Genomic DNA, 105,634 nt, shown 5'->3' with positions numbered 1-105,634 from the left:
TCCCACACGTGCTTCAAGCACCGCGGACTCACAGCTTGCCATCCACCCCTCTCACCCCAAAGTTTATCCCCTGCCCAAGACACAAGCGGGCTTGCTCGCGAAGGCGGTGTCTCAGCCAAATTGATGTTGACTGAGGCGCCCCCTTCGCGAGCAAGCCCGCTGCCACACTGACCGTGCATGGCTATAATCCGCACGCTTGCCCTTTATCGAGACCCGGTATGACCGCTATCCACATCAAGTTCCCCTCCCTGACCCTCAAGGCCGGCCCGCGTGCCTTCGCGCGCATCCGTGAAAACGGCTTGAGCGCCGCCGACGTCGGCACCCTGCCCGGTGCCGCCGGTGGGCCGAAGGCGTTGGGGATTCAAGGTCTGGACCTGGCGTTGTTCGGCGAATGGCTGCCAACGGCACCGCGCGAGCGTTCGCTGATTGGTGCGTCGGTCGGTTCCTGGCGCTTCGCCAGCGCCTGCTTGCCGGACGCCGCCGAAGGCATCCGCCGGCTCGGTCACCTCTACACCGAGCAGAATTTCGCCAAGGGCGTGACCATGGCGCAGATCAGCCAGAGTTCGCAGCGCATGCTCGATGAACTGCTCGACGGCCGCGACGCGGCGATCCTGAGCAACACGCATTACCGACTGAACATCATGGTGGTCAAAAGCCACGGTTTGCTGGCGGACGACCATCGCGGCCGGCTCGGTTTGGGCCTGTCGTCGGTGATTGCCGACAACCTGCGCGGTCGCGCGCGGCTGTCGCGGCATTTCGAGCGGCTGATCATCCACGACCCGCGCCTGGCGCCGCCGGTCAACGCGCTGACCGATTTCCCGTCGCGCTTCGTCGCGCTGAACGCCGGCAACCTGCGCCAGGCCCTGCTCGCCTCGGGCTCGATTCCGATGGTCATGCAAGGCGTTCGGGATTTGCCCGGGGCCGGTGCGGGGACGTTCCGCGATGGCGGGTTGCTCGACTATCACCTGGACCTGCCTTACAGCGGCGATGACATCGTGCTCTATCCGCATTTCACCGACCGGGTGATTCCCGGCTGGTTCGACAAGACACTACCGTGGCGCCGCGCGTGCTCCGCACGTTTGCAGAATGTCCTGCTGTTGGCGCCGTCGAAGCAATACCTGGCGCGTCTGCCCTACGGCAAACTGCCGGACCGTAACGATTTCAAGCGTTTCATGGGCGATGCGCCGAGCCGCCAGAAATACTGGCGCGCGGCGATGGATGAAAGCCGTCGCCTGGGGGACGAGTTCCTCGAACTGGCCGCCAATGGTCGCCTCGGCGAGCGCTTGCTGACCCTTTAGTCAGTGTTTTGCCCGCCGCTCTGGTAAACTCGCCGCCTGCCCACATCGCCGCGGCGATCGCCACCTGACAGAGCTGAAAAATCACTGTGGAAATCTTCAAGGAATTTACGTTCGAATCCGCCCACCGCCTGCCCCACGTGCCCGATGGTCACAAGTGCGGTCGCTTGCACGGTCACTCGTTCAAAGTGGCGATTCACCTGAGCGGCGACCTCGATCCGCACACTGGCTGGATCCGCGACTTCTCGGAAATCAAGGCGATCTTCAAGCCGCTCTACGAGCGCCTGGACCACAACTACCTGAATGACATTCCCGGTCTGGAAAACCCGACCAGCGAAGTGCTGGCCAAGTGGATCTGGACCGAGTTGAAGCCCCTGCTGCCGGAACTGAGCGCGATCCGCATCCACGAGACCTGCACCAGCGGCTGCATCTACCACGGCGAGTAAGCCAACCCCACAGACAACGCAAAACCAGGGTGGGAGCGGGCTTGCTCGCGAAGAGGGCGTGTCAGGCAACAAAGATGTCAATTGACCCTCCCTCTTCGCGAGCAAGCCCGCTCCCACAAGAGAAATGCGTTTCGTCAGTGATATGGAAAACCACCCTCAGCGGTGGTTTTTTTATGCCTATGCTCTTCTGGCTCGCCCCCGCCAAAAGGACACGCACATGGCTGACTGGCTGCTGGACCGCCAATACCGCTTCAACGGGCACCGCATTCACTACGCCGTCCACGGTGACGGCCCGCCGCTGGTGTTTGTGCATGGCACACCCTTCTCGTCCTTTGTGTGGCACCGGATCGCGCCGCATTTCATCGCCACACACCGCGTGCATTACTACGACCTGCTGGGCTATGGCCAGTCCGAGAAAATCGACGGCGATGTGTCACTGGGCGTGCAGAACGATCTTCTGGCGCATCTGCTCGATCACTGGGGGCTGGAGCGACCAGACGTGGTCGCCCACGATTTTGGCGGCGCCACCGCGTTGCGCGCGCACCTGCTGAACGGCAAGGATTACCGCAGCCTGACACTGATCGATCCGGTGGCGCTGACGCCGTGGGGTTCACCGTTCGTTCAGCATGTGCGCCAGCATCAAGCAGCGTTCAGCGGCGTCCCGGACTACATTCAAAAGGCCATTGTGCCGGCCTATATTCGCGGGGCGATCAAGCGCGACATCTCCGCTGAAGAACTCGCCGCTTATGTACAGCCGTGGCTGGGGGAGCCGGGGCAAGCGGCGTTTTATCGGCAGATCGCGCAGATGGATGAGCGTTATACCCGCGAGGTTGAAGCCCTGTACCAACAGCTCCGTTGCCCGGTACAAATCTTGTGGGGCGAGGATGATCAGTGGATTCCCATCGAACGCGGGCGGGCGCTGCATGAGCTGATGCCGGGGTCGCAGTTTCACCCGATTGCCAATGCCGGGCATCTGGTTCAGGAAGATGCGCCCGAGGCGATTGTCGCGGCGTTGCTGAGGTTTTTGCTTTGAAGCAAAACCCGTAAACCCGATCCACTGCGGACGTGTCGGCGCTCGTCATCTGCCACTGGCAAGGATTGCCACTGCCGCGCTAACGTAGAGTCATCGCTCCAAAACGCCCCCGCTCCGTTACAAAACCAAAGGATCGCCTGATGCACATCATCAACGCCCGCCTGCGCAACCAAGAAGGCCTGCATGAGTTGCACCTGGAAAACGGCCTGATCAGCAACATCGCCCGTCAGACCGAAGCCCCGACCCTGGGCCCCAAAGACCTCGACGCCGGCGGCAATCTGGTGGTGCCGCCCTTCGTCGAGCCGCATATCCACCTCGACGCCACGCTGACCGCTGGCGAGCCGCGCTGGAACATGAGCGGCACGCTGTTCGAAGGCATCGAATGCTGGGGCGAGCGCAAGGCGACGATCACCGAAGAAGACACCAAGACCCGCGCCAAAAAAACCATCCGGACCCTCGCCGCCCACGGCATCCAGCACGTACGCACCCACGTCGACGTCACCGACCCGCAACTCACCGCGCTGAAGGCCATGCTGGAGGTACGCGAGGAAAGCCGTCACCTGATCGATATGCAGATCGTCGCGTTCCCGCAGGAAGGCATCGAGTCGTATCGCAACGGTCGTGAGCTGATGGAGGAAGCGCTGCGCATGGGCGCCGATGTGGTGGGCGGCATTCCGCACTTCGAATACACCCGCGACCAGGGCGTCAGTTCGGTGAAGTACCTGATGGACCTCGCCGAACGTACCGGTTGCCTGGTGGACGTGCATTGCGACGAAACCGACGACCCGCACTCGCGCTTTCTGGAAGTGCTGGCGGAGGAAGCGCGCAGCCGCGACATGGGGTCGCGCGTCACCGCCAGCCACACCACGGCGATGGGTTCTTACGACAACGCTTACTGCGCCAAACTGTTTCGCCTGCTCGGGCACTCGGGCATCAGTTTTGTCTCCTGCCCGACCGAAAGCATTCACCTGCAAGGGCGCTTCGACAATTTCCCGAAACGCCGGGGCGTGACGCGAGTGAACGAGTTGCTGGAAGCGGGGATGAACGTGTGTTTTGGCCAGGATTCGATCGTCGACCCGTGGTATCCGCTGGGCAACGGCAACATCTTGCGGGTGCTCGAAGCCGGTCTGCACATTTGCCACATGCTCGGCTATCGCAACCTGCAAAGTGCGCTGGACCTGGTCACCGATAACAGCGCCAAAGCGATGAACCTCGGCGACCGCTACGGGCTGGAGCGCGGACGGCCGGCGAATTTGCTGATTCTGTCGGCGGACAGTGACTACGAGGTCATTCGCAGTCAGGGCTTGCCGCTGTATTCGGTGCGCAATGGCAAGGTGCTGATGAAGCGGACGATGCCGGTGGTGGAGTTCAGTGAGCTGGGCTGAGATCCAGGTTTAACGGGATGTCCCCTTCGCGAGCAAGCCCGCTCCCACAGGTTGACCGCGTTTTCTGATGGCGCGTGGTTAACCTGTGGGAGCGGGCTTGCTCGCGAAAGCAATCTCGAAATCCCCCATCAACCGCGCCGTACCAAACAGCCTGTCCCGCCACGCCGCACACGCCACCGCACTGGCGCTGAATGGGGCGCGTACTTCAGGCGTCAACGTCCGGCGAGGAAATACCGTCCCGGCGTCACGCCAAACGCGCGACGGAACATGGCAATGAACGCGCTGACATTTTCGTAGCCAAGGTCCAGCGCGATCGTCGTCACCGGCACGTCGGCGGCGAGTAATTCCAGGGCCCGCAGCAGGCGTGCGCGCTGACGCCATTGACTGAAGGAGAATCCCGTTTCACTGACGAAACGCCGGGCCAGGGTTCGCGCGGACACACCGCCCCAGTGCGCCCACTGCGCGAGCGAGCGGGTGTCGGCGAGGTGGTCGGCCAGCGCCGCAGTAATGCGGCGCAAGCGCGGATCGAGCGGCAGTGGCAGACCGAAGGGCTCGGTGGGCAACGCAGCGATTTCATCGAGAATCAGTTGGGCGATCCGCGCTTGTCGCTCGTCAAGGGTCTGCCCGCTCCAGGTCGCGGCGCGGTCGACAGCCTCGCGCAGCAAGCCCGAGGTCGCGATGACGCAAGGCTGCTCGGGCAAACCGACACAGGCCGGCGCCGCCACGTAGACACTCCAGCCGTGGAACGGACCGTGGGAGCGCAAGCCGTGCAGGCAGTCGGGCGGAATCCACACCGCGTGGGTGGCGGGCACGACCCAGTGGTGAGCCGCCGCCTCTACCGACAACAGCCCTTGCCGAGCCCCCAGTAATTGCCCGCGACCATGGCGGTGCGCTGCACGGGTCCGCGCAACGCTGCTGTTCTGGATGGCGACAATCACTACTGGCCCCGTGGCCGCTTGCGCTTGTTCAGTCGATATCAACGGTTTTGTCATTGGCAGTTTCACAGTATCGAATGACCTGGATAGCGCAGTTTAGCCATCAACTGCGCTTTAGTCTGGGCACTCATTTCACTGGAGTCTCAACCATGCGCGCCGAAGACCTGCTTCCCGACCATCTCGACCACGGCCCATTCAATGGCACTACCGTGCGTAAAGGTACGGTCGGGGCCTTTCTGATCAATGCCCGAATGTTGATCGATCCCTGCACGCCCGAGAGTCAACGCGCTGTCGCGACCCTGGACATCCTGCAGGCGTTGCCGGCCCTGCGGGCGCTGGGACTGTTCGACCTGATGGAGGTGCGTGACCCCGTTATTCGGGCGTTATGCGAACGGGGGCAAAACCCGCAAGATATTCAGTTATAAAACTCACGACTGTTATTTCAAAAAAAATTGCAAAACTGTCATTTTTGACAGCAGACAAGTCTTCGAGCACCGCCCAGAGTGAAACTCCTGAATCGCGTTCGGAGGCAGGTCATGAAACGGACCTCCCTGCTGACTTTGCTGGTTGCCCTGGCACTGTGCTGCGCAGCCATCACCGAACAAAACATCACGCCGCGCAAGGCTGACGCGGACGAAAGTCGGTCAAGAACCGCAGATGCAACGACGGTCGACGCGCTGGTGACAAACCATGAGCCACTGTTCCTCAGAGACCGCAACAAAGGGCCTCAGTCGTGCCGCTCCTGCGATGGAAGCAACGCCATGGGGGATGGCAACGCCAGGCTGAATACCGGCAGTGCGCGTGTATTCGAAACCTTCAATGCTGAATGGATCAATCTGCGCGAGCAGTGAGGCGCCCGGCGAGACGTATCTGGGGCACTCGGTTCCAGCGCGGTGAAAAATCGTCAAGGTCGCGGGACGCTGCCTGATATGCAAGGATGTTGCCCAGCCTTCTGTCAGCAACCCGCAACGCCAAGGATTTTTCATGACTGCCCTCAACACTTCAGTGCCTGTCGTCCCCGGCCGGCTGGAGCAGATGTCCACCCGCATCGCCTTCTTCATCGCCGGTTTAGGCATCGCCGCCTGGGCGCCGCTGGTGCCTTACGCCAAGGCCCGCGCCGGGCTGGCTGAAGGGACACTCGGTTTGTTGCTGTTGAGCCTCGGCATCGGCTCAATCCTGGCGATGCCGGTGGCCGGGATACTGGCCTCGCGGTTCGGTTGCAGGCGGGTGACGGTCGGCGGCACCTTGCTGATTTGTGCGGCGTTGCCGTTGCTGGCGACGGTGTCGTCGGTGCCGGCGTTGATCGCCACGTTGTTCATCTTCGGTGCCGGGCTTGGCACGGTCGATTCGACGGTGAACCTGCAAGCGGTGATCGTCGAGCGCGCCAGCGGCAAGAACATGATGTCGGGGTTTCATGGCTTGTTCAGCCTGGGCGGGATCGTCGGCGCGGCGGGCGTCAGTGCCTTGCTCGGGCTGGGGCTTTCGCCGTTGGGCGCGATGCTGGTGGTGGTTGTGGTGCTGATGCTGGCCTTGCTCAAAGCCACTCCGCACCTGTTGCCCTATGGTCGTGAAAGCAGCGGCCCGGCATTCGCCGTGCCGCATGGCATCGTGCTGTTTATTGGCGGCATGTGCTGCATCGTGTTCCTGGCCGAAGGCGCGGCGCTCGACTGGAGCGCAGTGTTTCTGGCGCAGGAACGCGGGATGGATACCGCGTACGCAGGCCTGGGTTACGCCGCGTTTGCACTGACCATGACCATCGGACGCTTGACCGGCGACCGGATTGTCCGGCGCCTGGGTTCTACGAGGGTGATTGTGTATGGCGGCTTGACGGCCGCTGGGGGCCTGATGCTGGCGACACTGGCCCCGGCGTGGGAAGCGGCGCTGCTCGGCTATGCATTGCTCGGGGTCGGCTGCTCGAACATTGTCCCGGTGCTGTACACCGCCGTCGGCAATCAGACAGTCATGCCCGAACACATCGCCGTGCCGGCCGTCACCACGATGGGCTATGCGGGGATTCTCGCGGGGCCGGCGGTAATCGGCTTTATCGCCCATGGCAGCAGTTTGAGTTTTGCGTTCGGGTTGATGGCGCTATTGCTGGTGGCCGTGGCCATCGGCGGCAAAGTGTTGAAGGTTTAAATTGTGGCGAGGGGGCTCGCCCCCGTTGGGCTGCGTAGCGGCCCCAAAAGAATCTGGCAACAACGCAGAGTATGCGACTGCTGCGCAGCCGAACGGGGCAAGCCCCCTCGCCACAGGTCTGTCTCACCCAGCTTCAGATTCGACAGCTGCGGCCCGAAGTCATACCCGCTGCGCACGTTCCAGGTCACGTAACCCGGAACGTCGCCGTACTGCGCGTCCGCCGAACCCTCAGTGATGTAGTTGCCGTTGAAGCTGCCATCGGCATTCACGCCCGTGCCCGGTGAACGTTGCCTGGACTGGGCGAACGCATCGAGGTTGTAAGTCCAGCGGTTGATGCCGTAACGCAGCCCGGCGCTGGTCCGTCCAGTCGCCAGTGGTGGGGTGTATGCCTGCGTCTACTGGGTTGCGCCCTTGCGACTCAAGGCACCCAGCCGGGTCGAAACAGACTGCATGTCCTGACCCAATTGGCGCAGCACACTGGCATCGCGCGCGCCGTCCTCGCTGGCGGTATGGATACGCACCGCCAGCTCGTTGATCTCGTGGGTCACATGGCTTTGCTGCTGCGCCGCGACAGCAATCTGACTGGCGCGCTGGACGATGTCATCAAAACTGTTGACGGTCGTGCCGAGCGTGGCGGAAACGATCAATGCCTCCTGTACCGATTCGAGCGTGCGTTGCGCGCCATTTTGCATGGTCGTCACCGCATTCTTCGACTCGTGCCGCAAATGGCTGATCATGTCCTGGATTTCATTGGCAGAGTTCTCGGTGCGACCGGCCAGGATGCGCACTTCATCGGCGACGACCGCAAAGCCTCGACCTTGCTCACCGGCGCGGGCGGCTTCAATCGCGGCGTTCAGCGCCAGCAAGTTGGTCTGCTGAGAAATCGACTTGATCACCTCCAAGACCCCGCCGACCTTTTCGATATCGCCACCCAACCGGGTAATCGCTTCCGCCGCGCCGGCGATGTCACCTGCCAGCCCCTCGATGGACTGACTGTTGCGGTTGACCTGCTCTCGCCCTTTTTGCGCCTCGTCCAGCGACAGGCGCGCGGTACCCGAGCAGTCGGTGGTATTGCGCGCCACCTCGCCCGCACTGGCGGCCATCTCGGTCACGGCCGTGGCGAGCAAGGCATTGTCTTCACGTTGCGTTTCCGCACGTTCAGCCAGGCGACTAGACAGCGTCGCCAGCTCGTTGGCCTGGCGCTCCAGAGACTCCGACTCATCCGATATGCGCCGCAGCATCTGGCGAAGCGACCGGGTGTAGCTGTTGACCGCGCCACGCAGATCGCCAATTTCATCGCCACGACGGATCTCAAGCTCCGCGCTGATCTGCCCCTCGCTCCCCAGGCGTTCGATTTGCGTGGTGGTCTCCTGCAACTGGTCAATCAGGCGCTTACCGGCCAACCAGGCCAGGCCGAGCAGAATGGCCAATAGCGGCAACAGCCAAAACAGAATCTGCGCCGTCAGTTGATTGGCCAGGCCAACCACACGATCCTCCGGCGTGACCAGTGCCACACGCCACCCCGTTCCTTCCATGGTTTCCAGCGTGACATAGGCCGGCCCATTGAGGCGGGCGTCGTGCGGCAGAAAGAGCGTGACCGGTGCGGTCGATTTGTTCGCCAGCGCGGCAGAAATCGGCTGCAGCCAAGGATTGTCCTGCAGCAAACCGGCCACCGTCGGCAAGCCTTTGGTGCTGTTCGCATCGGGGAAATAAAGCAGGTTGCCCGCCTGGTCGACCGCGAAGGCATAGCCACCGGTCACGTTGCCCTTGGCTTTGAGAAACGCGGCCAGGCCATCGAGCTTCAGGTCGATGGTCGCGACACCGGCAAAAGCGCCCTGGGCGCGATAAGGAACGCTGCAGGTGGTCATGGCCACGCCGCTGACGGGGTCCTGATAGACATCCGACCAGACGCAATGCCCCAGGGGCGCAGTCTTGCCGCTCACGTACCAGGATTCCGCGTGATAAGGCGCGGTCTGAGCGGCGTTGTATTCGTCGGAATAATCGAGTGTGTTGCTCGCATTGCGCGACCAGAAGAAGCTGCGGCGCTCAATGCCGGGGCCAAACGCATTGGGTTCAGGCCACAAGCCCCCGCCAGCGATGGCCGCGTCGCCCTGGCTGTCGATGATATGAGGGAAATTGGCCTTCACCAGGCTTTCATCGTGCGGCAGCGTTTCAGCCAGATGGGCCATCGCCACCGTGGTGCCTTCAATGCGGTTCAGCTGCGACACCAACTGGCGAGAAATCGCACTGGCCGACTGTTCTGCCGCCTCGGTGCCAGTCGCTATCAGCTCGGGTTTCCCGCCTAGCGTCATCACGGAAAAAATGGCCAGCGCTGTCAATGTCAACAGGCACAGAATGCCCAGTGTCATTCTTCCGGCGATGCGGCTAGGCAAGATAGACATGAGCAGACCCATTATTGAATTCGGTGATCTGAATATCGGCCAGCCAGCGCTTTTCTTGAGTCGTACCAAGGTGACGAGCGACGGACAACCTGCGTACCGCGCGCTCGATTACGAGTCAATTCACGCAAATGCCTGCGCAAGACATCGCGCTTGAACACGGCATGAGTGATTGAGCCGGGTGCAAGCCCTTGATTCATGCAGAATTTGTCAACAGTGTTTGTCCAGCCGGACGCTATTTGAGCCCCCGTCAAACCCCTAGCATCGTCTCTACCGAATGAGCAAAGCGTCACGGGCTCACACGGCAAACCCCACACAACGAGACGGTGAACACCATGAAAACCTTAACCATTGCGCTGCTTCTGACCCTGGGCGGCATTGCCGCACCCGCCTTCGCCGACGACGGTGACTCAGCGACCGAAGCCAGTCAGGCACCGGTTGAAAGCTACGCCTACGGGAAAACTCTCGACATCCGCACAGTCATTGCCGTGTCGGACATCGCCAACGAATGCGGCCCGGTTCCCGCCCGGATGACTTACGAGGATTCCAACGGTCAACGCCACATCCTCCAATACCAGGTCATGGGCACCGGTTGTTCAAATGGTTGAAACCTGGCAAGCCGATGGAGGGTCGACACTCCATCACGTTTGAACCGCTGTTTTTTTACGCTGAGCCGACGACTGTTTCATCGGACGCCAACACCCCCGGAATGGACTGTTTGAGAAATTCCACCCAGGTTTTTATTTTTGCGTCGACGAATTTTCGCGACGGGTAGATCGCGTACAAATTCAGTTCCTCAAGATGATGCTCGGGCAACACCCGCAGCAAGGTGCCGTTTCTGAGCCCCTCGACCGCTGACGCTATCGGTTGAATGCCGATGCCCATGCCATTTTTTATCGCCACGGTCATGCCGTCGGCGGTGTTGATATGGAACGGCGACGACGCAATAGTGACCGTCTCCACGCCTTGCGGCCCCTCCAGCACCCAGTTTTCCACCGGCATCACCGTGTTGACGATTTTCAGACAGTCATGTCCAGCCAGTGCCCCCGGAGAGTCGGGGTGTCCGCGTTTGTGCAAATACGCCGGCGACGCACAAAGAATGCTGTAGGTGATGCCCAACCGTTGCGCGACAAACCCCGAATCGGGCAAGTCGCGGGCCAGCACAATCGACATGTCATAGCCCTCCTCGAGCAAATCCGGCAGCCGGTTGGTCAGCGTCAAATCAAACATCACCGACGGATGCACTTCGCGGTATTGAGCAATCGCGTCAATCACGTAATGGTTGCCGACGGCAGACATCGCGTGGATTTTCAGCCGGCCCACCGGTTGGGTCTGCGCGGTGCCCGCCTCTTCGTCAGCCTCACGGATATCCTCAAGAATCCGCTCGCTTCGCTCCAGGTAACGCAGGCCCGCCTCGGTCAACGCCAGGCGCCGGGTGGTGCGGTTGATCAGGCGCGTGTGCAACCGCGCTTCCAGGCTGGAGACCGCTTTCGACACATTGGTTGTCGTGGTGTCCAACAGCTCGGCCGCTGCGGTAAAACTGCCGCTTTGCGCCACGGCGACAAAGCAGCGCAGGGTCTGCAAAACATCCATCGTGCTCACCTCTGGGCGATAAAAAAGGGCGATCAACCATAGACCGCCCCCGGGTCGAAGTTTACGGCTTGCGCGCAATGAACCCCGGCACGCCGGTTTCAACCACCGAGTTGAAGCGAATCCGGGTGGCAATCTCGTGCTGAATCTCCACCATGGCCCGTTGCGGCAAGGTCGAAATATCAATGTTTTCGCGGATATGACTCGGTGTAGCAGACGTCGTCAGAAAAGCGACCCCGCGCTGTACCGACCAGGCCAGCGCGACTTGCGCGGGGGTTTTCCGCAAGCGCCGGGCGATCTGGGTGATCACCGGTTCTTCGAGCACATTCGGCTGCATGCCGTGGCCCAGCGGGGCGAACGCAAGGACCACAATCCCCTGCTGCTTGCAGAACTCCAGCAGCTCCCATTCCGGCAAATAAGGGTGGGACTCGACTTGCACGACCGCAGGTTTTATCCGTGCCACTTCGACAATTTTCTGCAGCTTTTCAAGGGTAATATCCGACAAGCCGATGGCCTTGCAGCGGCCCTCGTCCACCAGCCGCTCCAGTGCCTGCCACGTCTCGATCAACGTGACACCGTCGTCGTAGATGACGCGGCCCTCGGCGTCTCGCGGGTCCTGGTTGTCGCCGGGTTGAAAAGCGAACGGCGTGTGGATCAGGTAGCAGTCGATGTAATCCACCTGAAGCCGACGGCAACTGGCCTCGAAGGCAGGCAACACGCGCTCGGGACGGTGGTTGGTGTTCCACAGTTTGGTGGTGATGAACAGGTCTTCGCGGCGCAGCGTTCCCGCGTCCAGCACGTCCTTGAAGGCAACGCCCACCTGCTCTTCATTGCGATAGCGCTCGGCGCAATCGAAGTGGCGGAAGCCGGCGTCCAGCGCGTCCTTGACCGCTTGGGTGGTGACGCTGAGGTCGCGAAACAGCGTGCCGAAACCCACGGCCGGCAGCGCGCCCGAGCCGTGGATCAGCGGGAATTTGGTTTCGCGAAGGTCATCGTGAAATTGTTCGTACGTCATCGCTCTACTCCAGTGCTCGAGGGTTATTGATACGCAGGTTTCTGAACGTCGCGGCTGGCAACACGCTGCTCGGACGCGCCGACGGCGTTGCCACCCAGCGCCACGTACAGCCGCACCGTGTCGAGGTACTGATCGGTCTTCACGCGGATATGCCCCAGCAACGCCTGCTCGTAGGCACGCTCCGCTTCCAGCACCTGAAGCAGGCTGTTTTCACCTTGGGCGTAGGCTTGCTGGTTCAAACGCAAACTGGTGTCGGCCGCGCGCAACGCATCTTCCTGCGCGAGGGCTTGCTCGGCGTCATGGTTGATCGCTTGCAACGAATCGGCGACCTGGCCGAACGATTGAATGAGCGTCTGCTGATAACCGGCGAGTGTCGCGTTGTAACCTTCGACGGCAGCCTGACGTTCAGCCTTCAGCGTGCCGCCATCGAAGATCGGCCCCGCCAGCCCTGCCGCCAACCCCCACAGCGCCGCACCGCCATTGCCGGACGCCGCCTGCGCCAGCGACGCCGACAGCGTGACGTGCGGGTAAAGATTGGCGGTGGCGACGCCAACGGCAGCGCTGGCCATGTGCAGCTGCGCTTCGGCTTGCAACACGTCGGGCCGGCCATGGGCCAGTTCCGACGGCACGCTGACCGGCACGTTGGACGGCAACACGAACTCGGCAAAATCGAAGTCCGGCGCGCTCCAGTCACCGGGGCCTTTGCCCGTGAGAATCGACAGCGCATGCCGTGCCGAATCACGCTGTTGCGCAAGCGGCGGCAGCAATGTGCGGTCCTGCGCGAGCCGCGTCTCGGCCAGCGATACGTCGATCTGCGTGGTGCTGCCATTGCTGTGCGCCATGCGCACGAGGTCGAGGTTCTGCGTGTCGTTGGCCAGCAGCTTTTCCACCGCCGCGATCTGCGCGTTGGCCGACGCCACCAGCAACGCCTGACGGGCGACATTGCCGGTCAACGTCAGGTACGCAGCGTCATAGCGATGTTTTTGCAAGGTGCTAAAGGCTTGCTGCTGTTCGACCAGGCGCTGGTTGCCGCCGAATGCATCCAGGTCAAAACCGACAGTCGGCCCGATGGCATAGAAGTTGGAGACGGCAGGTTCTTTGCCGCTGTGCGTGCGTTGACGACCGGCCTGGGCGCCAAAATCGACCTGCGGATACAGCGCACCTTCCGCCGCCGCGACCGAGGAAGCGGCTTGGCGAATGGTCGCGTCGGCAGCCACCAATTCAAGGTTGCCCTCGATGGCACGGCGCACCACGCTGTCGAGTTTGTGCGACTGGAACGCCGTCCACCAATCACCGCGAACCTTTTTGCCGAGGTCGATATTGCCGTTCTGGCCGAGACGCTGTTCGGCCTGTTGATCGTAGTGCTGCGACCGGCTCGGCGGCGGCATTTTATAGTCGGGGCCGACGGTGCAAGCGCTCAGCAGTACCAGGGCCGACGCCGCACCGAATGCAGTCTTGAGCCGTTGTCTGTTGATGAAGCGCGCAGGGGATTTCATGGGCAAACTCCTCGAAAACTAGCGGACCGCAACGGGCTTGCGAAGAAAGACAACCAGTGGACTCACCACCAGCATGGCGAACAGCAGAATCTTGAATTGGTCGACCACCGCGATAAAAGCCGCTTGGCCCGTGATCATTTCGTTGAGCCCCGCCAGGGCTTGCAGCGACATCGGCGCCGCGCTGTAAGGCGTGATGTGGCTGGCCAGCGCCTGGTGCATCGCTTGCGTGTTGTTGAAGAAAAACAACTGCACAATCGCCACGCCCAGGGTGCTGCCGTAGACCCGGGACAGATTGAACAGGCCGGTGCCTTCCGCGCGTAATAGCGGGTCGAGCGTGCTGAACGCGACCTTGGTCAGCGACGGCATCAGGATGCCGATGCCAATGCCCTGAATCGCACCGGCCACCGCCACCGGCGACCCGTCCATCAACGGCGAATAGCCGAGCATCAGCCAGTTGGCGTAAATCACCACCACCACGCTGGCCGCGACGAACCAGCGACGGTCGAAGCGCTCAGGCACACGGCCCATCAACAGGAACGCGCCGACCAGCCCGACGCCACGCGGGATCGTCAGGGAGCCGGTGATATCCGGCGGATAACCGAGAATTTCGTCGAGCATTGGCGAGGTCAGGGCCATGGTCGACAACAGCACGAACCCCACGGCGAAGAAAATGACCGTCGACAGCACGAAGTTGCGGTCCTTGAACAAGCGCTTATTGAGGAAATGCGATTTGGAGGTCAGCACGTGCACGGCGAACCAATAAAAACCCAGTGCGCAGCCGATGGCTTCCAGCCAGATTTCGGTCGAGGCGAACCAGTCCAGGCGCTGACCACGGTCGAGCAGCATTTGCAGGCTGATCAACCCCAGCGTGAAGCTGCCGAAGCCGAAGAAGTCGAACGACGGCCGCTTTTCGGCTTTCTTCTCGGCCAGCAACAGCGCCATCACCAGCAAGATGAACGCCGACAGCGGCAGGCTGAGGTAGAAGATCGGGCGCCAGCCGAAATGCTCGCCGACCCAACCGCCGATGCTCGGGCCACTGACGATGCCGAACAGCACGACGGCGGTCCAGGTCGCGCCAAACTTCGCGCGTTGTTCCAATGCCAAGGTCTCCAGCGCAATCGCCATCGACAGCGGCGCCAACACCCCGCTCGCCAGCCCTTGAACGATGCGCGCGCCGACGAATTGCAGCGGCGTCGTGGCCTCGGTCGCCAGCAGCAAACCGAGGACGAACACGGCCAGCGCAGCCAGATAAACCCGCTTCAAGCCGAAGCTGCCGGCCAGCCATTGCGCAATCGGCATCGTGATAGCGCTCGCCGCGAGGTAAGCGGTGAAAATCCAGCCGGCCTGATCGTCAGTCATCGACAGGCTGCCCTGGATGAGCCGGAGCACCGCATTGGGCAACGGCAAATTCGTTGACTGCATGTAGGTCGCGAGCAACGCGGCGAACCTTAACGTCCCCGGACCTTGAGGCCCGGCAAGGGTCGCGTTCATCAGGAGTTACCTGCGGTCAACAGCGCTTTGAGCGGGTGCCACCACGGCGTGCGGTAACCGGTATCGACCTTGACCGTGGCGCTGGTGCCCGAGAACAGCGGCAGCGCCGGATCGCTCTCGTCCAGCTCGAGCCGCACCGGCACGCGCTGCACCACTTTGACCCAATTACCGGTGGCGTTTTCCGGCGGCAGCAAGGCGAAGTCCGAGCCGGCGCCGGGGCTCATGCTGGTGACGTGGGCCTTGAACAGGTGATCGGGGTAGGTGTCGATGCTGACCGTGGCTTGCTGGCCGGGGCGCATGTGGGTGACGTCGGTTTCGCGGAAATTGGCCTCGACCCAGATCTCCCGGGCAGACAACAGCGCAAAGGCTGGCGCGCCGCTGTTGACGTAGTTGCCGACCTGCAAATCGTCGACCTTGGCGACGATGCCGTCGTCCGGCGCATACACGGTCGTATACGACAGGTAGAGCTGCGCTTCATCGAGTTGCGCCCTGGCTTCGCGGACTGTCGGGTGGGTGTCGGCTTCAATATCGGGATTGCCGTTCAAGGCAACGACGGTGCTGGCGATCTGTTGTTCGATCGATGCGATGTGCTGCCGTGCCACTTTGAGATCGGTGTCGGCACGCTCGTAAATCGCTCGCGACACAAACTCGGTCGCTACCAGTGCCTTCTTGCGGGCAAACTCGCGCTGGGCGAAATCGGCGGACTCCTTGGCCGATTGCAGTTCGGCCTGCTGCTGGCGGTAGCTGGCCTTGAGGCCATCGATCCGCAGGCGCGCCACGCTCAGTTGTGCTTCGGCGCGGTTGACGGCGATCTGCAACGGTTTTGGGTCGATGCGAAACAGCATCTGCCCCTTGTGGACTGGCTGATTGTCCTCGACCGCGATCTCGACCACTTGCCCGGAAATCCGCGCGTTGATCGATGCCTTGGCCACTCGGGCGTAGGCGTTATCGGTGGAGATGATCGCCGCGCCCGCCTGATAACGGGCGTAGCCGAGCACGGCGAAAATCAGCGGCAAACCGACAATCAGCAGAGGCCGCAGTGTCTGTTTGAAGGTTTTTTTGACAGGGGCAGTTACCGGGTTTGGCCCAGGGTGCTCGAAGGTCTGCGAAGCCGGGATGTCGAACTGTTGAGTCATGATCGAATACACCTTTAGCCGGGACATCGGGCCGGCATTCAATGCAACGGCCCCGACGTCAAAAGTTGCTGTGGGAAATCAAGCCCGGGCACGGCCTGGAGGATCGCTCCGCCGCACCTGTTTCGTCGCCGCAACTCTCTGTTCGAGCTTCGCTTCAACAAACCGTAAACCAAGGAATTTCTGGTTCCTTAATTTTGTGCGATGGTGTAAGAATATATCCGCACTCACCTTCACTCAAGGTTTTTATACGACATGGCACAAAAAAACATCGGCGAGGGCAAAGGTCGCGGCCGCCCTCGCGCTTACGACCCGCAGACAGCGTTGCAGCAAGCGCTGGGGGTGTTCTGGAGCACCGGTTATTCCGGTGCGTCGCTGGACAGCATCGCCACCGCCGCCGGGATGAACCGGCCGAGTCTGTATGCCGCGTTCGGTGACAAACACGCGCTCTACATCAAGGCTCTGGAGCAATATTGGGAATTTGCCGCCGCTGCGATGCACGAGGCGCTGACGGACCCCACGCTGGCGCTACCCGATGCGCTGATGCGGTTTTATGAGGGGCAGTTGTCGATCTACTTCTCGGGCGACGGCCAGCCGCGCGGCTGCTTTGCCATCGGCACGGCGACCACCGAAGCGGCCGAAGACCCGGAAATTCGCGAGGTGCTGTCCGACCGGCTCAGCCGGCTCGATGTCGATCTGGAAACGCGCCTGCGAACCGCCATCGATGCCGGCGAGCTGAAAAGCGACGCCGACGCCGCCGCGCTCGCCGTCCTCGCGTCATCGCTGCTGCACAGCATTTCGATTCGTGCGCGGGCCGGAAAATCCCGTGAGCAACTGACGGAACTGGCACGCAATGCAGTCCGCGTGATCTGCGGTGGGTAACAGGCTGGAAGATATTCTGGGCGAACACCTGGCGGTGATTTTTTGCGGGATCAATCCGGGCATGATGGCCGCCGCCCAAGGGCACCATTTCGCAGGCAGGAGCAATCGCTTCTGGCGCACGCTGCATCTGTCGGGCTTTACCCCTGAGCAGGTGCCCCCGGAACACGACCGGACGATTTTGCAGCATCAATGCGGCTTGACCGCCGTGGTGGAGCGGCCGACAGCACGTGCAGATCAGTTGTCGAAGGATGAATTCAGCGCTGCCGCCGCCGATTTCGAACAGAAAATCCGCCGCTATGCGCCGCGTTACGTGGCGTTTCTCGGCAAAGCGGCGTATTGCGCGTTATCCGGGCAAAAGCAGGTCGAGTGGGGGCTTCAGCCCAACCCCTTCGGCGATGCAACGGTCTGGATCCTGCCCAATCCCAGCGGGCGAAATCGTGCGTTTACCCAGCAGCAACTGGTCGATGCCTACCGCGAACTGCATGACCACGCTTTGCGCACCGACAACAACGACTCCGGCAGGATTCAACCTGTCGAATGCCCTTGTGGGCGCGGGCTGGCTCGCGAAAGCGGTGTGTCAGCTAACAATGATGCCAACGGATAGACCGCCTTCGCGAGCAAGCCCGCTCCCACAGGAGGGTTGGTGTTTCTTCAGTTGAATCTCCCATGCTGCTGCCGCGCATTCACTGGCTCACCACAATCTTCCCGATCATCTGCGGGTGCAGCGCACAAAAATACTCAAATTCCCCCGGCGTGTTGAACACCCAGGAAAAACTGTCGTTGGTGTCCAGCGCCCCCGAGCGAAACGCCTTGTGGGTTTCCGCCACCGTGTGCGGGATCTGGTCGTCATTGACCCACGTCACTTTGGTGCCCACGGCCACGGTCAAATCCTTGGGGCCGAACATGAACTCCTTGATATCGATTTTCACGTCCTGTGCCCACGCCGGCATCGACAGCATCAGGCAGACCACGGCCAACAATGCGCTTTTCATCGGTACGCCCTCCGCTAAACCAGCGTCGAATCGATCAGTGCCAACGGATGGTCGCCCTGCGTCGCGCGCACGTCGGTGATCCCCAGATAATTGCGCAACTGATCCGCCGCCACCGTCATCGGCCCGGGAGCCGGCGCCGCGCCCGGTGCGGGTTGTGGGTATGCCGTGCCACGGGCGGTGTGGAAGGTGACATTGCCTTCGACCTTCTGGATGACCTGGTGGATATGCCCGTTCAACACCGTCACCGAACCGTATTTGCGCAGCATGGCAATCGCCTGATCGCCGTCCTCGGTGCCCCACCCCCACGGCTGATAAATCGTCCACAACGGAATATGGGTAAACACCACAATCGGCGTGCTGCTGGTCACAGCGCGCAAGTCATCGGCGAGCCAGGCCAATTGCTCGGCGCCGAGCGTCGCTTCGTGGCCGGCCTGGAAGTTGAAGACATTCACCAGTGCGATGAAATGCACGCCGTGGTCATCGAAGCTGTACCAGCCATTGCCTTTGGTGCCTTTGCCGTAGCGCTCCAGATACAGCTTGCCGCCGCCCTCATCGAGGGTGTCGTGCTCGCCCGGTATGTAGTGCACGGTGGACGGCAACCCTTTGAGCAATTGCGCGGCGGTATCGAACTCATCGGGTTTGGACAGGTGGGTGATGTCGCCGGTGTGGAGGATCAGCGACGGCCGTTTCGGCAACGCGATGACTTTGTCGATGGCCACCTGCAAGGTCTTCACCGGTTCGGGATTGGCCTCTTTGTTGAAGCCGATGTGCGAGTCGCTGATCTGCACGAAATGGAACGTGCTGGCGAGCGCCTTGGGGTCGGCGACGTTGCCCGCCTCGTCCAGCGCGAAGGCCCGGGGGATGCCGCCGCTCAGGGCCCAGATCACCCCGGCCCCGGCCCACGCCGAGCACTTGAGCAACGTTCGGCGGTCCGGGTTGAGCGGGCCGTCGGTGCGCAGTGGGTGTTTTGTTTGAATGTCCATCGGTATGCCCTCGCTGGCGGACTACAGTGATGTAGCTGACACGAGATACAACCGGGCGGCAGGCGTGTTTATTCCATGTCGAAAAATAAGTTTTTTTCCGGGAATAAAACCCTGCGCCGGACAGTTATAGGGGTGGGACAGTGCGGAAACCACTATGAAGCGATTTGAGGAACTGTTTGCGCCCCATATGGACGCCGCCTACAACCTCGCGCGCTGGCTCACCGGTAACGACAGCGCCGCACGCGATGTCGTGCAGGAAAGCGCCTTGCGCGCTTTCAGATTCTTGCACCGCTTCGCCGACGGCAACGCCAAGGCCTGGTTCCTGACCATCGTGCGCAACGAAAGCTTCACCTGGCTCAAGGCCTCGGCCGGTCAGCATTGGGTCGCTATCGGCGACGAACTGGCCGACGACGACACCGCGCTGAGCCACAGCCAGACCCCGGAACTGCTGGCCATTCACACGGAAAATGCGGCGCTGATCCAGCAAGCTCTGGGCGCTCTGCCGCCGGTGTTTCGTGAGGTGATTGTGCTGAAGGAACTCGAAGACATGCCCTACAAGGACATCGCCCTGGTGGTCGACATTCCCATCGGCACGGTCATGTCGCGACTGGCCCGGGCCCGCACCCAGCTCAAGCGCGAACTACTGAAGTTGCACGACCATGAATGAACTCGACTGCACGGTTTGCCAGACGCAGATGCACGGCTATCTGGACCAGGAACTGGATCCGGCGACGGCGGCGACAGTGGCCGCGCATTTGGCCAAGTGCACCGAGTGCGCGCGGTTGCTGGATCAGGCGAAGCGGTTGACTGCCAGTGTGCAGCGCCATGCGCCGTATTACGCCGCGCCGGCATCGCTGACGGCTCAAGTGTTCGCCCCCGAGCCGCCCCCCCTCCGCGTCGTCGCGCCTTGGCGAAAATGGTTTGCGCCGGTGTTTTCAGCGACGGCGCTGGCGTTGGCGGTGGTGCTCTATGTGGCAACCCCGAGCGGCGAACAACCGTTGATGGACGAGGCGGTCTCCAGTCATGTCCGCTCGTTGATGGGCGAGCATTTGAACGATGTGGTGTCATCCGACCGGCACACTGTCAAACCGTGGTTTACCGGCAAACTGGACTTCTCACCGCCGGTATCCGACTACTCGGCGCAAGGTTTTCCACTGTTGGGCGGACGGCTGGATTACCTGCAACACCAGACCACGGCGGCCCTGAGTTATGGGCGGGCCAAGCACATCATCAACGTGTTTATCCTGCCCACGCCGCAAGCGGACACGCCACGGCAGAGTCAGGCGATTCGTGGCTTCAATGTGGTGTCCTGGCAGGAGAACCACATGCGTTTTGTGCTGGTGTCCGACCTGGAAAAAAGCGAGCTGGAAGCGTTCAGCCAGTTGCTCAAGCAGTAGCGTTGCTTCGATGAACGCCGACGTTGAGCACCTGTGTCCTGGGTTGGGCTCAGTGCTGGCGCAACCACTCGATAAACAGTGCAAACAGCTCCGACTGTGAACCGACGTTCAGTTTCAGGTAGAGGTTCTTGCGGTGCATGCGCACGGTCTCGGGCGAGATGTTCATCTGGCTGGCGGTGGACTTGACGGAGTGGCCCCGCAGCACCATGTGCGCCACTTCCCGTTCGCGTTCGGTCAACAAATCACAACCGAAATTTTCGAACGCCGACTGCACGCGATGCTTGAGATCGTCGCCACCGCTCGCCTCGTGATCGGCCACGCTGTATCGCAGGCCGCGACGGCCAAACTCGGCAATGAACTCGCGCACCAGCGGCTCGACCGCCCGCAGCAGGTTGAGCTGTTCCACCCGCAGGCTTTCACCGCCAAACCCTTGAAAGAGACTGATGCAGACCTTGGTGTCATCGCCGGTGTGCACGATGTAGAAACTGTCTTCCGAGCTGCCGGCCTTCAGGTAATAGGTCTTGTAGTACTCGCTGTCGAAAAAGTTGTCCGGGGCGATTTCCTCCAGGTGATAAAAGCCTTCGGCCAAGCCCTGCTCCACCGCCAGGCAGAACGGGTCGAGCAAATAACCACCGGAAAAATAGCGGTCGATGATCGACTCCCGATACTTTTCCGGTATACCGCGCTGATACAGCAACTGCGGCGCCCGGTCCTTGTGCTCCAGGCTGATCATCACCGACTCGACGGCCACCAGATGCCCGAACGCCGACGCCAGGTATTGCAGGGCGTCAGGCGCGTCGAGATGGGCGAAGGCCTCGCGCATGTCGCCGTGCCATTTATGCAGTGCCCCGAAGGGCAATGCGATCAGGGTGTCGTCGTTGGGTTTGCTCATGCCCCGCAGTCTAGCGGGAGAACCGACGCCTGGTAACCGTGGATTGGCGGCACTCATTGGCCAAAATACAGGCCGTTCTGTTCCAGCTCGGCAGCCACTTCCAGGATGCACACCCGCAGGATCTCGACGATCTCGTCCACCTGCGCGCAGGTCAGGATCAGCGGCGGCGACATCACGTTGAGGTGCATGATCGGCCGCACCAGCAAACCTCGCGATTGCGCGCGCGAATGAATCATCTCGCCAATGTTGATCGCGTCGGCAAACAGCGCCTTGGTGCGTTTATCCGCGACAAACTCCACGCACGCCATGAACTTCTGGCAGCGCACATCACCCACCAGCGGCAAATCGCTGAGCGTCGCCAGGCGTTCTTCAAGATAGGCGCCGACCACCTCGACGTGTTCCAAGAGGTTTTCGCGCTCGATGATCTCGATGTTTTTCAGCGCTGCCGTGCAGCACACCGGGTGACCGCTGTAGGTAAAACCGTGGGTAAAGCAGCGGCCCGTGCCGGGTTCGGCAATGACTTTCCAGATCCGGTCGGAAAAAATACACGCCCCCAGCGGCAGATAAGCCGAGGTCAGGCCCTTGGCGGTGGTGATGATGTCCGGCTGCACGTCGAACAGGTCATACGAGGCGAAGAACTTGCCCAGGCGCCCGAACGAGGTCACGACCTCGTCGGCGACAAACAGAATGTCGTAGCGCTGGCAGACCTCCCACATGCGTTTGAGGTAGCCCTTGGGCGGGATGATCACGCCGCCGGAACCCATGATCGGCTCGGCAAAAAAACCCGCGACCTTGTCCGCGCCGATGGCCAGGATCTTGTCTTCGAATTCCTGGATCAGAAACTCGAGAAACTGCGCCTCGTCCATGCCGTCCGGCGCGCGGTACGGGTTGGGGTTGGAGACGTGGTGAATCTTGTCGTTGGCGTAATCGAACTCCGGCACCCGGTCCGCCGCCTTGTTGCCGATCGACATGGTCAGGGTGGTGGAGCCGTGATAGGCGTTGAACCGGGCGATGACGTGTTTTTTCTCCGGTTTGCCCCGGCAGTTCTGGTAGTACTGAATCAGCCGGTAAGCCGTGTCCACCGCCGTCGAACCTCCGGTGGTCAGGAACACGTGATCGAGATCGCCGGGAGCCAGGCTGGCGAGTTTTTCGCACAACTGAATGGCGACGTTATTGGACATGTCGGAAAACGGATTCGAATACGCCAGTTGCCGCACCTGATCGGCAATCGCCAAGGCCATTTCTTCGCGGCCCAAACCGATATTGGTGCACCACATCCCGCCCACCGCATCGAGAAACCGGTTGCCGTGGGCGTCGACAATGTAAGCACCGTCACCGCCCACAATGTTCAGCGAACCCTGTTCGGCGTGTTCGTCGAACATGTGATAGCCGTGCATGTAATGCGCTTTATCGGCTTTGACCAACTGGGCGTTATCAATGCCCGCCAGCGCTTTGTGAGTTGCAGTCACCATAAAAAAACCTCAAACAGAACAATTGAACGATCAGATCCCGCTTTTCACCGTGCTCCACACCCGGGTCATGGCGCGCATGTCTTTGGCGTCCTGGGTCTTTTGTGGGAACAGGCGTTGGCGGGTTTCGTCATCGGGGTAGATCGCCGGGTTGGATCGCACGTCGGCATTCAGTAACGGCGTGGCCGCCGCGTTGCTGTTGGCGTAGTGGATGTAGTCCGTCACGTCGGCCATGACTTGCGGCTGCAGCAAGTAGTCGAGGAACTTGTGCGCGTTGGCCACGTGGGGCGCATCGGCGGGGATGTACATGTTGTCGAACCAGATCAGCGAACCTTCCTTGGGAATGAAATAGGCCAGATTGATCTTCAACTTGGCTTCTTCGGCGCGGGCCATGGCGGTCGCGTAGTCGCCGGACCAGGTCATGGCCATGCACACATCACCATTGGGCAGGCTGGTCAGGTAGTTGACCGAGTCGAACTTGCGGATGTACGGCCGCACCGACAACAGCAAATCCTGGGCGGCTTTCAGGTCCGCCGGCGCTGCGCTTCTCGGGTCGCGTCCCAGGTACTTCAGGGCCAGCGGAATGACTTCGGTGGGCGCATCGACCAGGGTCACGCCGCAATCGGCGAAGCGCGAGACGATTTTCGGGTCGAAGATCATTGCCAGCGAACCAATCGGTGCGTCCGGCATGCGTTCCTTGATCTTGTCGACGTTGTAGGTGATGCCGTTACTGCCCCAGGTATACGGCGCGGAATACACCGTGCCGGCGTCGAAGCCCTGCAAGTCCTGCAAGACTTTCGGGTCCAGGTTGGTCCAGCCCGGCAGTAACTTCTTGTCCAGTGGCTGGAACACCTTGGCTTTGATCAATGGCGGCGCCAGCGAAGCATTCAGCACGATCAGGTCATAGCCGGAGTGGCCGGTCAGCAACTTGGCCTGAACCGTTTCGTAGGCATCGAAGGTGTCGTAGATCACCTTGATCCCCGAGGCCTTCTCGAAGTCGGCAATGGTCTTTTCGCCGATGTAATCGGCCCAGTTATAAAGCCGCAGCGTGTGACTGTCGTCCACGTCGGCGGCGTGGGCGCTAAGGATCAGCGGAGCAAGTAACAGACTGGAAATCACCATGAGGGCCTTGCGCATAGCAAATTCACCTTATCAAGCGAAGTCGGTTCTGGATGACCGGTTGCGCCCACTATTGAGCGATCGGGCCAGCGGCGCCATACCCCGAATGGGTGTGTGCGCCGGGCAACATGGCAAAAAGAAGCAGGTGCGTTGACCCGTTTTGTCATAGCTCCAGCGCCGGCCGCGCGCTTAGAGTGCCTGACGTAAAGAATCCCCAGGGCTCTCAATGAACGACCTGATCAAACAACAACGCGTCGACGGCGTACTGACGCTGACGATTGACCGTCCCGACAAGCTCAACGCGCTGAACAACGGCATGTACACACAGTTGGCCGACCTGTTGCTGGCCGCCGACGAGGACGGGCAAACCGGCGTGATCATCATCACCGGCGGCGCCTCGTGTTTCACCAGCGGCAACGATCTGGCGGACTTTCTCCAGCACCCGCCGACGCACCTGGACAGCCCGGCGTTTCGCCTGATGCGCGTCGTTACTCATCTGCAAAAACCGTTGATTGCGGCCGTTTGTGGAGCAGCCATCGGCATCGGCACCACGCTGTTGCTGCATTGCGATGCGGTGCTGGTCACCCATAACGCCAAGCTGCGCGTGCCATTCGTCAACCTTGGCCTGTGCCCGGAATTCGGCGCCAGCCTGTTGCTGCCGCGCCTGCTCGGCCATGCCCGCGCCGCGCGTCTGCTGCTGTGGGGCGACGGTCTCGACGGTGCGCAAGCCGTGGCCTGGGGTTTGGCCAATGAAGCGTTCGACGATGGCCAACAATGCCTGGCCGCCGCCGAAAAAGCGGCGCGGCGCCTGCTGGCGTTGCCTCAGGAGTCCTTGCGTCAGACCCGACAGTTGCTCAAACAGCCGCTGCAGGCAGAACTGCAAGCCACCATTCGCCAGGAAAACCTGTTGTTCATCGAGCGCTTGAACAGCCCCGAAGCGCAGACCGCGTTGAACGCCATCCTCAATCGCAGCACCGAAAAGAACCCATCCAAAGGAAAGCCGTCATGAACACCCCAGAAGTTTTCGTCGTCAGCGCCGCCCGTACCGCCATCGGCACTTTCGGCGGTTCACTCAAAGACGTGCCGCTGGCCGATCTGGCGACCACGGCCGTCAAGGCCGCGCTGCAACGCTCCGGTGTCGACCCGGCGCAAATCGGTCACCTGGTCATGGGCAACGTGATCCCGACCGAAACCCGTGACGCGTACATTTCTCGCGTGGCCGCAATGAATGCCGGCCTGCCGAAAGAGACCCCGGCCTACAACGTCAATCGCCTGTGCGGTTCCGGCCTGCAAGCGATCATCAGCGCCGCCCAGACCTTGCAACTGGGCGACGCCGAAATCGTCATTGGCGCCGGTGCCGAATCCATGAGCCGCGGGCCGTACCTGATGCCCTCCGCCCGTTGGGGCGCGCGCATGGGCAACGTCCAGGCCATCGACTACATGCTCGGCATCCTGCATGACCCGTTCCATGGCATCCACATGGGCATCACCGCCGAGAACGTGGCCGAGCGCAACGGCATCACCCGGGAAATGCAGGACGCCCTCGCCCTCGAAGACCAGAAGCGCGCCGCGTTTGCGATTGCCAACGGCTACTTCAGCGAGCAAATCGTTGGCGTCGAAGTACGTGATCGCAAGGAAACCCGACTGTTCAGCGTCGACGAACACCCGCGCGCCACCTCGCTGGAACAACTGGCGAACATGAAGGCTGCATTCAAGAAGGACGGTTCGGTGACTGCCGGCAACGCTTCGGGCCTGAACGACGGCGCAGCGGCGCTGGTCATGGCCACCGGCAACGCGGTGCAAGCCAACAACCTGCGTCCGCTGGCGCGTCTGGTCAGCTACGCCCACGCCGGCGTCGAGCCGGAACTGATGGGCCTCGGCCCGATCCCCGCGACACGCCTGGCGCTCAAACGCGCCGGCCTGACCGTGGCGGACCTGGATGTGATCGAAGCCAACATCGCCTTCGCCGCGCAAGCCTGCGCAGTCAGCCAGGAACTGGACCTCGACCCGGCCAAGGTCAACCCGAACGGCTCGGGCATTTCCCTCGGTCACCCGGTCGGTGCAACGGGCGCCATCATCGCCACCAAGGCCATTCACGAGCTGCACCGCATCAACGGTCGTTACGCGCTGGTGACCATGTGCATCGGTGGTGGTCAAGGGATTGCGGCGATTTTCGAGCGCGTTTAAGGGGTGTGCGATGTCCGGTGCAACGCCGGACATCGCCCAGGCTCGTTCACGCGGCTGGCCGCGCCAGGGTCAACGCCAACAGCAACGCGGCCGCGCCACACAACAGTAACGTCACGCCCAACGCCTGCCCCCAGACGACGAGCATCAACCCGCCGCCAATCAACAAGTAATAGAACAACCCGAACAGCGCGCCGGCCGTGCCCAATCGATCGCCATAATTGGCCAATGCCGAACCGAGGATATTCGGGATCGCCATTCCGAACGCCAGCACCACCAGCAGCATCGGCAGCACGAACACTGCACGAGCGTCCAGTAACCACACGCCACTGGCGCCCAACAGCATCACCACCCCTGCCAGGCGGATAACCTGCGGACCACTCGCCCCTCGACGCAGCAATCGTTTGTTGAGCCAGGCGCCAAGGCCTGAACCCAAAGCCAGGACCACCCCGCTGTAGCCGAACCATTGCTCGCTCAAATGCAGGCGCTGAACCATGAAGGGACCGAGGCTGTAGTAGCTGAACAACGCGATGTTGAACAGCGCCACCAGTAACGTGGAGCGCCAGATATCACGGTCGCGCAGCATGCGCCACAGGGTCTCTGACAGAGCGGGAGTGTTCACGGTGTGCGGTCGGGTTTCCGGCAGGGATCGCAGGCACCACAGCCCTAGCGCCACCGACAACAGCAGCAGGCCTGCCAAAACCCCACGATAACCGAACGCCTGCACCAGACTGGCGCCGGTGAACAGACCCAGCGCCGGGCTGGCCGCCAGCGCAATGCCCATCAGCGAAAACACTTGGGCCAGTTCCGCGCCTTTGAAACGGTCGCGCAACAGGGTTTGCGTCACGACCGAACCCACCGCGGCACCGAAGGCAGCCAGCGCCTGGGCCGCCAGCAGTTCATCGAACGTGCGGGCATTGAGTGCCAATATCGATGCCCCGGCATATAACGCCAGCCCGGCGAGCATCGAGGGGCGGCGGCCGATCCGGTCGCACATGCGCCCCCACGCCATCACGCCGAATGCGAACGCCAGGAAATACACCGACAGGGTTTGCCCGGCTTGCTGCGGGCCAACGCCAAACGCTTGGCCGATGTCCCCCAGTGCGGGGCTGTAGAGGGTCTGGGCGATCTGTGGAAACATCAGCAACGCCATCGCCAATGCGATCAGGCTTTTGGAATTCATCAGCGCTTCACTCGTTCAAGAAAACTGGCGAGCAGCTTAAACAGCCGTGACTGACGTATTATCCAGACCCTGCCAATTAATCATTGAAATCGGACATAGCATGGCTTGGCTCGACGCGAATACCCCCTTCGATCCCGACCGTTATCCGGCGCCGGTCATCGGCATCGCCGCCACCCTCGGCGACCACGATTCCGGATTGCATCGCCATCAACGCGGGCAGTTGTTGTTCACCCGTCAAGGCTGCACGCGCATTACCCTCGCGCAACAGTTGTGCCTGCTGCCACCCTCCCGCGCCGCATGGATTCCGCCCGGTATCGAACACCGCGCCGTCATGCAACACAGTGTCGACTACCGCTCCATCTACCTGATCCCGGCGTTGTGCGCCGACTTACCGCAGCAGGTCTGTGTGCTCGAAGTCAGCCCGTTGTTGCGCGCCGTGCTGGAGCCCATCGCCCTCGCCGACTTCGATACCGATTGGCAACACGGCAAATTCGTTCATCTGTTGGGGCTTTGCCTGAGTGAAGTCGGCGCTGCGGTGCAGCAACCGATGCTGTTGCCCTTGCCGTGGGATAAACGCCTGGCGCCGCTGTTGGCAACACCTGAACAACTGCCACCGGAGCTTCAGGTACTGGAAAAACAGATCGGCGCCAGCGGCCGGACGATTGGCCGGATCTTCCAGCGCGAGACCGGCATGAGCTATCAGCAATGGCGCCAGCAGTGGCGTTTGATGCGGGCCATGGAACTGCTCGCCACCGGACGCAGCATCAGCTACAGCGCTTTCGAATCAGGTTTTGCCAACGACAGCGCATTCATCGCGTTCTTCAAGGACATGACCGGCGTTACTCCCCGCCACTGGCTCAAATAACCATCTGACGACCGGCAGCAAAAATAAATTGCCTGCAAATATTACATGCGTCATATTACAGCCGTAATAAAGAACCCGTTTCCCACAGGTATTCCTCCATGACCAGCATGCCCAGCCTTGAAACCGACCTTGCTGTCCCGGTGAGCACAGCCAAGCCTCCCCTGCTCAAGCGCGTGATTGTGTTGACCCTGGTTATCGGCGCTTTGCTGTTCGTCGGCTTCTACGCCGCGCATTGGTGGACTGCCGGCCGGTTCATCGAGGAAACCGACGACGCCTACATCGGCGGCGACGTGACGGTGATCGGGCCGAAAGTCGCCGGCTACATCGACGAAGTACTGGTCACCGACAACCAGCAAGTGAAGGCTGGCGACGTGCTGATCCGCCTCGACGCCCGCGACTACCGCGCCAACCTGGCCAAGGCCGAAGGCGCGGTCGCCGCCGAGGAGGCGCTGCTGGCCAACCTCGATGCCACTGAACAACTGCAACACGCGGTGATCGGTCAGGCCCGCGCCGGCATTGATGCTGCCGGTGCCGAAACCTCCCGTTCGCGAGACGACAACGTGCGCTACAAAAAACTGGTCGGCACCAATGCCGTCTCGGTGGAAAGCGCCCAGCGCGTCGATGCCACATTCAAGACCGCTCAAGCCCTCAGTTCACGGGCCCAGGCGGAACTGCTCGCGGCGCAGCGTCAGTTGAACGTGATCGACACCCAGAAACAGCAAGCCCGCGCCGCGCTGATGCAGGCCCGGGCCGAACGGGATCTGGCGCAATTGAACGTCGGTTACACCGAGCTCAAGGCGCCGATGGATGGCGTGATCGGCAATCGTCGGGCGCGGGTCGGCGCGTATGCGCAGGCCGGTTCACAGTTGCTGTCGGTGGTGCCCTCCAGTGGTTTGTGGGTCGATGCCAACTTCAAGGAAGATCAACTGGCGCGGATGAATCCCGGCCAACGGGTGGTGATCCACGCGGACGTGCTGTCGGGGCGTGAGTTCCACGGTCATCTGGGCAGCCTCGCCCCGGCCAGCGGCGCGCAATTCAGTGTGCTGCCACCGGAAAACGCGACGGGCAACTTCACCAAAATCGTCCAGCGGGTGCCGGTGCGCATCATCCTCGACCCGGCTGACGGCGTGCTCGGTCACTTGCGTCCAGGCCTGTCGGTGACCGCAGCAGTGGACACCCGCGAAGCACCGCAGACCCCGGCCGTGGCCAGCGCACCATGAGCCGCGCCGTCGCCGTCCCCGCGCAACCGTTCAATGCCGCCGACATGGCGACGGCGACCAAAGTCTTCGCGTTCGCCAGCATGTGCATCGGCATGTTCATCGCGTTGCTGGACATCCAGATCGTCTCCGCCTCGTTGCGCGACATCGGTGGCGGGCTGTCGGCCGGCACCGACGAAACCGCGTGGGTGCAGACCAGTTACCTGATCGCCGAAATCATCGTCATCCCCCTGTCGGGCTGGCTGTCCCGGGTATTTTCGACGCGCTGGCTGTTCTGTGCGTCAGCGGTCGGTTTTACCCTCGCCAGCCTGCTCTGCGGTGCGGCCTGGAACATCCAGAGCATGATCGCGTTCCGGGCGCTGCAAGGTTTTCTCGGCGGTTCGATGATCCCGCTGGTGTTCACCACCGCGTTCTTTTTCTTCACTGGCAAACAACGGGTGATTGCGGCGGCGACCATCGGCGCGGTGGCGTCCTTGGCGCCGACGCTGGGGCCGGTGATTGGCGGCTGGATCACCGACATTTCATCCTGGCACTGGTTGTTTTACATCAACCTGATACCGGGCATTTTCGTCGCCGTGGCGGTGCCGATGCTGGTGAAAATCGACCAGCCGGAATTGTCGCTGCTCAAGGGCGCCGACTACCTGAGCATGGTGTTCATGGCGCTGTTTCTCGGCTGCCTGGAATACACCCTCGAAGAAGGCCCGCGCTGGAACTGGTTCAGCGACAGCACGATCCTGACCACCGCGTGGATCAGCGGCCTCGCCGGTCTCGCCTTCATCGGCCGGACGCTGCACGTGGCCAACCCGATTGTCGATCTGCGCGCCCTCAAAGACCGTAACTTTGCCCTCGGCTGTTTCTTTTCGTTTGTCACCGGGATCGGCCTGTTCGCGACGATTTACCTGACGCCGCTGTTTCTCGGCCGGGTGCGTGGCTACGGCGCGCTGGACATTGGTCTGGCGGTTTTCTCCACCGGGGTGTTCCAGATCATGGCGATTCCGCTGTACGCCTTTCTGGCCAACCGCGTCGATCTGCGCTGGATCATGATGACCGGCCTGGGGCTGTTCGCCTTGTCGATGTGGGATTTCAGCCCGATCACCCATGACTGGGGGGCCAAAGAATTGATGTTGCCGCAAGCCTTGCGCGGGATTGCCCAGCAACTGGCGGTGCCGCCCGCCGTGACCTTGACCCTCGGCGGACTGGCGCCGGCGCGGCTCAAGCATGCCTCGGGGTTGTTTAACTTGATGAGAAACCTGGGTGGCGCCATCGGCATTGCGGCCTGTGCGACCATCCTCAACGACCGCACCAACCTGCACTTCACACGGTTGGCGGAGCACTTGAACAGCACCAACGAAGCGCTGAATCAGTGGCTGTCCCAGGTCGGCAACAACTTCGCCGCCCTGGGCCAGAGCGGCGACATTGGCGTCACCGCGAGCCTGCATCAGCTGTGGCTGCTGACGTACCGCGAAGCCCAGACACAAACCTATGGCGACGCGTTTCTGATGATCATGGTCTGCTTCATCATCGCGACGCTGATGGTGCCCTTGATGCGCAAGGTGCAACCACCGGCCGCGCCGTCAGCAGACGCTCATTGATCAGGCTTGAGGCATTTTGCGAAAACCAATCGCCAGGCGGTTCCAGGCGTTGATCGTGGTGATCGCCACGCTCAGGTCGACCATTTCCTTGGGGCTGAACTCGGAGGTTGCCAGTTCGTAGTCTTCGTCCGAAGCATGGGTCTGGCTCACCAGCGTCAAGGATTCGGTCCAGGCCAGCGCCGCACGTTCACGCGGGCTGAAGAACGGCGTTTCGCGCCAGGCCGACAGCGTGTACAGACGACGCTCTTCTTCACCGCCCTTGCGGGCATCGGCGCTGTGCATGTCGAGGCAGAACGCGCAGCCGTTGATTTGCGAGGTGCGCAGCTTGACCAGTTCAATCAGGTTCTTTTCCAGCGGCAACTTCGAAACGGCGGTTTCCAGCGCAATCATCGCTTTCAGCGCGTCAGGGGAAGCGGTGTAGAAATCGATACGAGGTTTCATGGCGGGCTCCAATACAAGTGGGGGTGGAGCTAAGTTAATCCCGCCAGCGCTGCGGACAAATAGCCAATATTTCAGAAGACGAGTAGGCCAATGGGAGGCCGCTGCAAAAAAGACAATTGCCAGCGCTCGAGCGGCGCCACTAGAATGCGATCAATTCTTAATTGCACTCAGGTCAGGAAGCCGGTGGAGCCGAAGGCCTGACCGGGAAGTGGCGACGATCCGCCAACACTAAGCCCGGTCACGCAGCCACTGCAAAAACCCTTTCTTCGCCACCACTTTGGGCACTTCCTGGGTCAAGGTCTGCGCCTTGTGCAAGCGGAAATCCAGTAACGCCTTCATCGCTTCGCCGATATCGTGCCGCGCGTCCAGGCACGGTTTGAGGTAGTCCTTCTCGATCCGGTACAGGCTGCACGCGGTCTTGGCGCTGAAGTCGGCCGGCACCGAGGTGTCGGACAGGATGCCGCCCTCGCCGATCACCTCGCCCGGGCCCATGCGCCCTGACTCGAACTTGACCCCGCCCCGGCTCAACGCCACTGAAACCACCCCGGACTCGATGATGAACAAGTGATCGCTGACCTCCCCCGCCGGCAGGATCATTTCCCCGGCGCGGAAGGTCTGCAAGGTCATGTGCTGGCTGAAGGTTTCTTTCTCTTCCTGGCGCAACGTCGAGAAAATCGCCGAGCTTTCCAGCAACGCCCGTGGCCGCGAGAGGCCGGCTGGCGCGTTCGATTCAACGCTCGACAACAGGCTGACCCCGGCCGCTTGCAAGTGCCGGTACGCCAGGTCAAACAGCAGGTTTCGCACCATGCGTTTCTGATCCATCGACACCACGAAACCGCTGATCTCGTATTCCACGCCGGCCGGGCTCGAGCCTTTGAGCGCGACGCACGGGGCCGGTTTGTTCAGCAGGAAGCGACAACCGTCCATCGCCCGCTCCAGCGCATCAATCACCGTTTGCGGGCGCGCGTGCGGACTCAGTTGCAGGCTGATCGAAACGCCAAAGATGTCGCTGGGCCGACTGAAGTTGATGATCTTGGCCTTGGCCGCCAGCGAGTTGGGAATCACCGCCATGCTGCCCTGCGCGGTCTGCATGCGCGTGGCACGCCAGTCGATGTCGGTGACCCGGCCTTCGGTGCCGTCGATGGAGATCCAGTCATCCAGTTGATAGGGTTTGGTGGTGTTGAGGACGATCCCCGAGAACACGTCGCTGAGGGTACTTTGCAGCGCCAGCCCGACAATGATTGCCAAGGCGCCGGAGGTCGCGAGCACGCCTTTGACGGGCAGGTCGAGCACGTAGGCCAGGGCGGCGATGATCGCGATGAGAAAAATCACCGCGCCGAGCAGGTCCTGGAGCAAGCGCCCGGTGTGCCCGACCCGCTGCATCATCACTGCGCCGATCAACACCGTCAGGGTCCGCGCGCCGAACAGCCACCAGCCGATCTGCAACCCCGTGGCGGCCAGGTGCAGCGGCACGTTGTCGGCCCAGGGGGCGGGTTCCAGGGGATTCAGGCCTTCGTTGAACAGCAGGACGCTGAACAGCGAAAAAATCAGCAGGCGGACGACCAGTTTCCAGTGGCTGCCGTTGGCGCTGATCAGACGCCACAGGCCGAGATCGACCAGGACCAGAACCAATGCGCAGACCAGTGGATGATCGGTGAGCAGTGACAGCATCAAGCAACTCCAGCGATGTACGGATGCGCACAGTGTAGGAGCAATTGATGCATTCAGAACAACGCAAAAAACGCTGGGAGCAAGCTCGCTCCCAGCAGCGCTGTGAGTTACCTCAATTGCTCATGCGCCCGAACCGCCCGGAGTGGAAGTCGGCAAACGCCTGGTGGATTTCCTGCTCGCTGTTCATCACAAACGGGCCGTGGCCGACAATCGGTTCGTCGATCGGCTCGCCGCTGAGCAGTAACACCACGGCGTCATCATTGGCCTGCAGGCTGAGCTGTCGGCCATCGCGCTCGAACAATGCCAATTGCCCTTCGCGCATCAGCTCCAGGCCATTGACCTGAACCGTGCCGCGCAGCACCACCAGGGCGGTGTTGCGGCCTTCATGCAGGTCCAGGGTCAACAATTTGCCGCCGTTCAGGCGCAGGTCCCAGACGTCAATCGGCGTGAAAGTGCGCGACGGGCCGGTGTGGCCGTCGAACTCCCCGGCGATCAAGCGCAAGCGGCCGGCGTCGTCCTTGAGCGCGAGGCTCGGGATATCGCGGTCGAGAATCGTCTGGTAACCGGCGTCGGCCATTTTGTGCTTGGCCGGCAGGTTGACCCACAGCTGCACCATTTCCAGGGTGCCACCGCTCTTGGCGAAATCTTCGGAGTGAAACTCCTCGTGAATGATGCCCGACGCTGCGGTCATCCACTGCACGTCGCCCGCACCGATTTTGCCGCCACCGCCGGAAGAGTCACGGTGCTCCAGCTCGCCCTGATAGACGATGGTCACGGTTTCAAAACCACGGTGCGGGTGTTGGCCGACACCACGACGCTCGGTGGTCGGGGTGAAATCGGCAGGACCGGCGTGATCGAGCAGCAAAAACGGGCTGATGTGCCGGGCGAGGTTGTCGTAGGAAAACAGTGTACGAACCGGAAACCCGTCGCCGACCCAATGAGCCCGTGGGCTGGTGTAGATACCGATGATGTTTTTCATGGTGCCTCCAAAAAAGTGGGTATAGCCATGAACTCAGCTTAAATCTGATACCAATCACGCACTAGCCGGCAAAAATCGACCTCAGCGTTCTATCAGAAGGACAATGCCGGGATTGTCCTGTTATCGGGGGGTAGCCAGCATTTTATTTCGGACATAATATCGACCAGCATTACACCCGTAATATCCATTCCTGTCCGAGGTCATGATCATGCAAAGCCCCACCCGTGATGCCACGCTCGCCCAATGGCTGGCCCAGGAACAGGCGATGCGTGCCCGCTTGGCCGGGCCGGGCAGTCTGTCCATGGCTGAGGTCAGCGCGCTGTCGCCCGCCGAATTTTTCGAGGGCGTCGGCAATGGCGAGCTGCCGTCGCCGCCGATTGGCACCTTGATGGATTTCATCCCCATCGAGTGGTCGGCGGGCGTGTTCATCTTCCAGGGCACGCCGGACTCACGGCATTACAACCCGCTGGGCAGCGTACACGGTGGCTATGCGGCGACGTTGCTGGATTCGTGCATGGGTTGCGCGATTCATACGCAGCTGAAAAAGGGCCAGGGTTATACGACGCTGGACTTGCGCATCAGCTACGTGCGCGCGCTGACCGGCGCCAGCGGGCCGGTGCGGGCCGAAGGCAAAGTGGTGCACATCGGACGCTCGACGGCGTTGGCCGAGGGGCGAATTTATGACGTGGAGGGTCGGCTGTATGCGACCGGCTCGACGACGTGCATGATTCTTGAGGCGCGCGGGTAGATCAAAAGCTCTCGGCCTCGTGTTGATTCATGACTTGCGGTAAAGATTGCTTTGCCCCACCGGCGGTTTTTCTCAAGGGTGCGGGCGCGGATACTCGTGCCCATTCCCACCGCAACCCTGGAGTCATTGATGTCTATTCCCGCCTTCGGTCTCGGTACGTTTCGCCTGCAAGGTCAGGTGGTCATCGACTCGGTGAGCACTGGCCTGGAACTGGGCTACCGCGCCATCGACACCGCACAAATCTACGAAAACGAAGCTGAAGTCGGCGAGGCCATCGCGGCCAGCGGCATCGCCCGTGAAGAGCTGTTCATCACCAGCAAGATCTGGGTCGCCAACTTCGCCGGGGATCGCTTGATCGACAGCCTCAAAGAGAGCCTGCGCAAGCTGCAAACCGACTACCTGGACCTGACGTTGATTCATTGGCCGTCCCCGGAAGATCAGGTGCCGGTCGAAGAATTCATGGGCGCCCTGCTCGAAGCCAAAAAGCTCGGCCTGACTCGGCAGATCGGTGTCTCCAACTTCACCGTCGACCTGATGCAACAAGCGATTGCCGCCGTCGGCGCCGAGAATATCGCCACTAACCAGATCGAACTGCACCCGTACCTGCAAAACCGCACCGTGGTCGAGTTTGCTCTGAGCCAAGGCATCCAGATCACCTCGTACATGACCCTGGCCTACGGCGAAGTCCTCAAAGACCCCGTCATCCAGCAGATTGCCCAGCGCCTGAACGTCACGCCCGCCCAAGTCACCCTGGCCTGGGCCATGCAACTGGGCTACGCGGTCATCCCCTCTTCCACCAAACGCGCCAACTTGCAAAGCAATGCGCAGGCCTGTGGCCTGACGCTGAGCGAAGCCGATATGGCGTTGATCGCCGGTCTTGATCGCGGCCATCGCTTGACCAGCCCCAAAGGCATCGCACCGCACTGGGATTAATCTTCACGCCTGTGCCAGTTGCTGATCGAGACGTCGCATCGCCTGCTGCAACTGATCGACGGCCTCGTCGATCAAGGCCGCGCGACCCTCGCCGCAGGCCTGTTCCAGCGCCTCGCAACAGTCGATCAAGCGCTGGGCTCGAACCATGCGCGCACCGCCCTTGATGCGATGCGCCAATTCCTGCAAGTGCGGTCGATTGTCTTCGGCATGGGCCCGCAGCAGATGTTCGCGGTCGGCGCGATTGGTCACCGCCAACTCGCGCAGCAACTGATTGATCAGCGTCCGGTCTGTCCCGACATAGGGCTCCAGGCCGCTCAAGTCAAAGTCGGACCGGGCGGGAGGTTCAATCGCTGTCTCTACCCAGCGGCCCGCCAGCCAGTTATTCAAATCCGCCAGGCGGATCGGTTTGAACAGGCAATCGTCCATGCCGGCTTCAAGGCAGCGGACCTTTTCCTCGGGCTGTGCATTGGCGGTAAAGCCCAAAATCAGTGTCGGCGGCAAGCCCTGCGCCCGCTCTTCATCGCGGATCGCGCCGGTTAATTCAACGCCGCTAAGCCGTGGCATGTTGCAGTCCGTGATCACCACGTCGAACTCGTGCAGACGCCACAGCGCCAGACCCTGCTCGCCGTCCTCCGCCTCCATCACGCGATGCCCCAGATAACTCAACTGACTGGACAGCAGCAAGCGATTGGCCGGGTAATCGTCGACCACCAGAATCGTCAGCGCTCGCGTGGGCCGCAGCGCTGTGTCGTCCAGCGGACCGGCCGCAGGCAAGGGTTGCAAGGCAATCAACGACAGGCTGATGTCGACCTGCGAACCCTGTCCCAGGACGCTGCCGAGCACCAGTCGGCCACCCATCATTTCGCACAGCGTACGGCTGATCACCAGACCCAATCCCGAGCCCGCTCGCCCGGATTGCAGGCTGTTGCTCGCTTGCGCGAACGGTTTGAACAGCCGTTGCTGATCCAGTGCGCTGATCCCGATGCCGCTGTCGGCAATGCACACGCTGACCGCCAGATGCCCCGACGCACCCGGCGCAACCCGCAGCGTCAGGCTGACCTCACCCTTGTGCGTGAACTTGATCGCGTTGCTCAACAGGTTGCTCAGCACCTGCTTGAAGCGCGTGGGGTCGATCAACACTTCGCGGTCACTGCGCTCGTCCAGATCGACACGCCACGCCAGGTGTTTCTGCCGGGCCAGCCCTTCGAACACCCGGCCCACCGACGCCACCAATTCGCGCAGATTGACGCGCTCGGGGGTCAGCGATAAATGCCCGGATTCAATACGGGCGATGTCCAGGATGTCGCCAATCAACGCCAGCAATTGCTGCGCGGCAGTGGACGCAACCTCAATGGAAAATCGATCGGCGACGCCCTGCTCGGCACGCTTTTCGGCCATCTCCAGCATGCCCATCAGGGCATTCATCGGCGTACGGATTTCATGGCTCATGGTCGCCAGGAACGTCGTTTTGGCGCGGTTGGCATCGTCGGCGGCGTTCTTGGCCGCCTGCAATTGCTGTAACCATTGCTGGCGCTGCTGGATCTGTCGCCGCTGCCAGCCTATCCAACCCAGGGCCAGCAGCAACAACGCACCGGCCACCGCAAACGCTTGCAGAATGCCTTGGCGATGGCGCAGCCAATAACTGTCATCGACCACCACGTCATTACTCCAGCGAGCCACCAATGCGTCCATTTCTTCGGGCGAAATACTCAGCAGTGCCTTGTTCAGAATCGACTGCAATGGCGCCGCATCAGGTCTGGTCGCCATGCCGATACGCGCCGGCTCGTTGCCCACCGTGCCGGTGATTCGTAGACGTCCCTGGTAAAACCGCGCAATCAGGTAACGGGTCATGAACAACGAACTGAGCGCTGCATCGGCTTGCCCATTGTTCACCAGCGCCAGGCCTTCGGCCGGGTTTTGCACATCCACCAGCCGTGCGTCCGGCACGCGCGCCTGAATGAATGCGCGCATCGGGTGACTGTGATAAATCGCCAGCCGCTTGCCCGCCAGATCGTCCAGTGTCCTGGGACCGCCGGGGGTGACTGGAAAGACCAGGGTGTAGGGATTGGTCACGTAAGGGCTGGTAAAACGCAGCCCTTCGACGCCTTCGGTGGTGGGGATGATCGCGGGCAGCACGTCGATGGTGCCGGCCTTGAGTCGCTCGATCTGCTGGTCCAGCGAACTGCCTCGCAGCACGTTGAAGGTCAAGCCACTGCGTTGGCTGATCAGCGACAGCAATTGCGCGGTCAAACCGCTGAAGCGGCCCTCGGCATCGTAGAAGGTCAACGGCGCGAAATGTTCGACCGCGCCCACCGTGACCGTCGGATGGTCATCCAGCCAGCGCTGTTCACTGGCGCTCAAACTCACGCGCTGCTGGCCCAGCAGATTGACCTTGCCGGCACTCCAGCGCTGCTCGATGGCCGCGCGCTCGCCCATCGGAATCGCCGCCAATGCCTGGTCGACGAGGCTTTTCAAACGGGTGTTGTCCCGTGCCAGGGAAAAGCCGAACGGATTGGCATCAAGGCCCGCCGGCCCCATCAGTTGCACGTTGCTGAGGTAGTTGTTGTTGATCAGGTATTGGGCACTGATGAGGTCGCCGAGGTAGACGTCGTCCTGTCCATAAGCCACCGCCCCCAGCGCATCGAGCGCCGAGGCGTAACGTTGCACGCTGGCCTCGGGATAGAAGGCTTCGACGGTCTGCACCGGCAGGTAGTCTTCGACCATGGCAATGCGTTGGCCCGCCAGGTCTTGCGGCAGGCGCTCGTCCAGACGAGTGACCAGCATCGGCTGGTCCTGCGCGTAAGCGCTGGAGAGGATCACTTGCGGATCCGCAGCTTCAAAGTTGTTCGAGGTGCCGAGCATGTCCAGCTCACCCTGCTTGAGCGCGTTCATCGCCGTCGCACGCGTGTCGTAACGCAGCACGTCGATCCGCACGTTCAGCAGTTGCGCCAGCAGAGCCGCGTAGTCGGCGGTGATGCCTTCCAGCTCATCGTGATTGCGCGTCATCTCGAAAGGCGGGTAGTCCGGCCCCGATACGCCGAGGCGTAAACGTCGTTTGTCGCGCAGCCATTGCTGATCGCTTGGCCCTGGCGCGAACCCAGGGTCTACCAACGTGGAGCGCCCCAACAAACTCAAGGGCCTGGGTTCGTCGGCGAGTGCCGTCGGTGCGTGCGGCCCAAGGCACAGCAGCACGAGCAACAGCACGAAACGCACGCTGCGGGCACTCAAATCAGATGATTGCGTATGGCGAAATCCCTCAGGTGCACCGCCGCATTGACCCCGAGTTTTTCGATCAGACGGGTCTTGTAGGTGCTGACCGTCTTGTGGCTCAGGTGCATGACTTCGGCAATCGCCTTGTTGGCAAGGCCTCGGGCCAGGTACTGCAGGATCGTCAGTTCGCGGTTGGAGAGGTTGTCGATCATCTGTTTTTCCGTGTGCTGCAGCGTATCCATTGAGCCGCACGCCAGATGCGCAAAATAGGTGTAGCCGGCCGTCAACGCGTTTACCGCCTTGTGCAGCTGGCTCAGGCTGTTGGTTTTCGAGACATAGCCCAATGCCCCGGCACGCATGCAGCGCTCTTGAAAAAACAGCGGGTCGAGGGAGGTGAACACCAGCACCGCACATGACCCGCCATCGGCTCTGACCCGCTCCAGCAAATCCAGTCCGTTACCACCGGGCATGACCAGATCCAGAATCATCAGGTCCACCGCATGGTCACGTTGTATGGACAACGCCTCGCCTACGCTGGACGCCTCATGGATGGGTTTGAAGCCTTCCTGTTCCAGTACAAGTTTGACTGCGGCGCGGATCACCGGATGATCGTCCACAATCAGCACTGACTTCATGGCTACTTCCTGTGCAAAGACTCGACGATGACCCGCGGATACCCGCGGGACAGATGCAACGGCTGCGTTAAGACTCTTTCATGAGGAAAAGGAACAATCTACCTGTCAGAAATGACAGTTCAGACGAACGGTAGGCCTGTATCAGCCGGCTTTGCGCTGATAGTGCCCCCGCGGCCATGGTTGAACATGCTCGGCCAGGGTCGGATCAACCTTCATCATCAGTTGCTCGATACAGGCCATTTCCGGCAGCAAGGTGTGGCTGACCCTGACCTTGCGATTGTCGATCATCGGCGTCGAAGGCAACTGCGCCGCTTGACCGTCGTAGATCAGCGCGTGATGCACCTGCGGGTTGTGCAGAAAAAACCCGCGCAGGTCCAGCGCTCCGACAGCCATTGACGCGTTGACAATGACCAGATCAAACGGCGCGCATCCGTATTCAACCAGGGTCAACAACTCGCCAAGATTTTGTACCGGCGCCACGCGGTAATAACCGAGTTGATTGAACAGGCGCTCGATTTTCATGCGCTGAAAATGCTGCTCGTCGGCGATCAGGATTCGTAAGGATTTGTTCGGCACCGTAACCTCCCAGGCATAGCGGTTTTTTTTGATGCGCGGAGGCTACGGGAGACGCGCAGATGTTTCTGTAGGACTTTTCCTAAAAATCAGCCATCGCCCTGCGATCGGCGTAAGCCCTGCGGTCAAGCCTGGGTTTCACTGCGTTGGCGCAACCAGCGCAACAAATCCTCGCCGCTCATTGGTCGCGCGAACCAGTAGCCCTGCCCTTGTGTACAGCCGAGTGCCAGCAATTGCTGACGTTGCGCTTCGGTTTCGATGCCTTCGATCACCACCGACATGCCCAACGTTTCTCCCAGTGCCAGCGTGCTGCCGATCACCGCCCGGCAACGCGGGTCGTCTTCAAGGCTGCGGACAAATTCGCCATCGAGCTTGATCTCGTTGAACGGCAACTGGCAAAGGCGCTGCAATGATGAAAACCCGGCGCCGAAGTCGTCGATGGACAACCGGCAACCCATCATTCGCAGGCGAACCAGATTTTCGAGGCTGGTGACGGGCGCTTCCAGAAGTCCGCTTTCAGTGAGTTCGAACGTGACACCGGGGCCTGACGCCGAGTAGGCATTCAGCAGTCCCCGAACGCTGGCCGGCAGCCCACTGTTGGCGAGTTGCGCCGCTTGCAGGTTGAACGCCATGTTCAATCGAAACCCCTCGCGTCCGGCGAGTTGCTGCATGTGCAACGCCTGATCCATTTGTGAGAACAGCAACTCATCCATCAGCTCCAGGCGCTCCAGCACCGGCATAAACCCGGCGGGTGGCAGCACGCCTTTAAACGGGTGCAACCAGCGACTGAGCACTTCCACGCCACAGACTTCGCCGGTTTGCAGATTGAACTTGGGCTGATACCACGCCTGAATCTGCTCTTCGATCAATCCACGGCGTACCTCGTCTACGCGAGCCAATGGTGATCCGGCAAGCTGACTGCGCTCGACAGGCGGTGCCGCCAGGTGCTTGTTCAACAGCGCCCGCACCGCTTCGCCGGACACAGGCTTGCCGACATCCCCCAATAACGTCAGGCCGAGCAGGCCCACCAATTGATGCACGGCACGCCGCAGATCGGCCGACAACGCGCTGCAGATGATGATTGACTTCACCTGCTTCGAAACAGCGACCTTCTGCAAAAACGTCAGGCCGTCCATGCCTTCCATCTGCAAATCACAGAGTGCGATATCCACCGGGCCGACGGCGTCGAGCACCGCGAGCGCTGCTGCGCCATCGCTGGCGGCGAACACTTCATCGCAGCCCAGGTTGCGCAGGAGCGTGACCGCCACCGAGCGTTGGAAGGCGTGATCTTCGAGGACCAGGACACGAAGCGGCAAACCGGGCGTCATGAGTAAATCCTCTGCCTGGCGGACCAGCCGTCGAGACCTTGCAAAAAATCGCTGATCGACTGCTGATCCGCCGTGCGTACCAGGCTCAAGTTCCGTTGCCCGTGCGAATACAGGACTTCCGGTTGTTGCTGGCCCCGACGGGCGTCATGGATCAGGCCGTGACGCACTTGGGAATTGCTGACGAAAAACCGATACGGGTCGGCCCCCGCGCTCGCCAGCATTTCGCCGTTGATGATCAACAGATCGAAATGCTCGAAGGGCTCGCAGGAATAGTGAGTCAGGCTCAGCAATTCACGGAAAGACAGCACCGATGCAATCGCGTGATAACCCAACGCTCGCAGGGACCTTTCAATGGTTACGCACTGAAACTTGTTTTTGTCGGCTATCAGCATTCGCTGGCATTTGTAAGACATGGCTTCGACAGTGGCATTGAGAATTCGGAGCGCGAGGCGCCTGTTTCAATCACGCTATCCGAAACATTCATGCAGCTATCTAGGACATGTCTTAAAGATCACTGCTGCAGTCAAGGCATCATTGCCACCCGAACCGGCGGATGTAAAAGCCCTTCACTGCCTGGGTCAGGCCCATGTACGCCAACAAAATCACCGGCAAAAACACAAAGTACAGCGACGGCAACGCCTGCAATTTGAAGTAATGCGCCAGCGGTCCCATCGGCAGGAAAATCCCCACGGCCATGATGATCCCGGTCATTACCATCAGCGGCATCGCCGCGCGGCTTTGCAGGAACGGGATTTTCGGGGTGCGAATCATGTGCACGATCAGCGTCTGGGTCAGCAGCCCGACCACGAACCAGCCGGACTGGAACAGGGTCTGGTGGTCCGGGGTATTGGCGTCGAACACGTACCACATCAGCGCAAACGTAGCGATGTCGAAGATCGAGCTGATCGGGCCGAAGAACAGCATGAAGCGCCCGACATCCGCTGGTTGCCAGCGTTGCGGCTTGGCGAGCATTTCTTCATCGACGTTATCGAACGGAATGGCGATCTGCGAGATGTCGTACAGCAGGTTTTGCACCAGCAGGTGCATTGGCAGCATCGGCAGGAACGGAATGAACGCGCTAGCCACCAGCACCGAGAACACGTTGCCGAAGTTCGAGCTGGCGGTCATTTTGATGTACTTGAGCATGTTGGCGAAGGTCCGGCGCCCTTCCAGCACGCCCTCCTCCAGCACCATCAGGCTTTTTTCCAGAAGGATGATGTCGGCCGCTTCCTTGGCGATGTCGACGGCGCTGTCCACCGAAATACCGATGTCGGCGGTGCGCAGCGCCGGGGCGTCGTTGATGCCGTCGCCCATGAACCCGACCACATGGCCGTTGGCTTTGAGCAGCCGCACGATGCGCTCCTTGTGCGACGGTGTCAGTTTGGCGAAGACGTTGGTGGTCTCCACCGCCACCGCCAATTGCGCATCGCTCATGCGTTCGATGTCGTTGCCCATCAGCAGGCCTTGCTGCTCCAGACCGACCTCGCGGCAGATCTTGGCGGTCACCAGTTCGTTGTCGCCCGTCAGCACTTTCACCGCCACGCCATGAGCGGCCAGGGCCTTGAGGGCCGGCGCGGTGCTTTCCTTGGGCGGATCGAGAAACGCCACGTAGCCGATCAGCGTCAGTTCCTGTTCATCCGCCAGGCTGTAGGCATCGCGGCCTTCGATCATCGGCCGTGCAGCCACCGCCACCACCCGCAGACCTTCGGCGTTGAATGCGGCCGTGACCTGGCGAATGCGCGCCAGCAGGTCATCGGTCAGCGCTTCGTCGACGACGCCGTGACGCACCCGGGTGCAGACCGCCAGCACTTCTTCCACCGCCCCTTTGCAGATCAGCAGATGTGCGTGTTCGCGCTCGGCGACCACCACCGACATGCGCCGGCGGGTGAAGTCGAACGGGATCTCGTCGACCTTGCGAAACGCCGTGCCGACCTTCAGTTCACGGTGGATTTCGACGTGTTCGAGCACCGCCACGTCCAGCAGGTTTTTCAGGCCGGTCTGGTAGTAGCTGTTGAGGTAAGCCATTTCCAGCACGTCGTCGGAGTCGTTGCCCCAGACATCGACGTTGCGCGCCAGAAAGATTTTGTCCTGGGTCAGGGTTCCGGTCTTGTCAGTGCACAGCACATCCATGGCGCCGAAGTTCTGGATCGCGTCGAGGCGTTTGACGATGACTTTCTTGCGCGACAGAAACACCGCGCCCTTGGCCAGGGTCGAGGTGACAATCATCGGCAGCATTTCCGGGGTCAGGCCCACGGCGATCGACAGCGCGAACAGCAGCGCCTCAGTCCAGTCGCCCTTGGTGAAACCGTTGATGAACAGCACCAGCGGCGCCATGACGAACATGAAACGGATCAACAGCCAGCTGACTTTGTTGACGCCGGTCTGGAACGAGGTGGGCGCACGATCGGTGGCGCCGACTCGCTGGGCCAGCGCACCGAAATAGGTGTTATTGCCGGTGGTGAGGATCACCGCCATCGCCGTGCCGGACACCACGTTGGTGCCCATGAACAGAATGTTGTCGAGGTCCAGCGGGTTGCTGGTGTCGCGGTCTTGCTGGCGGGGGAATTTTTCCACCGGCATCGATTCGCCGGTCATCGCCGCCTGGCTGACGAACAGGTCTTTGGCGCTGAGCACCCGGCAATCGGCGGGGATCATGTCACCGGCCGACAGCACGATCAGGTCGCCTGGAACCAGTTGTTTGATCGGCAATTCGATGCGATTTTCAGCCCGGCGCAACACCGTGGCGGTGTTGCTCACCATCGCCTTGAGCGCGTCGGCCGCCTGGTTGGATTTGGTTTCCTGCCAGAACCGCAGCAACGTCGAGAGCACCACCATGGAGAAAATCACCGTGGCGGCTTTCAGGTCCTCGGTCAGCCAGGAGATGACCGCGAGCAAGGTCAGCAGCAGGTTGAACGGGTTTTTGTAGCAGTGCCACAGGTGAATCCACCACGGCAGCGGCTGCTCGTGCTCGACTTCGTTGAGGCCGAATTGCTCGCGCAAAACGTCGGCTTCCGGTTCGCTCAAGCCGTCAGTGTGCGTGCCGAGTTTTTCCAGCAATTGACCGGTGTCGCTGTTGGCCGCGGCCACCAGCGTTTGCGCCAGCGTCGGCGGCACTTCACGGCTGACGGTGGTGTCGGTGAAATTTTCCAGCAACGCCAGTCGGCGAAAGTGCCGGCCGATATGGCGGGTGCGCAGGAATCCGGCGAAGAATTCCTTTAGCAAAGTCAGGTTCATGGCATTTCCCCCAGGGTCAGCCGGGAAACCGTCGAGCAGGCGTGTCGGTGCGCCGCGATGACGACAACAAGTCGAACATCACGCACGGTTCAGCGTCGATGAGAGGGACATCGGGACACGGGCCAGGACTGGCCGCGATCGGGATGCCGCTGCTCGCTATCAGGCGAGACAACGGCACAAAAAAATGCGCGTTATCTTGCCGGGAAGGTGCCGGTTACTGGAACCGGCCGACTACTGTCACTCGAACAAGTACCCACTGTGGGTCTCCGCTATTGATGAAAACGCGCGAAGCTTACGCCGCGATTTGTGGAGAGTAAACGAAGGAACGGTGGGTGGAGGGGGAATCGCGGGGATCTTCAGGAAGGGTTCAGCTTTCAGGTTTTGCAGTGTTCTTTCAGGCCCCTTCGCGGGCAAGCCCGCTCCCACATGGGCCGGTGAACACAGGTCCATTGTGGGAGCGGGCTTGCTCGCGAAGGGGGCCTCACAGTTGCTAAAAATCTCAGCTGGCCGTCGCCAGCAACAAATCCACCATCGAGCGGCTGTGCCCGCGGTTCTTGCCGTGCTCATACAGCGACCCGGCAATTTCATCGGCGCGGATCGGCAGGATCGACAGCAGCGTGTCGCTCAAGCCATGGCTCGCCTGGCAGAAGCCCTGCATATAAATGCCGGCGTTGCAGCGCTCGTCAGTGATCAGTTTGTAGTTGCGGTCGACCTCGAAGTCTCCGAGGTACTGCTCCAGCGGCGCCAGCAGTTTGCGGTGCATCTGACGCTCGTAACCGGTGGCCAGTACCACCGCGTCGTAATGGCGAACCGTGACTTCGCCGGTCGCGTTGTTACGCACCGCCAGTTCAATGCCACGCTCGGTGGCGGTGGCTTTCTCGATGGTGGTCAGGGTGCGGAACGCGTGGCGCGCGATGCCTGAGACTTTCTGACGATAGAAGATGCCGTAGATGCGTTCGATCAGGTCGATGTCCACCACCGAATAGTTGGTGTTGTGGTACTCGTTGACCAGACGCTCGCGCTCGCTGTGCGCCTGCTGGAACACCAGGTCGGTGAACTCCGGCGAGAACACTTCGTTGACGAACGGGCTGTCATCCGCCGGTTTCAGCGCGGAGCCGCGCAGGATCATGTCGACCTGTACCGACGGGAAGCTGTCGTTCAAATCGATGAAGGCTTCCGCCGCGCTCTGCCCGCCGCCGATGATCGCGATGCTCATCGGCTGATTGTCCACGCACGGTTGCTTGGCCATTTGCGCCAGGTACTGCGAGTGATGGAACACCCGACCGTCACCCTTGAGCGCCTTGAATGCCTCGGGAATGCGCGGCGTGCCGCCGGCACTCACCACCACCGAACGGGTGGTGCGCACGTGCTGCTGCCCCTGGGTATCGCGCGAAATCACGCGCAGCGCTTCGACCTGCTGGTTGTGCAACACCGGCTCGATGGTCAGCACTTCTTCGCCATAACGGCTTTGTGCGTCGAACTGGCCGGCGACCCAGCGCAGGTAGTCGTTGTATTCCATGCGGCACGGATAGAAGGTGCCCAGGTTGATGAAGTCCACCAGGCGACCGTGGTGTTTCAGGTAGTTGACGAACGAATACGGGCTGGTCGGGTTGCGCAGGGTCACCAGGTCCTTGAGGAAGGAAATTTGCAATTCGCTCTGGGTCACCAGGGTGTTGCCGTGCCAGCGGTAGTCCGCCTGCTTGTCGAGAAACAGAACATCCAGCTCGCCCTGGTTCGGCCCGCGCTCTTGCAGGGCGATGGCCAGTGCCAGGTTCGAAGGGCCGAAACCGACGCCGATCAGGTCGTGAACGATGGGCGATGCAATTGCCTGTGTCATTTCCAGTGTCCTCTGGATGAACCCCCGAGCAACGGGGAATAAACCTAAGTGACCTGACCGCCTCGGAGCAGGACAGCAGGTCGTCTGTTGATTAGGAACGAGGACAGTGAAAAAAAATTTAATCGCAAGGGATCAATGGGCGTCCCACTGCCGCATCCGCACGCGGCAATGTTTCATGGCATTGACGATGTGCTTCTCCACCAGCGCGCGGGAAATACCGAGGGTTTCGGCGATTTCCGGATGAGACAGGCCATCGATCTTGCGCAGCAGAAAACTTTCGCGGCACAGGCGTGGCAGTTCCGCCAGGGCACGCTGGAGCATGTCCAGGCGCTGGCCGTGGTCGAGGCAATGATGGGGGGATGGCGTGAAGTAGCGTTCTTCGTTGTCGAGCACGTCCAGCGACTCGACCTGACGCAAGGCATTGCGCCGATGATCGTCGATCACCAGGTTGAGCGCGGTGCGATAGAGGAATGCCCGGGGCTGCTCGATCGGCGTGTCACTGGAACGCTCCAGTACCCGCAGATAAGCGTCATGCACCACATCTTCGGCCACCTGACGGTTGCCTAGCTTGGCGTTCAGGAAACACACCAGCTCGCGGTAGTAGTTTTCCAACATGACTCCCGGCCGCACACGGTGCGGTTTCTATCCTTGAGCCACTTCGGCGACCGCACGGATGGGCAGTGGCAAGATGGTGGCAGTTCGAGCCGCGTAATTTATAGTAATTCTCATATAGATTTAAAGGGCTGGTTTGACTTACCCGATAAATAGTCATGATCACGCCACTGCAAAACCGTTGTTACAGGTGTTACGCCATATTTCTGCACCTAAATTCCCCGCTGTATTCATCGTTAACATGACAGCTCCCCGTGTCTGTCGGCTTACCGGCAGCGTTCGGCTGTCGCCGGTTTTTGTGCGCAGGCTGAACGACGGGCCGATTTCCATTGGCCGGAACCCTGCATGAAACGTCCCCGACAGACCCGACGCGCCCTGCTTGTAGCACTGTGTCTGATCCCCGTTATCGCCGTCGCCGCCTGGCAAATCATCCCGCCCGGCCGGGACAAATTCGCCACCGTGCAAGTCAGTCGTGGCGACATCGAAAGCAGCGTCACCGCGCTGGGCACCCTGCAACCTCGGCGCTATGTCGACGTCGGCGCGCAAGCGTCGGGGCAGATCCACAAGATCCATGTCGAGGTTGGCGACGTGGTCAAGGAAGGCCAGTTGCTGGTGGAGATCGACCCGTCCACCCAGCAGGCCAAACTCGACGCCGGGCGTTTCTCCATCGAAAACCTCAAGGCGCAGCTGCAGGAACAACGCGCGTTGCACGAGCTGGCCCGGCAGAAATTCCAGCGCCAGCAGAATCTCAAGGCCGGCGGCGCCACCCGTGAGGAAGACGTGCAAACCGCCCAAGCCGAATTGCGCGCCACCCAGGCCCGCATCGACATGTTCCAGGCGCAGATCCGCCAGGCCGAAGCCAGCCTGCGCAGCGATCAGGCCGAACTCGGTTACACGCGGATTTACGCGCCGATGTCCGGCACCGTGGTCGCCCTCGACGCTCGGGAAGGCCAGACCCTGAATGCCCAGCAGCAGACGCCGCTGATTTTGCGCATCGCCAAGCTGTCGCCGATGACGGTGTGGGCCGAAGTCTCGGAAGCCGACATCGGCCACGTCAAACCCGGCATGACCGCGTGGTTCACCACCCTCAGCGGGGGCAATCGGCGCTGGAGCAGCACCGTGCGCCAGATTCTGCCCGTACCGCCCAAACCACTGGACCAGACCAGCCAGGGCGGTGGCAGCCCGGCCAGTTCAAGCAAAAGCGGCAGCGCGCGCGTGGTGCTCTACACCGTGTTGCTCGACGTGGATAACGCCGACAACGCACTCATGGCGGAAATGACCACCCAGGTGTTCTTCGTTTCAGACCAGGCAAAAGACGTTTTGACGGCGCCCATCGCGGCCTTGCAGGGCGGCACCCAACCCAACCTGCAGACCGCGCAGGTCGTCGCCGCAAACGGCAGCATCCAGCAACGCGACGTCCGCACCGGCATCAGCGACCGGCTGCGGGTGCAGATCCTCGACGGTTTGCAGGAAGGCGATCACCTCTTGATCGGCCCGGCCGACGGGAGTGGCGGCTGAATGCGCACGCCCCTGATCGAGCTGCAGGAGATCCGCAAAGCCTACGGCGGCGGCGATTCCCCGGAAGTTCACGTGTTGCGCGGCATCGACCTGTCGATCCACGCCGGGGAGTTCGTGGCGATTGTCGGCGCGTCCGGCTCCGGCAAGTCGACGCTGATGAACATCCTCGGGTGCCTCGACCGGCCGACTTCGGGCGAATACCGCTTCGCCGGCGAAAACGTCGCCGGACTCGACAGCGATGAATTGGCCTGGCTGCGCCGCGAAGCGTTTGGCTTCGTGTTCCAGGGCTATCACCTGATTCCGTCCGGCTCGGCCCAGGAAAACGTCGAGATGCCGGCGATCTACGCCGGCACCCCGGCCGCCGAACGCCACGCCCGCGCCGCCGCCCTGCTCGACCGTCTCGGCCTGGCCTCGCGCACCGGCAACCGCCCGCATCAACTGTCCGGCGGCCAGCAACAACGGGTGTCCATTGCCCGCGCATTGATGAACGGCGGCCACATCATCCTCGCCGACGAACCCACCGGCGCCCTCGACAGCCACAGTGGCGCCGAGGTGATGAACCTGCTCGACGAACTGGCGGGCCAGGGTCATGTGGTGATCCTCATTACCCACGACCGTGAAGTCGCGGCCCGGGCCAAGCGAATCATCGAAATTCGTGACGGGCTGATCATCAGCGACAGCGCCCACGACAACCCCGACGCGCAGACTTCGACCAACCCCGGCGCACTGCAAGCGGTGGATTTGCGCAAGCGCCTGAGCGAAGGCGCCGAAGCCACTGGCGCCTGGAAAGGCGAACTGGTCGACGCCGTGCAAGCGGCCTGGCGGGTGATGTGGATCAACCGCTTTCGCACCGCGCTGACACTGCTCGGCATCATCATCGGCGTGGCGTCGGTGGTGGTGATGCTCGCGGTCGGCGAAGGCAGCAAGCGCCAGGTCATGGCGCAAATGGGGGCCTTCGGCTCGAACATCATTTACCTCAGTGGCTCGGCGCCCAACCCGCGAACGCCGCTGGGCATCATTACCCTGGACGATGTCGCGGCCGTCGGTGGCCTGCCGCAAGTGATGCGCATCATGCCGGTCAACGGCCAGGAAGCGGGGGTGCGCTTCGGCAACCTCGACCACTTGAGCTACGTCGGCGGCAATGACACGAACTTCCCGGCGATCTTCAATTGGCCGGTGGTGCAAGGCAGTTATTTCACCCAGGAAGATGAACGCAACGCGGCAGCGGTCGCGGTGATCGGCCACAAGGTGCGGACCAAACTGCTCAAGGACGTCGCCAACCCGATCGGCCAGTACATCCTGATCGAGAACGTGCCCTTCCAGGTGGTCGGGGTGCTCGCCGAAAAAGGCGCCAGCTCCGGCGACTCCGACAGCGACGATCGCATCGCCATTCCCTACTCCGCCGCCAGCGTCCGGCTGTTCGGCACCTACAACCCCGAATACGTGGCCATTGCGGCGGCTGATGCACGCAAGGTCAAGGAAACGGAAATCGCCATCGAACAACTGATGCTGCGCCTGCACAACGGCAAGAAGGATTTCGAACTGACCAACAACGCCGCGATGATTCAGGCTGAAGCGCGCACGCAAAACACCCTGTCGCTGATGCTAGGTTCGATTGCCGCGATTTCGCTGCTGGTGGGCGGGATCGGTGTGATGAACATCATGCTGATGACCGTGCGCGAACGTACCCGCGAGATCGGCATCCGCATGGCCACCGGCGCCCGGCAACGCGACATCCTGCGGCAATTCCTGACCGAGGCGGTGATGCTCTCGGTGGTCGGCGGCCTCGCCGGGATCGCCCTGGCGCTGATCGTCGGCGGCGTGCTGATCCTCAGCGAAGTGGCGGTCGCGTTCTCCCTGATAGCGGTGCTCGGCGCCTTCGGCTGCGCCCTGGTTACCGGTGTTGTCTTCGGCTTCATGCCGGCCCGCAAAGCTGCCCGGCTCGACCCGGTCACGGCCCTTACCAGTGAATGAGTTCTTGATGAAGCCGTCCCTCAGTCTGTTGACCCTGTGCCTGTTGCTCGGCGCCTGCGGCACTCCCGCCGAGCGCCCGGACAGCGGCATCGTGCCGCCCTCCTCCTGGCAATCGCCCCACACCGATAACGCCACGCGCAACAACCGGCAATGGTGGACGCAATTCGGCAGCCCGCAGCTGGATCAACTGATCCAACAGGCGCGCTCCGGCAGTTTCGATCTGGCCGCCGCCATGGCGCGCGTGCGTCAGGCGCAAGCCGAAACGGTGGTGGCCGGCGGTTCGCTGCTGCCCGAGGTGCAGGCCGGTTTGAATGCCAATCGGCAAAAACTGCTGCGCGGTAGCGGTTACAGCCAGCTCGATGCCGACAGCAGCAATAAAGCCGTGGATTACTTCGACGCCAACCTCAGCGCCAGTTACGAAATCGATTTCTGGGGCGGTCAACGCGCGACTCGCGACAGCGCGCAGTTCGGGTTGAAGGCCAGCGAGTTCGACCAGGCGACAGTAGAGCTGACGCTGCTCAGCGGCGTCGCCAGCGGCTACGCGCAAACCTTGTCGTTGCGTGAACAAAGCCGCATCGCCGCGCTGAACCTGACCAACGCGCAGAACGTGTTGCAACTGGTGCAGACACGGTTTGACGCCGGCTCCGCCACCGCGCTGGAACTGGCGCAGCAGAAGAGCCTGGTGGCGGCACAACAACGGCAATTGCCGCTGGTGCAGCAACAGGCCCAGGACGCGCTGATCAGCCTGGCCACCCTGCTTGGCCAGCCTGTTCAGCAATTGACGTTGGCTCAGGAGCGCTTCGATCAACTGTCATGGCCGACCATAGGCGCCGGCCTGCCCAGCGACTTGCTCAGCCGCCGCCCGGACATCGCCCGCGCCGAAGCGCAATTGTCTGCCGCGCAGGCCGATGTCACCGTCGCCCGCGCCGCCATGCTGCCCACCGTCACCTTGAGTGCGGAGCTGGGCTCGGGCGCGGATCGGGCGGCGGACCTGCTGCGCAGTCCGTTCTATAACCTCACCGCCGGGTTGCTCGCCCCGGTGTTCAACAATGGCCGCCTGGGGGCCGAGCGCGACAAGGCCACGGCGCGGCAGGAAGAATTGCTGGAAATCTATCGCGGGGCAATCATCAACGGCTTCGCCGACGTGGAAAAAGCGCTGAACAGCATTCGTGGGCTGGATGAGCAGCGCCAATGGCAAGGCGAGGAATTGAACCAGGCGCAGACCGCGTTCTCCATCGCGCAAAGCCGTTATCAGGCCGGCGCGGAAGATTTGCTGACGGTACTGGAAACCCAACGCACGCTGTACGCGGCGCAGGATCTGAATGTGCAACTGAGGTTGGCGCGGTTGCAGGCGAGCATTGCGCTGTACAAGGCGCTCGGCGGTGGGTGGCAGGTTCTGTAGATTTTTGCTGACTGAAAAGACGCCTTCGCCGGATCGCCGCCCGCTCCCACAGTTGACCGAGTTGTTTGGATAAACTCGGTCAACTGTGGGAGCGGGCTTGCTCGCGAAGAACGATAACGCGGTGCGCCTGCTTAACTCTCAATCGGCTTGGCCTTCAGATGCCGCGCATACCACGGCCGCTGCGGCACTTTGCGGAACAGGTCCGCCAGCTTCTTCTCGTCATCGCCAAAGGTAATGCGCAACGCCAGCTTCATGGTTTCCGGGTCCATCTCCACCGACTTGCCCGCCTGCAACCCCGGCGTCGTGCTGCAACCATGGGTGCTCGGCCCGAGCCACGGGTCCGCCACTTCCACCCATCGCCCCGGCGCAAACCACGCCACGCCATTGACCTCCAGCCGGCTGACCTCACCTGGATGAAAGCGCTCGTGCGCGCGAAACCAGTCTTCCAGGCGATCATCGATCCAGCCATGAAAATGCCAGAACACCGGGTGCACATGAGAAGAAAACGGGTCGCCAAGGAAGTCGTTTTCCGGCGCATACCAGCGCGCGGAAAAATCCGCCGGATCCCGGGCGAACGGCACCGGCTGACCATTGGAGGGATCGCGCGGCACCGAGGCCCAGCGCATGTGCAACCAGTCGTGCAGGCCCAGTTCGACTTCGGAGCCGAACTGGCCCAAGGTCAACTTCGACAGATAACGCGGGTCGCGATAGCGCGACTCCCAGACCTGAAAGTTGCTGTGGTAGGTCTCGGCGGTCTTGATGTCACTGACCCATTGCGAATACTCGGCATCGTCGTCGGCCAGCCAGGTCGGCGGCAGCGCGGTGCCGTCATGGTTGTCGCAATACTGGGCGAAGCCGATGCGATCGCGGGCCAGTTCCGGCTGGGGCAACGGAAAGTGCTGCCACGACGGCAAGTCCTGCATCGACCGCGCCGTGCCGAGCATGTGCCGATGCATGAAGAAAAAGTCCACGCCCGAGCCGTTGCGATCCTTGCGCGCACCACGGGCATCACGCTCCTGATCGCGCGGGCCGGGCTGCCAGCCAATGCCGCGCAACGCATTGCGCTTGTCTTCGGACAAGGTGTGCCACTTGTCCCGCGAGGCATGCCAGAGCTGGTGAAACAGCCGATGTTCAGCGGAAACCAGCCACGCCAGCAGCGGCGCATTAAGCCCGACGCGCTCGCGGGCTTCGGGGAACACCCGTTTGACGGCGATAAAACGATTGTCTTGCGCGGTCAGCATCAACGGCCGATCGAGGTTCAGCACCCGACCGCTGAGCGTGCCGCTGCCGGCATTGCCGAACCCGGCCCAGACTTCGTCCAGCGCCATGTTGAATTCATAGTCGGGGGTGCCGTTGGCCGCGTTGGCGCTGATCAGCCGCCAACTCAGCGCCGCCGGTTTGGCCCCGGCCAGATCGCCCAGCACCTGATAACGCGGCGCCTCGCTCGAGCGCAAACGCTCGGCGGTGTCGAGGAATCCGATCACGCCGCGCCCTTTATGGCCGATGTCGAGAAACACTTCCAGCCCGTCCCGTGGCAGCCCTTCAATGCCGGCATCAGGCCCCTCGAAACGAATCTGCCAGACGCCACGCAAGGTGTTCGCCAACTGCTGGCCGGCGGTATCCGCCACATCGAATGAGGCTTCGCCGGGGGTGATCGTCGGATCCGGTTTCGTCCATTCGCGATGCCCATAAAAAGCCGCAGGCACGGCGGCGCCGGTCAGCGCCAGGCCTGCCATGAACCATCGTCGAGAAATCGTCATTGCCCTACCTGTGTCAGCCATGAAGCAGGCTTTATCCAAGCTAGAACGTTTGTCTCTTCGGAAAATTTAAAAGCATTCGCGAGCAAGCCAGCTCCCACATTGGATCTTCAGTGCTTGCAATATCCCTGTGGGCTTGCTTGAGAACAGGCCGGCAGCCTTGCCTAAATTATCGGTTCAGCCACTCGTTCATCCCAGATAGCAAAGCCCCCACCCCGGGGCAACGAACCTGACTGAGATGAACATGAAAAAAACACGTTCAAAAAAGGCGCTGTACCTCGGCTTGCCGCTGGCGCTCGCGATCAGCGCCGGTGCGGGCTTCATGGCCTGGGATTACTGGTTCAAGGACAATCCCGGCTATCCCGTCAGCGTCATGAAACAGGCCGGGGAACTGCAAGAGCGCATCCTCTCCTTCGACAGCCACGTCACCGTGCCGCTGGACTTCGGCACCGCCGGCAATGAAGCCGACAAGGACGGTGGCGGGCAATTCGACCTGGTCAAGACCGGGCGCGGGCGTTTGTCCGGCGCCGCCCTGACCATCTTCGCCTGGCCGGAAATCTGGAACGGACCGAATGCCCCGCACCGCCCTACCGAAGGGTTTATCGATGAGGCCCGGTTCGAGCAGGAAACCCGCTACAAAATCATCAGTGCCATGGTTCGCGACTTTCCCAATCAGGTAGCCATCGCCTACACCCCGGACGATTTCCGCCGCCTGCACGGCGAAGGCAAGTTCGCGGTGTTCCTGAGCATGCTCAATGCCTACCCGCTGGGTAACGACATCAACGCCCTGGACAAGTGGGCCGCGCGCGGCATGCGCATGTTCGGCTTCAGCTACGTGGGCAACAACGCCTGGGCCGACTCGTCGCGGCCGCTGCCATTTTTCAATGATTCGCGCGATGCCCTTGGTGGTCTGTCGCCGATCGGCAAACAAGCGGTGCATCGCCTCAACGACCTCGGCGTGATCATCGATGTGTCGCAAATGTCGACCAAGGCCCTGGAGCAAGTCGCGCAACTGAGCCGCACGCCGATGGTCGCCTCGCACTCGGCACCGCGCGCGCTGGTGGACATCCCGCGCAACCTCAGCGACCACGAAATGCAACTGATCAAAAACAGCGGCGGCGTGGTGCAGATCGTGGGCTTCCCGACCTACATCCGCCCCCTGAGCAAAACCACTCAGGACAAACTCAATGCCCTGCGCGCGCGCTTCGACCTGCAACCGCTGCAAGGCCTGGAGATGGCGCTGATGCCCGGCGACCCGGTGATCACCGTCTGGTCCGAACAACGTTTCGGCGAGTACGCCAGCCAGCTCTACGCGATTGTCGACGAAGAACCGAAAGCCACGCTCAAGGACTACGGCGACGCGATTGATTACGCGGTGAAGAAAATCGGCATCGACCACGTCGGCATCAGTTCCGACTTCAACGACGGTGGCGGCCTCGATGGCTGGAAGGATGTCAGTGAAGCCCGCAATGTCACCGCCGAACTGATCAGTCGCGGCTACAGCGAAGCCGACATCGCCAAGCTCTGGGGCGGCAATTTCCTGCGGGTCTGGGACCAGGTGCAGCAATCATCCAAACCTGTCGCCAAGAACTGAACGCCACCCTTTGCAGAAGCGAATTGAGCTCATGACCAACCGCCGTTCATTCCTCAAGCAGGCCGGGATTCTTGCCGCCGGACTGCCCCTGAGCAGCGCCGTGACCCTGCCGGCGCTGGCCGGCAATCCCCCGCCGTTGCCCAAGGACAAATGGGCGCAACTGCGCCAGTTGTTCGATCAGGATCCGGACTATTTGCATTTCGCCAACTTTCTGGTGACCTCCCACCCGCGACCGGTGCGCGAGGCCATCGAACGGCATCGCGCCAACCTCGACCGCAATCCGGGCCGGGCAATGGATTGGGACTTGGGCGAAACGGAAAAACGCGAACAGGCCGTGCGGGTCTGGGCCGGCCGTTACCTCAAGGCGAGCCCGGAGCAAATCGCCCTCACCGGCAGCACCACCGAAGGCCTGTCGCTGATCTACGGCGGCATTCATGTGCGCCCGGATCAGGAAATCCTCACCAGCGAGCACGAACACTACGCCACCAACTATGCCCTCGGTTATCGCCAGCAAAAGGACGGGGTCAAGGTGCGCAAGCTCAAGCTGTTCGAGAACAGCCGCGAGATTTCCGTCGACGAAGTGCTCACCTCGATCCGCAACGGCATCCGTCCCGAAACCCGGGTGCTGGGCATGACGTGGGTGCAATCGGGCAGTGGCGTGAAGCTGCCGATTGGCGAGATCGGCAAACTGGTGGAAGAACAGAACCGCAACCGCGACGAAAAGGATCGCATCCTGTACGTGGTCGATGGCGTGCACGGCTTCGGCGTCGAGAACCTCGACTTCCCCGACATGCACTGCGACTTCTTTATCGCCGGCACCCACAAATGGATGTTCGGCCCGCGCGGCACCGGGATCATTTGCGCCCGCTCCGCCGAGCTGAAAGACGTCACGCCGACGATTCCGACCTTCTCCGAAGCCACGACCTTCTCGACCATCATGACCCCCGGCGGCTATCACAGCTTCGAGCATCGCTGGGCGCTGGATGAGGCGTTCAAACTGCATCTGGAGTTGGGCAAGGCCGAGGTTCAGTCGCGCATTCATGCGCTGAACACCTATGCGAAAAACCGTTTGCTGGAGCATCCGCAAATCGAGCTGGTCACCCCGCAAAGCCCGCAATTGTCCGCCGGTTTCAGCTTCTTCCGGATCAAGGACCGTGACTGCGAAAAAGTGGCCACGCAATTGATGGAAAATCGTGTGGTTTGCGACTCGGTGGAGCGCGACGTCGGCCCGGTGATCCGCATTGCCCCCGGCCTGCTCAACACGGAAAACCAGATCGACCGTTTCATGGCGCTGCTGAACAAAACCGCCTGACACCATGAAACAAACCCCTGTGGGAGGGAGCTTTTGTGGCGAGGGGGCTTGCCCCCGTTGGGTGGCACAGCCGCCCCAGCAGTTATTCAGAAACACCGTGCCAGCAGGTTTTGCGACTGCTGCGCAGCCGAACGGGGGCAAGCCCCCTCGCCACAGAAGCCCATCACCACAGTGCCCCCGTTTTCTTTTAAATCGAGACGACAGATGAACCGAGATCTATTAACCGTCCCCCTCAAGGCTCTCGCCCTGACCGCCCTCCTCGCCGGCCTGACGCCAACCGCCGCCCAGGCAGCCACCGCGCCGCCACCGGGCAAGGTATTCAAGGACTGCCGCGACTGCCCGGAAATGGTGGTGCTGCCAGCAGGCACCTTCACCATGGGCACGCCCGACGATGAAGTCGGCCGCGAGCCCGATGAAGGTCCGATGCACGACGTGACCTTCGCCAAGCCGTTCGCCATGAGTCGTTTCCAGATCACCGCCGGTGAATGGGACAGTTACGTGCGCGAGAGCGGCGTGGTCATCGCCAATGGCGATACCCGGCCAGGACGCGAATGTGTCGCCAGCAAACCGCGTTACCCGCAAACCCCGCGTCAGCCAGCGGTGTGCATGAACTTCGACGACGTCAAAAACTACGTGGTCTGGCTGTCAAAAAAAACCGGCCAGAAATACCACATGGTCAGCGAGGCTCAACGTGAATACGCCGCGCGCGGCGGCAGCAAAGGCCCGTTCCCCTTCCCGTTCGATGAAGGCAAGGAATACAGCATCGCCAAGCACGCCAACACCTATGGCCCGGCGGACGGTTACAGCTACAGCTCGCCGGTGGGCAGCTACCCGCCGAATGCTTTCGGCATGTACGACATGCATGGCAACGTTTACGAATGGGTCGAAGACTGCGAACACCCCGACTACGTCGGCGCCCCCACCGATGGCAGCGCGTGGGTCGAACCCAACTGCGAAGCGGTGCGCATTCGCGGCAACGACTGGGGCGAAGCGCCGGTGTTCTCCCGCTCGGGCAACCGCAACAGCCAGTACCCGCAAGAACGCGGCGACTGGATGGGGTTCCGCGTCGTGCGTGATCTCTAAACCCTAACAACTCCCCTGTGGGAGCGAGCTTGCTCGCGATAGCGGACTGACAGTCAACATTTACATCGACTGGAAGACCGCCATCGCGAGCAAGCTCGCTCCCACAGGGTTTGTGTTGTGTCAGTAATATTTGCCATCGCCCTGCCGCCCCGCCGCCAGTCGGGGGTCGCTAAATTAAGCCCTCGACCAGACGTTCTACTGGGTATCTGCTTTTATACCCAAGGAACTGTCTTCCATGACCCAGCCTCCCCGTGGCGCCATCGGCGAGTTGTTCGCCCTGTTGAAACCCTTTCGGCTCATCGTCGCCGCGTCCATTTTCCTGGGCATGGTCGGTGGCCTGAGCGTCACGGTATTGCTGGCGACCATCAACAACGCCCTGCATTCGGACGCCGGCCTGACCCAAGGCGTCGTCGCGCTGTTCGCCGGCCTGTGCCTGTTGGCGCTGCTGAGTTCGATCTGCTCGGACATCGGCACCAACTACGTCGGCCAGCACATCATCGCCAAATTGCGTAAACAACTGGGCGAGAAAGTCCTGTCGGCCCCCATCGAACAGATCGAACGCTACCGCAGCCACCGGCTGATCCCGGTGCTGACCCACGACGTCGACACCATCAGCGACTTCGCCTTCGCCTTCGCCCCGCTGGCGATCTCCGTGACCGTCACCCTCGGCTGCATGGGCTACCTGGCGATTCTGTCGTGGCCGATGTTCCTGATCATGGTCGCCGCGATCCTGATCGGCACTGCAATCCAGGCTTACGCCCAGAGCAAAGGTGTGCAGGGTTTCATGGCCGCCCGTGACGCTGAAGACGAATTGCAAAAGCACTACAACGCGATTGCCGAAGGCGCCAAGGAGCTGCGTATTCACCGCCCGCGCCGCCAGCGCATGTTCGTGTCGGGCATCAAGGCCACCGCTGAATTCATCTGCAATACCCAAGTGCGGTCGATCAATACGTTCGTGATCGCCAAGACGTTCGGCTCGATGCTGTTCTTCGTGGTGATCGGCCTGGCGCTGGCGCTGCAGACGTTCTGGCCGAGCGCCGACAAAACCGTGATGAGCGGCTTCGTGCTGGTGCTGCTGTACATGAAAGGCCCGCTGGAACATCTGATCAGCACCTTGCCGATTGTCAGCCGCGCCCAGATTGCTTTCCGGCGGATCGCCGAACTCTCCGAGCAGTTTTCCACCCCCGAACCCCACTTGCTGCTGAGCGATCAGGGCCACGTCAAACAGGCCGTACACGAACTGAAACTGGCCGATGTGCGTTTCGCCTTCCCGGCGGCCGAAGGTGCTGCGCCGTTCCAGCTCGGGCCGGTCAACCTGACGATCAAGCACGGCGACATTACGTTTATCGTCGGCGAAAACGGTTGCGGCAAGACCACGCTGATCAAACTGCTGCTGGGCCTGTACACGCCGCAACAGGGTGAGATCCGTGTCAACGGCGAAGCTATCGACGCACAGAATCGCGACGACTACCGTCAATTGTTCACCACGATTTTTGCTGACTATTACCTGTTCGATGACGTGGTCCAGGGCGACACGCACATTCCCGAAGATGCCAACAAATACCTGCAACGGCTGGAGATCGCGCACAAAGTCAGCGTCAAGGACGGCAACTTCACCACCACCGACCTCTCCACCGGCCAGCGCAAGCGCCTGGCGCTGGTCAATGCCTGGCTCGAAGAACGCCCGGTGCTGGTGTTCGATGAATGGGCGGCCGACCAGGACCCGACCTTCCGCCGAATCTTCTACACCGAGCTGCTGCCGGACCTGAAGCGCCTGGGCAAGACCATCATCGTGATTTCGCACGACGACCGTTATTTCGACGTCGCCGACCAACTGGTGCGCATGGAGAGCGGCCGGGTTGTCACCGAACTGGCGCCGGCCTGATTACCAGTGGCGGGGTTGATATCTGTGGCAAGGGAAGCTTTTGTGGTGATTGGACTGAGTGGCAAGGGAAGCCTTTGTGGTGATTGGACTGAGTGGCAAGGGAAGCTTTTGTGGCGAGGGGGCTTGCCCCCGTTGGGTCGCGCAGCGGCCCCCTCTTCATCCAACAACAGGGGGACTGCTGCGCAGTCCAACGGGGGCAAGCCCCCTCGCCACAAAAGCCCCTTCATCACAAAAGCCCCATCACCACAAGCCTCATCACAAAGCCCCATCACCACAAGCCCCATCACAAAGCCCCATCACCACAAGCCCACTCATCACAAAGCCCCATTACCACAAGCCCACTCACCACAATGCGCCATCACCACAAGCCCAATTACCACAAGCGCCCGCGCCACAGGTTCGCAACAAACCGGCTCATTTCATCGTGGTGAAATTTATTTCTCAGGTTTCTTTCCGGTTTTTGCTTCGCGCCGCGTCTAATAATCATTCTTATTAACAAAAACACTACACGACACTTTTCAGGAGCTCAGGTAAGTAATGCGACCTCAACCACGCCGCACACCTCTCGCGCTGGCCGTACAGCGCCCGACTTTGCATCGCACCCTGTTCACCAGCGTACTGCTGACCGCCACCTTGCTGGGGAGCTCGATGGCCAATGCTGCACCTGTAAAAGTGAATATCGCCGTTCAGCCGCTTTCCAACGCGCTGACCGAGCTGGGCATGCAGACCAACCTGCAGATCCTGTACAGCCCGGACCAGGTCGCGGGCATCAAGTCCCGTGCGGTGTCCGGTTCCCTGGAACCGTCCGACGCCCTGAAGGCGCTGCTGCAAGGCACCGGCATTTCGTTCCAGATCAACGGCAACAGCGTGACCCTGGTCTCCGGCGGCGGTTCGGGCCTGCAACTGGGCGCGACCACCATTTCCGGCCAGGCCCTGGGCCTGGTCACTGAAGACACCGATTCCTACACCACAGGCGCTACCACTACCGCGACCAAGCTGCCGCTGACCATCCGCGAAACGCCGCAATCGGTGACCGTGGTGACCCGCCAGCAAATGGACGATCGCGGCGTGCAAAGCGTCGGCGATGCCTTGCGCAACACGCCCGGCGTCACCGTGCAGAAGTACGACAGTGACCGCACCGAGTTTTCCGCCCGTGGCTTTGCCATCACCAACTTCCAGTACGACGGCGTCAACATTCCTTACGACGGTGTTTACGGCGAAAACCCGAACAACAGCGACGACGCTGCCAGCCTGGACCACATTGAAGTGATCAAGGGCGCTACCGGCCTGATGACCGGCGCCGGCGACCCGTCTGCCACGGTCAACCTGATCCGCAAGAAACCGACCAAGGACTTCAAGGCTTCGGTCAGCGCCAGCGCAGGTTCCTGGGACAACTACCGCACCGAAGGCGATATCTCCGGTTCGCTGACCGACTCCGGCAACGTGCGCGGTCGCTTCGTCGGTGCCTACCAGGACAAAGATTCGTACATCGACCATTACAGCCAGAAGAAAGACCTGTTCTACGGCGTCCTCGAAGCCGACCTGACCGACGACACGCTGCTGACCCTGGGCGTCGACAAGTCCAGCGCCACCCCGCGCGGCAGCTCCTGGACCGGTAACGCGCCGTACTTCACCAATGGCAACCGCACCGACTTCCCGCGTAGTTTCAACCCGGGCGCAGACTGGAGCCGTCGCGATTTCGACAGCGTCACCTACTTCTCGTCCCTGGAGCAGGCCCTGGCCAATGACTGGAAATTCAAGGCCAGCTTCGATCAGAAAACCACCGATCACGATACCCGCCTGGCTTCCGCCAGCGGTGGTTCGGCCGATCAAGCGACCGGCGAAGGCAACTTCCTGTACTGGGGTCGCTGGGAAGGTCACCGCGTACAGAACACCGCCGACGTCAACGTCTCCGGCCCGTTCTCCCTGGGCGGTCGCGAACATGAACTGGTCGCCGGCTTCATGGCGTCCCACTCGCGCCAGACCGGTGCGACGTACGACACCAGCGCCTTCGAACTGGTCCCGGGCAGCATCTATGACTGGAACGGCAACCTGCCGAAACAGGACTTCCCGAAAAACGGCAAATACGAGCGCACCCAGAGCCAGAACGGCCTGTACCTGGCCACTCGCCTGCGTCCGACCGACGAACTGTCGTTCATCCTCGGCAGCCGTCTGAGCACCTTCAAGTACAACGAAGATTATTCCTACTACCCGGGCGCCGCCCTCAGCGACACGCACGCCAGTTACAAGGAACATGGCGTCGTCACGCCTTACGCCGGTGTGGTCTATGACCTCAACGATACGTACTCGCTGTACGCCAGCTACACCAAGATCTACCAGCCGCAAATCTACAAGGACCTGACCGGGTCGACCCTTAAACCGGTTGAAGGCGACAGCTACGAAACCGGCATCAAGGCGGCTTATTTCGAAGGCAAACTGAACGCCAGCTTCGCCTTGTTCGAGATCAAGCAGGACAACGTCGCGCAATATGTCACCACCGACGTCGGCACCGGGCAGGACATTTACGAAGCCATCTCCGGCGCCACCACCAAAGGTGTGGAAATGGAACTGGCCGGCGAGCTGGCTGAAGGCTGGAACGTATCGGCCGGCTACACCTACGCCCGTACCCGCGACAAGGACGAGCAACGGATCTACGGTTTCCCGCTGGCCTCCAGCAAACCTGAGCACGTGATCCGCACGTTCACCACCTACCGCCTGCCGGGCGCGCTGGACCAGTTCACCGTCGGTGGCGGCATCAGCTGGCAGAGCGCGTTCTACGGCCAGAGCTTCAGCCCGGACCTGGGTAACGGTGAAGGCGGCAGCACCCTGCTCAAACAAGGTGGCTATACCCTCGTGGACCTGATGACCCGCTTCCAATACGACGAGCACCTGAGCTTCACCGCCAATGCCAACAACGTCTTCGACAAGAAGTACATGTCGGGCCTGGGCAACTTCGGCACCACGTTCTACGGCGAGCCACGCAACCTGCAACTCACCGCGAAGTATGATTTCTGATTCATTGAGCTGAACTGAAAATGCCCGCCTCTCTCGAAGCGGGCATTTTTTTTGGAATGGATTTTTGTGGTGAATGTAAGGCCGTCTTCGCGAGCAAGCCCGCTCCCACAGTGGATCTCGGTCACGCACAAAATATTGTGTTCACCAAAGATCCACTGTGGGAGCGGGCTTGCTCGCGAAGGCTATAGTCGCCTCACCTGAAACTCCCGATTCAGGCACAAAAAAAACCGCCAACCTGATTCAGGATTGGCAGTTTTCTCACCTCATCTCAAAGCCTTGAACGCACCCACCCCGCCACTTGCGCGTGAATCCCTGCCACTTCCCCCAACAACCCCGCCATGCGCATGAAGTCGTGGGTCATGCCCGGCTGCTCCAGCAACGTCACCTCGTTGCCCTCGGCGCTCAGTCGCTCGGCATAGGCCAGCCCTTCGTCATGCAACGGATCGTGCCCGGCGAGGTACACCAGCGCAGGCGCCACAGTCGAGAGATCCGCCGCCAGCAACGGCGAGCAGCGCCAATCCGCCAGATCCTGCGACGTCCGCCCGTAGTGCGCGTAGAACCAGTCGAGCGTCGGCGTTTCCAGCAGATAACCCTCGGCGAAATCCCGGTGCGAGGCGCGTTTCGTCGTCGCGTCCGTCACCGGGTACAGCAGCACTTGCGCCTTGGGTTGCAACGCCAATGCCTCGGGTTCACGCACGGCCATGATCGACAACACCGTGGCCAACGTCGCGCCCACGCTGTCGCCGACCAATGCCACCCGATTCGCGTCCAAACCCCGCGCCGCGCCTTCGCGCACCAGCCAGTTCGCCGCATCGCAGGCATCCAGAACCGGCGTCGGGAAACGCCACTCGGGCGCCAGTCGATAATCGACGGTCAACAGCGCAAACCCGCCCTGGGAGACCAGTCGCCGACACAGCGCATCATGGGAATCAAGACTGCCGACCACGTACCCGCCGCCATGGAAATACAACACCACCGGCTGCAACCCCTCGCCCGCTTGCCCGTGGCGATACAAACGCGCCGACAGGCTATGACCGTCCCGCGCGGCAATGGTGAAATCCTCGCAGGCGACGCTGTCCAGCGGCACATCGAGAAACCCCGACGATGCTTCGAAATCAACCCGCGCCTGTTGCGGCGTCTGTTCATGCATCGCACGACTCTTGCCGGTCATCCGGCCGAACTCGGCGAGTTCTAAAAATGCTTCAAGTTCTGGCAACACAGCCATGGGGTGAATCCTTCTACGCAAAGAGGTCAGTGATCGAGCGACATAAAATCTTCAATCTGGTGCGAAACCTGGGGCCAAGGGCTTGCTGTGGCTTAGGTTTTTTTTTGTGGCTCAGAGATTCCTGTAACTCTGGGTTTTCTGTGGCTCAGAGATTCCTGTAACTCTGGGCTTTTTGTGGCTCAGAGATTTCTGTGGCTTAGAGATTCCTGTGGCTTGGAGATTCCTGTAACTCTGGGCTTTCTGTGGCTTGGAGATTCCTGTGGCGAGGGGGCTTGCCCCCGTTGGGCTGCGCAGCAGTCCTGCTTTTTGGGGCCGCTGCGCGACCCAACGGGGGCAAGCCCCCTCGCCACAGAAAGCCCTGAACCACAGGAACTGCCTTGTCACAGAAAGTCCTGAACCACAGGAGCTGACTTGCCACAGAAAGCCCTGAGCCACAGGAACTGCCTCGCCACAGAAAGTCCTGAGCCACAGAAACTTCCTTGCCACTGGAGCTCCCTAACCACAGTTGTTTTCAGGCGATTACCAATTGTCTTTCCAACAAGTCCTCCAGCTGGTCGAGCAATTCGTCACCGCGCAGCAGCTCGTAGTGCCCGCCGGGCAGCAGGCGATCCACGCCGTGGCTGCCGACCTGGGCTTCGAACACCCGGCGTTCGGCGTCACGCTCGGCCACCCACCAGCGATGCGCCGAGACCTTGATCGCCGGCAATTGCCGATGCGCCAGCGCCAGTTGCTTGAGGCGTGAGCCGGTGGCGAAGATTTGCGTGAGTTCGCCCGCGCCCAGCGCGGCTTGTTCGTTTGAGCCGTGCAGCGCCGCTTCGATCACCGTCGTGGCCGCGTCGCGTTCGCTCAGGCCAGGCGCCTTCAGCGCGATCAGCGCCTGCGCTTCGTCAGCGGGCAACCCCAGCACAAATGTCAGGAAATCAGCCAGATCTTCGCGCCAGTCGCCCTGCTCCGCGGTGCCCGCGACGTAGCTGTCGACCAGCCCGGCAAACGCCACTGTTTCCCCTTGGGTTTCCAGTTCGTGGGCGACCAGTTGCGTCAACGCGCCGCCCAACGACCAACCCAGCAAGTAATACGGGCCGTTCGCCTGCTGACGGCGAATTCGTTGCGCATAGGCCTGAGCCATGGCCAACAGCGATTCGTCCTGCCAATGCGGGTCGAGCAGCATCCGACACTGCACGCCGTACACCGTGCGTCGACCTTCCAGTCGGCGGGCCAGCGGTTCGTAGTCGAACACCGTGCCGAAACCCGCGTGCAGGCAGAACAGTGCCGGCACATTGGACATTCGCGCATTCAGCGCCAATAAAGGATCCGGCGCCTGCGCCGGTTCAGCCGCCTGATAACCGCTGAGTTCAGCGATGCACGGTTTCTGCATCAAGTCGCGCAGTTTCAATTCGAAGCCCAACTGCGGCTGACTGCGCACCCGCGAAATGACTTTGAGTACCTGCAACGAATCGCCGCCCAATTCAAAGAAGTTGTCGTCGATGCCCACTTGCGGCAGGCCGAGCACCTCTTGCCAGATCGCGGTCAGCGCCGTTTCCAGCGCGTTGCGCGGCCCGCGATACCCACCGAGCGCCCATTCAGGTGTCGGCAATGCGCGACGATCAAGCTTGCCGTTGGCCGACAGCGGGAAGCGCTCGAGCACGAGGATGCGCGCCGGCACCATGTAATCCGGCAGTTGCGCTTGCAGCTCCGATTTCAAGCGACGATCCAGTCCGACCGCTCCGGGCGCCACCACGTAACCGACCAGTTGCTTGCCGGTCGGCGTGTCGTGCACCACCACGGCGGCATCCTGCACGCCCGCGCACTCACGCAGACGCGCTTCAATTTCGCCCAACTCAATGCGGAAACCGCGGATCTTCACTTGCTGGTCAAGCCGTCCCAGGTAATCAATCAGGCCGCACTCACGCTGGCGCACCAGATCGCCAGTGCGGTACATGCGACCACCGGCCTCGAACGGGTCCGGAATGAATCGCTCGGCGCTCATGCCGGGGCGCTGGTGATAACCGCGCGCCAGGCATTCGCCGCCCAGGTACAGCTCGCCGCTGACACCGACCGGCAACGGGTTGAGGTCGGCATCGAGTACGTACAAACCGCGCCCCGCCACACCACGACCAATCGGCGCATAGGCCGCATCGCAGGTTTCACTAACTTCGGCCCGCCACAGCAGCGGCGTCACCACGGTTTCAGTCGGGCCGTAGCCGTTGACCAGACGCTGCGGACGCAAGGCGCGCTTGACCTGCTCGAAGCTGGCCTCAGGCACCGCATCACCGCCAAAGCAATACACCTCGACCGCCGGCGGATTGCCCAGACGCTCGGCCACTTCCGCCATCTGTTGCAAGTAGGCCGGCGGGAAACAAGCCACGGTGACAGCGTGACGATGCAGCACGTCGAGGGTTTGCTCAGGCGTCCACAAACTGTCATCGCGAATCACCAGACTGCCACCGGCCAACAGCACACTCAGCCAACGCTCCTGAGCACCGTCGAACGCGAACGACATGAAGTGCAGTTCGCGGCTGCGCGGTGCCAGTTCGTACAGCTCGATAATGCCGCGGCAATGCCGGGCAATCGGTCCGCGCGCCACGGCCACGCCTTTGGGCTGGCCAGTGGAGCCGGAGGTGTAGATCAAGTACGCCAGATGCCCCGGCAGCGGCTCGCCAACCGGGCATTCGCCGCTGTCGGCCACGTTCAGTTGGTCAAGCAACAAGCGTGGAGGACTGTCGGCCAGGGTCAGTCGCGTACCCAGATCGCTGTCGCACAACAGCAGGCTGGCGGCCGAATCGCTCAACATGTAGGCCAGTCGTTCGGCCGGGTACGCGAGGTCCAGCGGCAGATACGCCGCGCCGGCCTTGAGCACCGCGAGGAACGCCACAATCGTTCGTTCAGAGCGAGGTAGCGCCACGGCGACGAGGCTTTCCGGGCCGATGCCACGAGCGATCAATTGCTGCGCCAGCCCATTGGCCTGCGCCTCCAGCTCGGCGTAACTGAGTTCGCGGTCCTCGCAGATCAGCGCGATTTTTTGCGGCTGCGCCTGCACGTGTTGATTGAAGGCATGCAGCAGGTCGGCGTTGTCGTCGGACACCTGCGCCAAAGTGACGCGCGCCTCAGGCAACCCGAGGTTGCCGAGCAGGCAGGTTGCGTCTTGCGGCAACGCCCGCAGCAGGCCTTCGAGCTGCGCACGAATTCGTTCGACTTCGGCGTCGCTGAAGCGATCGCGCAGGAACAGGTATTCGACTTCCAGCCCTTCTTCGTTGGCGCTGACCATCAAGTCCATCGGGAAGTTGGTGACGCCGCCACTGCCGACTTCGGCAAAGCGCAACTCGCCCTCTTCACCGCCCTTCAATGCACGGTCCACCGGGTGGTTCTCGAACACGATAATGCTGTCGAACAAGCCCTGGCCACCCTGCCCGGCCCAGCGCTGGATGTCCGACAACGGCGTGTGTTCGTAGTCGCGCACCATCAGGTTGTAATCCTGCAAATCGCGCAACCACTCGCCCAGCGCTTGCTGCGGGTCGAGGGTCTGGATCACCGGCAAAGTGTTGATGAACAGGCCGAGCATGTCCTGCGCCCCGGCCAGACCGGTCGGACGCCCCGCCACCGTGGCGCCGAACGCGACGCTGCGCTGGCCGCTGTGGCGTTGCAACAGCAGCAGCCAGGCGCCTTGCACCAGCGTGTTCAACGTCACGCGCTGGCGCTTGGCGAAACGGTGCAGTTGGCGCGTCGCCTCGGCGTCGAGGTTGCTGTACATCACGCCGTGACCGGAACCGGTCGCACCCGAGGCCTTGGCCAGAATGGTCGGCTCTTCGAGCAATGCCAGACGTTCGCGCCAGAAGCCTTCGGCCTGCGCGCCGTCCTGGCGTTGCAGCCAGGCGATGTAGTCGGCGTAACGACCGGTCAGGGCCGGCAGGCTGTCATTGTGGTAAAGGCGCAACATGTCGCCCAACAGACGCGAAGCGCTCCAGCCATCCAGCAGCAAGTGATGGTAAATCCAGATCATCTGGTAACGGTCATCGCCCAGACGCACGAGGATGAACCGCATCAACGGCGGGCAGCTCAGGTCGAAGCCCTTGGCCTGTTCGGCTGCCGCCAGTTCGCTCAAGGCGTGCTCGGTATCGCCACGCTCGCGCCAGTCGAGTTCTTCTATCGGCAACTCGACGTCAGCGAACACCGCTTGCAGCGGATCGGCCAAGCCATCGCGCCAGCGGAACGCGGCACGCAGCACTTCATGACGCTCGACCAGCGTTTGCCAGGCAGCGCGGAAACGCGGCACCTGCAAGCCGTCCACCGCCACGCTCAACTGGTTGACGTAAGGGTTCAGCTCCGGTGAATCGAGGCAATGGAACAACATGCCTTGCTGCATCGGCGACAGCGGATACAAGTCTTGCAGCCCTTCGCGGGCGGCCGGGTCGATGTGCGGCACCAGCGAGAACGCCTCGACTTTGTGTGCCTCGACCAACGCGGCTTCGCGGCGGCTGGCCACGGCGGCCAATGCACGAATGGTTTGTTGCTCGAACAGTTGCTTGGGACTGAACACCAGTCCGCGCTGCCCGGCGCGACTCACCGCTTGCAGCGAGATGATCGAATCACCGCCCAGTTCAAAGAAGTTTTCCGTGACGCCCACCGAGTCCAGCCCCAGCAGCTCCTGCCAGATCTCCACCAGCAAGGCTTCGGCCGGTGACGCGGCGGCCACTTGATCGTGGTTCTGACGTGACGCTTCAGGCGCTGGCAGGCCCTGACGATCAAGCTTGCCGTTCGGCGTCAGCGGCAACGCGGCCAGGCACAGCAAGTGCGCCGGCAGCATGTGCGCCGGCAAGCGGCTGCGCAGGTGTGCGGTCAGCGCTTCACGCAAATCCTGCTCATCGGCGAGCGGATCGCGTGGCACCACGTAGCCGACCAGTTGGCGGCTGACCGGACCTTCGCGGTCGATCACGAACGCTTCACGCACGCCTTGGTGTTCGAGCAGGCAGGCTTCGATTTCGCCGAGTTCGATACGGAACCCGCGAATTTTCACTTGCTGATCGATACGACCGAGGTATTCAACCACGCCGTCGGCGCGGAACCGCGCGAGGTCGCCACTGCGGTACAACCGCGAGCCCGGCACGAACGGGTCCGGCACGAAGCGTTCCGCCGTCAGGTCCGGACGCTGATGGTAACCCCGCGCCACACCCTCGCCGCCCAGGTACAACTCACCCGCGACGCCCACCGGCAACGGCTGCAAACCGCCATCCAGAATGTAGGCGCTGCGGTTGCCGACCGGCCGGCCAATCGGCATGAAGGCCGAATCGAACTCGGTGTCCGGATAGGCCAGCCAGATCAGCGGCGTGATCACGGTTTCGGTCGGGCCATAGCCATTGATCAGGCGCTTGGGTTGCAGCACCTGCTGGACTTCATCGAAAGCATGTTTGGCCATGCCTTCGCCGCACGGGGTGTAGGAACGGATCGGCAGATCGCGCCCCGCCTCGCCCATGAAATCGGCGATCTGCGCCAGATAGGTCGGGGTGAAACAGGCGATGGTGATGCCGTGCTTTTCGATCTCGAAGCAAGTGCGCTCCACGCTCCACAACTCGTCGTCACGGGGCATCACCGCCGAACCGAACACCAGCGGCGTCAGCCAGCGCTCGTGGGCACCGTCGAAGCTGATCGAGGCAAATTGCAGTTCGCGGTCGTCCGGGGTCATGCCGTACAACTCGCCAATCGACAGGCAATGCATGGCCAGCGGACCGTGGGCCACGCTGACGCCTTTGGGCCGTCCGGTGGAGCCCGAGGTGTAAATCAGGTAGGCGAGGTTTTCGCCGCAGGTCAGGTTGACCGGGTTGGTCTCGGCCATGAACTCCAGCGGTTCGCGGTCGATTTCCAGCACCGACAAGCCGTCGGGCAGCGGCAGCTTTTCCCGCAGCCACGACTGGCTGATCAGCAGCGAAATGCCGCTGTCTTCCATCAGGTAGCGCAGGCGCTCCGCCGGATAGGCCGGGTCCAGTGGCACATAAGCGCCACCGGCCTTGAGGATCGCCAACAGGCCAATGATCATTTCCGGCGAACGCTGCATCGCCAGGCCGACCCGCACTTCCGGGCCGATGCCCAGTGCGCGCAGGTGATGGGCCAAGCGGTTGGCGCGACGGTTGAGTTGATCGAAGCTCAACGCCAGGTCGTTGAAGATCAGCGCCGTGGCGTCCGGGCGAATGACCGCCTGAGCCTCGATCAGTTGGTGCACGCACAGCGGGTCTGGCGTCGCGGTAAACGCCGGGTTCCACTCGACCAGTTGCTGTGCGCGTTCCGGCGCGGTCAGCAGGTCGAGTTCGCTCAATGCAGCGTTTGGCGCGGCCACCATCGCCGCCAGCAACGCAGCCAGATGCTCGCTCATGCGCGCAATCGCCGCGCCGCTGAAGTGCGCGCACTGGTAGCTCCAGTTCAGGCTGAGCTGGCTTTCGGCGGTGGCCGCCAGGGTCAGCGGGAAGTTGGTGCGTTCATGGTTCTGTGGGATCGAGAAGCTCAAACCCGCCGGCGCGCCTTGTTGCAACGCTTCGGCGACCGGGAAGTTTTCGAACACCAGCAGGCTGTCGAACAGCGGCTCACCGGCACGCCCGGCCCAGCGCTGAATGTCGCCCAACGCGGTGAACTCATGCTCACGCAATGCCAGGTTCTGCGCCTGCAAACGGGCCAGCCACTGGCTGACGCTTTCCACCGCGTCAGGCGTGCTGATCACCGGCAAGGTGTTGATGAACAGGCCCAACTGACTTTCGGCACCCGGCAGATCCACCGGCCGCCCGGCCACGGTCGCGCCGAACGCGACGCTGCGTTGTCCGCTGTAGCGTTGCAGCAACAGTGCCCAAGCCCCTTGGACCAAGGTGTTGAGCGTCACTTTTTGTGCACGGGCAAACTCGCTGAAGCGTTGGCTGGTCGCCTCATCGAAGGTCTGGCGATGGTCGGCGAAATCCGTGGCCGAAGGTGCTTTGCGTTCACCATGGGCCAGGCTCTGCGCCAACAGGGTCGGGTTGTCGAGGCTCGCCAATTGCTCGCGCCAGAACAGTTCGTCCGCCTGCGCATCCTGACGTTGCAGCCAGCCGATGTAATCGGCGAAACGCCCGGTCGGCGCCTGCACGTCTTGCCCGGCATACCGCTGCAAGACTTCGCTCAGCAGCAGCGAATTACTCCAGCCATCCAACAGCAAATGATGGTGGGTGTAGATCAGTTGCTGACGCTCGTCGTCCAGTCGCACCAGGGTCAGGCGCATCAACGGTGCGCGGGTCGAATCGAGTTGCAGGCGTTCGCTGTCAATCAGTTGCACCAGTGCTGCGCCCTGATCGTCACGGTGGCGCCAGTCGAGGCAGGTCATCGGCAAGTGCAGATGCCGGTGGACCACTTGCACCGGCGCCTCGAACCCGTCCGGGAAGTGGAAACTGCTGCGCAGGATCGGATGGGTGTCGAGCACCGCTTGCCACGCGCGCCCCAGCCGTTCGGCGTCGAGGCCTCGGGCTTCGACGCTGAGCTGGTTCACATACGCGCCGGACGCCGACTCGTACAAGCTGTGGAACAACAGACCGGCCTGCATCGGCGACAGCGGATAGACGTCCTCGATCTGCGCCGGCGGCACCGGCAAGCCATCGAGTTGCACTTGAGTCAGGCGCGCCAACGGGAAGTCCGCCGGGGTCACGCCGCCCGCGCCATCGCTCAGGCAATGGCCGATCAGCGCCAGCAATTCACCACGGAAATCCGCCGCCAGCGCTTCGATTTCGCGCCGGTCAAAGCACTCACGGCTGAAGGTCCAGTCGAGCTTCAATTCACCGCCATAGACCTGACCATCCACCGACAGCCAGTTCGGCAACGGTGCGTCCGCCGCTTGCGCGGCGCCGCTGGACTCCGTGGCCGGGGTGAACAGCGCGTCTTCGGCGAAGCTCTGATCGAACTGGCCGAGGTAGTTGAAGGTGACCCGCGCTTGCGGCAATGCCGCCAGTGCGGCCTGGGTCGCGGCATCGCCCAGGTAGCGCAACAGGCCGTAGCCCATGCCTTTGCCGGGGATTTCGCGCAGTTGCTGCTTGATCGCCTTGATCGAACCCGCCAGGTCGGCAGTCGGCGTCAGCCGCACCGGGAACAGGCTGGAAAACCAGCCGACGGTGCGGGTCAGGTCGATGTCGTCGAACAGTTCTTCGCGGCCGTGGCCTTCGAGCTGAATCAGCGCCGATGGGTGACCGGTCCAGCGACTGAGGGTGCGGGCCAGCGCGGTCAGCAGCAAATCGTTGACCTGGGTGCGGTAGATCGCCGGCGCTTGTTGCAGCAATTGCCGGGTCTGCTCGCGGTCCAGCCCGATGCTGACGCCTTGGCGCAAATGCCCGGCCTGACAGGCCTGGGCATTGGCCGCTGGCAGCGAATCATGCGCCACGCTCAACTGCGCCTGCCACCAGTCCAGTTCGCTGGCGGCGGCGTCGGAGCGGGCATACGCGTCGAGTTTGTCAGCCCAGGCCTGAAACGCGCTGGTCTTCGGCGGCAGGTCTTGTCCTTGGTAGGCGGCTTGCAAATCTTCCAGCAACACCCGCCACGACACGCCGTCCACCACCAAATGGTGGACCACCAACAGCAAACGCTGCGAGCCATCGGCCTGGGCGATCAAGGCCACGCGCAGCAGCGGACCGTCTTGCAGACTGAGGCTGCGCTGGGCTTCGTCGCACACTGACTCCAGCGAGGCAGCGCTGGCAACGCGGGCGGTCCAGAGCATGTCGATAACGTCGGCACTATCAGCGCCGACATAACGCGCCGACCATTGCCCGTCGACCTGACTGAAGCGCAAACGCAAGGCATCGTGCTGCTTGAGCAGGCGTTGCAGCGCCGCTTGCAGACGCGGCAATTCGAGGGTTTCGCGCGGCGTCAGCAATACGGCCTGGTTCCAGTGCGCGCGTTGCGCGATCGGCTCGTCGAAAAACCAGCGTTGAATCGGCGTCAGGGTCTGCACGCCGTCCACCGGCCCTTGTTGCGCCAGCGCTGCCGCCTGTTCCTTCACCACGGCCGCCAGCGCTTGCAAGGTTTGCTGCTGGAACACATCACGCGGTTGCAGGCTCAAGCCCGCGCGACGGGCACGGCTGACCACCTGAATCGAAATGATCGAATCGCCGCCCAGTTCGAAGAAATTGTCCTGGCGCCCGACCCGCTCCACGCCCAACACGTCCTGCCAGATCTGCGCCAGCACCTGTTCGCGCTCGCTGCGCGGCGCTTCGAAGGCGCGCTGACTGACCTGCGCGGTGGGCGCGGGCAAGCGTTTGCGCTCGAGTTTGCCGTTGGGGCTCAGCGGCATTTGCTCGATCAGCACGGTCTGCGCCGGCACCATGTAATCCGGCAGCGTCGCCAGCAAATGGCGTTTCAGGGTGTCGCGCCACGCGCCTTGTTGCGCGGCATCGGCGACAACCAAGGTGCGCTCCACCGGCACGATGTAGGCCACCAGTTGCTTGCCGCTCGGGCTGTCGAGGGCCAGCACCACGGCTTCCTGCACCTCGGCATGTTCTTGCAGGCGCGCTTCGATTTCGCCCAGCTCGATACGCAAGCCGCGAATTTTCACTTGGTGGTCGATACGCCCGCAGTAGTCGATGGCGCCGTCGGCGCGGTATCGCGCCAGGTCACCGGTGCGGTACAGACGCTCGCCGCTGCCAAACGGGTCGACCACAAAACGCTCGGCGGTCAACGCGCCACGACGGTGGTAACCACGGGCCAGACCGACGCCGCCCAGGTACAACTCGCCCACGGCGCCCAGCGGCAACGGTTGCAGTTCGCTGTCGAGAATGCAGGTGCGCAGGTTGGCAATCGGCCGGCCAATCGGCACGCTGTCGCGGCCTTCTTCCACGCAGGTCCAGTGGGTCACATCGATGGCCGCTTCGGTCGGGCCATACAGGTTGTACAGACTGGCTTGCGGCAGGCTGCGCAGCGTTTGGCGTTGCAGCTCCATCGGCAGCGCTTCACCGCTGCAAATGATCCGTTGCAGCGAGGTGCAGGCCAGTGCCTCGTCGGCACCGATAAAGGCCGACAGCATCGACGGCACGAAGTGCAGCGTGGTGATCGCCTGCTCGACGATCAATGCGGCGAGGCGTTGCGGATCACGGTGTTCACCCGGTGCGGCGATCACCAGCGTGGCGCCCTTCATCAGCGGCCAGAAAAACTCCCACACCGACACGTCGAAACTGAATGGGGTTTTTTGCAGCACGCGGTCGCTCGGCCGCAGCGCGTAAGCCTCCTGCATCCACTCCAGACGGTTGTGCAGCGCGATATGACGGTTGCCCGCGCCTTTGGGTTTGCCGGTGGAGCCGGAGGTGTAGATCACATAGGCAAGGTTTTCCGCGATGGCGCGGTTGGGTAAATCAGTGCCCGGCAGATCGCTCAACCAATCGGCCGCGGCGTGCAGGCACAGGGTGCGCACGTTGTCCGGGGTCGGCAGTTGCGCCAGCAGATGTTCCTGAGTCAGCAACAACGAAACTCCGCTGTCTTCGATCATGTAGCTCAGGCGATCAATCGGGTATTCCGGGTCCAGCGGCACATAGGCGCCGCCGGCCTTGAGAATCGCCAGCAGCCCGACCACCATTTCAAACGAACGGTCGCAGGCAATCCCCACCAGCACTTCCGGGCCGACACCCTGGGCACGCAAGTGATGGGCCAAGCGGTTGGCGCGCAGGTTCAGTTCGGCGTAACTCAAGGCCTGGCCCTGGAACACCAGCGCGGTCGCCTCGCCGTTTTCAACCACGCGCTCTTCGAAATGGCGCTGCACGCAGACTTCGCCCGGATAGGCCTGAGCGGTGTCGTTGAGGTCATCGAGAATGCGCAGACGCTCGTCGGCATCCAGCAACGGCAACTCGGCGAGCGGGCACTGCGGGTTCGCCAACACGCCGGCCAACAGATTGCGCCAGTACTGCGCCAGGTGCTCGATGCGCTCGGCGTCGAACAGGTCGGTGGCATACGTCAGGCTGGCGAACAGTTGGTCGCCCTGCTCCTGCGTGTCCAGTTGCAAGTCGAATTGCGTGGTGTGCGCCGTAGCGTTCAGCGCGTCGACGCGCAGGCCCGCGAGCAAGCCGCTGACCGCCGCCGGTTTGGCTTGCTGGTGGTTGAACATCACCTGGAACAACGGGCTGTGGCTGAGGCTGCGTTCACCTTGCAGCGCCTGCACCAGGCGCTCGAACGGCAAGTCCTGATAATCCTGGGCATCCAGCGACGCGGCGCGGGTCTGCTCCAGCAACTGGCTGAACGGCAGGCGCCCGTCGAGTTCGGCGCGCATCACCTGGGTGTTGACGAAGAAGCCGATCAGGCCACGGGTTTCTGCACGGTTACGGTTGGCAATCGGCACGCCGACACGCACATCGGGCTGGCCGCTGTAGCGGTAGAGCAAGGCCTGGAAACTCGCCAGCAACAGCATGAACGGCGTGACGCCACGCTGTTTGGCCAGGGTCATCAGACCGCTGGCCAAGGTCGCATCGAGGGCAAAATCCAGGCGCGCGCCGCGTTGGCTCGGTTGCGCCGGGCGCGGCCGGTCAGTCGGCAATTCGAGCAGCGGTTGTTCGCTGCCCAGAGTGTCGCGCCACCAGTTGAGTTGGCGCTCAAGCTCACCGGCGTCCATCCAGCGACGTTGCCACAGCGCGTAGTCCGAATACTGGATCGGCAACGCGTCCAGCGCTGCATTGCGGCCTTGGCAATGTGCGGCATACAGCCGGGAAAACTCCTCCACCAATACGCCCATCGACCAGCCATCGGTGACGATGTGGTGCAGGGTCAGCAACAGCACATGGTCGTCGCTATCCAGCTGCAACAGACTGACCCGCAACAGCGGGCCGTGTTGCAGATCAAACGGGCGGGCGATGTCCTGTTCGACGCGGAGCAGCGCTTGCTCGAAGCGCTGATCCTGAGGTTCGCCGCGCAGGTCAATCGGCTCGATGGGCAGCGCGGTGAACTCGGCCAGCGTCTGCACCACATGCCCGTCGTCCTCCACGAATCGGCTGCGCAGGCTCTGGTGCCGCTCCAGCAACACGTCGAAGCTCTGCTGCAACGCCGCGACATTCAGCGGCCCGTGCAAGCGCAAGGCGGCGGGAATGTTGTACGCCGAACTGTGCGGATCGAGCTGCCAGAGAAACCATTGGCGCTGCTGCGCGTACGACAGTTCAAAAGCGCTTTGCGGCTCGGCGGCGGGCGGAATCGGCAGTTGTCCGAAGCTCACGCCCTGCTCTTGCATCTTGCTTAAAAACTCGCGGCGCTTGTCGGCTGGCAGGCCGGCGAAGCGGCTGGCGATACGCTGGGCAGTGGTGTGTTCCATCAGTTGATCTCCATCTCGTCGAGAAGCGACTCGAGCGCATCAAGACGTGCATCGTTGTCAGCCGGGGCGTGTTGCCCGGCCATGGCGGCATAAGCCTGCAGGTCGGTGGATTCGAACAGCGCGCGCAGCGGCAGCTCGATGCCCAATTCCAGTTCCACGCGGGCGCTGGTCTGGGCGGCGAGCAGCGAATGCCCGCCCAATTCAAAGAAGTTGTCGCGCCGGCCGATTTGCGCCACGCCCAGCACGTCGGCCCAGATCGCGGCCAATTGCTGTTCGAGGTCGCCTTCGGGGGCTTCGAACGGTCGATGCCATTGCTCGGCATCGGGCACCGGCAAGGCCTTGCGGTCGAGCTTGCCGTTGCCGGTCAGTGGCAAGGCGTCCAGCAGCAGCCAGTGGCTCGGCACCATGTAGTCCGGCAGATCCACCTTGAGCGCGGCACGCAGGGTGTCGCGCCAGGCCATCGGGTCTTGCGCGGGCTGTTCGGCCACGACGTAGGCGCACAACTGCGGACCAGCCTCGCTCGGATGCACGCTCAACACCGCTTGGCGCACGCCCGGTTGGGCCAGCAACGCCGCTTCGATTTCGCCGAGTTCGATGCGGAAGCCGCGAATCTTCACTTGTTGATCGATGCGCCCGAGGTAATCGATGCTGCCGTCGGCACGCTGGCGCGCCAGGTCGCCGCTGCGATAAAGACGCTGCGAGGCGTCGAACGGGCTCGGCACAAAACGCTCGGCGGTCAGGCCGAAACGCCCGTGATAACCGCGCGCCAGGCCGGCGCCGGCAATGTACAACTCGCCCGCCACACCCACCGGCACCGGTTGCAACTGGCTGTCGAGCAAGTACCAGCGCAGGTCGCGAATCGGCAGGCCGATCGGGCTTTGCGCCTTGCCGTCGAGGTCGGCCAGGCGAATGGCGCGGTAGGTCACGTGCACCGTGGTTTCGGTAATGCCGTACATGTTGACCAACGTCGGCTGCCGATCGCCGAAGCGCTCGAACCATGGCCTCAGGCTCGCGACCTCCAGCGCTTCACCGCCAAAAATCACCTGGCGCAGCGCCAGGTTTCGCGGGCTGGCGCAGGCAATCGGCAACAACTGACGGAACGCCGTCGGCGTCTGGTTCAACACCGTCACGCCTTCGTCGCACAGCAAGCGGTGAAACGCCTGCGGCTCGCGGCTGATGTAATACGGCACGATCACCAGGCGCCCGCCGGTGCACAGCGAGCCAAACAGTTCCCACACCGAGAAGTCGAACGCGTAGGAGTGGAACAGCGTCCAGACATCGTCGGGGCCGAAGTTGAACTCGCCAGCGGTGGCCGTCAGCAGACGCCCGACGTTGCCATGGCTGAGCAAGGCACCTTTGGGCCGACCCGTGGAGCCGGAGGTGTAGATCACGTAGGCAAGGTTGTCCGGGGTCGCCAGCGGCGGCAGGTTGTCGTCGCTGAATGCCGCCAGTGGCAACGATTCCAGGCTCAGCACCTGCACGCCGTCGCGGGCCGGCAAGCCGTCGATCAAGTGTTGTTGCGTCAACAGCAACGTGATGCCGCTGTCTTCAATCATGTAGCTCAGGCGTTCGGCCGGGTATTGCGGATCAAGCGGCACGTAGGCGCCACCGGCCTTGAGAATCGCCAGCAGGCCGATCACCAGCGGCATTGCCCGCTCGGTCGCGATGCCGACCCGCACCTCGGGGCCGACGCCCTGCTCGCGCAGTGTGCGCGCCAGCTGATTGGCCTGCGCGTTGAGCGCGGCGTAGGTCAGTTGCTCGCCTTCGCAGACCAGCGCGATGGCGTTCGGCCGTTGCGCGACCTGCGTTTCGAACAAGTGGTGCAAGGTCGGAGACAGCGCTTGTGCCTGGAACGAAGGGTTCCAGTGCGCAAGCAAGGCATCCTGCTGCGCATCGTCGATCAGCGGCAGCTCGGCCACACGCTGGGCCGGATTGGCAACCACTGCCCGCAGCAGGTTCAGCCACTGCCCGGCGAGGCGCGTCATCGACGCCTCGTCGTACAAATCGGTGGCGTAGGTCAGGCTGGCATCCAGCGTTTCGCCCTGTTCCTGGGTGTCGAGCACCAGATCGAATTGGCTGGTGTGTTGCTGCCAGTGCAGACGCTCGACCTGCAAGTCGCCAACGCGGCGTTCGACGCTCTCGCCCAACTGCTGCTGATGGTTGTAGAGCACCTGGAACAAAGGGCTGTGATTGAGGCTGCGGTCAGGCGCCAAGGCGTCGACCAGTTGCTCGAACGGCACGTCCTGATTCGCTTGCGCAGCCAATGCCCGCTGTTTGACCTGTTGCAGCAAGGTGCTGAACGGTTGCTGCCCGTCGATCTCGGCGCGCAGCACCTGGGTGTTGATGAAGAAGCCGATCAGGCCTTCGGTCTCAAGGCGCGAACGCCCGGCACTTGGCACGCCGACGCTGATGCGCGGCTGCCCGCTCTGGCGATGCAGCAAGGTCTGGAAACTCGCCAGCAACAGCATGAACAACGTCACCTGTTGTTCCTGGGCGCGTTGACGCAAACCGCCGAGCAAATGGCGATCAACGTTCACCACCAGGCTGGCGCCGCGCTCGGTGCGACGGGCCGGGCGGGTCAACTCACTGGGCAGCTCCAGCGGTGTCTGGCTGCCGGCCAGTTGCTCGCTCCACCATTTGAGTTGACGAGCGCCCTCGCCGGCTTCCAGCCAGTCGCGCTGCCAACGGGCGTAGTCGCTGTAGTTCACCGGCAGATTCGCCAAGCCAGGTGCGCGACCGTCGACGGCCGCCTGATACAGCGCACTGAACTCATCGACCATGATCTGCATCGACCAGCCATCGGCGGCGATGTGGTGCACGGTCAGCACCAGCACGTGTTCGTCAGCGTTCACTTGCAGCAGCAACACGCGCCACAGCGGGCCGGTGCGCAGGTTGAACGGCCGGGCGATTTCTTGCGCCACGGCGCGGTCGACGGCGCACTGATCGAGCGTGCGATGTTCCAGTTGCAGCGCCAGCGTATCGTGCAGCACCGGTCGCGCCTGCTGGCCATCCTGTTCAAAGGTGGTGCGCAGGGTTTGGTGGCGGGCCTGCAATTGAGCACAGGCCTGGCGCAGCGCATCGAGGTTCAGCGAGCCCTTGAGGCGCAGCGCGGCGGGGATGTTGTAGGCCGGGCTCTGCGGGTCCAGTTGCCAAAGGATCCATTGCCGCTGTTGCGCGTAAGACAGCAAGGGCGGTTGATCGGCTGCGGCACGTTGCAGCAGCGGTTGGCCGCTGACGTTCGCCAATGCCGCCCGCGCGGAAAATTGCCCCAGGCTGGCCGCCGAGAACAGGCTGTTCACCGACAGTTCGAGCTGCAACTGCTGACGCACCCGCGAGATCACCTGAAGCACCAGCAACGAGTGGCCGCCCAGCTCGAAGAAGTTGTCGTCGCGGCCGACGCGCTCGACCTGCAACACGTCCTGCCAGATCAGCGCGAGTTGCGTTTCCAGGCCTGCGGCCGGGGCCACGAAGTCACGTCGGGCAGCGCTGGCCGCGGCACGCGGCAAGGCCCTGCGATCCAGTTTGCCGTTGTTGTTGAGCGGCAGTTTGGGCAGCAGGATCAGCTGATTCGGCACCATGTATTCCGGCAGCGACTGGCGCAGCACGGTTTTCAGACCTTCCAGGTACTCAATCTCGGAGCAAACCGCATCGCTGGCCACGACATACGCCACCAGGTGCGTGCCGTCCTGAGCGATGACCGCCGCCTCGCGCACCTCCTCGCGGGCTTGCAGGCAGGCTTCGATTTCGCCCATTTCAATGCGGAAACCGCGAATTTTCACTTGATGGTCGATGCGGCCGACGTATTCCAGATTCCCGTCAGCGTTGTAGCGCGCCAGATCGCCGCTGCGGTACAGGCGTGCGCCCGGTTCGCGGGCAAACGGGTCCGGCAGGAAGCGTTCCGCCGTCAGTGCCGGGCGATCAAAGTAACGTTGAGCGAGACTGGCCGGCGCGCCGATGCACAATTCGCCGACCCCGCCGTTGGGCAGCAACTGACCGGCCGCGTCCAGCACATACAGGGCTCGACCGGCGATGGCGCGACCAATGGGAATACCGAACGCATCGCTGGCGTCGTCGAGACGGCATTCATGGACGCTGGACACGACGGTCGCTTCAGTCGGCCCGTAGGTGTTGAGCAGTCGGACATCGGCCAACCCGGCGTGGTGCCACAAGCGCAATCCTTCGACCGACATCGCTTCGCCGCCGACGTGCACCTGGCGCAAATCGCCGAGACTGCGCACCGCGCCATTCGCGCACTCGCGGGCCAGCAAATACCAGTACGCCGCCGGCAAGTCCGCCACGGTCACGCCCTGGCGGACGATCTCGGCGGCGAGACGACCGGCGTCCCACAGCTCGTCGCCACGCATGATCAACGCCGCGCCGACACACAGCGCCGGGAAGCATTGCTCGACGAAGCCGTCGAAACTGAAGGTCGCAAACTGCAACACCCGGTCCGCCGCCGACAGCGCCGAATAGTCGGCGGCGACCTGGCAGAACTCGCGCAGCGCGGCATGGGCAATGGCCACGCCTTTGGGCTGGCCAGTGGAGCCGGAGGTGTAGATGACGTAGGCCAGATCGTCGGCATCGGCACGGTTTGGCGGATTGCTCTCGGAGTAGCCGGCGCTGTCATCGAGGCTCAGACGCAACACGCCGGGCACCTCTTCCAGCAGACCGGATTCGCACAGCAGCAGGTCGAGACGGCTGTCACCGATCAGGTACGCCTGGCGTTCGGCAGGATAGGCCGGGTCCAGCGGCACGTAAGCCGCGCCGCTTTTGAGCACCGCCAGCAGGCTGACGATCAGTTGCGGGCCACGGTGCAGCGCCAGACCGACACGCTTGCCAGGCCCGGCGCCCTGTTCTGTCAGGCGATGGGCCAGACGGTTGGCCCGGGCGTTCAACTGCCCGTAGCTCAGGGACTGGCCCTCGACCTGCAACGCCAACGCGTCGGGGGTGGCGGCGGCCTGAGCCGCGATTTGCTCGTGGACCAGACGGGGGGTGGCCAACTCGAGCGGCGCCGGTTGGCTGATCGCAAGCACTGCGTTTGTACCGTCGGTATCGAGCAGTTGCAGCGTGCCGAGTGCCGCGTCCGGCTGCGTCACCAGTTGCGCCAGCAGGTGCTGCAGATTGCCCGACAACTCGGCAACCTGCACCGCACTGAACCGCGCCGCGTCGTAGCTGAAGTCCAGGCTGAGGCTTTCACCCAGCTCGATGCCCAGCGTCAGCGGATAATGCGTGCGCTCGTGGTTGTGCAAGTTGCCGAACGACAGCCCGGCCGGCGCACCTTGCTTCAACGCTTCGGCCACCGGGAAGTTTTCGAACACCAGCAAGCTGTCGAACAGCGCCGAGCCCTGCTGCCCCGCCCACCCCTGAATGTCGTAAAGCGGCACATGCTCGAACTCGCGCATCGCCAGGTTCAGCCCTTGCAGCTCGCTCAACCAGCGGCTGACGGTGTGATCCGGCTGCATCGCGCAGACCAGCGGCAGCGTGTTGATGAACAGCCCGAGCTGCGCTTCGATCCCCGGCAACGGTGCCGAACGGCCGGCGACGGTGGCGCCGAACACCACGCAATCCTGGCCGGTGTAGCGTTGCAGCAAAAGACTCCAGGCCGCTTGCAGCAGCGTGTTGAGGGTGACTTTCTGCTGGCGGGCGAATTCGCCCAGGCGCTGGGTGGCGCGGCGGTCGACGGCCACGCGGTATTGCTCGCTGCCCTCGGCACCCACCGGCGGGCGCAAGGCTTCGGCCAGCAAGGTTGGCGCTTGCAGCGGCGCCAGTGCGGCTTTCCAGAACTGCTCACCAGCGACAGCCGATTGCTGCTGCAACCAGCCCAGATAGTCGCGGTATTGCCCGCTCGGCGCCGGCAGCGCCTGGCCAGCGGCGTAGTGCTGGATCACCTCGGCGAGCAACTGCGCGTTGCTCCAGCCGTCCATCAGAATGTGGTGGCTAGTGTAGATCAGGTGCCAGGCGTCGGCGCCGGTGTGAACCAGCTTCAAACGGAACAGCGGTGCGTGGCCCAACTCAAAACCCTGGGCACGTTCGGCGTCGGCCAGTGCCTCGGTGTCGCTCGATTCAAGCATGTCGAGCGGCAGCGCGACCTCACGAACGATGGCTTGATGCGCGGTATCGAGGCCCTGCCAGTGGAAGCTGCTGCGCAGAATATCGTGACGCGCCAGCGCGGTTTGCCAGGCCTGGGTGAAGCGCTGTGGATCGAGCCCCTGAATGTCGAGACGCAACTGGCTGATGTAGGCGCCGACCCCGGGTTCGTACAAGGTATGGAACAACATGCCCTGCTGCATCGGCGACAGTGGATACAGGTCTTCGAGGGTCGAAACGGCCACCGGCAATGCGTCGAGTTGCACCTGACTGAGGCGCGCCAGCGGGAAGTCCGATGGTGTCGCTTGCGGCGTTTCAACAGCGCAGCAATGCCCGATCAACGCGTTAAGTTCCAGCAGGTAATCATCCGCCAGACGCTGGACGGTCGCGCTGTCGAACATATCCCGGCTGAAGCCCCAGCTCAGCGACAACTCGCCGCCGTAGACCTGGCCTTCGACCGTCAACCAGTTACCCAACGGGGCCGAGGGGTCCTGCGCCACGCCGTTGCCTTCGGTGGACGGCACAAACATCGCGGCATCGTCGAATTGCCGGTCGAACTGCCCCAGGTAGTTGAAGGTGATGCGCGGTTGCGCCAGTGCGGCGAGTTCAGCGCGAATCGCCGGGGTGCCGAGGTAGCGCAATGCGCCGTAGCCGAGGCCCTTGTCCGGCACGGCGCGCAATTGTTCCTTGATGCTTTTGATCGACGCGCCGAGATCGCCGCAAGGCCGCAGGTTGACCGGGAACAGACTGGTGAACCAGCCGACGCTGCGGGTCAGGTCGATGTCATCGAACAGGTCTTCGCGGCCATGGCCTTCGAGCTGGATCAGCGTGCTGCCCTGCCCGCTCCAGCGGCAAACCGCACGCGCCAGTGCGGTCAGCAGCAGGTCGTTGACCTGGGTGCGATAGGCCGCCGGGGCCTGTTGCAGCAATTTGCGGGTTTGCTCGGTGTCGAGCCTGAGTTCGAGTTTGTCCTCGAAGCGGTTTTCCAGCGCGCCGTGCGGACGGTCGCATGGCAGATCGTTCGGGGCGTCGCGCAGTTCGGTTTGCCAGTGATCGAGGCTGTGTTCAAAGGCTGGGAGCTGATCTTGCAGACGGGCGACCCAACGCTGATAAGTGCTGGTTTTCGCCAATTTCACGGTGCTGTCGCGGTAGAACTGCTGCAAATCTTCCAGCAGCACGCGCCAGGACACACCGTCCACGGCCAGGTGATGGATGACCAGCAGCAAACGCTGAGTACCGTCGGCCATCGCCACCAGCAGCGCCCGGATCAACCGGCCAGCTTGCAGGTCGAGACTGCGCTGGGCGTCGTCGCACAGGTCTTTGAGTTCAGCCGGCGATTGCGCCTGACGTTGCCACAGCACCGACTCCGTGGTCGGTGCCGCGTAGGTTTGCAGCCAGCCTTCGGCGGTCGGTTCGTAGCGCAGGCGCAAGCTGTCGTGCTGGGTCAGCAATTGTTCTAAGGCACGGTCCAGCGCTTCGACGTCCAACGCTTCGCGCGGCACCAGCAGCAGCGACTGGTTCCAGTGCTGACGCGCGGGGATCGCTTGTTCGAAGAACCACTGTTGCACCGGCGCCAACGCGACCGCGCCAACGGCCGGGCTTTGGTCGATCAGCGGTTGCTCGCCGTTGCGGGCAGCCTGGGCCAGGCTGCGGATGGTCTGGTGCTGGAACAAATCCTTGGGGCTCAACACGATCCCGGCCTGGCGCGCGCGGCTGACCACTTGCATGGAGACGATGGAGTCGCCGCCCAGCTCGAAGAAATTGTCTTCCAGACCGACATTGTCGATGGCCAGCACGTCCTGCCAGATCGCCGCCAGGGATTTTTCCATCGCCGTGCGCGGCACGACGTGTTCACGTTGCTGCTGCGAGCCATCGACCGCCGGCAGCGCCTTGCGGTCGAGTTTGCCATTGGGGGTCAACGGCAGCTGCGCGAGGAACAGCAGGAACGCCGGGACCATGTAGTCCGGCAGACGCTGACGCAGTGCGGCTTTCAGCGATTCACGCAGGGCCGCTTGTGCATCGAGGTTATCGACCAACGCCGGATCGGTCGGCACGATGTACGCGACCAGTTGCTGCCCGTTTACGCCGTCCTGCGCCAACACCGCCAATTCGCGCACGGCCGCTTGCTGCAACAGTCGCGCTTCGATTTCACCCAGCTCGATCCGGAAACCACGGACCTTGACCTGATGGTCGATACGCCCAACGTATTGCAGCGAGCCGTCGGCCTGATAACGGGTCAGGTCGCCGGTGCGGTAAAGGCGTTCGCCGTTGCTGGCGAACGGGTTCGGCACATACTTTTCGGCAGTCATGCCCGGCCGCGCCAGGTAACCACGGGTGATGCCCGCGCCCGACAGGTACAGCTCGGCGGACACGCCTTGCGGCACCGGTTGTAATTCGGCGTCCAGCAAATAACTGGCGGTGTGCTTGAGCGGTCGGCCGATGTTCGCGCGGCCACCGGCCTCGCGCCGGGTCCAGGTCGAATACGTCGTGTCTTCGGACGGGCCGTACAAATCGTAGACATGCTCGACAGTCGGCTGCTGATACAGCGCATCCACCAGGCTTTGTTTCAGCGGTTCACCGGCGAGGTTGATGATGCGCACGCTCGACGGGATCTGTCCGTCGCGCTGCAACGCGTTGATCGCCGACGGCACGGTGTTGATCAAACGCACCTGATCACGGGCCGGCAGTTGCGGCAATTCCAGGGCGTTGCGGGCGATGATCACCGAGCCGCCGTTGGCCAGGGTCACAAACAGCTCCCACACCGACAGGTCGAAACACACCGAGGTCGAGGCCAACACGCCCTGGATGTCGTCGCGGCTGTAGACCGATTTCGACCAGTCGATCAGCGCCAGCACATTGCGATGGGCAATGGCCACGCCTTTGGGTTTGCCGGTGGAACCGGAGGTGTAGATCACGTAGGCCAGATTGTCCGGGGTGACGCGGGTGACCGGCGCGCTGCTTGGGTACGCGCCCCACGTCATATCGTCCATGAGCAGCACTTGCGTTTCGGCGGCCACGGTCAACGTCGCGGCGACCGACTGCTCGGTCAGCAACACCAGGGCGCGGCTGTCGTCGAGCATGTAGGCGACGCGCTCGGCCGGGTAATCCGGGTCCAGCGGCACATAAGCGCCACCAGCCTTGAGCACCGCAAGCAACGCGATCAACAGGTTGTCGGAACGCTGCATCGCCACGCCGACCCGGACTTCCGGGCCGACGCCCAGTTCGATCAGTTTGTTGGCCAGGCGATTGGCCTGACCGTCGAGTTCGGCGTAAGTCAGCTGTTTGTTGGCAAAGGTCAGCGCCAACGCGTCCGGACTGGCCGCGACTTGCTGGCTGATCAGTTGATGAATGCACAAGTCCTGCGGGAAGCTTTCGTCAGCACGATTCCAGTCATGCACGACGCGTTGGTATTCGGCGCTTTCCAGCAGCGGCAAATCGCTGATGCGCTGCTGCGAATCGCTGACCATGCCCCGCAGCAAATGCACCCAGTGCTGCGCCATGCGCGCGATGGTCGAGGCGTCGAACAGGTCGTTGGCGTAGGTCAGCGCGGCGTGCAGCTTGCCGCCCTTTTCATAGGTATCGAGGGTCAGGTCGAACTGCGTGGTGCGCCCTTCCCACTCGATCGCACCGAGCGCCAGACCAGACGCGGTGCTGACCGTGGAAATGTCCGCGACCTGCGGCTGGTGGTTGTACATCACCTGGAACAGCGGCGTGTGGCTGAGGCTGCGCTCCAGTTTCAGCGCTTCGACCAGACGCTCGAACGGCAAATCCTGATGGGCCTGGGCACCGAGCGCGGTTTCCTTGATGGCGCGCAGCAAATCGTCGACGCGGGTCTGGCCATCGAGCTGGGTGCGCAACACCTGGGTGTTGACGAAAAAGCCGATCAGGCCTTCGATCTCGCCGCGATTGCGGTTGGCAATCGGCACGCCGACGCGGATGTCGGTCTGCCCGGTGTAGCGATGCAGCAACGCGTTGAAGGCGCCGAGCAACAGCATGAACAAGGTGATGTTGTGGGTTTGCGCGGTGGCGCGCAGTTGTTCGGCCAGTTGTGCGTCGACGGCGAATTCGTAGCGGGTGCCGCGATAGCTCGGCATCGCCGGGCGCGGGTGATCGGTGGGCAGCTCCAGCACCGGGTGTTCGTCGCCGAGTTGCGCCTGCCAGTAATCGAGTTGGCGTGCCTGTTCGCCCGCCTCCAGCCAGCGGCGTTGCCACAAGGCGTAGTCGCTGTACTGGATCGGCAACGGCGCGAGTTGCGGTTGTGCGCCGGCCTCAAAAGCGTCGTAGCAGCGGATGAATTCGTCGATCAGCACGTTCATCGACCAGCCGTCGGAAACGATGTGGTGCAGGGTCAGCAGCAGGACGTGTTCTTCGTCGGCGAGCTTGAGCAAGGTGACGCGCAGCAACGGGCCGACCGACAGATCAAAGGGCAGCACTGATTGCTGCTCGGCGGCTTGAGCGACTGCCTCTTCGCGCGCAGTGGCCGGTAGCGCGCTGAAATCCACCTGATCGATGACCAGCGGCACGCTGGCCGGCACTTGCCGCAGGCTATCGTCGGCCTGGCGCTGGAACACCGTGCGCAGGGTTTCGTGACGCGCCACCAGGCTGGCGAAGGCCTGTTCCAGTGCCGGCAGGTTCAAGCGCCCGGTCAGACGCACCGCGCCGGGCAGGTTGTAGGCGCCACTGTGCGGGTCCAGTTGCCAGAGAAACCACATGCGTTGCTGGGCGTACGACAGCGCCTGGCGATCCTCGGCGTCGACGCCGGCAGGAATGGGGAACCGGGCGAAATCAACGCCTTCCTTGTGCAAGGCCGCAAGGAACATCTGGCGCTTTTCCAGGGGCAACCCGATAAACCGGCGAGCAAGTTTCAAGGAGTCTTCAGCATTCATTTCTAAGGATCCGGATCAGTGGCGGGAAGCACAAAGGCACGTCGTCCCTATAAAACGAATGCAGACCGGAAAAATTAGCGAATGAGAACAAGTATCAGAGGGGCGGTAAAACGCGGTGTGTCAGTGCCACTAATACACTGTGGGAGCGGGCTTGCTCGCGAACGCGGTGTGTCAGTAGACATTTGTATGACTGACACGCCGCTTTCGCGAGCAAGCCCGCTCCCACAGGGATTCGGCTTCCACAGGGATTTGGCTCAGGCGCTGGCGGCCATGGCGTGCCGGCGATGATGCACATCGAGCTGATCCTTGATCACCCGCAGCACCTTGGCTTCGTGTTCATGGATGAAGAAGTGCCCGCCGCCCAGCATGTCCACCGAGAAACTGCCGTGGGTTTCCTTGCTCCAGCCGATCAACTGCCCGGTGGTGGCGCGGTCGTCTTTGCCGCCGAGCACATGGATCGGGCAGTTGAGCAGAGGACGCTGTGCCGGCTCGAATCGGCCGCACAGCTGAAAGTCTGCGCGCAGAATCGGCAACGTCAGGCTCATCAACTCCTGATTGGCCAGCACTTCCTCACTTGTGCCATTGAGCGTGCGCAATTGCTCGATCAGCTCGGCGTCGGTCTTGGGCTCGGCGAACCCCCGATCGTAATCGAGCCGCATGGTCGGTGCCGCCGTGCCCGAAGCAAACAGCGCGACCGGCTCCGGACAACCCAGCGAGCGAAACGCGTGCGCCATTTCACAGGCGAGCAATGCGCCCAGACTGTGACCGAACAGCGCGTAAGGCGCCTTGAGCGTGGCTTTTTGTTCCTGCGCCAGTTGCAGCGCCAGGCGTCGCATGTCGGTGTGCAATGGCTCGCCGTACCGGGCGCCACGTCCCGGCAATTCCACAGGTTGCAGCGTGAGCCACTCCGGCAGTTTGCGCCGCCAGCGGCTATAGACCATGGCGCTCGCGCCGGAATAGGGCAGGCACAGCAATGTCAGCTGGGTCACCGGGCTTACCTCGAATAGTTGTCTGCTTAGAGAACGGACGAGCGCGGCGGGGAATTAGTCGTTCGGATAGTCCTGTGGGAGCGGGCTTGCTCGCGAAAGCGCTGTACCAGCCACCGTTGATGTCGACTGATACAGCGCGTTCGCGAGCAAGCCCGCTCCCACCATTGAGCTGTCTCAGTTGGTGTTTATTTCAAATGGCGGAAGCTCTGCACGGCGGAACCAAGCACCACGGCCCCGGCGGCAATCGCCAGCCAAAACCCGCTGCGCGCGCCCAACGCATCCACCAGCCAGCCCGAACCGGCCGCGCCAATGGCCACGCCGATGCTCAACCCCGTCACCAGCCAGGTCAGGCCTTCGGTCAATTTGGCCGGTGGCACGATGCGTTCCACCAGTGCCATCGCGACGATCAGCGTCGGCGCAAAGAACAGCCCGGCGACGAACACCGCCAGCGACAACCCGAAAATGTTGGTCGCCAACAGCAACGGCAGCGTGGTCACCGCCGTCGCCACCCCGCCGTACAGAAACAAACGCGGCAGCGGCACTTTTGAGCGCAATGCGCCGAACGCCAGCCCGGCCAGGCACGAGCCAATCGCGTAGACCGACAGCACAATACTCGCCGCCGCCGGTTGCCCCTGCTGCTGGGCGAACGCCACGCTGACCACATCGACCACGCCCACAATGGTGCCCATGGCGACCATCAACAACATCAGCAACTGAATCTCGCTGGAACGAATGATCGAGCCTTGTTGGTGTTCCTCGTGCGGGTGAATCGCCGGTTCGGTGCCGCGCTGCAACACAAACGCCGTAACGCCAATCGCCAGCATCAGCAATGCCGCCAACGGGCCCGCCTCCGGGAACGCGACCACGCACAACCCGACCGACAGCGGCGGCCCGACGATAAAGCACACCTCGTCCAGTACCGATTCCAAGGCATACGCGGTTTGCAGTTCGGGCCGGCCGCGATAGACCTCGGTCCAGCGCGCCCGGACCATCGCCGACATGCTCGGCATGCAACCGGCCAGCGCGGCAAACACAAACAACGTCCATTGCGGTGCCTGGAACCGGGTGCACAGCAACAGCAGCAACAGCGCCCCGCCACCGATCAAGGCGGCAATCGGCAAGACTCGTCCCTGGCCGTAACGGTCGACCAGCCGCGAGACTTGCGGCGCACAAAACGCCGTGGCCAGGGCAAACGTTGCGGTTACCGCGCCGGCCAGACCGTAGCCGTTGTGCAACTGCGAGAGCATGGTGATCAGGCCGATGCCGGTCATGGAAATCGGCATGCGCGCGATCATCCCGGCCAGCACGAATGCCCGGCTGCCTGGGGCGTTGAACAGTTCGCGGTAAGGATTGGCCATGGTTCGGGGTCTCGACAAGGGACTGCACGTTGCCATAAGGCAGAGCGAGGGGAAAGTCGGCAATTGTTGGTGGAGTGTGAAGGCCCGTTCGCGGGCAAGCCCACCCTTGAAACGCTTTCCCCTGTGGGAGCGGGCTTGCTCGCGAAGGGGCCGGCACCGGCAACCTTTGCCTGTGCCAAATGAACTCTCTCCCGCCCGCACCAGTCAGCTAATTAGGCCCTCACTTCAAGGCGCTAACCGACATGCTGATTTCCCTCGACCAACAAGTCGCCCTGATCACCGGCGCCAGTTCCGGCATTGGTGCCGGCGCCGCCAAGGCCCTGGCCGCCGCCGGTGCCGCCGTGGTGATCAACTACAACTCGCAACCCGCACCCGCCGAAGAACTGGCCCGGCAGATCAACGCTGAAGGCGGGCGCGCCCTCGCCATCGGTGCCGACGTCTCCAAGGAAGAAGACGTCGAGCGCTTGTTCGCGCAGACCCTCGATGCCTTCGGTTCGCTGGACATTCTGGTGGCCAATTCGGGCATGCAAAAAGACGCCAGCGCCGTGGACATGAGCCTGGCCGACTGGAATCAGGTCATCGGCGTCAACCTCACCGGGCAGTTCCTTTGCGCCCGCGCGGCCCTGCGCATCTTCAATCGACAAGGCATCCGCGAAGGCGTGTCCCGGGCCGCCGGCAAAATCATTCACATGAGTTCGGTGCACCAGCGCATTCCCTGGGCCGGTCATGTCAATTACGCGGCGTCCAAGGGCGGCGTCGACCTGCTGATGCAAACGCTGGCCCAGGAAGTCAGCCACCAGCGCATTCGCATCAACGGCATCGCGCCGGGGGCGATTCGCACGGCGATCAACCGCGCCGCCACCGAAGGCGCGGCCGCCGAAGAACTGCTCAAGCTGATTCCTTATGGCCGCATAGGTGATGTCGAGGACATCGCCAACGCGGTGGTATTCCTGGCCTCCGACGCCTCCGACTACATAGTCGGCACCACCCTGTTCATCGACGGCGGCATGAGCCTCTATCCGGAGTTTCGCGGCAATGGCTGATCATCATCCCGAACGACAAAGCCCTATCGACGCCCACGGCATCATCGGCGACATGCGCAGTGCGGCACTGGTCAACGACAAGGGCAGCGTGGACTTTTTCTGCTGGCCGGAATTCGACAGTCCGTCGATCTTCTGCTCGCTGCTGGACACCCCCGAGGCCGGCATTTTTCAACTGTTCCCGGACTTGCCCGACGCCCGTCGCGAACAAATCTACCTGCCCGACACCAACGTGCTGCAAACCCGCTGGCTCAGCGACCGCGCAGTCGTCGAGATCACCGACTTGCTGCCAATCGGCGACAGCGAAGACGATTTGCCGATCCTGATGCGCCGGGTGCGGGTGGTCAGCGGCGAGGCGACGTTCCACCTGCGCTGCGCGGTGCGCCACGACTACGCTCGCGCCAAAACCCGCGCGCGGATGGAGCAAAAAGACGTGGCCTTCGAGGCCGCCGATCAACCGTCCATGCGCCTGTCTTCTGATCAACCGTTGCAGGTGGAGGGCGATGCTGCGGTGGCGCAGTTCACCTTAAAACAGGATGAAAGCGCGCAATTCCTGCTCGGCGGCCTCGACGATCCACGCTTCCAGGAAGGTGGCGCCGCGATGTGCATGGAGCGCACGTTGAAGTTCTGGCGCGACTGGATCGGCCAATCCAATTACCGCGGGCGCTGGCGGGAAATGGTCAACCGCTCGGCCTTGGCGTTGAAGCTGCTGACCTCGCGCAAACACGGGGCAATCCTCGCCGCCGCGACCTTCGGCCTGCCGGAAACTCCGGGGGGCGAACGCAACTGGGATTATCGCTACACCTGGATCCGCGATTCGTCGTTCACCATCTACGCCTTCATGCGCCTGGGCTTCGTCGAGGAAGCCAACGCCTACATGAACTGGTTGCGCGGGCGGGTCAGCGATTGCCGTGGCAACTCGATGAAACTCAACATTCTTTACGCGATGGATGGGCGTCAGGAATTGCCGGAAACCGAACTTGCGCACCTGTCCGGCCATGGCGGCGCCCAGCCGGTGCGCATTGGCAACGGTGCGTACGATCAGGTCCAGCTCGACATTTTTGGCGAACTGATGGACGCGGTATACCTGGTCAACAAATACGGCGACGCCATCTCTCACGAAGGCTGGAAACACGCGTCGGAGGTGGTCGATCAAGTCTGCGAAACCTGGCAGCAGCAAGACGTGGGCATCTGGGAAATGCGCGGCGAACAGCACCACTTCCTGCACTCGCGGCTGATGTGCTGGGTCGCACTGGACCGCGCCATCCGCCTCGCCTCCAAACGCTCCCTGCCCGCCCCGTTCGCCCGCTGGGACCAGACGCGCCAGGCGATCTACGCCGACATCTGGGCAAATTTCTGGAACGAAGAGCGCGGGCATTTTGTGCAGCACATTGGCGGGACCGCACTCGATGGTTCGATGCTGTTGATGCCGTTGGTGCGCTTCGTCAGCGCCAAGGATCCGCGCTGGCTCTCGACCCTGGAAGCCATCCAGAAAACCCTGGTGCGCGATGGCATGGTGTACCGCTATCGCAACGAAGACGCGCAGATTGACGGGCTCGATGGCACCGAAGGCGCGTTCGCCGCGTGCTCGTTCTGGTACGTCGAATGCCTCGCCCGGGCGGGTCAGGTGGAAAAGGCGCACCTGGAATTTGAACAATTGCTGCGCTACGCCAACCCGCTGGGGTTGTACGCCGAAGAGTTCGACAGCCATGCGCGACACCTGGGCAACACGCCGCAAGCGTTGACGCATTTGGCGCTGATCAGCGCGGCGAGTTTTCTTGATCGCAAACTGAGCGGGCAAAAAACCTACTGGCAACCTTGAGACCGAGGCGCTGGCTTCGCGGGCGGCGATCCGACTTGCCGCCTGACTCACTCGACAGCCTTGCAGGCCCGGCACCTACACGCGGTAAACAACCCGCGTTGCGCCTCGCAGAATCGTTTGTTGCCAGCCGTTACATCCTTACCTAACATCGCCGTCAGCGGGTACAGCGGAGCTGTCCAACAAAACCCGAATTCAAGGAACCAGAATGAGCCAGCGCATCCACCGCAGCATCGACTCCCCTCTCCGGTCAGGCCTGAACCGTGACGAACTGTGGGAAGCCTCCGACAAGGGCCTGATCAAATGCTGGGAAATCGGCCGCCAGCGCGCCGAGCGCTTCCCCGAACTTGCCCGGCGCTGCTTCGCCGGCGAACTGCCAGTGCTGGGCTGGAAAGGGGGCGTGAGCCGCAGCCTGAAAAAACTCGAGAAATACGGCTCGCTCAAATACCTCGCGCAGTGGCAGGGATTGCGCGGCGAGGATCTGGACGTTGATCTGGCTGAAGAGCGGGCATTGACGTGTTCGCGAACCCACATGGTGGTGACATTTACGCCGGACCGGTCGAAGTACTTCAATCAGGTGGCGGAAGTCGAAGCCTAGGCTGGCACAGCGTTGCAATGACCTTTCCGGAGAATCAAATGAACCGCGAAGCGTTGATCCGATACGCCCTGACCCCAAGCCTGAACATCGCTTACGAAGAACACGGCCCGGCCTCCGGCGACGCGGTGATCCTGCTTCACGGTTTTCCCTATTCCCCCCGCGCCTACGATGCCGTCGCCCCGGCCCTCGCGGCACTGGGCTGCCGCGTCATCGTGCCGTACCTGCGCGGTTATGGCCCGACGCGTTTCAACCGTCCCGAGACGCCGCGCTCGGGCCAGCAAGCCGCCCTCGCCCAGGATTTGCTGGACCTGATGGATGCGCTCGCCATTCAGCAAGCCGCGCTGTGCGGCTACGATTGGGGCGGTCGCGCCGCTTGCATCGTCGCAGCGTTGTGGCCGGAACGGGTCCGGTGTCTGGTGACGGGCGATGGCTACAACCTGCAAGACATCCCGCATTCCACCAAGCCGCTGGACCCGCAAACCGAGCACCGGCTCTGGTATCAGTACTATTTCCACACGGCGCGAGGCGTTGCCGGTTTGACCGACAATCGCCGGGCGTTCTGCCAATGGCTGTGGGAGCTATGGTCACCGACATGGCCCGCCAGCGCCGAACGTTATCCGTTGAGCGCCCCGGCTTTCGACAATCCGGACTTCGTCGACGTGGTGATTCACTCCTATCGCCACCGGTTCATGTATGTGGCCGGCGACCCGGCGCTTGAATGGATGGAGCAGGCACTGACGCGGCAACCACCGATCAGCGTGCCGACGATTTCCCTGTGCGGCGCCGACGATGGCGTCGGCCCCGCACCTGAGGTCGACGACGATATCGAGCACTTCACCGGTGCCTATGAGCGGCGGGTGCTGGCGGGCGTGGGCCATGACATTCCCGAAGAGGCGCCCGAGGCGACGATCAAGGCATTGCTGGATCTGTTGCAGCGCTGACCGAAAAGCGCTCGCGGTAGGCTTGCGGCGTGACGCCCATGGCCCTGAGGAAACTGCGGCGCAGGGTTTCTTCACTGCCAAAGCCGCATTGCACCGCTACCCGTTTGATCGGCAAACCGGTATCGCTGAGCAGCCGCCGCGCGGTTTCGACCCGAATCAGTTCGATGGCCCGCGCCGGCGTCTGGCCGGTGTCGGCGCGGTAATGACGGACGAAGCTGCGCTCGCTCATGCCGGCCTGCAACGCCAGGGTCGGGATGCCAAGCTCTTGGGTCAGATTTTCACTGATCCAGGCATGAAGCTCGTCGAAACGACCACCTTCCTTTTGCAACGACAAGGTCACGCTGAACTGCGACTGCCCGCCCGGACGCTTCAGGAACACCACCAGTTGCTGCGCCACTTCCAGGGCCACGCCTCGGCCCAGGTCCGCTTCGACCATCGCCAGCGCCAAGTCAATGCCCGCCGTGACGCCGGCCGAGGTCCACACCGGGCCGTCATTGATAAAAATCGGATTGGGCTCGACCTGCAACAGCGGATGCTTCTGCGCCAGTTGCTCGCACCGCGTCCAGTGCGTGACCACCCGCCGTCCATCCAGCCAACCGCTGGCCGCCAGCAAAAACGCCCCGGTGCACACCGATGCGACCCGACGGCAGCCGGTGGCATGTTCGCGTACCCACGCCACCAATGACGGGTCTTCGGCCGCCGCATACACGCCCCAGCCACCGGCGATGATCAACGTGTCACTCGCGGCATCAGGCAACGGTTCGGCCAGCAGCGCCAACCCCGCCGACGACATCACCGCCCCGCCGCCACCGACAATCACCGTTGGTGCATAAGGCACCGGCAAACCCTTTTGACGGGCAATATCGTTGGCGGAAGCAAACACCTGCAGCGGCCCGGTGACATCGAGCAGTTGCACATTGGTAAACGCGAGCACATGAATGGCTTTCGGCATGTTTGGCGTAATTCGTGGGGTGATTGGCGGATACGCCAAAGGCTACGAGCCTATAGTGAAGCCGTCCACCCACTTCAGGAGAAAAATGCCATGACGTTGCAGATCGGTTTTCTGTTGTTTCCGCAGATTCAGCAACTGGACCTGACCGGCCCTTACGACGTGCTGGCGTCGCTGCCGGACGTGAAGGTGCATCTGATCTGGAAGGACTTGATGCCGATCACCGCCAGCACCGGCCTGATGCTCACACCGACCATCACCTTCGACGATTGCCCGGCGCTGGATGTGATCTGCGTGCCCGGCGGCAGCGGTGTCGGCCCCTTGATGGAAGATCAGCAAACCCTGGCCTTCATCAAGGCGCAGGCTGCGAGCGCGCGGTACGTCACGTCAGTCTGTACCGGCTCGCTGGTCCTCGGCGCTGTTGGCCTGCTCAAAGGCAAGCGAGCCACCACTCACTGGGCTTATCACGAGTTGCTTGCGCCATTGGGCGCGATCCCGGTGAAAGATCGGGTGGTGCGTGACGGTAACCTGTTGACGGGCGGCGGGATCACCGCCGGGATCGATTTTGCCCTGACCCTCGCGGCGGAGTTGTTCGACACAGACACGGCGCAGCGTGTGCAGTTGCAGCTGGAATACGCGCCGGCACCACCGTTCAATTCGGGTAGCCCGCAAACTGCACCGGCTGCGGCGCTGGAAGAAGCCACCCGGCGTTTGGCGCCAGCGTTGCAGCAACGGACGCTGATTACCGAACGGGTAGCCGCAACGCTGGAGTTGTAGGAAAACACGGTGGGAGCGAGGCGGCTCGCGAAGGAAATGCGCGTGAACCCGCGGATACCGGTTGTTCGGTCTTCGTCGGAATGACACGGTAAGCCGGCTCGCTCCCACCGATGCCTTCCGACTTTTCGACAGGCAAAAAAAACCCGCCAGAGGCGGGTTTTTCCCAAGACCATTGTCGACTCCCTGTCGGCAGCGAATCCTTGCTAATGGTCGATCATCCGTGATCCTGAAACACTCCCTGTGCTTCAGTTGATGGCGCTAGATTAACCGTCGGATCCAATCTGCAATAGACGACATAGCTACCATCGCGTGTAAGACATTCGCTATAGCGGCCCTTCCGATAACCCTTAGACGCGTCAGGCACCGAGCCTGGAAGCCGCGAGTTCCGCGACCTGCAGCTGACCTTGCGCTTGCAGGACGTCGTTATCCTCAAGAAACCACGCCGCCGACAGTCCGCCAAACGCCAGCACCCATTGCAACAGTCGGCGCTGTTCAAGCCCGGCGGCTTCGGCCACGACGTCGACTTGTCGGTGAAAACGCCGAGGATCAATCGCCGTCGGTAAATCGGGATTACAGATCAGGTTGGCGTAGTCAAACCCGCGCTCGCCAATCACCCGCTTGGGATCGATGGCCAGCCAGCCTCGCGACTGGAAATCCAGCAGGTTGTCGTGGTGCATGTCGCCGTGCAACACCACCACGTCCTGCGGCTCGGCCAGCAATGTTTCGGCGGTGGCCAGGCAGAGGGAGTAGGCGCCGCCGTGTTGTTCCGCCGCCCGGCGCAGCGACCTGAACCAGCGCGACAAAGGCACTAGCGGCGGTGGCGGCGACAGGCGTGGCGCATGCAACCGCGCCAGCGCCGAACACAGGATGCTGCTGGCCTGATCATCCTGACCGTTGAGCGCCATGTGCATCAACGACCGCTCGCCTTGCGCACGTTCCAGCACCAATGCTGCGTCGTGATGCGCGTAAACCCGCGCGGCACCCTCGCCGTCCCACCAGGTCATCAGCAGATTGCCGAATTTTTCTTCATCATCGATGGCGACTTTCAGCATCGCCGGCGCCTCGCCCATGCGCACCGGCAGCAAACGACTGCCGGGGGTGATGATCGGCTCGCCGTCCGGCACCAGCGCCCAGCGTTGCAACCAGGGTTCAAACATGCAGCCTCTACTCTTGCGGTTGGACGTCGGCTTTGGTGCCTGTTTTCAAGAACATTTCAATATTGTTCATCTGCTCATCCCAGCCGCGGCTGTCCATGCGGAACGCCTTGAGCCTGCGATGTTGGGGGATGTGATCAAAACCGGACTCGGTGACCGTCAACAAGGTGCCGTTATCCATGTCTTCAAGCTCGAACTTCACCAACGTCGTGGGCTCCTGGGAGTAGTCGACCTCCGGCTCCACCGCATACGGGTGCCAGCGAAACGAAAACACCCGCTCCGGCTCGACCCGTTCTACCAGCACATTCCACAGCAAATGTTCATACCCGGGATAGGTAATCTGCCCCTGTGTCCACTCGCCGGCGACAAAGCGCTTGCCCTCCAGCGCCACTCCAAACCACTGCCCGAAAGCCTCGGCATTGGCCAACACGCGCCAGACCTGCGAGCGCGGCGTTTTGAGCAGGATCTTCCTTTTGATGCGATCTGATGCTGGGTTCATAAGTCACCTCCTGTATCGAACAGTAGGCCTGTAAGACCACAAGACCAACCTTAAAGTTGTATCAATGGGCTGGCGATTGTCGTTGCCTGGCGCAATCTTGCCGGTTGATTCGAGGGGAAAAAGCCTGAAAATGCCCTTCAACGTTCAAGTCTCAACCATTCCTGACTAGACTCGCACTGTCATCTCACTCGAGAAACCGATCATGTCCTTGCCCCGCCTCTTCGTTCTGTCCTCGCTGCTGTGCCTCAGCGCCTGCGCCACCTCGGTCGCTCACTGGAGCAAGCCCGGTGCGATTCAGGCGGATGTCGACAAGGATAAAGCGCAATGTCAGTACCAGGCCAAGTCGGCGACGGCCAGTTACAGCAGCACGCCTTCAGATAAAAGCATGTCGGCGGCGGTAGGGGCCGGGGTTGGGGACGGGATTGTCGTCGCCGAAAAGCAGATCGACCTGGTCAATGACTGTATGCACTTGCGCGGTTATACCGGCAACTGACTGCCGCTACACTGCGCAGCCATTTTTCACGTCTGAGCGAGAACCTTCATGAACTCACGCATACTTCTGGCGCTGACGCCGCTGCTGTTCACCTCGGTTGCCCATGCCGTGGACTGCGGCAACGCCACGGATCAGGCGACGATGAATCAGTGCGCCGCGCAGCAGAACAAGGACGCGGACAAGGCGTTGAATGCGCTTTACCAGCAGATCACCGCCAGGTTGAAAGCCAATCCTGACAGCAAAAAACTGTTGGTCGGCGCGCAACGAGCGTGGGTTGCGTTTCGCGATGCCGAGTGCAAGTTCTCCAGCGCCGGCGTGGAAGGCGGGAGTGTTTATCCGTTGATTTACAACAACTGCGTGACGGAATTGACCAAGGCGCGGGTAGAAACCTTCAAGACGTATTTGAAGTGCCAGGAGGGGGACTTGAGTTGCCCGGTGCCGGGCGCCTGATTGTTCGCTGACGGGTAACCTCTGCGCGAGCCGGCGCCCTCCCACATTGGCCCGCGTTCTTTGCGAAGAACCCGGTCAACGGTGGGAGGCTGCTCGCGAAGGTAATCGCCCAGGACTCAAAACCTCAACGCTGCCACACCTCGGCATTCACAAAAAACGCCCGCGCATTATCCTCAAGACTTTCCAGGTGATACCCGCCCTCCTGCACAATCAGGCACGGCAACCCCAGGCCACGAATGCGCTCGCCCAGGCGCGCAAACCCCTCCCGCGTCACCGCCACTTTGCTCTGCGGGTCCAGCTCGAAAATATCGAAGCCCAGCGACAGCACCAACACCTCGGCACCGAACGCTGTCACCGCCGCCAGTGCTACGTCGAGTTGCCCGAGGAAATCCGCTTCGCTCGAACCGTGCGCCATCGGCAAGTTGAGGTTGAACCCCTCGCCTGCCCCGGCACCGCGCTCATCGCCAAACCCGGCGACCCCTGGATAGAAATTGGTCGGATCGCCATGCACCGAGACATACAGCACGTCATCGCGGTCGTAGAAAATCTCCTGAATCCCCTGCCCGTGGTGCATGTCGGTGTCGAGCACCGCGACGCGGGCAAAACCGCCACGCAAGACCTGGGCGGCTACGGCTGCGTTGTTGACATAACAGAAACCACCGGCCGCTTCAGCCCGGGCGTGGTGGCCCGGTGGACGGCACAAAGCGTAAGCCGCTGGCTCGCCATCGAGTAACGCTTGCGCCCCGGCCACCGCGCTTTGCGCCGACCAATAGGCCGAACGCCAGGTTTGCTCGCCGACCGGGCAACTGCCGTCCGCCAGATACCGGGCGGCCTGAGCCAGAATGCCGCGCAGGGCATTGGGTTCGCGCACGAAGATGTTCGACATCACTTCGTCGCCCCAATCCTCAGGGATTTCCTTCCAGCGCTGATGCGCCTCCTGCAAGAACGTCAGGTATGGCGCGCCATGAACCGCCAGCAACGGCGCGAGCCCGGCGTCGGCCGGTTGTTCGACGTCAAAGCCCAGCGAATGGGCAGCCTGCACCAGTCGTTGCACGCGCTCCGGCACTTCCTGCGGCGTGCGCATCTGTCCGCGCGAGTAGTAAGTGCGTGGATGGTGAAGCAATTGTTCGGGGTGGAAAAAACTGCGCATGGGCTAATACCTGTCAGTAAACATGAATCTCACGATCCCGGTGGGAGCGGGCTTGCTCGCGAAGGCGGTGTGTCGGCCACTGCAAAGGTCGACTGATAAACCGCTTTCGCGAGCAAGCCCGCTGCGACAGGGGGGATTGCGTTCTAGTCGGCTTTTTCGGCGCGGGCCAGTACTGCGTTGAGTAACACATCGGTGCCCTGTCGCACGTCTTCGGGCAGTACGTCCTCGGCTTCGTTATGGCTCAGGCCGCCGACACACGGAATAAACACCATCGCCGTCGGGCAATAGCGCGCCAGCAGAATCGCGTCGTGCCCGGCGCCGCTGACAATCGATTGCTGAGCGTAGCCCAGCGCATCCACCGCCTGCTGCACCGCCGCCACACAGTCGGCATCGAATGGCGTCGCCGGGCTGATCCAGTGCACAGTGATCGTCGCCGCCAAACCACGCCCGTCGGCAATCGCTTGAAGCCGCGCCCGGACTTGCTGCTCCATGGCCTCGATGGCGTCGTCGCGGTGATGACGCAGATCGACAGTGAAATTCACCCGCCCCGGAATGGTGTTGCGCGACGACTTGCTGATGTTCAATTCGCCGACGGTGGTCAGACCTTCCGGAGCGAAATCCGCCGCCAACGCTTCGATCGACTGAATCATTTGCGCCACGCCGTACAGGGCATCCTTACGCAGTGGCATCGGCGTGGTGCCGGCGTGTGCCGCCATGCCCTCGACCTGCACGTCGAGCCAGCGAATCGCCTGGCCACCGCTGACCACGCCAATGCTTTTAGCGTTGTCTTCAAGGATCGGGCCTTGTTCGATATGCGCTTCAAAATACGCATCCACTGCACCGCCCAACGGGCGCGAGCCGGCGTAACCGGTACGCTTCAGTTCGTCGGCGACGCTGAGGCCATTGACGTCCCGCACGGCGAGCGCGGCATCGAGTTTCATGATCCCGGTGAACACTGCCGAGCCGAACATCGCCGGGGTGAAGCGCGCGCCTTCTTCGTTGGTCCAGACCGCCACTTCCAGCGGCTTGCGGGTCTGGATGCCGAGGTCGTTGAGGCAACGCACCACTTCCAGGCCGGCGAGTACGCCGTAGACGCCGTCGAAACGACCGCCCTCGGGTTGAGTGTCGAGGTGGCTGCCCATCATCACCGGCGCGGCGTGCGGGTCGGTGCCCTCGCGACGGGCGAACAGGTTGCCGATGGCATCCACACTCAGGCTCATGCCGGCCTCGCGGCACCAATGGGCAAACAGTTCGCGACCGGCCTTGTCTTCGTCGCTGAGGGCCAGACGGCAACTGCCTCCGCGAACAGTGGCGCCGATCTCGGCCATCGCCATCAGGCTCGCCCACAGGCGTTCGCCATTAATTTTCAACATGAATCGATCCTCGAAAACGGTGACTAAGCGCTGGCCATTTCCATGCGCTCGGCGTTGGCATGGCGACGGGCCAGGGACAGTACGCAGATCAGCGAAGTGGCGGCGATCAGGCTGTAGAACACCGCCATCGGCCACCATTGACCGGCGAACTTATGTGCCAGCAGAGTCCCGATCAGTGGCGTCAAACCGCCGGCCACGGCACCGCAAATCTGGTACGCAAGCGAGATCGCGGTGTAGCGCACGCGGGTCTCGAACATGCCGCTGACGTACCCGGCGATCACCGCGTAGAACGACGCCATACACACCACCGCCAGCGCAATGCCAAGGATGATCAGCGGCGCCTGGGCCGAACTGACCAGCACGAACATCGGGTACGGCGAGGCCATCGCCAGCAGCGACACCAGGCACAGGAAACGGGTAGCGCCGATTTTCTCGGCGATCCACGCGGCCAGCGGTTGAACGCAGAACTGAATGATCGCGACCACAAACAGGCACTCAAGGATCAGCGAGCGCGGCAGTTCGAGTTGCTGGGTGGTGTAGGCGATCATGAAGGTGTTGGTGAAATACACCCCGGCAATCCCCAGGGTGTTGGCTCCGATGCACAGCAGCAAGGGGCGCCACGCGGTGCGCAGCACTTCCATGACCGGCGCCTGCTCTTTGCGCGTGCTTTTGGCCGCCAATTCGCGGCTGGCGAGGAACTCCGGCGATTCACTCACACCCAGACGAATCGCCAAGCCGACCAGCAGTAACAACGAACTGGCAAGGAACGGCAGACGCCAGCCCCAGCTCATCAGGTCGTCTTCCGGCAAGCGAGTGACCGCGCTGAAGGCCAATAGCGACAGGATCAAACCGGCCGGGCTGCCCAGTTGTGCAAAGGAGGCGAAGAAATTGCGCCGCCCCTTCGGCGCATGTTCGCCGGCCATCAACACCGCCCCGCCCCACTCGCCACCGACGGCAATGCCCTGGACGATGCGCAGCAGAATCAGCAGCACTGGCGCTGCCGCGCCGATTTGCGCGTAGGTCGGCAGCAAACCAATGCACACCGTAACCACCCCCATCATCAGCAAGGTGATGATCAGCGACTTCTTGCGGCCAATGCGGTCACCGATATGGCCGAAAATAATGCCGCCCAACGGCCGCGCAAAAAAACCGACGGCAAAGGTGCCGAAGGCGGCCATGGTGCTGAACAGTTTGTCGTCGGAGGGGAAGAACAACGCGCCGAACACCAGCGCGGCGGCGGTCGCGTAGATGTAAAAGTCGTACCACTCGATCATGGTGCCGATGAAGGCGGCAGCGGCCGCACGGCGCGGTTGGGGCGAAGCAATGGGCTTCATGGGTCGGGCTCCTTTGGTTATTTTTTTGGCAGGAGGAAATCGGCGCATTCGAGGCACTCTGACGGCGCCTGTCTGGGGGTGATTTTTCGTCTCGAGGCTATGATTAGTCAATTTTCTATTTATTATTCTGATTATTACTACTGCTTATAATCGAGAACCGCCATGGCCGAACGCGACGTGCAACGCCTGCTCAATGACCGTCTGGACTGGAACCTGCTGCGCACCTTTCGGGTGATCGGCCAGGAGCTGAGTATCAGCCGTGCCGCCGCCCGCCTGCACCTGACGCAGCCGGCGGTGAGCCAGGCACTGAAACGTCTGGAGGAGCAACTGGGGCGTCAACTGATCGCCCGCCGCGGACCGCGTTTTGCCCTGACTGAAGTCGGCGAACAGATCTTCGAACTGGCCGGGGAAATCTACGGACAGATGTCCCAGGTCAGCAGCGTGCTGGAGCAACCGGCCGACGAAGTGATCGGCAAAGTGCGGCTACTGATCATCAGCCGGATCTTTTCCGAGCGTTTCGATGATTTCCTCGCCGACTTCCATCGCCAGCATCCGCGAGTGGATCTTGAGGTGGACGTAATGCGCAGCTCCGACATCGTCAGCGCGCTTCAGGAGAAAACCGCGACGCTGGGCTTGAGCCTCAATCGCCGCCCGCAGCCTCGCCTGGAACAGCGGCTGTTCCTGCGTCAGCGCTATGCATTTTTTTGTGGCAGGCACCATGCGCTGTTTGGCCAGCAGAACGTCGCCGAAGGGGACTTGCAGCGTGAGAATTTCGTCAGTTTCACCAGTGACCAGATCGGCGGCATGCTCTCGCCGCTGACGATCTTTCGTGATCAACAGGGCTTCAGCGGACGCATCGTCGCCTCGTCCTCGAGCCTGGAAGAAGTCCGGCGACTGGTGATCGCCGGCTTCGGTATCGGTTGTCTACCCGAGCACGTGGTGGCGGCGGACATCGACGCTGGATTGCTCTGGCGCCTGCCGCCCCACGAAGGCATTGCCGATGTGGATATTCATTTGTTGTGGAACCGCGAACAGCGCATGAGCCGAGCCGAAACGATCTTCATCGACAGCCTGCAGCACATGCTCAGCAGGCCTGAGCCCGTGCTGTAACGCCCTGATCGCTCAAACGTGCGGATCGCCGGGCGGTTTGCTTGGTGTCGCGTACTGCGGCTTCAGGTGTCCGTCCTGATCGAGCAACCAGGCGTCCATGATCTGCCGCACCACCGGGCCGGCGACTCGACCACCAGCCTCGCCGTTCTCGATCATCACCGAGATGACAATTTTCGGATGCTCCGCCGGCGCGAAACCGACGAACAAGGCGTTGTCGCGGTTACGTTCCAGGGTTTTCGCCCGGTTGTAGCGCTCACCTTGTTTGATCGCAACCACTTGCGCGGTACCACTCTTGCCGGCGATACGGTACTGAGCACCCTGCGCGGCCGCTCGGGCAATCCCGCGCGCGTCGTGCATGACCATTTGCATACCGTGGTTGACCTGCTCCCAGTCACGCGGATCCTTGAGCAGGATATTCGGCATCGGATGTTCGTCTACCGGTGCCACACCATCCACCGTCTTGGCCAGGTGCGGTCGATTCCACACACCCTTGTTGGCAATCAGCGCGGTGGCCTGGGCCAGTTGCAACGGCGTGACTTGCATGTAGCCCTGGCCAATGCCGAGGATCACGGTCTCACCCGGGAACCACGGTTGACGCCGTGTGGCGCGCTTCCAGGCTTGAGAGGGCATTAGGCCGGCAGACTCTTCGAACATGTCCAGCGAGACCTTCTCGCCAAGCCCGAACATCGCCATGTAGTCGTGCAAGCGATCGATGCCGAGCTTGTGCGCGAGATCGTAGAAATAGGTGTCGTTGGACCGCATGATCGCTGCGTCCATGTCCACCCAGCCATCGCCACTGTGGTTCCAGTTACGGTATTTGTGATCGAAGTCCGGGAGCTGGTAGTAACCGGGATCGAAGACGCGCGTCTGCGGGGTCACCACACCGGCATCCAGGCCGGCAATCGCCACTTCAGGCTTGATCGTCGAACCGGGCGCGTAAAGGCCGCGCAGCACGCGGTTGAACAGAGGCCGATCAATGGAATCGTGCAGCGCTGCGTATTCCTTGAAACTGATGCCGGTCACAAACATGTTCGGGTCGAAACTGGGTTTGCTGACCATGGCGAGCACTTCGCCGGTCGATGGATCAAGCGCGACCACGGACCCGCGACGATCACCCAACGCCTCCTCCGCCGCTTTTTGCAGATTGACGTCCAGGCTCAGGACGATGTTTTTGCCGGGGATTGGATCAGTGTGCTTGAGCACACGCAGCACGCGGCCCTGGGCATTGGTTTCGACTTCCTCGTAACCGACGTGGCCGTGCAGTTCGGATTCGTAAAACTTCTCGATACCGGTTTTACCGATGGATTGGGTGCCACGGTATTCAACGTTATCGAGGGCTTTGGATTCTTTTTCGTTGATGCGGCCGACGTAGCCGATCGAATGTGCGAAATGCGCGCCCATCGGGTAATGACGGACGAATTGCGGTTCGACGTCGAGCCCCGGCAGGCGGAATTCATTCACCGCCAGCACGGCGATCTGCTGTTCAGTGAGCTCGTAGAACAGAGTGACGGGCACAAAGGGGTGACGAGCCTGTTTCATGGCCTTGTCGAACAGTGTTCGATCTTCGGCTGGCAATTGCAGGAGGTTGACCACCTCATCCAGTTCTTCTTTCACATCGGTGGCGCGTTCACGGGTGATGGTCAGATTGAAGCTGGGACGGTTGTCTGCAAGGACTACCCCATTGCGGTCGTAAATCAGCCCGCGAGTCGGGGTGATCGGCAAGACATGGACGCGGTTGTTTTCGGAGATCGTCGAGTGGTAATCAAATTCGACCACTTGCAACACATACATGCGCACGATCAGTGCGCAGGAAATGGCAACAACGAACAAGGCGCAGGCTATCAACCGTTTGTTGACCAGCCGCGTCTCTTTTTCGTGGTCCTTGATGGGTATGGGCTCGGGCATTTCTGTAGCAGCTCTTTGACGATGAAGGGGCGCCGATCCGTAGGCGTGAAAATCAGTCCGTTAAAAAACGAGCTGCACCATACCAAAAACAGGGCAATCACTTTAGTGCGATTTCCTATAAGGGCTGTCCTTGACGGCCAAAACGACGGTCGGTTTTTTAGGCTGATGCGGCATTTTTCTTATTTTTTGGCACCTGGCACTTAATTCCGGGCAAAACAAAACCCCTACCTGCATACGCAGATAGGGGTTTCGGAATTTAATCTTGACGATGACCTACTCTCACATGGGGAAACCCCACACTACCATCGGCGATGCATCGTTTCACTGCTGAGTTCGGGATGGGATCAGGTGGT

At 62.1% G+C, this 105,634-nt stretch carries 71 protein-coding genes, 1 rRNA gene and 3 pseudogenes; 35 read left to right on the top strand and 40 right to left on the bottom strand.

All coding sequences use genetic code 11. The annotated features are described in order from the left end of the window. Positions 1 to 218: 218 nt before the first annotated feature. The 4 genes from ACQKP4_RS04215 (at position 219) to codA (ending at position 4,159) form a co-directional block, all read left to right on the top strand. Positions 219 to 1,298, top strand: coding sequence for a patatin-like phospholipase family protein (locus ACQKP4_RS04215; RefSeq protein ID WP_427630696.1), 1,080 nt, complete (start codon positions 219 to 221; stop codon positions 1,296 to 1,298). An 86-nt stretch (positions 1,299 to 1,384) separates the two neighbouring features. Beyond that, positions 1,385 to 1,741: a 6-carboxytetrahydropterin synthase QueD gene (queD, locus tag ACQKP4_RS04210; RefSeq protein WP_201190933.1), complete on the top strand. Its 357-nt coding sequence runs from the start codon at positions 1,385 to 1,387 to the stop codon at positions 1,739 to 1,741. A 217-nt stretch (positions 1,742 to 1,958) separates the two neighbouring features. Further along, positions 1,959 to 2,774: an alpha/beta fold hydrolase gene (locus ACQKP4_RS04205; RefSeq protein ID WP_427630694.1), complete on the top strand. Its 816-nt coding sequence runs from the start codon at positions 1,959 to 1,961 to the stop codon at positions 2,772 to 2,774. Between the two features lie 140 nt (positions 2,775 to 2,914). Further along, complete coding sequence (gene codA, locus ACQKP4_RS04200) at positions 2,915 to 4,159, top strand: cytosine deaminase (protein WP_427630692.1); 1,245 nt, start codon at positions 2,915 to 2,917, stop codon at positions 4,157 to 4,159. A gap of 212 nt (positions 4,160 to 4,371) precedes the next feature. Here codA and ACQKP4_RS04195 read toward each other — a convergent pair whose 3' ends face one another. After that, the gene (locus tag ACQKP4_RS04195; protein WP_427630690.1) at positions 4,372 to 5,151 is read right to left on the bottom strand and encodes an AraC family transcriptional regulator; all 780 of its coding nucleotides are present in this window, start codon (positions 5,149 to 5,151) and stop codon (positions 4,372 to 4,374) included. A 92-nt stretch (positions 5,152 to 5,243) separates the two neighbouring features. Here ACQKP4_RS04195 and ACQKP4_RS04190 point away from each other — a divergent pair, with 92 nt between their 5' ends. The 3 genes from ACQKP4_RS04190 (at position 5,244) to ACQKP4_RS04180 (ending at position 7,230) form a co-directional block, all read left to right on the top strand. Next, positions 5,244 to 5,519: a hypothetical protein gene (locus tag ACQKP4_RS04190; protein WP_427630688.1), complete on the top strand. Its 276-nt coding sequence runs from the start codon at positions 5,244 to 5,246 to the stop codon at positions 5,517 to 5,519. A gap of 111 nt (positions 5,520 to 5,630) precedes the next feature. Further along, positions 5,631 to 5,945 carry a hypothetical protein gene (locus ACQKP4_RS04185; RefSeq protein ID WP_427630686.1) on the top strand — a complete coding sequence of 105 codons (315 nt, stop codon included), beginning with the start codon at positions 5,631 to 5,633 and terminating at the stop codon, positions 5,943 to 5,945. Between the two features lie 133 nt (positions 5,946 to 6,078). Further along, positions 6,079 to 7,230: an MFS transporter gene (locus ACQKP4_RS04180; RefSeq protein ID WP_427630684.1), complete on the top strand. Its 1,152-nt coding sequence runs from the start codon at positions 6,079 to 6,081 to the stop codon at positions 7,228 to 7,230. 125 nt (positions 7,231 to 7,355) lie between these two features. Here ACQKP4_RS04180 and ACQKP4_RS04175 read toward each other — a convergent pair. The 3 genes and pseudogenes from ACQKP4_RS04175 to ACQKP4_RS04165 all read right to left on the bottom strand — a co-directional run. After that, a pseudogene (locus ACQKP4_RS04175) lies at positions 7,356 to 7,586 on the bottom strand (hypothetical protein); the annotation flags it as partial. Positions 7,587 to 7,625: 39 nt separating this feature from the next. Continuing rightward, a complete protein-coding gene (locus tag ACQKP4_RS04170; protein WP_427630700.1) occupies positions 7,626 to 8,333 on the bottom strand; it encodes a methyl-accepting chemotaxis protein in 708 nt (235 codons plus the stop codon). A 465-nt stretch (positions 8,334 to 8,798) separates the two neighbouring features. Beyond that, a pseudogene (locus ACQKP4_RS04165) lies at positions 8,799 to 9,542 on the bottom strand (cache domain-containing protein); the annotation flags it as partial. A gap of 422 nt (positions 9,543 to 9,964) precedes the next feature. Here ACQKP4_RS04165 and ACQKP4_RS04160 point away from each other — a divergent pair. After that, on the top strand, positions 9,965 to 10,237 hold the full coding sequence (locus ACQKP4_RS04160) for a DUF2790 domain-containing protein (RefSeq protein ID WP_427630682.1): 273 nt from the start codon (positions 9,965 to 9,967) through the stop codon (positions 10,235 to 10,237). A gap of 55 nt (positions 10,238 to 10,292) precedes the next feature. Here ACQKP4_RS04160 and ACQKP4_RS04155 read toward each other — a convergent pair whose 3' ends face one another. From ACQKP4_RS04155 to ACQKP4_RS04135, 5 genes are all read right to left on the bottom strand, one after another. Next, complete coding sequence (locus ACQKP4_RS04155; RefSeq protein ID WP_427630680.1) at positions 10,293 to 11,222, bottom strand: LysR family transcriptional regulator; 930 nt, start codon at positions 11,220 to 11,222, stop codon at positions 10,293 to 10,295. Positions 11,223 to 11,283: 61 nt separating this feature from the next. After that, a complete protein-coding gene (locus ACQKP4_RS04150; RefSeq protein ID WP_427630678.1) occupies positions 11,284 to 12,234 on the bottom strand; it encodes an aldo/keto reductase in 951 nt (316 codons plus the stop codon). A 23-nt stretch (positions 12,235 to 12,257) separates the two neighbouring features. Continuing rightward, positions 12,258 to 13,730, bottom strand: a complete 1,473-nt coding sequence (locus ACQKP4_RS04145) for an efflux transporter outer membrane subunit (protein WP_427630676.1) — start codon at positions 13,728 to 13,730, stop codon at positions 12,258 to 12,260. Positions 13,731 to 13,748: 18 nt separating this feature from the next. Next, on the bottom strand, positions 13,749 to 15,221 hold the full coding sequence (locus ACQKP4_RS04140; RefSeq protein ID WP_427630674.1) for a DHA2 family efflux MFS transporter permease subunit: 1,473 nt from the start codon (positions 15,219 to 15,221) through the stop codon (positions 13,749 to 13,751). Beyond that, positions 15,221 to 16,357, bottom strand: a complete 1,137-nt coding sequence (locus ACQKP4_RS04135) for an HlyD family secretion protein (RefSeq protein ID WP_427630672.1) — start codon at positions 16,355 to 16,357, stop codon at positions 15,221 to 15,223. The genes ACQKP4_RS04140 and ACQKP4_RS04135 overlap by 1 nt, the downstream gene beginning before the upstream one ends. Positions 16,358 to 16,609: 252 nt before the next feature. On the opposite strand from ACQKP4_RS04135, the gene ACQKP4_RS04130 reads away from it, so the two are divergent. Both ACQKP4_RS04130 and mug read left to right on the top strand, forming a co-directional pair. Next, complete coding sequence (locus ACQKP4_RS04130; protein WP_427630671.1) at positions 16,610 to 17,236, top strand: TetR/AcrR family transcriptional regulator; 627 nt, start codon at positions 16,610 to 16,612, stop codon at positions 17,234 to 17,236. Continuing rightward, positions 17,229 to 17,720 (top strand): annotated as a pseudogene (gene mug, locus ACQKP4_RS04125) (G/U mismatch-specific DNA glycosylase); the annotation flags it as partial. The gene ACQKP4_RS04130 and the pseudogene mug, both read left to right, overlap by 8 nt. A gap of 199 nt (positions 17,721 to 17,919) precedes the next feature. On the opposite strand, the gene ACQKP4_RS04120 reads toward mug, so the two are convergent. Both ACQKP4_RS04120 and ACQKP4_RS04115 read right to left on the bottom strand, forming a co-directional pair. Next, positions 17,920 to 18,228, bottom strand: a complete 309-nt coding sequence (locus tag ACQKP4_RS04120; protein WP_427630669.1) for a cupredoxin domain-containing protein — start codon at positions 18,226 to 18,228, stop codon at positions 17,920 to 17,922. A 14-nt stretch (positions 18,229 to 18,242) separates the two neighbouring features. After that, on the bottom strand, positions 18,243 to 19,211 hold the full coding sequence (locus ACQKP4_RS04115) for a metallophosphoesterase family protein (RefSeq protein ID WP_427630667.1): 969 nt from the start codon (positions 19,209 to 19,211) through the stop codon (positions 18,243 to 18,245). Positions 19,212 to 19,365: 154 nt separating this feature from the next. Between ACQKP4_RS04115 and ACQKP4_RS04110 the strand changes: the two genes are divergently transcribed. Next, positions 19,366 to 19,878 carry a sigma-70 family RNA polymerase sigma factor gene (locus ACQKP4_RS04110; RefSeq protein WP_427630665.1) on the top strand — a complete coding sequence of 171 codons (513 nt, stop codon included), beginning with the start codon at positions 19,366 to 19,368 and terminating at the stop codon, positions 19,876 to 19,878. Further along, positions 19,871 to 20,608, top strand: coding sequence for an anti-sigma factor family protein (locus tag ACQKP4_RS04105; protein ID WP_427630664.1), 738 nt, complete (start codon positions 19,871 to 19,873; stop codon positions 20,606 to 20,608). Before ACQKP4_RS04110 ends, ACQKP4_RS04105 begins: the two co-directional genes overlap by 8 nt. A gap of 49 nt (positions 20,609 to 20,657) precedes the next feature. On the opposite strand, the gene ACQKP4_RS04100 is transcribed toward ACQKP4_RS04105, so the two are convergent. The 3 genes from ACQKP4_RS04100 to ACQKP4_RS04090 are packed head-to-tail and all read right to left on the bottom strand — an operon-like array spanning position 20,658 to position 24,106. Beyond that, positions 20,658 to 21,500 carry a helix-turn-helix transcriptional regulator gene (locus ACQKP4_RS04100; RefSeq protein ID WP_427630662.1) on the bottom strand — a complete coding sequence of 281 codons (843 nt, stop codon included), beginning with the start codon at positions 21,498 to 21,500 and terminating at the stop codon, positions 20,658 to 20,660. A 53-nt stretch (positions 21,501 to 21,553) separates the two neighbouring features. Then, positions 21,554 to 22,972, bottom strand: a complete 1,419-nt coding sequence (locus tag ACQKP4_RS04095) for an aminotransferase (protein WP_427630660.1) — start codon at positions 22,970 to 22,972, stop codon at positions 21,554 to 21,556. Positions 22,973 to 23,002: 30 nt separating this feature from the next. Next, positions 23,003 to 24,106, bottom strand: a complete 1,104-nt coding sequence (locus ACQKP4_RS04090) for a polyamine ABC transporter substrate-binding protein (protein WP_427630659.1) — start codon at positions 24,104 to 24,106, stop codon at positions 23,003 to 23,005. Between the two features lie 208 nt (positions 24,107 to 24,314). On the opposite strand from ACQKP4_RS04090, the gene ACQKP4_RS04085 reads away from it, so the two are divergent. Both ACQKP4_RS04085 and ACQKP4_RS04080 read left to right on the top strand, forming a co-directional pair. Beyond that, the gene (locus ACQKP4_RS04085; RefSeq protein ID WP_427630657.1) at positions 24,315 to 25,097 is read left to right on the top strand and encodes an enoyl-CoA hydratase; all 783 of its coding nucleotides are present in this window, start codon (positions 24,315 to 24,317) and stop codon (positions 25,095 to 25,097) included. Continuing rightward, complete coding sequence (locus ACQKP4_RS04080) at positions 25,094 to 26,275, top strand: acetyl-CoA C-acyltransferase family protein (RefSeq protein ID WP_427630655.1); 1,182 nt, start codon at positions 25,094 to 25,096, stop codon at positions 26,273 to 26,275. Before ACQKP4_RS04085 ends, ACQKP4_RS04080 begins: the two co-directional genes overlap by 4 nt. Positions 26,276 to 26,321: 46 nt before the next feature. Here the strand turns inward: ACQKP4_RS04080 and ACQKP4_RS04075 are convergent, their stop codons facing one another. Then, positions 26,322 to 27,455, bottom strand: coding sequence for an MFS transporter (locus tag ACQKP4_RS04075; RefSeq protein ID WP_427630653.1), 1,134 nt, complete (start codon positions 27,453 to 27,455; stop codon positions 26,322 to 26,324). A gap of 100 nt (positions 27,456 to 27,555) precedes the next feature. Here ACQKP4_RS04075 and ACQKP4_RS04070 point away from each other — a divergent pair, with 100 nt between their 5' ends. From ACQKP4_RS04070 to ACQKP4_RS04060, 3 genes are all read left to right on the top strand, one after another. Next, positions 27,556 to 28,320, top strand: a complete 765-nt coding sequence (locus ACQKP4_RS04070; protein WP_427630651.1) for an AraC family transcriptional regulator — start codon at positions 27,556 to 27,558, stop codon at positions 28,318 to 28,320. Between the two features lie 98 nt (positions 28,321 to 28,418). Then, the gene (locus ACQKP4_RS04065; RefSeq protein WP_427630649.1) at positions 28,419 to 29,540 is read left to right on the top strand and encodes an HlyD family secretion protein; all 1,122 of its coding nucleotides are present in this window, start codon (positions 28,419 to 28,421) and stop codon (positions 29,538 to 29,540) included. Next, complete coding sequence (locus ACQKP4_RS04060; RefSeq protein WP_427630647.1) at positions 29,537 to 31,129, top strand: DHA2 family efflux MFS transporter permease subunit; 1,593 nt, start codon at positions 29,537 to 29,539, stop codon at positions 31,127 to 31,129. The genes ACQKP4_RS04065 and ACQKP4_RS04060 overlap by 4 nt, the downstream gene beginning before the upstream one ends. Here ACQKP4_RS04060 and ACQKP4_RS04055 read toward each other — a convergent pair whose 3' ends face one another. The 3 genes from ACQKP4_RS04055 to ACQKP4_RS04045 form a co-directional block, all read right to left on the bottom strand. Continuing rightward, positions 31,130 to 31,570 (bottom strand): carboxymuconolactone decarboxylase family protein, encoded by a 441-nt coding sequence (locus ACQKP4_RS04055; RefSeq protein WP_427630645.1) that lies wholly within the window; start codon positions 31,568 to 31,570, stop codon positions 31,130 to 31,132. Positions 31,571 to 31,798: 228 nt separating this feature from the next. Further along, positions 31,799 to 33,241, bottom strand: a complete 1,443-nt coding sequence (locus ACQKP4_RS04050) for a mechanosensitive ion channel domain-containing protein (protein ID WP_427630643.1) — start codon at positions 33,239 to 33,241, stop codon at positions 31,799 to 31,801. A 112-nt stretch (positions 33,242 to 33,353) separates the two neighbouring features. Continuing rightward, complete coding sequence (locus ACQKP4_RS04045; RefSeq protein ID WP_427630641.1) at positions 33,354 to 34,220, bottom strand: pirin family protein; 867 nt, start codon at positions 34,218 to 34,220, stop codon at positions 33,354 to 33,356. Positions 34,221 to 34,428: 208 nt separating this feature from the next. On the opposite strand from ACQKP4_RS04045, the gene ACQKP4_RS04040 reads away from it, so the two are divergent. After that, the gene (locus ACQKP4_RS04040; protein WP_427630640.1) at positions 34,429 to 34,968 is read left to right on the top strand and encodes a PaaI family thioesterase; all 540 of its coding nucleotides are present in this window, start codon (positions 34,429 to 34,431) and stop codon (positions 34,966 to 34,968) included. 129 nt (positions 34,969 to 35,097) lie between these two features. Further along, positions 35,098 to 35,901 carry a 2,5-didehydrogluconate reductase DkgB gene (dkgB, locus tag ACQKP4_RS04035; RefSeq protein ID WP_427630638.1) on the top strand — a complete coding sequence of 268 codons (804 nt, stop codon included), beginning with the start codon at positions 35,098 to 35,100 and terminating at the stop codon, positions 35,899 to 35,901. A 3-nt stretch (positions 35,902 to 35,904) separates the two neighbouring features. Here the strand turns inward: dkgB and ACQKP4_RS04030 are convergent, their stop codons facing one another. From ACQKP4_RS04030 to ACQKP4_RS03995, 8 genes are all read right to left on the bottom strand, one after another. Beyond that, entirely contained in the window at positions 35,905 to 39,114 is a 3,210-nt protein-coding gene (locus tag ACQKP4_RS04030) for a transporter substrate-binding domain-containing protein (RefSeq protein WP_427630698.1), read from the bottom strand. 11 nt (positions 39,115 to 39,125) lie between these two features. Next, on the bottom strand, positions 39,126 to 39,746 hold the full coding sequence (locus ACQKP4_RS04025; protein ID WP_427630636.1) for a response regulator: 621 nt from the start codon (positions 39,744 to 39,746) through the stop codon (positions 39,126 to 39,128). A gap of 141 nt (positions 39,747 to 39,887) precedes the next feature. Beyond that, complete coding sequence (locus tag ACQKP4_RS04020) at positions 39,888 to 40,322, bottom strand: response regulator (protein WP_427630634.1); 435 nt, start codon at positions 40,320 to 40,322, stop codon at positions 39,888 to 39,890. 122 nt (positions 40,323 to 40,444) lie between these two features. Continuing rightward, complete coding sequence (locus ACQKP4_RS04015) at positions 40,445 to 41,647, bottom strand: EAL domain-containing response regulator (RefSeq protein ID WP_427630632.1); 1,203 nt, start codon at positions 41,645 to 41,647, stop codon at positions 40,445 to 40,447. Further along, positions 41,644 to 42,039: a hypothetical protein gene (locus ACQKP4_RS04010; protein ID WP_427630630.1), complete on the bottom strand. Its 396-nt coding sequence runs from the start codon at positions 42,037 to 42,039 to the stop codon at positions 41,644 to 41,646. Before ACQKP4_RS04010 ends, ACQKP4_RS04015 begins: the two co-directional genes overlap by 4 nt. 139 nt (positions 42,040 to 42,178) lie before the next feature. Further along, on the bottom strand, positions 42,179 to 44,881 hold the full coding sequence (mgtA, locus tag ACQKP4_RS04005) for a magnesium-translocating P-type ATPase (protein WP_427630628.1): 2,703 nt from the start codon (positions 44,879 to 44,881) through the stop codon (positions 42,179 to 42,181). A 499-nt stretch (positions 44,882 to 45,380) separates the two neighbouring features. Next, positions 45,381 to 46,718: a lysine N(6)-hydroxylase/L-ornithine N(5)-oxygenase family protein gene (locus ACQKP4_RS04000; protein WP_427630626.1), complete on the bottom strand. Its 1,338-nt coding sequence runs from the start codon at positions 46,716 to 46,718 to the stop codon at positions 45,381 to 45,383. Positions 46,719 to 46,850: 132 nt separating this feature from the next. Continuing rightward, complete coding sequence (locus ACQKP4_RS03995) at positions 46,851 to 47,333, bottom strand: sigma-70 family RNA polymerase sigma factor (RefSeq protein ID WP_427630624.1); 483 nt, start codon at positions 47,331 to 47,333, stop codon at positions 46,851 to 46,853. A gap of 342 nt (positions 47,334 to 47,675) precedes the next feature. On the opposite strand from ACQKP4_RS03995, the gene ACQKP4_RS03990 reads away from it, so the two are divergent. From ACQKP4_RS03990 to ACQKP4_RS03980, 3 genes are read left to right on the top strand one after another with little or no spacing between them, the layout of a single operon-like run. After that, positions 47,676 to 48,848 (top strand): efflux RND transporter periplasmic adaptor subunit, encoded by a 1,173-nt coding sequence (locus tag ACQKP4_RS03990; RefSeq protein WP_427630623.1) that lies wholly within the window; start codon positions 47,676 to 47,678, stop codon positions 48,846 to 48,848. Continuing rightward, positions 48,849 to 50,822 carry a MacB family efflux pump subunit gene (locus ACQKP4_RS03985; RefSeq protein WP_427630622.1) on the top strand — a complete coding sequence of 658 codons (1,974 nt, stop codon included), beginning with the start codon at positions 48,849 to 48,851 and terminating at the stop codon, positions 50,820 to 50,822. It begins immediately after the preceding gene. A gap of 7 nt (positions 50,823 to 50,829) precedes the next feature. Further along, positions 50,830 to 52,224 (top strand): efflux transporter outer membrane subunit, encoded by a 1,395-nt coding sequence (locus ACQKP4_RS03980; protein ID WP_427630620.1) that lies wholly within the window; start codon positions 50,830 to 50,832, stop codon positions 52,222 to 52,224. 131 nt (positions 52,225 to 52,355) lie between these two features. Here ACQKP4_RS03980 and ACQKP4_RS03975 read toward each other — a convergent pair whose 3' ends face one another. Further along, positions 52,356 to 53,984, bottom strand: a complete 1,629-nt coding sequence (locus tag ACQKP4_RS03975; protein WP_427630618.1) for a PvdJ/PvdD/PvdP-like protein — start codon at positions 53,982 to 53,984, stop codon at positions 52,356 to 52,358. 241 nt (positions 53,985 to 54,225) lie between these two features. On the opposite strand from ACQKP4_RS03975, the gene pvdM reads away from it, so the two are divergent. The 5 genes from pvdM (at position 54,226) to ACQKP4_RS03950 (ending at position 62,870) form a co-directional block, all read left to right on the top strand. Further along, positions 54,226 to 55,575 (top strand): pyoverdine-tailoring dipeptidase-like protein PvdM, encoded by a 1,350-nt coding sequence (pvdM, locus tag ACQKP4_RS03970; protein WP_427630616.1) that lies wholly within the window; start codon positions 54,226 to 54,228, stop codon positions 55,573 to 55,575. A gap of 31 nt (positions 55,576 to 55,606) precedes the next feature. Continuing rightward, complete coding sequence (locus tag ACQKP4_RS03965) at positions 55,607 to 56,887, top strand: aminotransferase class V-fold PLP-dependent enzyme (RefSeq protein ID WP_427630614.1); 1,281 nt, start codon at positions 55,607 to 55,609, stop codon at positions 56,885 to 56,887. 204 nt (positions 56,888 to 57,091) lie between these two features. After that, positions 57,092 to 57,970 (top strand): formylglycine-generating enzyme family protein, encoded by an 879-nt coding sequence (locus tag ACQKP4_RS03960; RefSeq protein WP_427630612.1) that lies wholly within the window; start codon positions 57,092 to 57,094, stop codon positions 57,968 to 57,970. 235 nt (positions 57,971 to 58,205) lie between these two features. Continuing rightward, positions 58,206 to 59,855 (top strand): cyclic peptide export ABC transporter, encoded by a 1,650-nt coding sequence (locus ACQKP4_RS03955; RefSeq protein ID WP_427630610.1) that lies wholly within the window; start codon positions 58,206 to 58,208, stop codon positions 59,853 to 59,855. Positions 59,856 to 60,392: 537 nt separating this feature from the next. Next, on the top strand, positions 60,393 to 62,870 hold the full coding sequence (locus ACQKP4_RS03950; RefSeq protein WP_427630608.1) for a TonB-dependent siderophore receptor: 2,478 nt from the start codon (positions 60,393 to 60,395) through the stop codon (positions 62,868 to 62,870). A gap of 268 nt (positions 62,871 to 63,138) precedes the next feature. On the opposite strand, the gene ACQKP4_RS03945 is transcribed toward ACQKP4_RS03950, so the two are convergent. From ACQKP4_RS03945 to ACQKP4_RS03925, 5 genes are all read right to left on the bottom strand, one after another. Beyond that, positions 63,139 to 64,095, bottom strand: a complete 957-nt coding sequence (locus ACQKP4_RS03945) for an alpha/beta hydrolase (RefSeq protein ID WP_427630606.1) — start codon at positions 64,093 to 64,095, stop codon at positions 63,139 to 63,141. A gap of 511 nt (positions 64,096 to 64,606) precedes the next feature. Continuing rightward, complete coding sequence (locus ACQKP4_RS03940; RefSeq protein WP_427630605.1) at positions 64,607 to 76,369, bottom strand: amino acid adenylation domain-containing protein; 11,763 nt, start codon at positions 76,367 to 76,369, stop codon at positions 64,607 to 64,609. Further along, entirely contained in the window at positions 76,369 to 87,342 is a 10,974-nt protein-coding gene (locus ACQKP4_RS03935; RefSeq protein ID WP_427630603.1) for an amino acid adenylation domain-containing protein, read from the bottom strand. Before ACQKP4_RS03935 ends, ACQKP4_RS03940 begins: the two co-directional genes overlap by 1 nt. A 254-nt stretch (positions 87,343 to 87,596) precedes the next feature. Next, the gene (locus tag ACQKP4_RS03930; protein WP_427630601.1) at positions 87,597 to 88,331 is read right to left on the bottom strand and encodes a thioesterase II family protein; all 735 of its coding nucleotides are present in this window, start codon (positions 88,329 to 88,331) and stop codon (positions 87,597 to 87,599) included. Between the two features lie 185 nt (positions 88,332 to 88,516). Continuing rightward, positions 88,517 to 89,689: an MFS transporter gene (locus ACQKP4_RS03925; protein ID WP_427630599.1), complete on the bottom strand. Its 1,173-nt coding sequence runs from the start codon at positions 89,687 to 89,689 to the stop codon at positions 88,517 to 88,519. Positions 89,690 to 89,931: 242 nt separating this feature from the next. Between ACQKP4_RS03925 and ACQKP4_RS03920 the strand changes: the two genes are divergently transcribed. The 4 genes from ACQKP4_RS03920 (at position 89,932) to ACQKP4_RS03905 (ending at position 94,087) form a co-directional block, all read left to right on the top strand. Continuing rightward, on the top strand, positions 89,932 to 90,732 hold the full coding sequence (locus ACQKP4_RS03920) for a glucose 1-dehydrogenase (protein ID WP_427630597.1): 801 nt from the start codon (positions 89,932 to 89,934) through the stop codon (positions 90,730 to 90,732). Beyond that, positions 90,725 to 92,551: a glycoside hydrolase family 15 protein gene (locus ACQKP4_RS03915; RefSeq protein ID WP_427630595.1), complete on the top strand. Its 1,827-nt coding sequence runs from the start codon at positions 90,725 to 90,727 to the stop codon at positions 92,549 to 92,551. The genes ACQKP4_RS03920 and ACQKP4_RS03915 overlap by 8 nt, the downstream gene beginning before the upstream one ends. Positions 92,552 to 92,756: 205 nt before the next feature. Continuing rightward, a complete protein-coding gene (locus ACQKP4_RS03910) occupies positions 92,757 to 93,146 on the top strand; it encodes a hypothetical protein (RefSeq protein WP_427630593.1) in 390 nt (129 codons plus the stop codon). A 38-nt stretch (positions 93,147 to 93,184) separates the two neighbouring features. Continuing rightward, positions 93,185 to 94,087, top strand: coding sequence for an alpha/beta fold hydrolase (locus tag ACQKP4_RS03905; RefSeq protein ID WP_427630591.1), 903 nt, complete (start codon positions 93,185 to 93,187; stop codon positions 94,085 to 94,087). Here the strand turns inward: ACQKP4_RS03905 and ACQKP4_RS03900 are convergent. Continuing rightward, positions 94,056 to 95,039, bottom strand: coding sequence for a GlxA family transcriptional regulator (locus ACQKP4_RS03900; protein WP_427630589.1), 984 nt, complete (start codon positions 95,037 to 95,039; stop codon positions 94,056 to 94,058). The two genes, ACQKP4_RS03905 and ACQKP4_RS03900, sit on opposite strands and share 32 nt — an antisense overlap. Positions 95,040 to 95,129: 90 nt before the next feature. On the opposite strand from ACQKP4_RS03900, the gene inhA reads away from it, so the two are divergent. Next, positions 95,130 to 95,813, top strand: a complete 684-nt coding sequence (inhA, locus tag ACQKP4_RS03895; protein WP_427630588.1) for an isonitrile hydratase — start codon at positions 95,130 to 95,132, stop codon at positions 95,811 to 95,813. A gap of 356 nt (positions 95,814 to 96,169) precedes the next feature. Here inhA and ACQKP4_RS03890 read toward each other — a convergent pair whose 3' ends face one another. Next, entirely contained in the window at positions 96,170 to 96,970 is an 801-nt protein-coding gene (locus ACQKP4_RS03890; protein ID WP_427630586.1) for an aminoglycoside phosphotransferase family protein, read from the bottom strand. Between the two features lie 7 nt (positions 96,971 to 96,977). Continuing rightward, the gene (locus ACQKP4_RS03885) at positions 96,978 to 97,466 is read right to left on the bottom strand and encodes an SRPBCC family protein (protein WP_427630584.1); all 489 of its coding nucleotides are present in this window, start codon (positions 97,464 to 97,466) and stop codon (positions 96,978 to 96,980) included. 202 nt (positions 97,467 to 97,668) lie between these two features. Here ACQKP4_RS03885 and ACQKP4_RS03880 point away from each other — a divergent pair, with 202 nt between their 5' ends. Together ACQKP4_RS03880 and ACQKP4_RS03875 are read left to right on the top strand one after the other, a co-directional pair. Then, positions 97,669 to 97,959, top strand: coding sequence for a hypothetical protein (locus ACQKP4_RS03880; RefSeq protein ID WP_427630582.1), 291 nt, complete (start codon positions 97,669 to 97,671; stop codon positions 97,957 to 97,959). A gap of 48 nt (positions 97,960 to 98,007) precedes the next feature. Further along, complete coding sequence (locus ACQKP4_RS03875; RefSeq protein ID WP_427630580.1) at positions 98,008 to 98,409, top strand: lysozyme inhibitor LprI family protein; 402 nt, start codon at positions 98,008 to 98,010, stop codon at positions 98,407 to 98,409. A 124-nt stretch (positions 98,410 to 98,533) separates the two neighbouring features. On the opposite strand, the gene ACQKP4_RS03870 is transcribed toward ACQKP4_RS03875, so the two are convergent. The 3 genes from ACQKP4_RS03870 to ACQKP4_RS03860 all read right to left on the bottom strand — a co-directional run bounded on the left by ACQKP4_RS03870 (position 98,534) and on the right by ACQKP4_RS03860 (position 102,266). Further along, the gene (locus ACQKP4_RS03870; protein ID WP_427630578.1) at positions 98,534 to 99,559 is read right to left on the bottom strand and encodes a histone deacetylase family protein; all 1,026 of its coding nucleotides are present in this window, start codon (positions 99,557 to 99,559) and stop codon (positions 98,534 to 98,536) included. 143 nt (positions 99,560 to 99,702) lie between these two features. Beyond that, a complete protein-coding gene (locus tag ACQKP4_RS03865) occupies positions 99,703 to 100,932 on the bottom strand; it encodes a Zn-dependent hydrolase (RefSeq protein WP_427630576.1) in 1,230 nt (409 codons plus the stop codon). Positions 100,933 to 100,955: 23 nt separating this feature from the next. Further along, a complete protein-coding gene (locus ACQKP4_RS03860) occupies positions 100,956 to 102,266 on the bottom strand; it encodes an MFS transporter (protein WP_427630574.1) in 1,311 nt (436 codons plus the stop codon). A gap of 162 nt (positions 102,267 to 102,428) precedes the next feature. Here ACQKP4_RS03860 and ACQKP4_RS03855 point away from each other — a divergent pair, with 162 nt between their 5' ends. Then, positions 102,429 to 103,376 carry a LysR family transcriptional regulator gene (locus ACQKP4_RS03855; protein WP_427630572.1) on the top strand — a complete coding sequence of 316 codons (948 nt, stop codon included), beginning with the start codon at positions 102,429 to 102,431 and terminating at the stop codon, positions 103,374 to 103,376. A 12-nt stretch (positions 103,377 to 103,388) separates the two neighbouring features. On the opposite strand, the gene mrdA is transcribed toward ACQKP4_RS03855, so the two are convergent. Together mrdA and rrf are read right to left on the bottom strand one after the other, a co-directional pair. Then, a complete protein-coding gene (mrdA, locus tag ACQKP4_RS03850) occupies positions 103,389 to 105,281 on the bottom strand; it encodes a penicillin-binding protein 2 (RefSeq protein ID WP_427630570.1) in 1,893 nt (630 codons plus the stop codon). 260 nt (positions 105,282 to 105,541) lie between these two features. Further along, positions 105,542 to 105,634: ribosomal RNA gene (rrf, locus tag ACQKP4_RS03845) — 5S ribosomal RNA — on the bottom strand; the annotation flags it as partial.

It is taken from the genome of Pseudomonas sp. NPDC086278 (assembly GCF_050280905.1).
Taxonomy (GTDB): Bacteria; Pseudomonadota; Gammaproteobacteria; order Pseudomonadales; family Pseudomonadaceae; genus Aquipseudomonas.
The sequence above is the reverse complement of the archived record's forward strand: the minus strand, read 5'-3'. Positions and strand labels throughout refer to the sequence as shown.

Excerpts from the sequence above, each read along its gene's own strand:
- ACQKP4_RS04215 (WP_427630696.1), top strand. The coding sequence starts at position 219 with ATGACCGCTATCCACATCAAGTTCCCCTCCCTGACCCTCAAGGCCGGC.
- ACQKP4_RS04205 (WP_427630694.1), top strand. The coding sequence starts at position 1,959 with ATGGCTGACTGGCTGCTGGACCGCCAATACCGCTTCAACGGGCACCGC.
- codA (WP_427630692.1), top strand. The coding sequence starts at position 2,915 with ATGCACATCATCAACGCCCGCCTGCGCAACCAAGAAGGCCTGCATGAG.
- ACQKP4_RS04195 (WP_427630690.1), bottom strand. The coding sequence starts at position 5,151 with ATGACAAAACCGTTGATATCGACTGAACAAGCGCAAGCGGCCACGGGG.
- ACQKP4_RS04190 (WP_427630688.1), top strand. The coding sequence starts at position 5,244 with ATGCGCGCCGAAGACCTGCTTCCCGACCATCTCGACCACGGCCCATTC.
- ACQKP4_RS04185 (WP_427630686.1), top strand. The coding sequence starts at position 5,631 with ATGAAACGGACCTCCCTGCTGACTTTGCTGGTTGCCCTGGCACTGTGC.
- ACQKP4_RS04180 (WP_427630684.1), top strand. The coding sequence starts at position 6,079 with ATGACTGCCCTCAACACTTCAGTGCCTGTCGTCCCCGGCCGGCTGGAG.
- ACQKP4_RS04170 (WP_427630700.1), bottom strand. The coding sequence starts at position 8,333 with ATGGCCGCCAGTGCGGGCGAGGTGGCGCGCAATACCACCGACTGCTCG.
- ACQKP4_RS04160 (WP_427630682.1), top strand. The coding sequence starts at position 9,965 with ATGAAAACCTTAACCATTGCGCTGCTTCTGACCCTGGGCGGCATTGCC.
- ACQKP4_RS04155 (WP_427630680.1), bottom strand. The coding sequence starts at position 11,222 with ATGGATGTTTTGCAGACCCTGCGCTGCTTTGTCGCCGTGGCGCAAAGC.
- ACQKP4_RS04150 (WP_427630678.1), bottom strand. The coding sequence starts at position 12,234 with ATGACGTACGAACAATTTCACGATGACCTTCGCGAAACCAAATTCCCG.
- ACQKP4_RS04145 (WP_427630676.1), bottom strand. The coding sequence starts at position 13,730 with ATGAAATCCCCTGCGCGCTTCATCAACAGACAACGGCTCAAGACTGCA.
- ACQKP4_RS04140 (WP_427630674.1), bottom strand. The coding sequence starts at position 15,221 with ATGAACGCGACCCTTGCCGGGCCTCAAGGTCCGGGGACGTTAAGGTTC.
- ACQKP4_RS04135 (WP_427630672.1), bottom strand. The coding sequence starts at position 16,357 with ATGACTCAACAGTTCGACATCCCGGCTTCGCAGACCTTCGAGCACCCT.
- ACQKP4_RS04130 (WP_427630671.1), top strand. The coding sequence starts at position 16,610 with ATGGCACAAAAAAACATCGGCGAGGGCAAAGGTCGCGGCCGCCCTCGC.
- ACQKP4_RS04120 (WP_427630669.1), bottom strand. The coding sequence starts at position 18,228 with ATGAAAAGCGCATTGTTGGCCGTGGTCTGCCTGATGCTGTCGATGCCG.
- ACQKP4_RS04115 (WP_427630667.1), bottom strand. The coding sequence starts at position 19,211 with ATGGACATTCAAACAAAACACCCACTGCGCACCGACGGCCCGCTCAAC.
- ACQKP4_RS04110 (WP_427630665.1), top strand. The coding sequence starts at position 19,366 with ATGAAGCGATTTGAGGAACTGTTTGCGCCCCATATGGACGCCGCCTAC.
- ACQKP4_RS04105 (WP_427630664.1), top strand. The coding sequence starts at position 19,871 with ATGAATGAACTCGACTGCACGGTTTGCCAGACGCAGATGCACGGCTAT.
- ACQKP4_RS04100 (WP_427630662.1), bottom strand. The coding sequence starts at position 21,500 with ATGAGCAAACCCAACGACGACACCCTGATCGCATTGCCCTTCGGGGCA.
- ACQKP4_RS04095 (WP_427630660.1), bottom strand. The coding sequence starts at position 22,972 with ATGGTGACTGCAACTCACAAAGCGCTGGCGGGCATTGATAACGCCCAG.
- ACQKP4_RS04090 (WP_427630659.1), bottom strand. The coding sequence starts at position 24,106 with ATGCGCAAGGCCCTCATGGTGATTTCCAGTCTGTTACTTGCTCCGCTG.
- ACQKP4_RS04085 (WP_427630657.1), top strand. The coding sequence starts at position 24,315 with ATGAACGACCTGATCAAACAACAACGCGTCGACGGCGTACTGACGCTG.
- ACQKP4_RS04080 (WP_427630655.1), top strand. The coding sequence starts at position 25,094 with ATGAACACCCCAGAAGTTTTCGTCGTCAGCGCCGCCCGTACCGCCATC.
- ACQKP4_RS04075 (WP_427630653.1), bottom strand. The coding sequence starts at position 27,455 with ATGAATTCCAAAAGCCTGATCGCATTGGCGATGGCGTTGCTGATGTTT.
- ACQKP4_RS04070 (WP_427630651.1), top strand. The coding sequence starts at position 27,556 with ATGGCTTGGCTCGACGCGAATACCCCCTTCGATCCCGACCGTTATCCG.
- ACQKP4_RS04065 (WP_427630649.1), top strand. The coding sequence starts at position 28,419 with ATGACCAGCATGCCCAGCCTTGAAACCGACCTTGCTGTCCCGGTGAGC.
- ACQKP4_RS04060 (WP_427630647.1), top strand. The coding sequence starts at position 29,537 with ATGAGCCGCGCCGTCGCCGTCCCCGCGCAACCGTTCAATGCCGCCGAC.
- ACQKP4_RS04055 (WP_427630645.1), bottom strand. The coding sequence starts at position 31,570 with ATGAAACCTCGTATCGATTTCTACACCGCTTCCCCTGACGCGCTGAAA.
- ACQKP4_RS04050 (WP_427630643.1), bottom strand. The coding sequence starts at position 33,241 with ATGCTGTCACTGCTCACCGATCATCCACTGGTCTGCGCATTGGTTCTG.
- ACQKP4_RS04045 (WP_427630641.1), bottom strand. The coding sequence starts at position 34,220 with ATGAAAAACATCATCGGTATCTACACCAGCCCACGGGCTCATTGGGTC.
- ACQKP4_RS04040 (WP_427630640.1), top strand. The coding sequence starts at position 34,429 with ATGCAAAGCCCCACCCGTGATGCCACGCTCGCCCAATGGCTGGCCCAG.
- dkgB (WP_427630638.1), top strand. The coding sequence starts at position 35,098 with ATGTCTATTCCCGCCTTCGGTCTCGGTACGTTTCGCCTGCAAGGTCAG.
- ACQKP4_RS04025 (WP_427630636.1), bottom strand. The coding sequence starts at position 39,746 with ATGAAGTCAGTGCTGATTGTGGACGATCATCCGGTGATCCGCGCCGCA.
- ACQKP4_RS04015 (WP_427630632.1), bottom strand. The coding sequence starts at position 41,647 with ATGACGCCCGGTTTGCCGCTTCGTGTCCTGGTCCTCGAAGATCACGCC.
- ACQKP4_RS04010 (WP_427630630.1), bottom strand. The coding sequence starts at position 42,039 with ATGCTGATAGCCGACAAAAACAAGTTTCAGTGCGTAACCATTGAAAGG.
- mgtA (WP_427630628.1), bottom strand. The coding sequence starts at position 44,881 with ATGAACCTGACTTTGCTAAAGGAATTCTTCGCCGGATTCCTGCGCACC.
- ACQKP4_RS04000 (WP_427630626.1), bottom strand. The coding sequence starts at position 46,718 with ATGACACAGGCAATTGCATCGCCCATCGTTCACGACCTGATCGGCGTC.
- ACQKP4_RS03995 (WP_427630624.1), bottom strand. The coding sequence starts at position 47,333 with ATGTTGGAAAACTACTACCGCGAGCTGGTGTGTTTCCTGAACGCCAAG.
- ACQKP4_RS03990 (WP_427630623.1), top strand. The coding sequence starts at position 47,676 with ATGAAACGTCCCCGACAGACCCGACGCGCCCTGCTTGTAGCACTGTGT.
- ACQKP4_RS03985 (WP_427630622.1), top strand. The coding sequence starts at position 48,849 with ATGCGCACGCCCCTGATCGAGCTGCAGGAGATCCGCAAAGCCTACGGC.
- ACQKP4_RS03980 (WP_427630620.1), top strand. The coding sequence starts at position 50,830 with ATGAAGCCGTCCCTCAGTCTGTTGACCCTGTGCCTGTTGCTCGGCGCC.
- ACQKP4_RS03975 (WP_427630618.1), bottom strand. The coding sequence starts at position 53,984 with ATGACGATTTCTCGACGATGGTTCATGGCAGGCCTGGCGCTGACCGGC.
- pvdM (WP_427630616.1), top strand. The coding sequence starts at position 54,226 with ATGAAAAAAACACGTTCAAAAAAGGCGCTGTACCTCGGCTTGCCGCTG.
- ACQKP4_RS03965 (WP_427630614.1), top strand. The coding sequence starts at position 55,607 with ATGACCAACCGCCGTTCATTCCTCAAGCAGGCCGGGATTCTTGCCGCC.
- ACQKP4_RS03960 (WP_427630612.1), top strand. The coding sequence starts at position 57,092 with ATGAACCGAGATCTATTAACCGTCCCCCTCAAGGCTCTCGCCCTGACC.
- ACQKP4_RS03955 (WP_427630610.1), top strand. The coding sequence starts at position 58,206 with ATGACCCAGCCTCCCCGTGGCGCCATCGGCGAGTTGTTCGCCCTGTTG.
- ACQKP4_RS03950 (WP_427630608.1), top strand. The coding sequence starts at position 60,393 with ATGCGACCTCAACCACGCCGCACACCTCTCGCGCTGGCCGTACAGCGC.
- ACQKP4_RS03945 (WP_427630606.1), bottom strand. The coding sequence starts at position 64,095 with ATGGCTGTGTTGCCAGAACTTGAAGCATTTTTAGAACTCGCCGAGTTC.
- ACQKP4_RS03940 (WP_427630605.1), bottom strand. The coding sequence starts at position 76,369 with ATGGAACACACCACTGCCCAGCGTATCGCCAGCCGCTTCGCCGGCCTG.
- ACQKP4_RS03935 (WP_427630603.1), bottom strand. The coding sequence starts at position 87,342 with ATGAATGCTGAAGACTCCTTGAAACTTGCTCGCCGGTTTATCGGGTTG.
- ACQKP4_RS03925 (WP_427630599.1), bottom strand. The coding sequence starts at position 89,689 with ATGGCCAATCCTTACCGCGAACTGTTCAACGCCCCAGGCAGCCGGGCA.
- ACQKP4_RS03920 (WP_427630597.1), top strand. The coding sequence starts at position 89,932 with ATGCTGATTTCCCTCGACCAACAAGTCGCCCTGATCACCGGCGCCAGT.
- ACQKP4_RS03915 (WP_427630595.1), top strand. The coding sequence starts at position 90,725 with ATGGCTGATCATCATCCCGAACGACAAAGCCCTATCGACGCCCACGGC.
- ACQKP4_RS03910 (WP_427630593.1), top strand. The coding sequence starts at position 92,757 with ATGAGCCAGCGCATCCACCGCAGCATCGACTCCCCTCTCCGGTCAGGC.
- ACQKP4_RS03905 (WP_427630591.1), top strand. The coding sequence starts at position 93,185 with ATGAACCGCGAAGCGTTGATCCGATACGCCCTGACCCCAAGCCTGAAC.
- ACQKP4_RS03900 (WP_427630589.1), bottom strand. The coding sequence starts at position 95,039 with ATGCCGAAAGCCATTCATGTGCTCGCGTTTACCAATGTGCAACTGCTC.
- inhA (WP_427630588.1), top strand. The coding sequence starts at position 95,130 with ATGACGTTGCAGATCGGTTTTCTGTTGTTTCCGCAGATTCAGCAACTG.
- ACQKP4_RS03890 (WP_427630586.1), bottom strand. The coding sequence starts at position 96,970 with ATGTTTGAACCCTGGTTGCAACGCTGGGCGCTGGTGCCGGACGGCGAG.
- ACQKP4_RS03885 (WP_427630584.1), bottom strand. The coding sequence starts at position 97,466 with ATGAACCCAGCATCAGATCGCATCAAAAGGAAGATCCTGCTCAAAACG.
- ACQKP4_RS03880 (WP_427630582.1), top strand. The coding sequence starts at position 97,669 with ATGTCCTTGCCCCGCCTCTTCGTTCTGTCCTCGCTGCTGTGCCTCAGC.
- ACQKP4_RS03875 (WP_427630580.1), top strand. The coding sequence starts at position 98,008 with ATGAACTCACGCATACTTCTGGCGCTGACGCCGCTGCTGTTCACCTCG.
- ACQKP4_RS03870 (WP_427630578.1), bottom strand. The coding sequence starts at position 99,559 with ATGCGCAGTTTTTTCCACCCCGAACAATTGCTTCACCATCCACGCACT.
- ACQKP4_RS03865 (WP_427630576.1), bottom strand. The coding sequence starts at position 100,932 with ATGTTGAAAATTAATGGCGAACGCCTGTGGGCGAGCCTGATGGCGATG.
- ACQKP4_RS03860 (WP_427630574.1), bottom strand. The coding sequence starts at position 102,266 with ATGAAGCCCATTGCTTCGCCCCAACCGCGCCGTGCGGCCGCTGCCGCC.
- ACQKP4_RS03855 (WP_427630572.1), top strand. The coding sequence starts at position 102,429 with ATGGCCGAACGCGACGTGCAACGCCTGCTCAATGACCGTCTGGACTGG.
- mrdA (WP_427630570.1), bottom strand. The coding sequence starts at position 105,281 with ATGCCCGAGCCCATACCCATCAAGGACCACGAAAAAGAGACGCGGCTG.